Consider the following 105,941-nt stretch of genomic DNA (forward strand, 5'->3'; position numbering starts at 1 on the left):
GCCGACCTCGACGTCGACGCACGCTGGCTGCCCGCCGAGACGACGACGACGGATGCGCTGCGCATGCTCGGCGCGATGGCCGCCGGCCACGCGTGCCCGCGGTGCGGCTCGGACGAGCACGGCATGCCGTGGGCGCGATCGCGCCACGGGCGGCTCGCGGCGTCGGCGGCGCGCTCCGGCGGGCGGCTGCTGATCGCGACGCGTGCGGCCGAGCTCGGCACGATCGGCGTCGACGTCGAGGGCGCCGACGTCGTGCTCGACGCATCCGTCGTGCTGCACGACGACGAGCTCGACTCGCCCCTCGCCGGCGACCTCGCGTGGGCGTGGACCGCGAAGGAGGCGATCGTCAAGCACCTGGGCAGCGGCCTGCGCACCGAGCCCGCGAGCATCCGCATCCGCGACTTCGCGGTGCACCGCATCCCAGCCCCGCCCGGCATGGTCGCGGCGCTGTGCACGGGCGCGGCCCGCGCGCGCTGACGCCCGCGCCTCGCGAGCGATGCCGTCAGGCTGCGGGCAGCGGCGGCGGGAGCGCGGGCAGGGCCGGCGCGTCGAGCCAGGCCGCGAGGAGCGGCGCGACGTCGAGGCCCGAGACGCGGGTCGCGAGCGCGACGAGGTCGCTCGTCTCGACCGTGCCGCCCGCATGCTCGTCGACCCACGCGTGGAGGAGCGTGCGCATCGCCTCCGGACCGATCGTGCGGCGCAGCGCGACGAGCGCGAGGGCGCCGCGCTTGTAGACGCGGTCGTCGAACATGTCGGCGGCGCCGGGATCCGAGAGCACGAGGTCCTGCGGGAGCGCCGCGAGGCGCGCGTGGTGCGCCCGCGCCTGCTCGTCGATCGACGGCCCGCCGCTCGCCTGCGACCACACCCACTCGGCGTAGCAGGCGAAGCCCTCGTGCAGCCAGATGTCGCGCCACGTGCGCGCCGTCACCGCGTTGCCGAACCACTGGTGCGAGAGCTCGTGCGCGATGAGGCGCACCGCATCCCACTCGGCGCGGCAGTGGTTGCGGCCGAAGGTCGACAGGCTCTGCGACTCGAGCGGGATCTCGAGCTCGTCGTCGGTGACGACGGTCGTGTAGTCGTCGAACGGGTACGGCCCGAACTCGGCCTCGAAGCAGGCGAGCATCTGCGGCTGCAGGCCGAACGACGCCTCGAACGCGGCGCCCGTCAGGCCGGCGGGGCGCAGCACGCGCATCGGCACCGCCGCCCGCTGGCGCACCTCCTGGTAGCGACCGATCTGCACGGTCGCGAGGTACGGGGCCATCGGCGCCCGCTGCGAGAACCGCCACGTGCGGGCAGCACCGCGGCGCTCGACGCCCGTCTGCTCGCCGCTGCACGCGACGACGTACGCGGAGGGCACGCGCACCGACAGGTCGTACGTCGCCTTCGACGACGCGCGGTCGTTGCACGGCATCCACGTGGGGGCGCCGTGCGGCTGCGCGGCGACGATGACGCCGTCGGCGAGCTCCTCCCACCCTGCCTCGCCGAACGCCCGCATGCGCAACGGCCTCGGGGTGCCCCGGTAGTCGACCTGCACGAGCATGCGCGTGCCCGCCGCGGCCTCGGCGGGCAGCGTCACGGCGAGGCGCGTGCCCGAGTGCGCGTGGCGCGCGCGTGCGCCGTCGACGAGCACGCGGCTCACGCGCAGGTGCGCGAGGTCGAGGCGGATGCGGCGCACGGGCTCGGCGGCGACGATCGTGAGCGTCGCGATGCCCTCGAGCAGGTTCGACGAGGGTCGGTAGTCAAGGTCGACCACGGCGTGCTCGACGTCGTAGGAGAGGTCGCCGTGGCTCGGCATGTACGGGTCGGCGTGCTCGTGCAGCATCACGGACGATCCTCCCACCGTCCGCGGCGCACCGCCGTCAGTCGTCCCACGGACCGATGGGGTTGCCGAGCCAGCGGGTGCGGCTCGGCACGAGCTCGCCGCGCATGACGAGCGACGCGGGCCCGACGGTCGCGTGCCTGCCGAGCGTCGCCGCGGGGAGGATGACGGAGTTCGGGCCGAGGGTCGCGCCGGCCTCGAGCGTCACGGTGCCGAGCGACAGCACGCGATCGTGGAAGAGATGGGTCTGCACGACGCAGCCCGCGTTGACGGTCGCGCCGTCGCCGAGCACCACGAGGTCGGCCTCCGGCAGCCAGTACGAGTCGCACCACACGCCGCGACCCACGCGCACACCCAGCATCCGCAGCCACACGACCATGGCGGCCGTGCCCGACGCGGGGCCCGCGAACCAGCGGGCGGCGAGCAGCTCGAGGTACGCGTCGGCCAGCTCGTTGCGCCACACGAAGCCGCTCCACAGCGGATGCTCGCCCTCGCGGATGCGGCCGACGAGCAGCCACTTCGCGGCCACCGCGACGAGCGCTGCGACGACGCCGAGCGCCATGAGCAGCAGCGGCGCGAGCAGTGCGGTCGCGACCAGCCCACCCCACGAGAGGTCGTCGCCGAGCAGCGCGACGAGCGCCGCGACCCCCGCGACCGGCAGCGCGACCGCGAGCAGCATCGGCACGACGCGGCCCGTCTCGACGAGCCCGCGCAGCACCTTGAGCCGCGTCGGCGGCGCGTAGGTGCGGGATGCGTCGACGCTGTCCGCGGTGCGCCGCAGCTGCGTCGGCGGGCTGCCGATCCACGACGAGCCCGCCTTGGCGGTGCCGCGTCGCGGCGCGGCCGAGAGCACGGCCACGAGCGACGCCTTCGGGATGCGGCGGCCGGGTGCCGCCATGCCCGAGTTGCCGAGGAACGCGCGCTTGCCGACCTTGACGCGCTCGGCGCGCAACCAGCCTCCCGTGAGCTCGTAGCCGCCCACGAGGGTGTCGTCGGCGAGGAAGACCTCGTCGCCGATCTCGGTGAGCGACGGGATCATCACGACGGTCGACGCCTCGACGCCGCGGCCGACCCTCGCACCGAGCATCCGCAGCCACACGGACGTCAGCGCGCCGGCGTAGAGGGGGTAGAGCCACGCGCGGGCGTCGTCGAGCACGCGCACGGTGAGCCAGGCGGCGAGGCCCGCGCCGGATCGCACCGGCACGGGACCCGTGCGCACCGCGAGCGCCGCGAGCCGCACGATGGCGAGCACGAGCAGCATGAGCGCCGCGTAGCCGACGAGGGCGCCGAGCGGCAGCCACGGCAGCGCGGCGACCACCGCCTCCCCCACGGTGTCGGCCGCGACGAGCGCCGGTGCGGCGACGAGCGTGCCGGCGGCGGCCGCGATCCACGGCAGCGCGGCGACGAGCACGCCCGCGAGCGCGTAGATCGCCGCCCAGCGACGCGGGCCGGGGGCGTGCCGCCCCTCCCATGCGCCGCGCGCATCCCCGACGCGCTGCGCCGGCGAGCCGGAGACGAGCGCGCCCGGCCGCACGCGGCCGCCGACGAACGAGCCGGGCGCGACCTCGGCCCCCGCGGCGACGCGCGCGCCCGGGCCGAGGGTCGAGCGCGCGCCGATGCGGGCGTCGCGACCGATGCGCACCGCGCCCACGTGCACGACGTCGCCGTCGATCCACGTGCCCGAGAGGTCGACCTCAGACTCGACGGAGGCGCCGCGCGCGAGCCGCAGGAAGCCGGTGACGGGCGGCAGCGCGTGCAGCTGCACGTCGCGGCCGATGCTCGAGCCCAGCAGGCGCGCGTACCAGGGCATGAGCGCGGCCCCGGCGATCGACGTCGCCGCGAGCTGCTGCTGCACCTGCTCGGCGAGCCAGATGCGCAGGTGGGCGCGACCGCCTCGCGGGTGCGCGCCGGGGCGCACGCCGCGCAGCACGATGCGGATGATCGAGGCGGCCAGCAGCATGCGGCCGGGCGGGGCGACGAGCAGCGCCGTCGTGACGACGACGAGCACGATGGGCGGCGACGGCAGCCATCCGACGACGGGGTGCAGCAGGGCGCTCGCGAGCAGCAGCCACGCGATCCACCGCGCCCCCGCGAGCAGGTGCAGCGGATACGCCGCGATCGCCTGGGCCACCTGGGTGCGGCGGCGGATGGGCTCCGCCTCGTCGTTCGAGCGCGACTGCGAGCCGCCGAGCGCGTCGAGGTGGCCGGCGAGCGCGCCGACGGAGGGGTGCTGGTACAGGTCGCCGACGACGACCTCCGGATGCCGTTCGCGGATGCGGCCGACGGCCTGCGCCGCGGTGAGCGAGCCGCCGCCGAGGTCGAAGAAGTCCGCGTCGAGCGCCTCGGGGTCGGCGGCGAGCACGTCGCGCCAGATGCCTGCGAGCCACGTCTGCGTCTCGCTCCACCCGTGGTGCGCCGTCGACGACGAGGGCAGCGGCCACGGCAGCGCGTCACGGTCGACCTTGCCGGAGGTGCGGGTGGGCAGGTCGTCGACGATCGCGAGGCGCGGCACGAGCGCCGCGGGCATCCGCTCGCGCAGCAGCGTCATCGCCACGGCGCCGTCGTAGGTCTCGTCGACCGTGAGGTAGCCGACGAGCACCTGGCTGCCGGCCGCGGTGCCGCGCACGGCGGCCGCGGCGCCCACGACGCCGGGCACCCGCAGCAGCTGCCCGTCGATCTCTCCGAGCTCGATGCGTCGGCCGCCGAGCTTGATCTGGTCGTCGGCGCGGCCGCCGAAGACGAGACCGGCGGGGTCGTTGCGCACGACGTCGCCCGAGCGGTACGCGCGCTGCCAGCCGAGGGACGGCATGGGTGCGTACCGCTCGGCGTCCTTCGCGGGGTCGAGGTAGCGCGCGAGGCCGACGCCGCCGATGACGAGCTCGCCCGTCTCGCCCTCGGCGACGGGCTCGCCGTCCGGGCCGACGACCGCGAGATCCCAGCCGTCGAGCGGCAGGCCGATGCGCACGGGATCGGTGCCGTCGAGCAGCGCGGCGCAGGCGACGACGGTCGCCTCGGTCGGGCCGTACGTGTTCCACACCTCGCGGCCCGGCCGCTGCAGGCGCTGCCCGAGCTCGGGCGGCACGGCCTCCCCGCCGAGGATCACCATGCGCACGGCGTCGAGCGACGCGACCGGCCACAGGGAGACGAGCGTCGGCACCGTCGAGACGATGGTGATGCCGTTCGCGACGAGCCACGGCGCGACGTCGACTCCTGAGCGCACGAGCGAGCGCGGCGCGGGCACGAGGCACGCGCCGTGCGCCCATGCGAGCCACATCTCCTCGCACGACGCGTCGAACGCGACCGACAGGCCCGCCATCACACGGTCGGCGGGGCCGATGGGCGCGTGCTGGAGGAAGAGTCGCGACTCGGCGTCGACGAAGGCGGCGGCCGAGCGGTGCGTCACGGCGACGCCCTTCGGCGTGCCCGTCGAGCCGGAGGTGAAGATGATCCACGCGTCGTCGTCGGGCGTCGGCGGCTCGACGGCGCGCGCTCCGTCGCCGCGAGCGTGCTCGGTGCGCACGACCTCGAGGCCCGTGGCGGCGATCGCCTGCACCGCGGCCTCGCCGAAGACCGTCGCGGCTCGCTCGTCGGGGTCGTCGGCATCGACGGGCACGTAGGCGGCGCCGCCCAGCAGCGTGCCGAGGATCGCGACGTACAGGTCGGTGGTGCCCGACGAGATGCGGATGCCCACGCGGTCGCCGCGCCCGACGCCCGCCTCGGCGAGGCGGTCGGCGAACGCCTGCGCCGCGTCGACGAGCTCGCCGTACGTCAGCTGCTCGCTGCCGTTGTCGAGCGCGAGGGCGTGCGGATGCTCGGTGGCGGTCGCTGCCACGACGTCGGCGAGGGTGCGCTCGGGGGCGGCCCGATGCGATGCGAGGAACGCGTCGGGGATGCTCGGGCTCGTCACGGACCCCATCCTCGCGCACCGCGGCGCGTGAAACCGCCCGGTCACCCGCCGGTCACCTGCCGTCCACCTCGCGCACCGAGCGCCCTGCTCGGCGAGATGCGCGGCGCTGCGCGCCGGCGCGAGCGCATGCCCGCCGCGCGGCCGCTCGCGCGCGCGTCCCACCGCGCGCTCGCCTCGTAGACTCGAGCACCATGGCGATGCTCCCCGTGGTGACCGGCAAGCTCGCCCTCGCGGGCCTCCGCCTCATGGGCCGCAGCGGCAACGCGCTGCCCGGCCTCGTCGTCGAGCGGCTGTTCCCCCGCTACCTCGCACGGACCCTCGCGGCGCTGCCGCACGGCGTCGTCGTGGTGTCGGGCACGAACGGCAAGACGACGACGACGAAGATGGTCGCGGCCATCCTGTCGCAGCGCTTCCGGGTGCTGACGAACGACACCGGCTCGAACTTCGTGCGCGGCACCATCGGCGCCGCCGTCTCGTCATCGACGTGGACGGGCCGGCTCGACGCCGACGTCGCCGTGTTCGAGCTCGACGAGGCCCACGCCGTGCGCTTCGTCGAGCGCTACCGGCCCGAGCGCGTGCTGCTGCTCAACGTCATGCGCGACCAGCTCGACCGCTTCGGCGAGATCGACCACACGGCGCGGCTGCTGCGGACGGTGGCGCAGGCCGCGACCGTCGCCGTCGGCCTCAACCGCGACGATGCGCGCATCGCGGCCATCGCCGACGGCATCGACGCCGCACCCGTCTGGTACCAGGTCGCCGAGGATCTGCGGCACCTGTTCCCCACCGACGAGGAGCTCTACGGCGGTGCGTCGCGAGCGGCTCGCGCCTCCGACGGCGCCGCCGCCGAGCTCGTGGCGTGGGGCGCGGACGGCACCACCATCCGCGTGGGCGACGTGCAGCAGACGTTCCCGCTGCGCGCATCCGGTGCCCACAACGCGCAGAACGCGACGGCCGCCGCCGCGATCGCCTCCACGTTCGACCTCGACCCCGGCGACGTCTTCGCCGGCCTGCGCGCCGTCGAGCCGGCGTTCGGGCGCGGCCAGTCGTTCACGATCGACGGCCGCGACGTCTCGCTGCACCTCGTGAAGAACCCCGCGGGCTTCCGCCAGTCGCTCGCCGCCGCCCGCGTCGAGGAGCCCTCGCGCATCTGCATCGTCATCAACGACGACGACGCGGACGGCCGCGACGTCTCGTGGCTGTGGGACGTCGACTTCACGGGGCTCGCAGGCGGGGTGCCCGTGTCGACCGCTGGCGTCCGCGCCGCAGACATGGCGGTGCGCCTGCGCTACGACGGCGTCGAGGCGGCGGCGGTGGATGCGGCGCTCGCCCCCGCCGTCGACCGCGCGCTCGCCGCGACGCCCGCGGGCGAGCGCCTGCTGATCTTCTCGACCTACACGGCGATGTGGGGCCTCCACCGCCATCTCGTCGCCCGCGCGAAGGAGGTGCGCGCGTGACCCCGCTGCGCATCGTGCACCTGTACCCGCACGAGATGAACATCTACGGCGACACCGGCAACGTCGTCGTGCTCCGGCGGCGCCTCGAGTGGCGCGACCTGCCGGTCGAGGTCGTGCCCGTGGGCGTCGGCGACCCGATGCCGGCCGACGTCGACCTCATCCTCGGCGGCGGCGGGCAGGATGCCGCGCAGGGCGAGATCGGCGAGGACTTCCAGCGCCGCGGGGCCGAGCTGCGCGCGGCAGCGGCCGACGGCGTCGTCATGCTCGCGATCTGCGGCGCGTACCAGCTGCTCGGCCACGAGTTCAACACCATCGGCGGCGCGCGCATCGCGGGCGTCGGCGTGCTCGACGTCGTGACGAACGGCTCGGACACGCGCCTCATCGGCAACCACGCCGTCGAGTCCGACTGGGGCAGGCTCGTCGGCTACGAGAACCACTCGGGGCTCACGACGCTCGGGCCGTCGGCGACGCCGCTCGCGCGCACCGTCGCCGGCCGCGGCAACGACGGCAGGGACGCGACGGAGGGATGCGTGCAGGGCAACGTCTTCGGCACGTACCTGCACGGCCCCGTGCTCGCGAAGTCGCCCCGCTTCGCCGACGAGCTGCTGCGCCGCGCGCTCGAGCGTCGCGGCGACTCGGGCGAGCTCGCGCCGCTCGACGACGCGCTCGCCCTGCAGGCCGCGGAGGTCGCGGCGCGCAGGCCCCGCTGACCCCGATCCCGTTCAGCGTGCGGGCGGTCGCATGCGCCACCACGGCCGGATCGCGACGATCGCGAGCGTGCCCACCGCGACGCCGAGCACCGTCTCGACGAGCCGCGACAGCAGCAGCCCATCGACGGGCACGGGTGCCGCGAGGTGCACGAGCAGCAGCGCGAGCGGCGTGATCGCCACGAGCCCGACGCCGTAGTTCCAGCCGATCACGAGCTCGACGACGGCCTGCAGCGCGACGACGACCGCGATGGTCGCGAGCGGCGGCAGCTCCACCGCGAGCAGCAGCCACGCGACCGCGAGGCCCGCGGCCGTGCCGAGGATGCGCTGCAGCCCGCGTGCGAGCTGTCCGTGCACGTGGGGCACGGCGAAGGCGACGACGGATGCGAGCATCGCCCAGTAGGGGTGGTCGCCGCCCGGCAGCGCGCCGGCGAGCGCCGTGGCGATCGTGCCGGCCACGAGGACCGCGACGACGGCACGCACGACCTGCCAGCGGATGCGGGGGTCGCGCGACGGTCGCGGCGGCGCCGGCTTCCGCGTGGGGAGCACGGCCTGCTCGAGCGCGCCGAGCAGCACGGCGAGCGTCGCCGTCGCCGTCGCGACGAGCGGCACGAGCGGCACGTCGGCGGCCGCGAAGGGCACCGAGGCGCACGCGCCCGCGGCGAAGACGAGGAAGAAGGGCCCCGGCGGCCGCCAGCCCTGCCGATCCGACGCCCACGTCGCGAGCCCGGCGACGGCCGCGACGAGCGGCACGGCGAGCCACGCGCGCCACGGCGTCATGCCGACGAGCGCGCCGGCCGTCGCGGCCGCCACGAGGAGCGCCCCCATCCACGCCTGCGTGCGCCACCGCGTCGGCGACGGGCGACGCCCGCCGTAGAGCGACGCGAACGCGCCGAACGCCGCCGCGATGCCGAGGTCGAGCCGGTCGACCGCGAGGAGGGTGCCGAGCGCGACGGCGAGCACGAGCGCCCCGCGGATCGCGACGCGGTGCGCGCCGGGCGCGGGTCCGACGCGCACGGCCTCGCCCCACACGCCGCGGGCGTGGTGCAGCGGACGCGACGGCATGCATCCATCCTCCCGCGGCTCCCGAGGCGGCCGCGCACGCATGCGCCGCCGGTGCTCAGTCGCCGGGGACCGCGACGTGCACGAGCGCATCGCCCGCGTGCACGATGGGCGCTCGCGTGAGGCCCACGACGATGCCGCTGCGATCGGCGCGCACGATGCGGCCGTTGTTGCCGAACGCGTCGGCGATGCGGCCGATGCGCTGCCCGTCCTCCACCTGCGCGCCGAGGTCGACCTCGAGATGCAGGATGCCCGTGCCGCGTGCCCGCACCCAGCCGCTCGACCAGCAGGCGATCGGCGGCTCGTCGTCGCTCGTCTCGTCGTCGACCATGTCGAGCGCCGCGAGCACGCGCAGCACGCCCGCGACGCCCACCGCGATCGGCTCCTCGTCGAAGCGCATCGCCTCGCCCGCCTCGAACAGCAGCACCGTGCCGCCCGCCTCGCGCGCCGCCTGGCGCAGCGACCCGTCGCGCAGCCTCGCGTGCAGCATCACCGGCGCGCCGAACGCCTCGGCGAGCCTGCGCGTCTCGGGATCCTCGAGGTCGGCGCGGATCTGCGGCAGGTTCGCGCGCCGAGCGGATGCCGTGTGCAGGTCGATGCCGACGTCGCACTTCGCGACGACCTCCGTCATCAGCAGGTGCGCGATGCGGCTCGCGAGCGAGCCGCGCGCCGAGCCCGGGAAGGATCGGTTGAGGTCGCGGCCGTCCGGCAGGTACCGCTCGCCGGTCATGAACCCGAGCACGTTGACGACCGGCACGGCGAGGAGCGTGCCGCGCAGCGTCCGCGGCGACACGGCCGCGAGCACCTGGCGGATCACCTCGACGCCCAGCACCTCGTCGCCGTGGATCGCGGCGTCGACCCACACGGTGGGGCCGGGCTCGCGGCCGTGCACGACGAGCACGGGCAGCCCGGCGTCGCCGCCCGTGACGAGCCGCGTGATCGGCAGCTCGACCTCCTGCGCCCGCCCGGCGCGCACGCGCACGGTGCCGATCGCGAACGACTCACGCGCCATCGCGGCCCCGGTTCCTCGAGCGCACCTCGCGCGGCGGACGACCGCCGAGGTACGACCGCGCGGAGTCGACGAGGAAGCCCTGCCGCAGCGCCTCCCTGCCCACGAGCATCCGGAACCCCATCTCGTCGCGTCGCGTCAGCGACATCTCGACCTCGACGACGCGCCCGAGCAGCGCGATCGGCGCGAGGATCACGATGCGCTCCTGCTCGGTCCCGTTCGACGAGCGGATGAGCCTGCGGTCGTGCACGGGCACGTCGACGTCGACCGAGTCGGCCGTCGAGCGCTGCCAGGGATGGATGGCGAAGCGCACCCGATCGACGCCGTCGACGGTGACCTCCTCGAGGTCGAACGCGTGCAGCGCACTCGTGCGCGCACCCGTGTCGAGCTTGGCCTTCACGTGGTCGAGGCCGAACGACGGCAGCCCCACCCACTCGCGCCAGCCCGCGACCGCGGTGCTGGCAGGATGGGGCGCGCTCATGCATCCATCCAACCAGGGAAGCCAGGTGGACATCCGATGAGGCTCGCGATCCTCTCCCGCGCACCGCGCTCGTACAGCACCCGCCGTCTGCGCGCCGCGGCCGTGGAGCGCGGGCACGACGTGAAGGTGCTGAACACCCTGCGCTTCGCGATCGACCTGTCCGGCGACGAGCCCGACCTGCAGTTCCGCGGCCTGCCGCTGCGCGACTACGACGCGATCCTGCCCCGCATCGGCAACTCGATCACGTACTTCGGCACCGCCGTCGTCCGGCAGTTCGAGCAGATGGACGTGTACACGCCCAACACGGCGAACGGCATCACCAACTCGCGCGACAAGCTGCGCGCGTCGCAGATCCTCGCCCGCCACGACATCGGCATGCCGGCGACGACGTTCGTGCGCGACCGCAACGACGTCATCCCGGCGATCGAGCGCGTCGGCGGCGCGCCCGTCGTGCTGAAGCTGCTCGAGGGCACGCAGGGCATCGGCGTGATCCTCGCTCCCACGATGAAGGTCGCGGAGGCCATCATCGAGACGCTGCAGTCGACGCGGCAGCAGGTGCTCATCCAGCGCTTCGTCACGGAGTCGCGGGGTCGCGACATCCGCGCGCTCGTCGTCGGCGACCGCGTGGTCGCCGCGATGCGGCGGGTGGCGCAGGGCGACGAGTTCCGCTCGAACGTGCACCGCGGCGGATCGGTCGAGGCCGTCACGCTCGACCCCGAGTACGAGCGCGTCGCGGTGCGCGCGGCCCAGATCATGGGTCTGAAGGTCGCGGGCGTCGACATGCTCGAGGGCAACGACGGGCCTCTCGTCATGGAGGTCAACTCCTCCCCCGGCCTCGAGGGCATCGAGCGTGCGACGAACCTCGACATCGCGGGCGCGATCGTCGACTACATCGGCGACCAGGTCGCCTTCCCGCAGATCGACGTGCGCGAGCGGCTGTCGATCTCGACCGGGTACGGCGTCGCCGAGCTCGTGGTGCACGGCGACGCAGAGCTCGTCGGCAGGACGATCAAGGAGTCCGGGCTCTGGGAGCGCGACATCACGGTGCTCACGGTGCACCGCGGCACGTCGGTGATCCCGAACGCGAAGGGCCGGGAGGTGCTGCAGGCGGAGGATCGGCTGCTGTGCTTCGGCCGCCTCGAGGAGATGCGCTCGATGATCCCCGAGCGTCCGAAGCGACGCAAGCGCGTCCGGCGCCTGCCGAAGGATGCGATGGACCCGCAGCCCGAGGGCTGACGCGCGCTCGGCGCCGCCGGGATGCGCACGGAGCGGGCCCTCGAGCGCCCATGACGGTCGAGGGCCCGCTCCGTGCGCATCGCGGGCGTCGACCGCCAGGCGCAGACGAGCGCGGACCGCCGGGTGCAGGCACCCGACGGTCCGCGCTCTCGTCGTGCGGGACGCTACGGCTTCGCGATGGCCTCCGCCTGCGCGATGGCCTCGCGGTCGACGGCCGAGAGCGCCGACGCGTCGACGGCGTCGCCGCGGCGCCACGTCGCCCACTTGCCGGACGCCTCGAACTCGACCGACAGCGGGATGCCCGTGCGGTCCTTCGTCAGCAGCGTGCCGATGACCGAGACGACGACCGTGACGAGCAGGTAGCCCACGATGGCCCACGTCGAGCCGGTCGACTGCAGCAGCGCCTGCGCGATCGTCGGGGCGAAGGCGCCGCCGATGATGGCACCGATGGCGTAGGCGATCGAGACGCCCGAGAAGCGCACCGACGCGGGGAACGACTCGGCGTACCAGGCGGCCTGCGCGCCGTAGGTGAGGCCGAGGCCGATGCCGAGCAGCACCGTCGCGATCGCGACGCCTGCGACGCCCGTGTAGACGAGCTGGAACAGCGGCACGATGCCGAGCGCGAGCACGACCCAGCCCGCGAGGTAGACGCGCTTGCGGCCGAGGCGGTCGGAGAGGTGGCCTGCGAGGAACGTGAAGATGAGCCACGACACCGAGCCTGCGAACGCGGCGAGCTGCACGCCCACCGGGTCGAACCCGAGGCCGGGCGGGGTGCCGTCGACGGGACGCGACGCGAGACCCTGCACGTAGCCACCGGTCGTCATGTAGCCCGCTGCGTTGTTGGCGCAGAAGATCATGGCGCAGGTCACCACGATGAGGCCGTACTTCTTGAAGACCTGCACGATGGGTGCCGACTGCTCCTGCGCCGTCTCCTTGATCTCCTGGAAGACGGGCGACTCGTCGACCGAGCGGCGCACGATGAAGCCGATGACGACGAGCACGATCGAGACGAAGAACGGGATGCGCCAGCCGACCTCGAGGAACGCGTCGCCCGGGAAGAGCGCGCGGATGGCGGCGAGGATGCCGGTCGCGAGCATGAGGCCGAGCGGCACGCCCGCCTGCACGAACGAGCCGTAGAGGCCTCGGCGGTTCGCGGGTGCGTGCTCGATGGCCATGAGCACGGCGCCACCCCACTCGCCACCGGCCGACAGGCCCTGCAGGATGCGCAGCAGCATGAGCAGGATCGGCGCGAGCACGCCCGCCTGCTCGAACGTGGGCAGCGCGCCGACGAGCGTCGTCGCGAGGCCCATGAGCAGCAGCGTGATGACGAGCATCGGGCGACGCCCGATGCGGTCGCCGAAGTGCCCGGCGAGGAAGGCGCCGAGGGGGCGGAAGAGGAACGAGATGCCGATCGTCACGAGCGACAGGATCGAGGCGAGGCCCTCGCCGGCCGGCAGGAAGAACAGCTGCGCGAAGACGAGGTTCGCCATGAAGGCGTAGATGAAGAAGTCGTACCACTCGATGGTGGTGCCGACCACGACGGCCCCGAGGACCTTGTTGCGCTCGCGCGCTGCGACGCGCGCCGAGGATGTGCTGGACACGTGGACTCCTTCGTCCGTGAGGGATCGTCATCGACCGCTGGGGAGCCTATCCCATTTCCCGAACGATCGGTCAGGAAGTGCCGACGCGACGGGGGTCATGCGGCGCTGCCTGACGTGCGGCGAGCATATACGATCCCGTCCACGATTCGTCAAGAGCCGTGCATCGACGCGCAAGCGCCGCCGTTGCCGGCGGGCGACGGATCGTATACGGTTGCCGCACGAGGAGGCATCGATGACGATGACGCAGGCTTCGGCCGCATGGGACCTGCTGGGCGGACGACCGGGCAAGGTCGTCGCCATGCACATCGGCTACGCCGCGCGAGCAGCGCAGAAGGGCCGCACGCCCGAGGCGCCCGGCTACTTCCTGAAGCCCGCCACCTCCCTCTCCCCCGGCGGCGACGTCGAGCTGCCCGCCGGCTGCGAGATCCTCGGCTTCGAGGGTGAGATCGCGCTCGTCATCGGCCGTGAGGTGCGCCGCGTCTCCCCCGACGACGCCTGGGCCGCCGTCGCGTGGGTCACCGCCGCCAACGACCTCGGCGTCTTCGACCTGCGCTGGGCCGACAAGGGCGCGAACGTGCGCTCGAAGGGCGGCGACGGCTTCACCCCGATCGGGCCGGCGCTGCTGCCCGCCGCCGACCTCGACCCCGCGGCGATCGAGATCCGCGTGTGGCTCGACGGCGAGCTCGTGCAGGCCGACGACACCTCCACGCTCCTGTTCTCGCTCCCGCAGATCGTCGCCGACCTCTCCCAGCTCATGACGCTCGAGCCCGGCGACGTCATCCTCACGGGCACGCCGGCCGGCGCCTCGACCTTCGCGCCCGGCCAGACCGTCGAGGTCGAGGTGTCGAGCGGTGGCCGCTCCACCGGCAGGCTCGCGACGGGCGCCGTCCAGGGCACGGCTCCCCTGCCGTCGTTCTCCGCGCAGCCCAAGCCGACGCCGGAGCAGTGGGCCGATGCATCGGGTCGCCCCGCCTCCGACTTCGCAGCCCCCGTCGAGCCCGTGCTCGACGACGCGCTCGTCGCCCGCATCGAGCGCGTCGCGACCGCGACGCTCTCGTCGCTCCTGCGGAAGCGCGGCATCGCCAACGCGACGATCGACGGCCTGCGCCCCTCGCAGCCCGGCACCCGCATGACGGGCGTCGCCCGCACGCTGCGCTACGTGCCGAACCGCGAGGACCTCTTCGCCACCCACGGCGGCGGCTACAACGCGCAGAAGCGCGCCGTCGACGCGCTGCGACCCGGCGAGGTGCTCGTCATGGATGCGCGCGGCGAGACCCGCTCCGGCACCCTCGGCGACATCATCGCCCTGCGCGCCCGCACGCTCGGCGCCGCCGGCATCGTCACCGACGGCGGCGTCCGCGACCTCGCGGCGGTGACCGAGATCGGCATCCCGACCTACCACTCCGGCGCGCACCCGAGCGTGCTCGGCCGCTGGCACGTGCCGTGGGGCGTCGACGAGACGATCGCATGCGGCGGCACGACGGTGCAGCCGGGCGACGTGATCGTCGCCGACGACGACGGCATCGTCGTCATCCCGCCCGGCATCGTGCGCGAGCTCGTCGACGAGGCCGAGGTGCAGGAGGCCGAGGAGGCGTTCATCGCCCGCATGGTCGAGGCCGGCGAGCCCGTCGACGGGCTGTTCCCGATGGATGCGTCGTGGCGCGCACGCTTCGAGGCGGAGCGCGAGGCCGGGCACGAGGCGCAGCGGTGACGGCGACGACGAGCAAGTCGCAGCGCGCGTACGCGCATCTGCACGAGCGCATCGAGCGCGGCCTCTACGGCCCCGGCTACCGGCTCGTGCTCGACGCCATCGCACGCGAGCTCGACATGAGCGTCGTGCCCGTGCGCGAGGCCCTCCGCAGGCTCGAGGCCGAGGGCGTCGTGACGTTCGAGCGCAATGTCGGCGCGCGCGTCACCGAGATCGACCCGGCCGACCTGCACGACACGACCGAGACGCTCGCGATGGTCGAGGGCGCCGCGATCGGCCTCGCCGTGGCGACGCTCTCCCCCGACGACGTCGCCGAGGCGCGCAGGCTCAACGACCAGATGCGCGACAGCCTCGACCAGTTCGACCCCGTGCGGCTCACGCGGCTCAACGAGGCCTTCCACCGCACCCTCACCGACCCGTGCCCGAACGAGCAGCTGAAGGGGCTCGTCGACGACGGATGGCGGCGCCTGGCCCGCCTGCGGCAGTCGACGTTCGGCTTCGTGCCCGGTCGCGCACGCGAGTCCGTCGCCGAGCACGAGCGCATCCTGCACCTGCTCGAGCGCGGCGCCCCGGCGCACGACGTCGAGCTCGCGGTGCGCGAGCACCGCCTCGCGAGCCTCCACGCCTACCTCGACCGCGCGGGCGACGACGCCCGGGGATCCGAGACCCACCGACCCTCGAACCGGGAGCGAATGTCATGACGAACCGTCCTGCGAACCTGCCCACCCACCTGCAGCACCACATCGGCGGCAGGGCCGTCGACTCGATCGGTGGCGAGACGTTCGAGGTGCTCGACCCCGTCACGAACGAGGTGTACGCCACGGCGGCCGCCGGCCAGCAGGCCGACGTCGACGCCGCCGTCGCCGCTGCGACGCTCGCGTTCGAGGAGGGGCCGTGGCCGCGCATGAAGGCGCGCGAGCGGGCGCGCATCCTCATGCGCATCGCCGACGTCGTCGCATCGCGCGACGACGAGCTGAGCCGGTACGAGTCGTTCGACTCTGGCCTGCCGATCACGCAGGCGAAGGGACAGGCGCAGCGCGCCGCCGAGAACTTCCGCTTCTTCGCCGACCTCATCGTCGCCCAGCGCGACGACGCCTACAAGGTGCCCGGCACGCAGCTCAACTACGTCAATCGCAAGCCGAAGGGCGTCGCAGGCCTCATCACGCCGTGGAACACGCCCTTCATGCTCGAGTCGTGGAAGCTGGGGCCCGCGCTCGCCTCCGGCTGCACCGTCGTGCTGAAGCCCGCCGAGTTCACGCCGCTGTCGGCCTCGCTGTGGGCGGGCATCTTCGACGAGGCGGGGCTGCCCGAGGGCGTGTTCAACCTCGTGAACGGCATCGGCGAGGAGGCGGGCGACGCGCTCGTCAAGCACCCGGACGTGCCGCTCATCTCGTTCACGGGCGAGTCGTCGACGGGCAAGCTCATCTTCCGCAACTGCGCCGAGCACCTGAAGGCGATGTCGATGGAGCTCGGCGGCAAGAGCCCCGCCGTCGTGTTCGCCGACGCCGACCTCGACGCGGCGATCGACTCGACGCTCTTCGGCGTCTTCTCGCTGAACGGCGAGCGCTGCACGGCGGGCAGCCGCATCCTCGTCGAGCGCGCCGTCTACGACGAGTTCGTCGAGCGCTACGCCGAGCGGGCGCGACGCATCGTCGTGGGCGACCCGTCCGACCCCGCGACGGAGGTGGGCGCGCTCGTGCACCCCGAGCACTACGACAAGGTCATGTCGTACGTCGAGATCGGCAAGGGCGAGGGTCGCCTCGTCGCCGGCGGCGGACGCCCCGAGGGCTTCGCGACCGGCAACTACGTCGCCCCGACGGTGTTCGCCGACGTCGCTCCCACGGCCCGCATCTTCCAGGAGGAGATCTTCGGCCCCGTCGTCGCCATCACGCCGTTCGACTCCGACGAGGAGGCGCTCGCGCTCGCGAACGACACCCGATACGGGCTCGCCGCCTACGTGTGGACGAACGACCTCACGCGTGCGCACACGTTCGCGCAGTCGATCGAGGCGGGCATGGTGTGGCTGAACAGCCACAACGTGCGCGACCTGCGCAGCCCCTTCGGCGGCGTGAAGGCGTCGGGCCTCGGCCACGAGGGCGGCTACCGCAGCCTCGACTTCTACTCCGACCAGCAGGCCGTGCACATCACGCTCGGCGACGTCCACACCGCGCGCTTCGGCGCGCGCTGACCCACCGCATCCGGCTCGAGGAGGAGCACGACATGAGCGCCACGACCGTCAACCCGAACCCCGTCCCCACGCCCTCGGCGCCTGCGCCCGACATCGTGCGCTGCGCGTCGATGGAGCTCGTCGTCACCGACCTCGCCGCGAGCCGCGCGTTCTACGTCGACGTGCTCGGCCTGCACGTGACCGAGGAGGACGACGAGGTCATCTACCTGCGCTCGTTCGAGGAGTTCATCCACCACAACCTCATCCTGCGGCAGGGGCCCGTCGCCGCCGTCGCCGCCTTCTCGTACCGCGTGCGCACGCCGGAGGACGTCGACCGGGCCGAGGCATGGTTCCAGGAGCTCGGCTGCCGCACCGAGCGGCGCCGCGAGGGCTTCGTGCGCGGCGTCGGCGACAGCGTGCGCGTGCAGGATCCGCTCGGCTTCCCGTACGAGTTCTTCCACGAGGTCGAGCACGTCGAGCGCCTCCACATGCGCTACGACCTGTACTCGGCGGGCGAGCTCGTGCGCCTCGACCACTTCAACCAGGTCACGCCCGACGTGCCCCGCGGCCGCGGCTACCTCGAGGATCTGGGCTTCCGGGTCACCGAGGACATCAAGGACGACCAGGGCGTGACGTACGCGGCATGGATGCACCGCAAGGGCACCGTGCACGACACGGCGCTCACGGGCGGCGACGGCCCGCGGATGCACCACGTCGCGTTCTCGACGCACGAGAAGCACAACATCATCCAGATCTGCGACAAGCTCGGCGCGCTGCGCATGAGCGACCACATCGAGCGCGGCCCCGGCCGCCACGGCGTCTCGAACGCGTTCTACCTCTACATCACGGACCCCGACGGGCACCGCATCGAGATCTACACGCAGGACTACTGGACGGGCGACCCCGACAACCCCGTCATCACGTGGGACGTGCACGACAACCAGCGCCGCGACTGGTGGGGCAACCCCGTCGTGCCCTCCTGGTACACCGAGGCATCCCCCGTGCTCGACCTCGACGGCGAGGTCGTCGAGACGGTGGCGCGCACCGACTCGTCCGAGATGGCGGTGACGATCGGCGCCGACGGCTTCTCGTACACGCGCGCCGGCGACGAGGACGGCACCTACCGCGGCGAGGCGGCGAAGGGCTTCAAGCTGGGGCACCAGCTGTGACGACGCCCGGCAGGGGGCTCGACGACGCGACCGTCGCCGCGCTCGCCGACGAGCTCGCCGAGGCGACGCGCACGCGCGGCACCGTCGAGCGCCTCACGGCGCGGCACCCTGGCATGACGATCGACGACTCCTACGCCGTGCAGCGCATCTGGCGGTCGCGGCGCGAGGCCGACGGCCACCGCGTCGTCGGGCGCAAGATCGGCCTCACGAGCAAGGTCATGCAGGTGGCGACGGGCATCACCGAGCCCGACTACGGCGTCATCTTCGACGACCAGGTGTTCGCCTCGGGGGCGACGCTCGACTTCGATCGCTACTCGAACGTGCGCGTCGAGGTCGAGCTCGCGTTCGTGCTGGGTGCGCCGCTCGGCGCCGGCGCGACCGAGGCCGACGTGCTCGCCGCGACCGAATGGGTCGTGCCGGCGCTCGAGGTGCTCGACTCGCACATCCAGATGGAGGGGCGCACGATCGTCGACACCATCAGCGACAACGCCGCGCTCGGCGCCATGGTCGTCGGCGCCACGCGGGTGCGGCCCGCCGACGTCGACCTGCGGTGGATCGGCGCGATGCTGTCGCGCAACGGCGAGATCGAGGACTCCGGCGTCTCGGGCGCCGTGCTCGGGCATCCCGCCCGTGGCGTCGCGTGGCTCGCGGGCAAGGTCGGCGCGCACGGCGATCGCCTGGAGGCGGGCGAGATCGTGCTGGCAGGATCGTTCACGAAGCCCATGTGGGTCGAGCGCGGCGACGAGATCTCGTGCGACTACCGGGAGCTGGGAGCCGTGACGTGCCGATTCGACTGAAGCCGACGTTCGCCGACCGCCTCACGGGCGTCGAGGAGCCGCTCGTCGGCCTGTGGGTGGCGTCGGCGAGCCCCATCGCCGCCGAGATCGTCGCCGGATCGGGCACCGACCTCGTGCTCGTCGACGGCGAGCACTCCCCCGTCGGCGTCGACGGGCTCGTCGGCGTGCTGCAGGCGATCGAGCCGTACGACGCGACGACGCTCGTGCGCGTGCCGTGGAACGACGCCGTCATCGTGAAGCAGATGCTCGACGCGGGCGCGCAGAACCTCATCGTGCCGATGGTGTCGACCGAGGCCGAGGCGACCGCCGCGGTGCAGGCCATGCGCTACCCGCCCCGGGGCGTGCGCGGCATCGGCTCGGCGCTCGCGCGTGCATCCCGCTGGACGGGCGTCGACGACTACGTGGCGCGTGCGCACGAGCTCGTCTCGCTCGTCGTGCAGGTCGAGACGGTCGAGGGCGTCGCCAACGCTGCCGCCATCGCTGCCGTGGAGGGTGTGGACGCGATCTTCGTCGGCCCCGCCGACCTCGCGGGATCGATGGGCTTCCCGCCCGCTGCTGCCGTGCGGGACGCGGTCGTGTCGGTGATCGACGCGGGCCGCGCCTCGGGGACGCCCGTGGGCGTCAACGCCTTCGCGGCCGCCGACGCCGACCACTACCTCGCGGCCGGCGCTGCGTTCGTCGTCGTCGGCGCCGACGTCACGCTCCTCGCCGCCGGCGCCCGCGCCGCCGTCGGCCGCCTCCGCCCGACCGACGGCGCCTCGGGCTCGTACTGACCGGTCGCCTCGTGCGCTGACCGGTCGTTCCCCGCACCGACTGGTCGCCTCGTGCGCGGATCGGTCGCTGCCCGGCGCGTGAGGCGGCCAGTCGCGGCTAGCGCTCCACGCGGTTGCGCACGGGCTCGCCCGCCGCGAGCGCCTCGAGGTTCGCGAGCACGAGGGCCGATGCGCCGCGCGGGCGACCGCCGGCGACGTGCGGCGTGATGACGAGGTTCGGCGTCGTCCACAGCGGGTCGCCGGCGGGCAGCGGCTCGACGCGCGTGACGTCGATCGCGGCGGCGCGCAGCGTGCCCTGCTCGAGCGCCGCGCGCAGCGCATCCTCATCGACGACCGCGCCCCGGCCGACGTTCACGAACAGCGCGTGCGCGGGCAGGGCGCCCAGCACGCCTGCATCGACCACGCCGTCGGTCGCGGCGGTCGCCGGCAGGATCGACAGCAGCACGTCGACCCTCGGGAGCAGCTCCGGCAGCAGCTCGGCGGAGACGACGGGGTAGCCGTGCCGTTCGCCCGTCGACCGTGCGATCCCCGTCACGCGGGCGCCGAGCGCCTCGAGCATCGGGGCGAGGCGCTGCGCGATCGAGCCGAACCCCCACACCGCCACGTGCGCGCCGTCGAGCGTGTGCCAGGCGGCGGTGTCGGGATGCGCCTGGTCGGCGCGGAAGGCGTCGTCCCAGCGGCCGTCCGCCTGCGCCGCCGCCATCCGCGGCAGGTCGCGCACGAGCGCGAGCAGCAGCGCGAGCGCATGCTCCGCGACCGTCACGTCGTGCAGCGAGCGACCGGAGGCGAGCACGACGTCGGGCGCGAATCCCGCGCCGGCGATGGCGTCGGGCCCGGCCGACAGCGTCTGCACGAGCCGCAGCCCGGGCAGCTGCTCGGCGGCCTCCGCGAGCCGCTCGGCAGGCACCACCCAGTCGACGAGCACCTCGGCATCGCGATGCTCCTGCGGGATGGGCTCGGCCGCGTCGAAGACGACGACCTCGTGGCCGGGCAGGTCGAGGCGGACGGACGACGGCACCAGCACCTTCATGGCATCGATCCTCGCAGGTCGAGCCAGCGGGCGCTGGTGCCGCCGGTGGTGGAGGCGCGGCTCAGCGCTGCAGCAGCACGTCGACGCCGACGGCGAGCGCCGCGGCGACGCGCCAGTCGAGGCGTGCGCCGTTCGGCGCGGCGGGCAGCTGCACGTCGTAGACGTCGCGCACGGCCCACGCGCGCTCGATCGACAGGATGGGGGTGCCGTCGTTGGCCGTGAAGTCGAAGTGGATGGGCCACCCGATGTCCGACACGCGGCGCAGGATCGCGAGGACCTGGTTGCGCTCGTGGCCCGAGCCCTCGAGGCCCTGCGAGGGCACGCCGACGTTGAACGTCGTCCGCAGCAGGCTCTTGCCGAAGTCCTTCTGGAACCAGCCGATCTGGCCGCCCTGCGCGTCGAGGATGTCGTACGTCGCGCCGAGATCGATCGCCTGCCGGGCCTTGAACGAGAAGACGGGCTGCGTGCGCGCCTCGTCGGCGAAGAACGTCACCTGCTCCTTGAACGCGAGTCGCTTCTGCTGCGCGACGCCGAGGATCGGGCCGTCCTTGCCGCCGCCGCGGATCTCGAAGCGGTTCACCGTGAGGCTCAGCCTCTGGCGGACGGCGATGCGGTCGTACTGCTGCTGGGAGTCGGTCACGGAGGCGAGCGTATGCCGCCCGCGGCATCCCTGCCTGGACGGCTGCTGTCAGATCGCTGCAGCGTGTCGCGGCACGGTGCTCACGGGCGTCGACCGTGCGTCGACCACAGCGCCCACCCCACGAGCACGGGCTGGAAGAAGAGCCTGCCGAGGCGCTTGGCGTCGGTGTCGAGGCCGAATCCGTCTCGACCGTCGGCGAACTGCTCGACGTTGCCCGGGAAGATCGCGGTGAAGAACAGCGCGGCGACCCTGCCGACGGCACGCTCGGCACGCCGTGGCGCGAGCACGAGCGCGCTGCCGAGCGCGATCTCGGCGACGCCCGACCACACGACCACGTCGTCGGCATCCATCGGCAGCGCGGCGGGCACCTGCGCCTGGAACTCGCGGCGAGCGACGGTGAGGTGGCTGACGCCCGCCCCGACGAGGGCGAGACCGAGCAGGACCTTGGCGGCACGACGCATGGAAGCGAGGCTAGCCGCCCCGCATCCGCCGCGCCGACGGAGGATGCGCCGCGTCAGGCGAGCGTCGTCGCGACCGCGAGCGCGACGAGCCCGATGAGCGGCAGCGTGCCCTGCACGGCCGCGGCACGCAGCTTCGAGCGGTCGGTCGCGACGAGGTAGCCAGCGGCGACGAGCATCGAGCCGAGGCCCGCGACGAGCAGCGCATCGCCCGCCGCGCGCTCGCCCGACGTCGGATCGGCGATGAGCACGAGCACGGCACCGGCGGCCGCGACGCCCGCGAGCAGCAGGTTGTAGACGCCCTGGTTCGCGGCGAGCGCCTTCGTCACCGCCGCGCTCTCGGCGGTCGTGCCGAAGATGCGCCGCGTGGCGGGCGCCTCCCAGCGCAGCGTCTCGAGCACGAAGATGTACACGTGCACGAGCGCGGCGAGCACCGCGAGCACTGCTGCGACGACGATCATGGTGGCCTCCTCGGGAGCGACTCGACCCTAGCGCCACGGGCTCCGCGCCGGCGTGCAGCCGCAGCCGGCACCGCTCGGCCGCACCCGGAGAACGAGAGAAGCGCCACCCTGCTGGGTGACGCTTCGCTTGCTGGGGTACCTGGACTCGAACCAAGAACAACGGTACCAGAAACCGTCGTGTTGCCAATTACACCATACCCCAATGACCCTCGGGCCAAGCATCGAGCATAGCCGACGAACCGGCGTCGCGCGAATCGGCGGCGGCGCCGCCGACGCGACGGGTCCCACCTCGACGACCGTCGTCGGCGACCCGGATCCCGCGACCGAGCATCCGATGCCGGCGTGCGTGCGCGGCGGGTGGGCCGTCGCCGCCGACGCGTCGACGATGCGACCCGAGCCGTTCACCCCGCGGATGCCCCGCCTCGCTATCGTGCGCGTGTCCGCCTCTCGGGCGAGCGCACCATGGCACCACCACCGCAGCAGCCCCTCCCCCGAGTCCGCAGGCCGGACGTCGAGGGCCTGCGCGCCATCGCGTCGCTGCTGGTGGCGATCCATCACGTCTGGCCGGGCCGGGTGTCGGGTGGCGTCGACGTGTTCCTCGTCGTGGCCGGCTTCCTGCTCGTGCCGCCGCTCGTCGCCGCGATCGCCGATCGTGGCCAGCGCGCGGCGGGCGAGTCGATCCGGCGAGCGATCGTGCGGCAGCTGCCGCTCGCGGGACTCGTGCTCGGCGTCGTCACGATCGCCGCGCTCGCGCTCTGGCCGCCGCACCTGCGTCGCGACATCCTGCTCGACGTGCTGTCGGCGGCGACGTGGACGATCAACTGGCGGCTCGTCGACCGCAGCACCGACTACCTCGCGCAGACCGCGACCGCCTCGCCCGTGCAGCATCTGTGGGCGACGTCGGTGCAGCTGCAGGCGAGCATCGGGCTCGTGCTCGTCGTGCTCGCCGCCGTCGTGCTCGGTCCGCGCGCGACCGTGCGACGGCGCGTCCTCCTCGCCCTCGTGGTCGTGGCCGCGACGTCGTTCGCATGGGCGCAGGTGCACGTCGCCATCGCACCCGACGCCGCCTACTTCGACACGGCCGCGCGCGCATGGGAGCCCGCGCTCGGCGCGATCGCGGGCATCGTCGCGCCCTCGGTGCGCCTGCACGCGCGGGCGCGAGGCATCGCCGCTGCCGCGGGCATCGCGCTGCTGCTCGGCACGGGAGCGCTCTCGCCGCTCGGGCCCTATCCCGGACCCATCGCGCTCGTGCCGGTCACCGCCGCCCTCGCCATCCTCGTCGCCGGGGCCGCGGATGCGCCGACCCGGGTCGCTCGCGCGCTCGGCTCACGGCCGCTCGTGTGGCTCGGCGGTGCGTCGTGGGGGCTGTACCTGTGGTCGTGGCCGCTGCTCGTCGCCTACCGGCTCGTGGCACCGAGCCGCGCGGACGCGATGCCGCTCGTCGACGGGCTGCTGCTCGTCGCCGCCGGGATCGTGCTCGCACGGGCCTCGCACGGTGCGCTGCGCGGCATCGACCGCCTCGCGCGCTGGCGACCCTCGCGCCTGCTCGCGCCGCTCGCGGCCGGCGCGACGATCGTCGCGATCGCGACCGTGGGCGCCGCATCCCCCGCATCCGCGCACGTCGTGCGGCTCGACTCGCGCGACGCCGCGCAGGCGGCGATCGCCGCGACGCTCGACGCGGGCTCCTTCGGCGGCACCGACGCGATCGGCAGCGCGTCGCAAGCGCCGGAGTGGGTCGAGGACGACTGCCTCGACGCCGGCCCCGACCGCGCGGCGCGCTGCGAGTACGGACCGCTCGGCGCTGCGCTCGACGTCGCCGTGATCGGCGACTCGCAGGCGATCTCGTGGATGCCTGCGCTGCGGCTCGCACTGCCCGACGCGCGCATCCGGGTGCTGACCATGGGGTCGTGCGCCTTCTCGACCGTGACGACCGACGTGCCCGACATCGCCCGCGACGCATGCGCGCGGCACGGCGACTGGGTCACCGAGCGATTGCTCGCCGACCCCGCCGACCTCGTCGTCGTCGCCAACGGACTGCACCGCGCCGACGGGCTCGTGGGCGCCGACGGGCCGATCGCAGCCGCGGATGCCGTCACCGCGACCGCGGACGGCACCGCCTCACGCCTCGCGCCGCTCGCGACCGCGGGCTCGCGCATCCTCTGGCTCGACGCTCCCGTGCCCTTCGCCTCGCTCGCGTCGTGTGCGACGCCGCACGCCGTCGAGCCCGCCCTCGAGCGCTGCACCGTCGACGGCGCGACGCTCGACGCGCGCGTCGGTGCGTTCGCCGCAGCGGCGGGCGAGCTCGGCGCGACGTACGTCGACGTGCGCGAGTGGCTCTGCGACGAGCGCACGGGTCTCTGCCCTGCGTCGATCGACGGCATGCTCGTCACGGCCGACGGCTCGCACCTGTCGTGGATGGCGTCGCGTGCCCTCGCGCCACTCGTGGGAGCGGCCGCGCGGGATGCGCTCGCGTGACGCCGCTCCCCAGCGCCCCTTCCCGAGTGGGCAGACGATGCTCGAGGACGGAGCGATCCGCAGCATCGAGTGCCCACTCGCGCGCAGGAGGTGCCCAGTGCCCGTGGAGAGAGGGCGCGCGGCGGCGCAGCGGCGCGGCGGCGCGGTGGCTCAGCGCCCGGCGGCGATGAGGTCGCGGTTGATGACCGACGATGCGATCGTGCCCTCGCCCGCCGCGACGGCGAGCTGGCGGAACCCCGGCGTGATGTCGCCGGCCGCGTAGATGCCGGCGACGCTCGTGCGCTGCGAGCGGTCGACGACGACGAGGCCCTCCTCGTCGCGCTCGAGCCCCAGCAGGTCGGCGAAGCCGATGCTCGCCTCCCACACCGGGCGCACGAAGCCGCCCAGGCGCGTCGAGCGGCGGCCGTCCTCGAGCACGACCTCCTGCATCCCCTCGCGGTCGCCCTCGAGCGCCGCGATCGGCGTGCGCTCGACCGCGATGCCGAGGGCGGCGAGGCGCTGCTCGTCGTCGTCGGTGACGGTGCCGACGCCGTTCGTGTAGACGACGAGGTCGTCGGTGTGGCGGCGGATGACGAGGGCGCGCTCGGCGAGGTCATCGGTCTCGCCGATGAGGGCGAGCGGCTTGTGGCGCTTGTCGTAGCCGTCGCAGTCCATGCACGAGTGCAGGCTCGTGCCGTACCAGGCGCGCACCATCGACGGCAGCGGCAGCGTCTCGGTGAGTCCCGTCGCGATGAGCACCGCCGGGCTGCGCAGCTCGGTCTGCTCGTCGCTGCCCGGTCGCTTCGCGATCGTCACGAACCCGCCGGGCACGGGCGAGATCGAGTGCACGATCGTGCGCTCGTACGAGACCGTCGGGTATGCGAGCACCTCCTCGCGGCCGAGGGTGCGCAGCTCGATGGGCGAGATGCCGTCGCGGCTGACGAACCCGTGGCTCACGAGCGTCGCCGCGTGCCGCGGCCGGTTGGAGTCGAGCAGCGCGACGTGCCGCTGCGCCCGCGCGAGGTTCAGCGAGGCCGCGAGCCCCGCAGGACCCGCGCCGACGACGACGACGTCGAGATCCACCGCTAGATGCGTCCCATGAGGCGCTGCAGGCGCGCGATCGTCTCGTCGCGGCCGAGCAGCACCATCGACTCGAAGAGCGGCGGCGAGACGCGACGACCCGAGAGCGCGACGCGCAGCGGGGCGAACGCCAGGCGGGGCTTCAGCCCCATCCCGTCGAGCAGCACCTCGCGCAGCACGCGCTCGACGTCCTCGATGGTGAAGGGCACGGCCTCGTCGGCGAGTGCGACGGATGCGGCGGCGAGCGTCGCGTGGGCGTCCTCGCGCAGCGAGCCGAGCGCATCCTCCTCGTGGTGCACCTCGTCGGCGGTGAGGAAGAGGAAGCGCAGCATGCCGTCGGCCTCGCCGAGCAGCTGCATGCGCTCCTGCACGAGAGGCGCCGCCTCGGCGAGCAGCGCGAGCTCGGCCTCGGTGGGCGGCGTCGACAGCGCGTCGCCCAGGTAGGGCACCAGGCGCTGGGCGAAGTCGCCCGGCTCGAGCGCGCGCACGTGGTCGCCGTTGATCGACTCGGCCTTCTTCGCGTCGAAGCGGGAGGGGTTGGGCAGCACGTCGGCGACGTCGAAGGCCGCGACGAGCTCGTCGCGGGTGAAGACGTCTCGGTCGGATGCGAGCGCCCAGCCGAGCAGCGAGAGGTAGTTGAGGAGGCCCTCGGGGATGAAGCCGGCCTCGCGCAGCAGGAAGAGGTTCGACTGCGGGTCGCGCTTCGAGAGCTTCTTGGCTCCCTCGCCCATGACGTACGGCAGGTGGCCGAAGCGCGGGATGGCGTCGACGACGCCGATGTCGGCGAGCGCGCGGTAGAGCGCGATCTGCCGCGGCGTCGACGAGAGGAGGTCCTCGCCGCGCAGCACGTGCGTGATGCCCATGAGCGCGTCGTCGACGGGGTTCACGAACGTGTAGAGCGGCTGGCCGTTCGGGCGCACGACGACGAAGTCGGGCGACGAGCCGGCCGGGAAGGTGATCTCGCCGCGCACGAGGTCGTCGAACGAGAGGTCCTCGTCGGGCACCCGGAGGCGCAGGCTCGGCTGGCGGCCCTCGGCGCGGAAGGCGGCGCGCTGCTCGTCGGTGAGGTCGCGCTCGTGGTTGTCGTAGCCCTGGCGCGGGTCGCGGCCGGCGGCGCGGTTGCGCTCCTCCATCTCCTCCGCGGTCGCGTACGACTCGTAGAGGTGGCCCGCCTCGAGCAGGCGGTCGATCATGCCGCGGTAGATCTCGCCGCGCTGCGACTGCCGGTACGGCGCGTGCGGCCCGCCGGTCTCGACGCCCTCGTCCCAGTCGATGCCGAGCCAGCGCATCGCCTCGAGCAGCTGCTCGTACGACTCCTGGCTGTCGCGCGCCGCGTCGGTGTCCTCGATGCGGAAGACGAGGCGACCGCCGGTGTGGCGCGCGTAGGCCCAGTTGAACAGGGCCGTGCGGATGAGGCCGACATGGGGGGTGCCGGTGGGAGACGGGCAGAAGCGGACGCGGACGTCGCTGCCCGAGGCAGTGGTGAAGGGGACGCTCATGGCGTGACCCATCCTAGGCGGCGGGCGGATGCGTCGGCGGTGCCGCGTCGGCCGCATCCTGCGTCGCCCGCGCCTCGAGGATGGCGTGGGCGCGCGCCATGACGTCGAGCTGCGCGACCGAGTACACCTCGAGCATCGTGCTCACGACGGTCGCCTGCATCTCGGCGGGGCTGCGCGAGCCGTGCGCGGACGGGTCGGTGACCCACGCCCACCGCCGCCGGATCTCGGCGAGGTGCGGCGCGAAGCGCTCGGCGAGGGCCTGCCGCGCCGCCTCGTCGGCGTCGGCGGGCAGCGCCTCGAGCTCGGCGTCGAGCGGCGTGCTCCCGAGCTCGTCGATCATGGTGCGCAGCCGCTGCATGCCCGTGTCGTCGTAGATGCGCGAGTACACGAGCATGAGCGATCGGTCGGCGGCGCTCAGGTGCCCGCCGACGTCGCTGAAGCCCTCGGGCAGGTCGGCGCCGCCGCCGTGCTCGACGATCGCCACGACCTCGTCGCGCATGCGCTGCAGGCGACCGATCTGCTCGTCGAGCTCATCGGCGAGCGCGTGCAGGGCCTCGGCGCCGCTGCCCGGGTCGTCGACCATGTCGCCGATGCGCGACAGGGGGATGCCGAGGTCGACGAGCCTGCGGATGCGCAGCAGACGCACGAGGTGCGCGGCACCGTACTGCTTGTACCCGTTCGCGCGGCGCTCGGGCTCGGGCAGCAGCCCCACCGCGTGGTAGTGCCGCACGGTCTTGAGGGTGGTGCCGGCGAGCTCGGCCAGCTGCCTCGTGCTCCACGCCATGGGCCGACGCTAACGGCGACCCCCGCCGAGCAGGCCGCCCAGCAGGTCGCCGAGCACGTCGCCACCACCGGATCCCCTGCCGCCGCCTGCGCCGCCGAGGATGCCGCCCAGCAGGTCGCCGAGCCCGCCGCCGGGCTCCGACGCCTTCGGCTTCGATGCCTTCGGCTTCGCCGCGCCGCGGGCACCGCCGGCGCCTGCGGTCGGCAGCGACCCGGAGCCGGCGCCGCCACCGCTCCTCGCGAAGGGGTTGTCGCCCCGGCTCGCGGTCGACGCCGAGCCGCCCGACGGCGCCTTCGCCGCGCCGCCGCCCGAGCCGCGCGACGAGCCCTCGTCCCCGCCGCCGCCCGCGCCGCCGCCTCCGAGCACGCGCTCCGCGAGCCACGCGAGCACCATGGGCGCGACGATCGGCAGGATCCTCCGCACCACGTCTCCGAGGCCGCCGCCACCCGCCCCGCCGAGCGCCGCGACCACCTGATCGGTCTGACCGCCGAACACGTTGCGCACGATGCGGTCGCCGTCGTCGGCGTCGACGTCGCCGTCGAGCCGCGCACCCAGCGCCCCGTGATGCCTCGACAGCGCTCGCTCGAGCGACGCCGCGCCCGCGTCGTCGCGTGCGTTCGCCTGCATGCCGCCCACGAGCGCGGGCAGCACGGCCTCGAGCGCTCGTTGCGCATCCGCCTCGTCGACGCCCGCCTGCCGCGCGATCCGCGCGACGGGCATGCGGTCCATGAGCTGCTGGATCTCGGACACGGTGACCTCCCTCGCCGGCGACCTCGCCGACTCGCGGCCAGGCTAGCCCGCGCGCAGGGCGCGCCGACAGGCGCCCGATGGTGCTGGCGCAGGAGGGATGTGGTGGGCTAGGCGGGTGCGCTCACCGCTGCCCGACTATCTGACCGAGGTCCTCGAGGCCTGCACCGAGGACGACGGCGAGCTCGCCGCCTACATCCCGGAGCTCGCCGACGCCGACCCGTCGCGGCTCGCGCTCGCGCTCGCGACCCCGGACGGCACGCGCTACGCCGTGGGCGACGCCGAGGTGCGCTTCACGATCCAGTCGATCTCGAAGCCGTTCGCGTACGCGCTCGCCCTCGTCGACCACGGCCTCGAGGCCGTGCTCGAGCACGTGGGCGTCGAGCCCTCGGGCGACGCGTTCAACGAGATCTCCCTCGACCCGGTGACGAACCGACCCCTCAACCCGATGATCAACGCGGGCGCCATCACGGTGCACTCGCTGCTCGACGTCGACCGCGTCTCAGCGGGCTTCGCTGCCTTCGCCGGTCGCGAGCTCGAGGTCGACGAGGATGTCTACCGCTCCGAGCTCGACTCGGCCGACCGCAACCACGCCATCGCCTACATGCTGCGCAACCACGGCATCATCGACGCCGACCCTCACGCGGTGGTCGACGGCTACACGCGCCAGTGCTCGATGCTCGTCGACGTCGGCGACCTCGCGATGATGGCGGCGACGCTCGCGAACGCGGGCACGCATCCCGTCACGGGCGAGCAGGTCGTGCCGCGCTGGGTGGCACGGCAGACGCTCTCGGTCATGACGACGTGCGGCATGTACGACGCGGCCGGCGACTGGTTCACGCTCGTCGGCATCCCCGCGAAGTCGGGCGTCTCGGGCGGCGTCATCGGCGCGCTGCCCGGCAAGGGAGGCTTCGCGGCGTTCTCGCCCCGGCTCGACGCGCACGGCAACTCGACGCGCGGCGTGCGCATCTTCGAACGGCTCTCGGACGACATGGCGATGCACCTCATGGAGGTGCCGCCCGCCGCTCGCCCCCTCACGCACGGCCATGCCGCGCAGGACGGCGACGGCGACGGCGACGTCGACTCGATCTACGAGCTGCAGGGCGCGGTCGACTTCGTCGGCATGGAGCGCCTGCTCGCCGAGCTCGAGCACGAGGAGGAGGGCGAGCGCGAGATCGTGCTCGACCTCGGGCGCGTGCACGAGGTGCGCGACGTCGGCAGGCGCATGCTGCTCGAGGGTGCGCGCAGGCTCGGTCTCGACGGGCATCGCATCGTCTTCGTCGACCCCGACGACCTGCTCGAGACGGGCGACGCGGGCACGATCGACGTGGGCGACGGCCCGGAGGCTCGCGTCGTGCGGCGCCGCTGAGGCGCTACGCCAGGCGCACGAGCGCGAGCGCGAGCGTCGCGATGCACGCCGACGCGCCGATCGCCACGAGCACGCCACGCCAGTCCTGGCGCACGAGGTCGACGAGTCGCACGCGCGACAGCAGGCCGACGAGCGCGGATGCGAGCAGCAGCGACTGCGCGAAGCCCACGGCGTCGAGCACCACCTGCGGCATCGGCACGAGCGCCCGCAACGCCACGGCCAGGAGGAAGCCGATGACGAACAGCGGCACGATCGGCGGACGCGTGCCCTCCGCGTCGCCGGAGCGCCTGCGCTGCGCGGCGACGAGCGCCGTCATGGGTGCGAGGGTCACGACGCGCACGAGCTTCACGACCACCGCGAGCGCGAGCGCCGCAGGCCCCGCGATGGCCGCGGTCGCGACGACCTGGCCCACGTCGTGCACGCTGGCACCCGTCCACACGCCGAACGCCGCCTCGTCGAGCCCGAGCGGGCCGCGCAGCAGCGGCAGCGCCGCGATCGCCGCGGTGCCGCAGAGGGTCACGAGCGCGACGGGCGTCGCCTGGTCGCGCTCCGAGGCCCCACGCGCCTGCGCGACGGCGCCGATCGCCGACGCCCCGCAGATCGAGAAGCCCGCCGCCATCAGCACCCGCTGATCGGCGCTCATGCCCGCGAGACGTGCGAGCGCCCACGTGAGCGCGAACGCGGCTGCGACGAGCGCGACGACGCCCAGCACGAGGGCCGGCCCGAGCGCGAGCACGTCGGCGAGCACCACCTGCACGCCGAGCAGCACGATGCCGGCGCGCATGAGCGTGCGCCCCGCGACCTTCGCACCCGGCACGAGTCGGGCATCCGCCGCGAGCGGCGTCTGCCCGAGCGCGAGACCCAGCAGCACCGACAGCGTGAGCCACGGCACGTCCACGCCGCCCGCGAGCAGCGCATGGTGGATGCCGAGCGCGACGAGCGCGACGGACACGCAGGCCGCGACGCCGGGCAAGGCGCCGCGCGCGGCAGCCACCCGCCTCAGCCCTGGACGACCGGGTTGCGCAGCGTGCCGAGGCCCGCGACCGACACCTCGACGGTCTGCCCCGCACGCATCGGACCGACGCCCGCGGGCGTGCCCGTGAGGATGACGTCGCCAGGCAGCAGCGTCATCGCGGCCGACACGTGCTCGACGATGGTCGGGATGTCGAAGATCAGGTGCTTCGTCGAGCCCGACTGCTGCAGCTCGCCGTCGAGGCGGGTCTCGACGAGCACGTCGGCGACGTCGAGGTCGGTCTCGATGCCCGGGCCGAGCGGGCAGAACGTGTCGAAGCCCTTCGCGCGCCACCACTGCCCGTCGGACTGCTGCAGGTCGCGCGCCGTCACGTCGTTCGCGATCGTCCAGCCGAAGACGTGGTCGAGCGCGTCCGCCTTCGCGACGCGACGCGAGACGCGGCCGATCACGAGCGCGAGCTCGCCCTCGAAGTGCACCTCGGCCGACTCGGGCGGCAGCACGATCGGGTCGCCCGGGCCGATGACCGACGTGTTGGGCTTCAGGAAGATCAGCGGCGAGTCGGGCACCTCGTTGCCGAGCTCGGCCGCGTGGGCAGCGTAGTTGCGGCCGACGCCGACGACCTTCGAGCGCGGGATCACGGGCGCGAGCAGCTGCAGCTCGGAGAGCGGGATGCGCTCCCCCGTCGTGTCGAACCCGGCGAACAGCGGGTCGCCGGCGAGCACGACGACGTCGGTCTCGTCGACGACGCCGAAGACGATGCGGCCGTCGTGGGATGCGCGGACGATGCGCATCAGCGTGCCTCGGTGAGCTGCGTCATCCAGCCGTGCGGGTCCTCGGCGCGGCCGTACTGGATGTCGGTGAGCGCGGTGCGCAGCGCCATCGTCACCTCGCCGGCGGGCGCATCGGGGTCGCCGAACGCATCCGCCTCGTCCTTCGCCTTGATCGCGGCGATGGGCGTGATGACCGCGGCGGTGCCGCACGCGAACGCCTCGACGATCTCGCCCGAGGCGAGGCCGTCGCGCCACTCGGCGAGCGTCACGGGGCGATGCTCGACCTCGTGGCCGAGGTCGCCTGCGAGCTCGAGCAGCGAGTTGCGCGTGATGCCGTCGAGGATCGAGGGCGACTTGGGGGTGACCAGCGTGCCGTCGGCCTTGACGAGCACGACGTTCATGCCGCCGAGCTCCTCGAGGTTCGCGTCGCCCGACTCGTCGAGGAAGAGCACCTGCGCGCAGCCGTTGGCGAACGCCTCCTGCGTGGGCAGCAGGCTCGCGGCGTAGTTGCCCCCGCACTTCGCAGCGCCCGTGCCGCCCCTGCCGGCGCGCGCGTACTCGCGCGACAGCCAGATCGAGACGGGCTTCACGCCGGCCGGGAAGTACGGGCCCGCGGGGCTCGCGATGACCGAGAACAGCACGGTCTGCGCCGCGCGCACGCCGAGGAAGACCTCGTTGGCGATCATGAAGGGGCGCAGGTACAGCGAGTCCTCGCCGCCCTCGGGCACCCACTGCTCGTCGATCTCGACGAGCCTGCGCAGCGACTCCACGAAGTCGTCGACGGGCAGCTGGGGCAGGGCGAGGCGCTCGGCCGAGCGCTGCATGCGCAGCGCGTTCTGGTCGGGCCGGAACGTCCACACCGAGCCGTCCTCGCGGCGGTACGCCTTCAGCCCCTCGAAGATCTCCTGGCCGTAGTGCAGCACGGCCGACGCCGGGTCGACCTGGAACGGCCCGTACGCCTGGATGCGCGCGTCGTGCCAGCCGCGCTCGACGGTCCAGTCGATCACGGCCATGTGATCGGTGAAGTGCCTGCCGAAGCCGGGGTCGGCGAGCACGCGCTCGCGCTCGGCCTGCGCCTTGGCGGCGGTGGATGCGGTGGTCGTGAACTGCAGGGCCATCGTGGCTCCTTACGCTGCTGCGACGAGCGCGGCGATGCGGTCGCCCGTCGCGGAGGTGGTGGTGGATGCCGGGCGATCGGCGACGTCCTGGTCGACGGCGTCGCGGATGCGCCGCGCGGCGTCTGCGTGGCCCAGGTGCTCGGCGAGCAGGGCGGCCGACAGGATCGCCGCGGTGGGGTCGGCCGTGCCGGTGCCTGCGATGTCGGGCGCAGAGCCGTGCACGGGCTCGAACATGCTCGGGAAGGCGCCGTCGGGGTTGATGTTCCCCGAGGCTGCGAGCCCGATGCCGCCGGCGATCGCGCCGGCGAGATCGGTGAGGATGTCGCCGAAGAGGTTGTCGGTGACGATGACGTCGAAGCGGCTGGGCCGGTCGACGAGGAAGATCGTCGCGGCGTCGACGTGCAGGTAGTCGACCGTCACGTCGGGGTGCTCGGCGGCGACGGCGTCGGTGATGCGACGCCACAGCCCTCCGGCGTGGGTGAGCACGTTCGTCTTGTGCACGAGCGTGAGGTGCCTCCTGCGACTCTCGGCGACCTGGAAGGCGTACCGCACGACGCGCTCGACGCCGAACGCCGTGTTGACGCTCGTCTCGTTCGCGACCTCGTGGGGCGTGCCGCCGCGGATCGTGCCGCCGTTGCCCGTGTACGGGCCCTCGGTGCCCTCGCGCACGACGACGAAGTCGACCTCGCCCGGGTCGCGCAGCGGGCTCTCGACGGCGGGGTGCAGCGCCGTGGGACGCAGGTTGACGTAGTGGTCGAAGGCGAAGCGCAGGCGCAGCAGCAGGCCGCGCTCGATGATGCCGCCCGCGAGGCGCGGATCGCGCGGGTCGCCGCCGACGGCGCCGAGCAGGATCGCGTCGTGCGTCGCGATCTCGGCCATGGTCTCGTCGGTGAGGATGTCGCCCGTGGCGAGGTAGTGGTCGGCGCCGAGCGAGAGCTCGGTCTCGACGAGCTCGACGACGCCGTCGAGCGCGGCGCGCAGCACCTTCCTCGCCTCGCTCGTGACCTCGGGTCCGATCCCATCGCCGCCGATCACGGCGAGTCGCAGCTGCTCCACGCGTACCTCCTGGCTCCCGACCCTATCGGCGGCCGGCCGCACGGCGAGCACGCCGGGCGCGCGCGGCTGGCACGTCGCCGCTCGCCGCGTCCAGGCCCCGCGCCTCCCTGCTGCTCGGGCTAGCCTCGTCACCCTCGCGTGCCACCGCGGCGCGCTCGCTCGAGAGGAGCGCCGCATGCCCAGGCTCACCGGTGTCGACCACATCGCCATCACCGTCCGCGACCTCGACGCGAGCGTCGCCTTCTACGAGCGCCTGCTCGGCACGCCACCCGTCGGCGAGATCGAGGACGGTGCGCTGCGCAGGCGGCTCTTCGCACTGCCGAACGGCACGAACCTCGGGCTCACGCAGCACGAGCTGCCTGCGCCCGGCGACTTCACGCCCTACGCGCCCGGGCTCGACCACCTCGGCCTCGCCGTCGACGGCCGCGAGGAGCTCGAGCGCTGGGCGCAGCACCTCACGAGCATGGGCGTCGAGCACGGCGGGCTCGTCGAGGCGCCGTACGGCATCGCGCTCAGCTTCACGGATCCCGACGGCACGGCCCTCGAGCTCTTCGTCGGCGCCTGATCCGGGCGTCGCCCGCTCGCGCTCGGCAAGCACACCCGCGCCGTCCTGTCCAGCGCCACCGCCCACGGCGCGAGCCGGGCTACGGTCTGCTCACGGCGAGCGACCCGCGCTCGTCACCTTGGAGAGGAGACCACCATGCTCGGCTTCGGCATCTTCCTGCTCGCCGTCGGCGCCATCGTCGCCTTCGCGGTGCCCGGCCTCTGGCAGGTCCCGGGCGTCGACTGGATGCTCATCGGCTACATCCTCATGGGCGCCGGCCTGATCGTCGCGATCGCAGGCGCGATCCAGATGGCGCGCGGCCGCTCGCGCACCGTGCGCTCGACGAGCGTCGACCCGGCCTCGGGCTCGCGCGTCGACCGCCTCGAGCACCGCGACGACCTCGCCTAGCGGCTCGCGGTCGCCTCGGGCGCGGCGGGCATCGACGCCGTGTCGGTGCGGCGCCCTCCGCGCACGAGGCGCACCCACGTGAGCACCGCCGCGGCGGCGATGAGCACGGCCCCGACGCCGGCGGTCCACACGACGCCGGCGTCGAACGCATGCCGGGCCGCCTCTGCGAGCGCTGCTCCGGTCTCGCCCCCGATGGCCTCCGCCTCGTGGATGCCGCCGCTCAGGGTCTCGGTCGCACGCGCGGCGCCGGCGGCGTCCACGCCCTGCGGCACCACGAGGGTCGCCTGGTACACGGCGGTGAGGATGCCGCCGAGCACGGCGGTGCCGAGCACGGCGCCCAGCTCGTAGGCCGTCTCGGACACGCCGGCTGCGGCGCCCGCCTTGTCGACGGGCGCGCTCGCGAGCACGAGGTCGTTCGAGAGCGTCTCGGCGGCGCCGATGCCCGCGCCCAGCAGGGCGAAGGCCGCGGCGATCGCGGCGACCGAGATGTCGGCGCCCATGACGGCGACCCCGACGTAGGCGATCGTCGAGGCGACGAGCGCGCCCACCATGACGACCTCCTGCCGGATGCGGCGCACGAGCCGCACCGAGCCGAGACCCGCGAGGATCATCGCCGCGGTGCCGGGCAGCAGCACGAGCGCCGCCTCGAGCGTCGACAAGCCGACGACCAGCTGCAGGTGCTGCGTGAGGAAGAAGAGGAAGCCGACGAGCGCGACGACCGACAGCAGGTTCACGAGCACGCCGGTCGAGAACGCGCGGTCGCGCAGCAGCGCGAGGTCGAGCATCGGATGCTCGGCGCGCTCCATGCGACGCACGAACAGCACGCCGGATGCGGCGGCGAGCGCAGCGAGGCCGATCGCGATCGCGTCGACGCCGTCGGTCGCGACGTGCTTGATCGCGGCGGCGAGCGGCGCGAGCGTGAGCATCGCGAGCACGATGCCGACGACGTCGACGCGCGGCGCGGCCTCGTCGCGGCTCTCGCGCACGAGCAGCGGCACGAGCACGAGCATCGGCACGAGCAGCGGCACGGCGAGGAGGAAGATGCTGCCCCACCACAGGTGCGCGAGCAGCAGCCCGCCCACCGACGGACCGACGGCGGAGCCGACCGAGAATCCGGTCGCCCAGATGGCGATGGCCAGGCGGCGCTGCGTGCGGTCGCGGAAGAGGCTGCGCAGCAGCGACATCGTCGAGGGCATGAGCGTGGCCCCGAAGAGGCCCTGCAGCGCGCGGCCCGCGATGAGGAGCTCGGCGGTGGGCGCGAACGCGCACAGCACCGACACGACGCCGAACCCGACGGCGCCGATGAGCAGGAGGCGTCGACGACCGAAGCGGTCGCCGAGCACGCCCATGGGCACGAGGAGGCCCGCGAGCACGAGCGGGTAGACGTCGACGATCCACAGCTGCTGCGCACCGGTGGGCTCGAGCGCCCCGGCGATCTCAGGCAGCGCGAAGGACAGCACGGTGTTGTCGATCGCGACGAGGAGCACCGGCAGCATGAGCACGGCGAGCGCGATCCACTCACGAGCGCCGGCGCGCGACGACTGGGTCTGGATCGTGGACATGCCGACCACTGTACCGTCTGGACGGTACAGCCGCCACCGTATGCTGGAGGCATGTCCGAGCGACCGAGCGCCCGCGAAGCGATCCTCGACGCCTTCGTGGAGGTGGTGGTCGAGCAGGGCGAGCGAGCAGCCACCCTGCAGGCGGTCGCCGAGCACGCGGGGGTCTCGAAGGGTGGCCTGCTGTACCACTTCGGCTCACGGGAGGCGCTCGTCGAGGGGCTCGCCGAGCGGCTCGCGGCGCTCGGCGCCGAGGACGCCGCCCATCTGCAGGAGACGGACGATCCCGTCGCACGCTTCATCCGCGGCTCGATCGTGCGCGAGACGCCGATCGACCGCGCATTCGTCGCCGCCTTCCGCCTGATCCAGTCGGGCGAGCACGCAGCCCTGCGGGAGGCTCTGCAGGGCGTCGACGCCGGCTACCGCGACGTCATCGCCGACGCGATCGGCGACGACCTCGCACCCGTCGTGACGCTCATGAGCGACGGCTTGTACCTGCGCTCGGGCCTCGACACGGCGTGGGCGCCGAGCGACGCCGACGTCGAGCGCATCGTCGCCGCGGTCGACGACATCGTGCGCCGCGCGCGCGGCTGACGCGGCCCGCCGCTACGCGCGCTCGGCGATGATCGCCGCGAGCTCGGCGGGCTTCGACCACATGGGCCAGTGGCCCGTCGGCAGCTCGACGATCGTCAGCGCACGCTGCTCGGCCAGGCCGCGCAGGAAGGGTGCGCCCTGCTCGGCGTAGGCACGGTACTCGTCGCCCGAGAACGCCGTGGCGACGAGCGTCTGCGGCACGTCGAGCCTGCGCTCGTCGCGCAGCACGACGGCGTCGCGCACGATCGCCGCCGGCTCGAGCACCGCCCGCTCGCGGAACGTCGCGAGCTGCTCGTCGGTCAGGTCGCGCATCGAGCCGCCCTCCAGCTCGTCCTCCCACGCGTCGTCGAGGTGCAGGCCGTCGCCCTCGAGGCTCGCATCCATCGACGCACCGTCGACGACGGGGCACGTGTCGACCCACACGACGTGGCGCACGGCATCCACCGCGCGGTCGAGGGCGGCCGTGGCGGCGAACGCGGACCCCGAGTGCGACACGAGCACGGCAGGGCCGTCTCCCATGGCGTCGAGGATCGCCTGCACGTGGCTCTCGACCGTCACGGCGTCGGGGTCGGCGCCCGGCTCGAGGCCGGGGAGGGTGAGCGCGACGACGTCGTGGCCGGCGGCACGAAGCCGCTCGGCGACGTCGTCCCACGCCCAGGCGCCGAGCCAGAAGCCCGGCACGAGCACGATGCGAGCCTGATCCGTCTGCGTCGAGGTCATGGCCGAGACGCTAGCCCCGGCCCCCGACACCGCGCCAGACGCGGCGAGCGCTACAGCTCGACGATGTCGATCTCGCGGATCGACTCGGCCTGGATGGCCTCGCCGATCTCGGCGAGCAGCGCCTCGGGCGCCGCCTGGTCGACCGTGATGATCGACAGCGCCTTGCCGCCTGCCGACGTGCGCGCGATCTGCATGCCCGCGATGTTGATGTCGGCCTCGCCGAGCGCGCGACCGTAGATCGCGACGATGCCCGGGCGGTCCTCGTACGTCATGACGACGTGGTGCGACGCGAAGGGCACCTCGACGTCGTGGCCGTTGATCGACACGATCTTCGCGACCTGCTTCGGACCGGTGAGCGTGCCGGTGACCGACACGCGCTGGCCGTCGCTCGTCGCCGCGACGACCGAGACCGTGTTGCGGTACTCGTCGCTGCGCTCGTCGACCGTGAGCTCGCTCGAGACGCCGCGCTCCTGCGCGATGACCGGGGCGTTGACGAACGTGACGCCCTGCTCGCTCACGATGCGCGAGAAGAAGCCCTTGAGCGCACCGAGGCGCAGCACCTTCACGTCGTACTGGGCGAGGTCGCCGTGCACCTCGACGTCGACCGACTCGACGGGGCCTGCGGCGAGGCCCGCCGCGAACTGGCCGAGCTTCTCTGCGAGGGCGATGCCGGGTCGCACGTACGGGTCGATGACGCCGCCCGCGACGTTCACCGCATCGGGCACGAGGTCGCCTGCGAGCGCGAGCCGCACCGACTTCGCCACCGCGACGCCGGCCTTCTCCTGCGCCTCGTCGGTGGAGGCGCCGAGGTGCGGCGTGACCTGGATCGTCGGCAGCGACGTCAGCGCGTCGTCCTTCGGCGGCTCGGACACGAAGACGTCGAGTCCCGCACCCGCGATGCGACCCTCGCGCAGGGCATCCGCGAGCGCGGCCTCGTCGACGATGCCGCCGCGGCTCGCGTTCACGATGCGCAGGCTCGGCTTCGCGAGCGCCAGCTGCGGCGCGGCGATGAGGCCCGTCGTCTCGGGCGTGCGCGGGATGTGGATCGTGATGAAGTCGGACTCGGCCATGAGCTCGTCGAGCGAGCGCAGCTCGACGCCGAGCTGCGCGGCGCGCGCGGGGCTCACGTACGGGTCGAAGGCGATCAGGCGCACGCCGAAGCCCGCGAGGCGCTCGGCGACGAGCACGCCGATGCGGCCGAGGCCGACGATGCCGATCGTCTTCTCGTAGAGCTCGACGCCCGTGAACTGGCTGCGCTTCCACTCCCCCGCCTTCAGCGAGGCGTGGGCGGCCGGGAGGTGCCTCGCGAGGCCCAGGATGTGCGCGATCGCCAGCTCGGCGGCGGAGATGATGTTGGAGGTCGGCGCGTTGACGACCATGACGCCCGCCTTCGTCGAGGCCGGCACGTCGACGTTGTCGAGGCCGACGCCCGCACGGGCCACGACGCGCAGGCTCGGCGCGGCGGCGAGCGCCTCCGCGTCGACCTGCGTGGCCGAGCGCACGAGCAGCGCGTGCGCGTCGGCGAGGGCCGACAGCAGCGCCGGGCGGTCGGTGCCGTCGACGTGGCGGACCTCGAAGTCCGGTCCGAGGGCGTCGATGGTGGCGCTCGAGAGGGTCTCGGCGATGAGGACGACGGGCTTGGACACGCGGATGCTCCTCGAGGTGCGGCGGGGGCTCGGCACGTGGGCGGTGCCTCGACGAGCCTAGCGAGCGCGGAGGGCGAGCGCGGGCATGGCGGACTCGCAGCGTCACGGTGGAGACTCGTGTCCCATGATCATCGTCACGACGAACGACCTCCCCGGCTTCCGCATCCTCGCGGTCCACGGAGAGGTCATGGGCCTCACGGTGCGCAGTCGCGACGCCGGCACGACCTGGCTCGCCGGCATGCGCTCGATCGGCGGCGGCGAGATCCCCGAGTTCACCCAGATGCTCATCGAGTCGCGCATGCAGGTCATGGGTCGCATGGTCGAGGAGGCGCAGCGCCGCGGCGGCAACGCGATCATCGCCATGCGGTTCGACGCGAACGAGATCGCGCAGGCGTGGACCGAGATCTGCGCCTACGGCACGGCCGTCACGGTCGAGCCGATCGCCGACGGCCCCGGCTCGACGGCGCAGTCGCAGCAGCTCGCCGCGCGGCCCGTGCCCCAGCTGCAGCCGCAGGCGCCTGCGCAGGGCTACGCACCGCCGCAGATGGTGCCGCCGATGCCCGGCCAGGTGCCGTGGCCGCCGCAGGGCGCACCGGGGCCGCCGCCGCCGCCGCGCGGCTGACGCGCGCGTCGATCGCGCCGCCCGCCGTGCGGGAGGATGGAGGCGATGGATCCCTTCCTCGTCGCCCAGTGGGTGCTGCGCATCGTGCTCGCCGTCGTCTTCGTCGCGATGGGCGCGCTGCACTTCGTGCCGCGGGTGCAGCGCGGGATGGAGGCGATGATCCCGCCCGGGATGCGCGGCACCGGCATCCGCTCGCCGCGCACGCTCGTGCTCGTGTCGGGCGTCGCCGAGATGCTGGGCGGCCTCGGGCTGCTCGCACCGTGGTGGCCCGTGCGGTTCGCCGCGGGCATCGGCCTCATCGCGCTGCTGGTCGCGGTCTTCCCGGCGAACGCCTACGCGGCACGGCACCCCGAGCGCTTCGGCCCCCTGGCGGTGCCGCTCGTGCCGCGAGCGGTCGGCCAGCTCGTGCTCGGCGCGCTCGTGCTCGTCGCCGCGATCTGACGCGGCGCGGCCGGCCCTAGCCGGCGAAGGCGGCGGCGGCGGCCTGCCGCGCGAGCTCCTCCAGCAGGAGCGACAGCTGCGCGCTCACGGCGAGGCCGAGCACGAGGATGCCCGCGCGCGCCGCCAGTCGGCGCCCGCGCGCGACCGCCGATGCGGCGGCGAACAGCACCGGCGGCACGGCGACGCCCGCGTACAGCACCGCCCACGGCACCGCGTCGGGCATGCCGACCTGCGCGTAGACCTCCGGCAGCCCGACGAGGTTCGAGACCGCCGAGTACAGCTGGTAGGCGAACAGCACGACGAACACGAGCATGACGATGACGACGTCGCTGCGGCGCTCGACGCGCTCGACAGGCTCGTCGCCGAGCACGGCATCCGCGTCGGCCTCGGCGTCGACCTCGGATGCGGGCGCGGAGCCGCGCGGGCTCGTCGGCTCGTCGACGGGCTCGGCCGTCGCCGTCTCATCGGGCTCGACGCCGTCGTGACGATCGGTCATGCGAGCACCCCCACGAGCAGCGGCCACGGTGCCGTGACGACGACGCCGGCGATCCACCACGGCACGGGCTGCGGCGCGAGCCGGCGGGCGGCGAGCCACCAGCCGATCGGCGCGAGCACCGCGAGCAGCTCGCCGAGCTGGTACATCGCGAGGGAGAGGATCGTCTGCTGCTGCGCCGGGTTCTGCAGCATGACGGCGACCCACCCGACGGCCCATGCGATGGCCAGCACCAGGAAGAGCCCCGCGACGATGCGCGTGCCGAATGCTGCACCCGTCGCGACGACGGGGGCGGCGGTGCCGACGGCAGCCGCGTCCGCTGCGGCGTGCGCCTGCGGGTCCTGCGTCACGAGCGTGTCGTCGGCGTCGTCGCCCTCCCAGCTGAGGGCATCGCGATCGTCGTCTGGCACGCGGGAACCCTACCGGGCGGGGCTATGGGTCACCGGCCGGGTCGCGCGCTGCGGCCTGCGGCCTCACGCAGCCCGACGGCCGCGCAGCATGCGGCGCACGCGCATCGCGAGCGCGCAGGCGACGGTCGCGACCATCCAGAGCACGACGATCGGGCCGAGGTCGGCGATGCCGACCGTCGCCGTCGTCGCACCGTCCGCGCTGGTCGACGCCTCGAACGCGACGGCCGAGAAGAGCCCCGTGGCGATGCCGTCGTCCGGTCCGGCCGTCGCGATCACCACGATCGCCGCCGCCAGCACGGTCGACGCGGTCGCGAACGCACCGAGCGCCAGCGCCCGTGCCGCATCCTGTGCGAGTGCCATGATCCACCCCGTCCACCCGACCGTCGCGGTCGAGTGCAGAACGTGCACCACGCTCTTCGACTCGACGCAACCGGCTGGCTCCGGGCTGTGGAGAGAGCGGCGTCAGCGCGCTGCGGCGAGCCGCCGCACCCAGGCGCCGTGCGCATCCGCGAGCGCGACGGGGCGCTCGTCGATCGCGATGCAGAAGTCGGCCACGCCCGGTGCGACGTCGATCGCGTCGAGGCGCTCGCGCACGACCGGCAGCACGTCGAGGCCCTCGTCGGAGATCCACGTCGCGTCGCTCGCTCGCACGGTCTCGGCGAACGCATCCCGGCCCTCCGCCTGCACGTGCGCGAGCACGGCCGTGTGGAGCACGACGGTCGTCGCGGCGCGACCTCGCGCCTCGTCGACGAGCGCGAGCGTGCCGTCGAGCAGGTCGCCCGCGCGCACCTCGGTGCCGTGCTCGCGAGCGATGGCGACGGCGGCGTGCAGCCGGTCGACGCGGTCGCGATCCGGCTCGCCATCGCCGACGGACCAGATGAGGGTCTCGAGCCAGCGCACGTCGTCGTCGCTCGCCGCCGAGCGCGGGGCGATGTCGAGGCCCGCGCTCCATGCGATCTCGGGCATCGTCGGCACGCGGCCGTCGAGCCTCGCCGACAGCCTCGGGGCGGCCGGATCGCCGAGCACGCGCTCCCCCGCGTCCGTCTCGTAGCCGTACGACCAGCGGCCGGGCTGCAGGCACAGCCCCATGGAGGCGCCGACCTCGACGATCGCGAGCGGCTGCGGCAGCGACGCGAACGCCGGCAGCAGCGTCGCGAGCCTGCGCGCCTCGTTCGTCTGCGTGCGGCGCGTGCGGATGCCGTGCTCGATCGCATCCCAGCGCTCGTGCACCACGGGCGCGGCCTCGGCCCACGACATCCGCGTGTCGACGCCCGCGAAGCGGATGGCCGACAGCACGAGGTTCGGCTGCTGCTCGATGCGCGTCAGCGGTGCGAGCCGAGCGACCAGCTCGGGGTCGGTCGCGACCCCGTGCGCCCAGTCGGCGTAGCGAGGCGAGCGCAGGTCGCCCTCGAGCTCGGCGAAGCGCAGCCAGCGCTCCGCGACCGCCGACTGCGCCGTCTCGTCCTCCACGCCCCGAACCTCGTGAGGTTCTCGGCCGCCTTCGAGGTGAGAAGCGGCCGAGAACCTCACGAGGTCCGGCGGGAGGCGCGGCTACTGGTTCGAGAAGGCCGCGTCGAACGATGCCGTGGGCAGGGTCCAGAGCAGCTGGCGGATGCGCGTGACCGCCTCCGCAGCGCCGACGAGCCGATCCATGCCGGCGTCCTCCCACTCGATCGAGATGGGGCCGTCGTAGCCGATGGCCGCAAGGGCGCGGAAGGCGTCCTCCCAGTGCATGTCGCCGTGCCCCGTCGACACGAAGTCCCAGCCGCGTCGCGGGTCGCCCCACGGCAGGTGCGAGCCGAGGATGCCCGCGCGGCCGTTCTGCGGCCGCAGGCGCGTGTCCTTGCAGTCGACGTGGTAGATCCGGTCCTGGAAGTCCCAGATGAACGCGACCGGGTCGACCGACTGCCACAGCATGTGCGACGGATCCCAGTTGAAGCCGAACGCCTCGCGGTGGTCGATCGCCTCGAGCGTGCGCACGCTCGTCCAGTAGTCGTACGCGATCTCGCTCGGGTGCACCTCGTGCGCGAACCGCACGCCCTCGCCGTCGAACACGTCGAGGATGGGGTTCCACCGCCGCGCGAAGTCCTCGTAGCCCGCGTCGATGCGGTCGGCGGGCACGGGCGGGAACATCGCGACGTACTGCCAGATCGACGAGCCCGTGAAGCCCACGACGGTGTCGACGCCCAGCTTGCGGGCGACGCGCGCCGAGCGCTGCATGTCCTCCGCAGCGCGCCGGCGAACGCCCTCCGCCTCGCCGTCGCCCCAGACGTACGGGCGCAGGATCGCCTCGTGCCGGAAGTCGATGGGGTCGTCGCACACGGCCTGGCCGGCGAGGTGGTTCGAGATCGCGAAGACCTGCAGCCCGTGCCGGTCGAGCACGTCGAGGCGCGACCGCACGTACGCGTCGTCCTCGTCGGCGCGAGCGAGGTCGAGGTGGTCGCCCGATGCGGCGATCTCGAGGCCGTCGTAGCCCCACTCGGCCGCGAGCCTCGCCACCTCCTCGAACGGCAGGTCGGCCCACTGTCCCGTGAACAGCGTCACGGGGTGCCGTGCCTGCTGCGTCGTCTGCTCGGTCATGCGGCCACGCTCCTCGCTCGCGCGGTCGTCTCGATCCACTCGCCGGAGGCCGCCGACCGCAGCACCGCATCCGTGAGCACGGCGGCGCGGAGGCCGTCGCGGAAGGTGGGGAGCCCGTCGGGCGTCGCACCCGCGATCGCCGCGTACGCGTCGGCGACGAAGGCGTCGAAGGCGTCCTGGTAGCCCATCGGATGGCCGGCGGGCACCCGCGAGAGGCGCGCGGCGTCGGGCGAGAGCGACTCGGGGTCGCGCTGCAGCAGCCGCGACCCCGCGCGCTCGCCGATCCACAGCTCGTCGGGCCGCTCCTGCTCGAAGCGGTACGACGCGTCGGCGGCGTGCCACTCGATCGTGAGCGCGTTCTTCCGCCCCGGCGCCATCTGCGTGACGAGCGCGGTGCCGACGGCGCCGCCCTCCAGGCGGAAGAGCACGCCCGCGATGTCCTCGTTCGCGACGGATGCGTCGCCGCGCTGGTCGAAGACCGTGCGCGTCGTGGCGGCGAGGGAGGCGATGCGCTCCCCCGCCACGAACTCGACGAGGTCGAGGAGGTGCGAGCCGATGTCGGCGAACGCCCGCGAGGGTCCGCCGAGCGCCGATCCCGCGCGCCAGTTCTCGTCGTCGGCGAGCAGCATCCAGTCCTGCAGGTAGGCGGCGTCGACCGACAGCAGCGCGGCGCCGGATGCGGCCAGGCGCGCCCGCGCCTCCCGCACCATCGGGTGGTAGCGGTACACGAACGGCACGGCGCCGACGAGACCGGCGTCGTCGAGCGCGTCGACGAGCTCCTGCGCCTCGTCGACCGACGTCGCGAGCGGCTTCTCGCACACGACGTGCCTGCCTGCGGCGATCGCCTGGGCGGCGAGCGTCGCGTGCGTCGTGTTCGGCGTGCACACGTGCACGACGTCGACGTCGGCGGCGACGAGCGATGCGGCATCCGGCAGCGCGTGCGCGACGCCGAGCGCCGCAGCGGCCTCGGCGGCCCGAGCCTGCGACGACGACGCGATCGCGACGAGCTCGGCGCGGGCGGATCGGGCGGCGTGCGCGTGCACGCGCGCCATGAACCCGCCTCCGAGGATGCCGACGCGGGGCGCCGTCACGCCCGCACCCCGTCATGGGCGGCGGTCGGGTCGAAGTCGGTCTCGACGGGCACCATGGCCTCGACCGACGAGTCGAGCGTCACGGGCTGGCCGGTGCGGATCGACTCGTCGATCGCGATCATCGCCTCCAGCACGTGCAGCGCGAGCTCGCCCGACGCGCGGTGCGGCCTGCCCTCGCGGATGGCCCGCACCATGTCGACGATGCCGATGCCGCGGCCGCCCACGGCGCCCTCGACCTCGACGGCCTCCCAGGCCGAGTCGGCGCGGAAGTCGTCGCCGACGCGCGTGACCTCGAGGTCGCCCTCGAACGTGTTGGGGTCGGGGATGCGCAGCGTGCCCTCCGAGCCCGTGATCTCGACGACGCCTGCACGACGGTAGGCGGTGTCCCACGAGAACGTCGACTGCGCGACGCCGCGCTCGAGCTCGAGGTTGACGTGCACGTGCGTCGGCACCGCGACCGGGAAGGTCTCGCCCGCCCGGTCGCCGACCTTGATCGTGCGGGTCGTCTGCGGCGTGCGGCCGATCGCCGAGACGCGGCGGATCGCGCCGAGCGCGCTGACGAGCGTCGTCAGGTAGTACGGCCCCATGTCGAACACGGGCCCCGCCCCGGGCGCGAAGAGGAACTCCGGGTTCGGGTGGAACAGGTCGGGGCCCGCGTACTGCATGACGGTCGTCGCGCCGATGGGCTCGCCGATGACGCCGCGCTCGATGGCGCGCAGCCCGCTCTGCACGCCCTGGCCGAGCACGGTGTCCGGCGCGATGCCCACGCGCAGCCCGAGCTCGTCGGCGCGCGCGAGGAGCGCGCGGGCGGAGTCGAGGTCGACCCCGATGGGCTTCTCGCTCCAGACGTGCTTGCCCGCCTCGAGCGCCTGCAGCGACACCTCGACGTGCGCAGCCGGGATCGTGAGGTTCACGACGAGCTGCACGTCGGGATGCGCGAGCACCTCGGCGGGGCTGCCCGCGAAGGGCACGCCGTGCTTGTCGGCCTGCGCCCTGGCCCGGTCGACGTCGAGGTCGCCGAGGATGACGACGTGCACGTCGGGGTACTGCGCGAGGTTCGTGAGGTACTGCTCGCTGATCATGCCGGCGCCGATGAAGCCGATGCCGACGGGGGTGTGCAGCGTCACGCTGCCTCCTTCTGTGCTCACTTGACGGCTCCGGCGGAGAGTCCGGCGACGAGGTGCCGCTGGACGAGCAGGAAGCCGACGAGGATGGGGATCGAGACGACGATCGACGCCGCCATGAGCTGGTTCCACAGCACGTCCGACTCCGACGAGTACGCCTGGAGGCCGATCGGCAGGGTGCGGGTCGCGTTGCTCGACAGCACCGCGGCGAAGAGCACCTCTCCCCACGCGCTGATGAACGAGTACACGGCGACCGCGACGATGCCGGGACGTGCGACGGGCAGGATGACGCGGAACAGCGCGCCGAGCCTGCCGGTGCCGTCGATCATCGCAGCCTCCTCCAGCGCTGCCGGGATCGCGCGCATGTAGCCCGTGAGCATCCAGATCGAGAACGGCAGCGTGAACGTCATGTACGTGACGATCATGCCGAGCAGGCTGCCGGTGAGCTGCAGCCCGATCGTGCGCTGGATCTGCGTGAAGATCAGGAAGAGCGGCAGCAGGAAGAGGATGCCGGGGAACATCTGCGTCGACAGGATCACGAGGCTGAAGGGCCGCTTGGCGCGGAACGACAGCCTCGCGAGCGCGTAGGACGCGAGGATCGACACGATGACCGAGAAGGCCGTCGCCGTCACGGTGACGACGAGCGAGTTCATGAAGTAGCGCGCGAGCGGCACCGTCGACCACATGTCGATGAACGGCTGGATCGTCCACGTCGACGGGAACCACACGAACGAGCCCGACACGTCCGACAGCGGCTTGAACGCCGTCGTGACGATGATCCACAGCGGCACGAGCACGAACAGCGACAGCAGCGTGAGGGTGATGGCCCTCGCGACCTTGAAGCCACGGGTCTCAATCATCGAGCTCGCCTCCCTTCGGCAGCACGAGTCGGATGTAGAACACCGACACCACGAGCAGCGCGAGCAGCAGCAGGAAGCTCATCGCTCCGCCGGCGCCGAAGTCCCACAGCAGGAACGAGTTCTGGTAGATGAGCGGCGAGATCAGCAGCGCCTGCGCAGGCGACTGCGGACCGAACAGCACGTACGGGATGTTGAACTGGTTGAAGAGCCACAGGCCGAGGATCAGCACGAGCGCCGCGTTCGCGTGGCGGATCATCGGCAGCGTGATCGTCCAGAACTGCTTCCAGTTCGAGGCTCCATCGAGCGCTGCCGCCTCGTAGACGTCGGTGGGCACGTTCTGCAGCGCCGCGAGGAGCATGAGGAACGCGAACGGCCACATCGACCAGATCGACACGACGACGAGCGAGATGAACGAGTTGTCGCCGATGAGCCAGTAGGGCCGGTCGTCGGTGAGGCCGAGCAGGTCGACGACGACCTGGTTCACGACGCCGTCCTGCTGGTTGAGCATGAAGCCCCATGCGAGCGTGCCGACGTAGGTGGGGATGGCGTACGGCACGAGGAAGAGCGTGCGCAGCAGGCCACGGCCCTTGAAGCTCGACGTGAGGAACACGGCGGCGGCCATCGCGAGGATCCACGAGACGCCGAGGGTCAGCACGACGTACACGGCGGTGCGGCCGACGGAGCCGATGAACTCCGAGCCGATGGCGCTCGTGGGGTCGAGGCCGCGGACGAAGTTGTCGAGGCCGACGAACGGCGCCTGCAGCCAGTTGCGCAGGCTGCGCTGGTTCAGCTCGATGAAGGCGATCCACACACCGAGGACCATCGGGATGATGTGGATGAGCAGCTCGAGCAGCACGGCGGGCAGGATCAGCAGGTACGCGAGCCTGCGGTCCTTGCGCTGCTGCGTGCCGCGGCGGGGCTTCGCGGATGCCGTGGGCGCCGGCGTGGGCGCCTCGGTGTCCGGGCGGGTGGCGGTGGTCGTCATGAGGGACCCTCCCGTCGGGGGCCGACGCTCGCGCGCCGGCCCCGTCGGGGTGGTGTCAGCGGACCTCGCCGTTCGCGGCCGCCAGGCGGCTGGCGACGTCGGCGTCGCCGCCGGTCGCGAAGGCCTGGAACGACTCGCGCACGGCGTTGCCGACCGCGGCCTCGATCTCTCCGATGTTGCCGACGAGCGGGAAGGGCGCGGAGGCGTTGGCCTGCGCGTCGCGGCGCACCTCGAGCGTCGTGTCGCCGGAGTCGGCGAGCAGCGGCTCGTCGTACGCGTCGGTGACGACGGGCAGGAGGCCGAAGGCGGAGGCGAGCTCGGCCTGCTCCTCGACGCTCGTCATGTGCTCGACGAACTCGAACGCCTGCTCCTGGTTCGGGGAGTCGACGAGCACGGTGATGTTCGTGCCGGCGATCATCGACTCGACGTCCTCGCCGCCGTCGAGCACGGGCGTGGGCGCGATCGCCCAGTCCGTGAAGTCGCGCGAGGTGAACTGCTCGATGGGGTTCTGCTGCAGGATCATCGCGGCGTCGCCGTCGATGAACTGGTCGACCGCGTCGGCGCCGAGGTCGATCTCGGCGTTGCTGGGCGCCATGATCTGCGCATCGGTCATGAGCCCGACGTACGCCTCGACGCCGGCGACCTGGCCGTCGCTGTCGAGCGTCGACGCGCCGTCGTCGTCGACGAACGCGCCGCCGTGCTGCTGGCCGAGGATGAAGGCCATGTGGGCGTTCTGCTGCACGTTCGCGGCAGCGCCCGAGTAGCCCCACTGGTCGATGGCGCCGTCGCCGTCGGTGTCGACGGTGAGCTGCTGCCCGACCTCGACGAACTCCTCCCACGTCGCGGGCGGCTCGGCGATGCCGGCCGCCTCGAACAGCGTGGGGTTGTAGTACAGCGAGTACACGTTGGAGAGGAAGGGCACGGCGTCCTGCGTCTCGCCCGGCACCTGCGCGGCCTCGTAGACGGCGGGCACGAAGCGGTCCGATCCGCCGAGCCAGTCTAGCGAGTCGCCCTCGACGGTCGACAGCGCTCCCGTGTCGTGCAGCGAGCCGGTCCAGGTCGTGCCGATGTTCAGCACGTCGGGGCCGGTGCCGGAGGAGATGGCGGTGAGGATGCGGTTGTAGAGGTCGGCCCACGGGATGACCTCGAACTCCACCTCGATGCCGGTCTCGTCGGTGAAGCGGTCGATGGCCTCCTGGTAGGCGGCCTCGGAGTCGCCGATCGTGGCGGTCTGCTGCGTGGCCCACCAGGTGATCGAGCCGCCCTCGGCGTCGTCGCCGCCTCCTGCCGAGCAGCCGCTGGCTGCCAGCAGCACGGTGGCGGCGGCTGCGGCCCCAGCGATGGTCTTGATGCGCGTCATCGGAACTCCTTCGTCCTGTGGTGCGTGCATCCCGGCCGGCGACGCTGCCGGACGGGTGTGTCGTCGGCGAGCCGACGGTGTGATGGTGGTGGTGCGGTCAGCGAGCGGTCGTGAGCGCGCGGATGCCGGCGAGGCTCGTGGCCGCGCCGTCGAAGATGTCGCCGCGGTACTCGTCGAACTCGACGATGAGCAGCTCGGCGGTGGGGGCCGCCTCGAGGATGGCCGCCCAGTCGATGGCGCCCTCCCCGACGGGCAGCTGGTCGTGACGGTCCTTCGACAGGGCGCCGTCGACGATGGGCGCGTCCTTGAGGTGCAGCGCGACGACGCGGCTGCCGAGCGAGCGCAGCAGCGCGGGCACGTCGGCGCCGCCGACGGCCGCCCAGTAGGCGTCGACCTCGAGGACGACCTCGGGGTCGAGCGCGTCCGCGAGGACCTCGAGGGCCGTGGTGCCGTCGATGATCGACTCGGCCTCCCACGCGTGGTTGTGGTAGCCGAGCGCGAGGCCGTGCTGACGAGCGCCGGCGGCCGACGCGTTCAGGTGGTCGGCGATGCGCAGCACGCCGTCGCGCGTCGCCCAGTGCTCGGGCTCGGTGAAGGGGTCGATGATCGTCTGCACCCCGAGCGACGCGGCGGTCGCGAAGATCGCGTCCTGGTCCTCGCCGAGCAGTCGGGCGTGCGCCGTGGGCACGGCGATCCCGTTCGCGGGCAGCTCGGTGCGCAGCTCGTCCGCCCAGGCGACGAGGTTGAAGAGCTCGATGCGGTCGAAGCCGGCGGATGCCGCGCGGGCGAGGGAGGGCGCGAGCCCGTCGGACGCGATGCGCTCGCGGATCGAGTACAGCTGCAGTGCGATGTCGCTCATCGGCTCGGGTCTCCTCATCGAGATTGCTCCGGTTCCCGATGACCGTAGCAAGACTTTTGCTGCTGACAAAGCAAAAGTCGAACATGACATAAACTTAAGTACGGGTGCACTAGCGTGGAACCCCGTCGCGGCCCCGCGACACGAGGCGAGGAGGCCGCATGTCGCTGGCGATCCCCCCGCATCCGACGAGCGCCGGCGTGCTCCTGCAGCACTTCCTCGACGGCCGCGCCCGCACGCGCGCCGAGCTCGTCGAGGCGACGGGCCTCGGGAGGGCGACGGTCGCCGCGCGCACCGACGCGCTCGTCGCCGCCGGCCTCCTCCGTCCCGCGGGCGCGACGACCTCCACGGGCGGTCGTCCGCCGTCGATGCTCGCGTTCGATCCCTCGGGCGGCACGATCGTCGCCTTCGACTTCGGCGCGCGGCATGCGAGCGTCGCGGTCACCGACCTCGCCGCCACGGTGCTGGCGTCCATCTCGCTCGCCCTCGACGTCGCCGACGGCCCCGTCGCGGCGCTCGACGCGGCCATCGCGCACGCGAGCGCGCTGCTGCAGAGCGCCGGCCGCGACGTCGCGTCGATCGTCGGCGTCGGCGTCGGGGTGCCCGGCCCCGTCGAGCACGCGACCGGGCGGCCCGTCAACCCGCCGATCATGCCCGGCTGGGATCGCTTCGACATCCCGCAGCACGTGCAGCGCGCGTTCCCCGTGCCGGTGCTCGTCGACAACGACGTCAACATCCTCGCGCTCGGCGAGCACGCCGCGAGCGGGGGCCGCCACGGCGACCTCGTCTTCGTGAAGGTCGCGACCGGGATCGGCGCGGGCATCATCGCGGGCGGCGTGCTGCAACGCGGCGCCGACGGCGCCGCAGGCGACCTCGGCCACATCCGCGTGCCCTACAGCCCATCGCCGTTGCGCACGCCCGAGGACGAGCGCGACCTCGAGGCCATCGCGAGCGGCACGGCGATCGCCGAGGTGCTCGCGTCGCGCGGCATCGCGGCGACGACGAGCGAGCACGTCGTCGCGCTGCTGCGCGCCGGCGACGCGGATGCGCACGAGGTCACCCGCGAGGCGGGCCGCGTCCTCGGCGAGGCGCTCGCGCTCGTCGTGAGCCTGCACAACCCCGCCGTGATCGTGCTCGGCGGCTCGATCGCGCGTGCGGGCGAGCAGCTGCTCGCGGGGGTGCGCGAGGTCGTCTACCGGCGATCGATCCCGCTCGCGACGCAGCACCTGTCGATCGTGCAGTCGCAGGGCGGCGCGCTCGCGGGCGCGCGCGGCGCCGCGATCCTCGTGCGGCAGCACGTGCTCTCCCCCGCCCTCGTCGACGCGCACCTCGCGCGCTGACGCCCACGCGGCGGCGTCAGCGCAGCGCGCGCAGCGGGCACGCGCTCGGGCCCTCGAGCCGCGAGCCGTCGGGCGCGAAGCGCGAGCCGTGCGCGCTGCAGTCCCAGCTGCGCTCCTGACCGTTCCACTGGACGAGCGCGAGCACATGCGGGCAGAACGCCGACACCGTGCGCGTCACGCCGTCGACCGTCGACGTCGCCACGGGCGTCGCACCGCGCAGATGCACGACGCCTTCGCCCTCCGGCGGAGTCGCCGCACCCACGTCGCGCACGGCAGCCATCCACGAGCGCGAGTCGGCCGCAGCGACGGCCGCGACGCTGCCGAGCAGGTTGCCGGCGAGCGCGAGCGTCGGGCGACGACGGAAGAGCGTCGCGGCCCACGGCCGCGGCGCGTCCGAGAGCCAGCCGTCGATCGCGAGCGCGCACGCGACCGCGCTCGTCATGCCCCACTTGTCGAAGCCGGTCGCCACGAGCACCCGCCCGCCGCTGCCCATCCGAGCCCCGCACCACGGCAGCAGGTCGGGGGTGCGGTAGTCCTGCGCCGACCATGCGTGCGTGCGCTCGGCACCCGGCCAGTGCCGCTGCGTCCATGCCTCGAGCTCGTCGACGCTCGAGCGCTCGTCCTTCGCACGGCCCACGGGGTGCCCTGCACCACCCACGACGAGCTCGTCGGCGAGCGGCGCCGCCGAGCGCAGCGAGCGCGACGGCTCGTCGACGCTCAGGTGCATGCCCCGCGGGACGACGCCGGGGATGCGGTACGAGATCGCGTACGAGCGCTGCGCCTCGAGGAGGACCGAGAGCGTCCGCGAGGGCACGGGCGAGCCGGTCGCGAGCACGACGCGCGACGCCCGCAGGGTACCCGCCGTCGAGTCGACGTCGACGTGGTCGCCTCGCACGCGCGTGCGGCGCACCGGGGCGTGCTCGTGGATGCGTCCGCCGGCGGCGCGCAGTCGCGCCGCGAGGGCTGCGAGCGCACCGACGGGATCGAGCAGGTGCTGGTCGCGCAGGCGGGCCGCGGCGGTCGTCGCGAACGGCAGCTCGGGCACGTCCCGCCCGACCGGCAGGCCCGCGGCGCGGGCGACGCGCACCTCCTGGTCGATCGTGCGCGCGCCGCTCGACGTGACGGCGTACGACCAGGCGTCCTCGCGCTCGCTCGCCTCGCCCACGGCGTCGACGAGCCAGCGCTGCGCCTCGAGCGTCGCATCCACGTACGCCTGCAGCGGCCGCTCGCCCGCGACGCTGCGGATGCGCTGCAGCCGCGCGCCCTGCAGCGCCGAGAGCTTGCCGCTCGTGTTGCCGGTCGCGACCGCGCCCACCGTGCGCGCCTCGAGCACCGCGACGCGCATGCCGCGCTCGGCGAGCAGCACGGCCGTCGCGAGGCCCGCGAGGCCCGCGCCGACCACGGCGACGTCGACCGGTGCGTCGTCGAACGCGTCGGTGTCGATGGGCGGATGCGAGGCGAGCCAGAGCGACGTCATGGCGCCAGCGTCGCCTGGCCGCCCGCGTCGCGGCCAGCCCCTTGACCCGGCCCCGCACGAGCGACGGCCCCGCCGCTCGCGAGGAGCGACGGGGCCGTCGATGCGCAGGCTAGGTCAGCGCGCCGCCGAGCCGTCGGTGTAGTCGGCGTCCGGCTGCTCCCAGGCGAAGAGCGAGCGCAGCTGCTTGCCGGTCGCCTCGATGGGGTGGCCTGCCTGCTGCTCGCGCAGGCGCGTGAACTCGGGCGCGCCCGCGTCCTGGTCCTCGATGAAGCGCTTCGCGAACGCACCCGACTGGATGTCGGCGAGCACGGCCTGCATGTTCGTCTTCACCTCGGGGCTGATGACGCGCGGGCCCGAGACGTAGTCGCCGTACTCGGCGGTGTCGGAGATCGACCAGCGCTGCTTCGCGATGCCGCCCTCCCACATGAGGTCGACGATGAGCTTCAGCTCGTGCAGCACCTCGAAGTAGGCGATCTCGGGCTGGTAGCCGGCCTCGATGAGCGTCTCGAAGCCGTACTGCACGAGCTGCGAGGTGCCGCCGCACAGCACGGCCTGCTCGCCGAACAGATCGGTCTCGGTCTCCTCGGTGAACGTCGTCTTGATGCCGCCGGCGCGCAGGCCGCCGATCGCCTTCGCGTACGACCATGCGAGGTCCCAGGCGCCGCCGGTCGCGTCGACCTCGACGGCGACGATCACGGGCACGCCGCGGCCCGCCTCGTACTCGCGGCGCACGGTGTGGCCCGGGCCCTTCGGCGCGACGAGCACGACGTCGACGCCCTCGGGCGCCTGGATGTAGTCGAATCGGATGTTGAAGCCGTGGCTGAACAGCAGCGTCTTGCCCTCGGCGAGCACCGGTGCGATGTCGTCGGCGTAGATGCCGCGCTGGTGCTGGTCGGGCGCGAGGATGACGATGACGTCGGCCCACTCGGCGACCTCGCGGTTCGTGCCGACCGTGAAGCCCGCCTCCTCCGCCTTCGCGCGCGACGTCGACTCGGCCTTGAGGCCGACGCGCACGTCGACGCCCGAGTCGCGCAGGTTCTGCGCGTGGGCGTGGCCCTGCGAGCCGTAGCCGATGACGGCGACCTTCTTGCCCTGGATGAGGCCCAGGTCGGCCTTGTCGTCGTAGATGACCTCGGTCATGGGGGATCGCTCCTCGTGGTGGTGGGTGTGCTGGGTGGTGTGGTGGTCGCGCGGCGCGTCAGGCGCGCAGCACGCGCTCGGAGATCGACTTGCCGCCGCGACCGATGGCGAGGAGGCCCGACTGGGCGATCTCCTTGATGCCGTACGGCTCGAGCAGGCGCAGCAGCGCCTGGCACTTCGCGGAGTCGCCCGTGACCTCGATGACGAGCGCATCCGTCGTCACGTCGACGACGCGGGCGCGGAAGAGGTTCGTGGCCTCGAGGATCTGCGACCGGGTCTGGTGGTCGACCTTCACCTTGATGAGCATGTGCTCGCGCTGCACCGAGCCGCTCGGCTCGAGCTCGACGATCTTCACGACGTTGATGAGCTTGTTCAGCTGCTTCGTGACCTGCTCGAGCGGCAGGCCCTCGACGTCGACGACGACCGTGATGCGCGAGAGCCCGGGGATCTCGGTCTTGCCCACCGCGAGCGACTCGATGTTGAAGCCGCGGCGAGCGAAGAGGCCCGCCACGCGGGTCAGGAGGCCCGGCTTGTCCTCCACCAGGAGGGAGAGCACGTGCGTGGTCATCACTCGTCACCCCACTCCGGGCTGTGCTCCTTGGCGTACTGCACGAAGGAGTTCGAGACGCCCTGCGGCACCATGGGCCACACCATCGAGTCCTTCGACACGATGAAGTCGATCACGACGGGCCGGTCGTTGGTCTCGAGCGCCAGCTGGATCGCGGCGTCGATCTCCTCGGGCTTCGTGACGCGGATGGCGAGGCAGCCGTACGCCTCCCCCAGCTTCACGAAGTCGGGGATCATGCGTGCGTCGTCGCCGGTCTCGAGGTCGGTGAACGAGTGGCGGCCGTCGTAGAAGAGGCTCTGCCACTGCCGCACCATGCCGAGCGACGAGTTGTTGATGACGGCGACCTTGATGGGGATGTCGTTGAGCGCGCACGTGGCGAGCTCCTGGTTCGTCATCTGGAAGCAGCCGTCGCCGTCGATCGCCCACACGGCGCGCTGCGGCTCGGCGACCTTCGCGCCCATCGCGGCGGGCACGGCGTAGCCCATCGTGCCGGCGCCGCCGGAGTTCAGCCAGGCGTTCGGGCGCTCGTAGCGGATGAACTGGGCCGCCCACATCTGGTGCTGCCCGACGCCGGAGGCGAAGATGCCCTCGGGCCCCGTCAGCTCGCCGATGCGCTGGATGACGTGCTGCGGCGCGAGCTTGCCGTCGGTCGTCGGCGCGAAGCCGAGCGGGAAGCGCTCCTGCAGGCCGTGCAGCCGCTCCCACCAGTCGGTGAGGTCGGGGCGGCCACCGACGACGGCGTCCTGGAAGGCGACCGACAGGTCGGAGGCGACGTCGCGCACGTCGCCGACGATCGGCACGTCTGCGGTGCGGATCTTCGAGATCTCGGCCGGGTCGACGTCGACGTGGATGACCTTGGCACCGGGTGCGAACTCCGACGCCTTGCCCGTGACGCGGTCGTCGAAGCGCGCGCCGAGCGCGAGGATGAGGTCGGACTCCTGCAGCGCGAGCACCGCGGGCACCGTGCCGTGCATGCCCGGCATGCCGAGGTGCTGCGGGTGCGAGTCGGGGAAGGCGCCGCGCGCCATGAGGGTCGTCACGACGGGTGCGCCGATCGCCTCGGCGAGCTCGTGCACCTCCTGCGACGCCTTCGCGCGGATGACGCCGCCACCGACGTACAGCACGGGTCGCTCGGCCTGCGCGAGCAGCGCGGCCGCCGCCTGGATCTGCTTGCCGTGCGCCTTCGTGACGGGGCGGTAGCCGGGCAGGTCGACGCGGTCGGGCCAGATGAACGGCGCCGACTGCTGCTGCGCGTCCTTCGTGACGTCGACGAGCACGGGGCCGGGGCGCCCGGTCGAGGCGATGTGGAACGCCGCCTGCAGCACCGAGGGCACGTCGGCCGCGTCGGTGACGAGGAAGGAGTGCTTCGTGATGGGCATCGTGATGCCCGTGATGTCGGCCTCCTGGAACGCGTCCGTGCCCATGAGGTGGCTGAAGACCTGCCCCGTGATGGCGACGAACGGCACGGAGTCCATGTAGGCGTCGGCGATCGCCGTGACGAGGTTCGTCGCACCCGGGCCGCTCGTCGCGATCGCGACGCCGACCTTGTTCGACGCCGAGGCGTAGCCCTCCGCCGCATGGCCGGCGCCCTGCTCGTGCCGCACGAGGATGTGGCGCACGGCCGACTGCTGCATGAGCTCGTCGTAGAACGGGATGATGGCGCCGCCGGGCAGCCCGAAGACGTCGGTGACGCCGAGCAGCTCGAGCGAGCGCAGGATGGCACCGGAGCCGGTGAGGACCTCAGGCCCCTGCACCCTCGGCGGCGTCGGACGTGGCGCGATGGTCATGGCGATCTCCCTGCACGCGGATGCGTGCGTCAGCCCGTGACGGCTCCCTGCGCAGCAGAGCGCACGAGACGGGCGTACTTTGCGAGGACTCCCCGCGTGTAGCGCGGCGGAAGCGGCTCCCAGCCTGCTCGGCGGGATGCGAGCTCGTCGCCGTCGACCAGTAGGTCGATGCGCTGAGCCGGGATGTCGACGCGAATGGTGTCGCCATCACGCACGAGTGCGATCGGACCGGAGTCCACTGCCTCGGGAGCGATGTGTCCGATGCACAGGCCGGTTGTGCCGCCTGAGAATCGTCCGTCCGTCAACAGTAGTACATCCTTGCCGAGCCCAGCGCCCTTGATGGCGGCGGTGATGGCGAGCATCTCCCGCATGCCGGGACCGCCCTTGGGACCCTCGTAGCGGATGACGACGACGTCGCCCTTCCGGATCTCGCCGTTCGTCAGCGCATCCATCGCCGCGCGCTCGCGCTCGAAGACGCGAGCCGGGCCCTCGAAGGTCTCGGCGTCGAAGCCGGCCGTCTTCACGACGGCGCCCTCGGGCGCCAGCGAGCCGTGCAGCACCGTGAGGCCGCCCGTGGCGTGGATGGGGTCGTCGAGCGAGCGCACGACGGTGCCGTCGATGGGCTCGGGCGCGAGCTCGGCGAGGTTCTCGGCGACGGTCCTGCCGGTGACGGTCAGCGCGTCGCCGTGCAGCAGGCCCGCCTCCAGCAGCGCGGCCATGACGACGGGCATGCCGCCGACGCGGTCGAAGTCCTGGGCGACGAAGCGACCGAACGGCTTCACGTCGGCGAGGTGCGGCGAGCGCGCCCCGATCTCGCGGAAGTCCTCGAGCGTGAGCTCGACGCCCGCCTCGTGCGCGATCGCGAGGAGGTGCAGCACGGCGTTCGTCGAGCCGCCGAGCACCATCGCGACGGTGATGGCGTTCTCGAACGCCTTGCGCGTGAGGATGTCGCGGGCGGTGATGCCGCGGCGCAGCAGCTCGACGACGGCCTCGCCGGAGCGGTGGGCGAACATGTCGCGGCGGCGGTCGGCCGACAGCGGCGTCGACGAGCCGGGCAGGCTCATGCCGAGCGCCTCGGCGACGCAGGCCATCGTGTTGGCGGTGTACATGCCGCCGCACGCGCCCTCGCCGGGCGCGAAGCCGCACTCGATGCGCTTGAGGTCCTCCTCGCTCATCGTGCCGGCCTTGCACGCGCCCACCGCCTCGAAGGAGTCGATGATCGTCAGCTCCTTCTCGGTGCCGTCCGAGAGCCGCACCCAGCCGGGGGCGATCGAGCCCGCGTAGACGAAGACCGAGGCGAGGTCGAGGCGCGCGGCAGCCATGAGCATGCCGGGCAGCGACTTGTCGCAGCCGGCGAGCAGCACGGTGCCGTCGAGGCGCTCGGCCATGACGACGGTCTCGACGGAGTCGGCGATGACCTCGCGGCTCACGAGCGAGAAGTGCATGCCCTCGTGGCCCATCGAGATCCCGTCGGAGACGGAGATGGTGCCGAACTGCAGCGGGTAGCCGCCGCCGGCGTGCACGCCCTCGCGGGAGCCCTGCGCGAGACGGTCGAGCGACAGGTTGCACGGGGTGATGTCGTTCCACGACGAGGCGATGCCGATCTGCGGCTTCTCCCAGTCGTCGTCGCCCATGCCGACGGCACGGAGCATGCCGCGGGACGTCGTCGCCTCGATGCCGTCGGTGACCGCGCGCGAGCGCGGCTTGATGTCGATCGCCATGAGACCTGAGTCTAGGAGCGCCGGGCGCGCGCCACGGCATCCGCGCACCGTGCCGCGCGTACGCGCGCCGTGCGCGATGCCGCTAGCGTGGCGCGAGTGATCCCCGTCGGACTCAGCACGATCAGCGTCTTCCCGCGTCCGCTGGAGGACGGCTTCCGCCTGTCCGCCGAGTGCGGCTACGACGGCGTCGAGGTCATGGTGACGACGGATGCGCGCACGCGCGACGCCGACCGGCTGAAGGTGCTCGCGAAGGCGTACGACCAGCCGATCCTCGCGATCCACGCCCCCACGCTGCTGCTGACGTCGTTCGTGTGGGGCAACGACCACTTCGTGAAGCTGGAGCGCTCCGCGCAGCTCGCGGTCGACACCGGCGCATCCACCGTCGTCGTGCATCCCCCCTTCCGCTGGCAGGGGCGGTACGCGGCGACGTTCGAGGAGTCGGTGCGCGCCACCGAGGACAAGTACGACGTGGCGATCGCCGTCGAGAACATGTTCCCCTGGCGCACGGGCGGCAAGGACCGCAAGGCGTACCTGCCCGGCATCGACCCGAGCGAGATGGACGTGCGGCACGCGACGCTCGACTTCTCGCACTGCGCGCTCGCGGGCCGCGACTCGCTCGAGCTCGCGAAGGACCTCGGGCCCCGGCTGCGTCATCTGCACCTCACCGACGGCATCGGCGGCAAGGGCAATCGCACCTCCGACGAGCACCTCGTGCCCGGCCGCGGCAACGAGCCCGTCGCCGAGGTGCTGCAGATGCTCGCCGAGCAGGGATTCGACGGGCAGATCATCGCCGAGATCAAGACGCGCGGCGTGCGCACCGAGAAGGATCGCCGCGCGCTCATCCAGGAGACCATCGACTTCGCACGCACCCACCTCGGGCAGGCGTAGTCGGTCGCAGCCACCATGCGCGACCCCTGTGTCGTCGCAGCGCGCGAGAGGTAGCGTGGGCTCGTGCGCAAGTTCATCCTGAACCCCGGGTTCATCGCCGCCGTCGCGAGCGGCATCGGCGTCCTGAAGATGACGCGCGAGGGGCCGCGCGACTGGCGTCTCGGCCTGCTCTGGGCGTCGTGGGGCATCGGCGTCGCCCTCGCGGTCGGCTCGGTGATCGACGACGACAAGCGCGTGCGCGCCCAGGAGCTCGACCGCGAGCTCGGCCTGTAGCCGTGACCCGCATCGCCGTCGTCGGCGACGCGCTCGTCGACGTCGTCGACGGCCGCAGCGTCGCGGGCGGCGCGGCGCTCAACGTCGCGGTCGGCCTCGCGCGCCTCGGCGCCGACGTCGACCTCGTGGCGATGGTCGCCGACGACGAGCCCGGCCGCCTCCTCGCCGCCCACGCCGCATCCCACGGCGTGCGCCTCGCGCCCACGCCCGCTCCCCTCGGCACCGCCACCGCCACCGCGACGCGCGACGGCGACACCATGCGATACGCCTTCAATGACGCAGGGGTGCGGCGCCACGTCGACGTGACGCCGCTGCTGCCCATGCTCGACGCCGCCGACCTCGTCGTCGTCTCCTGCCTCGCCTTCGACGACGCATCGCAGGTCGAGCCGCTGCTGCGGCTCGCGGACGCCGAGCGGCGCCTCGTCGTCGACCCGAACCCGAGGCCCGGCTACCTGCCGACGCCCGAGCAGGTCGTGCGCTTCCGCGAGGCCGTCGAGCGCGTCGCGGCACGCGCCCGGCTCGTGAAGGTGGGCGACGAGGATGCCGAGCTCGTGTGGGGCACCGAGCCGCACGCCGTCGCATCGCGCCTGCGCTCGCTCGGCGCCGACACCGTGCTCGTCACCGAGGGCCCGGACGGCGCGACGGCGCACACGCGCACCGCATCCGTGCACGCACCCATCCACCCCATGGGTGCGCCCATCGTCGACACGATCGGCGCCGGCGACGCCACGATCGCGGCCGTCGCCGCAGCCATCGGCGACGCCGAGGTGTCGGGCTACGACCTCGGCGACGACCTGTGGCCTGCCGTCCTCGCCGACGCGATGGCCATCGCCGCCGCGACGTGCCGCGTCGAGGGCGGCCTCCTGCAGCTGCCGCGGCGCTGACGCGGTCCACCCGCGTGCGCCCGGCCCGCGGGCCGCGAGGTCGGCAGTGGCAGCGCGAGCCTCGGCGCGCGCCGACCTAGGCTGGGGCGATGGAGCTCAAGTCCCTCGACCAGTCGTCGAAGCTGAAGCACGTCCTCTACGAGATCCGAGGGCCCGTGCACGCCGAGGCCGCCCGGCTCGAGGCCGAGGGGCACCGCATCCTCAAGCTCAACATCGGCAACCCGAAGCCGTTCGGATTCGAGACGCCCGAGACGATCGTGCAGGACATGATCGCCGAGATCCGCAACGCCGAGGGCTACTCGGAGTCGAAGGGCATCCTCTCCGCACGCCGCGCCGTCGTCGCCCGGTACGAGGGCGTCGAGGGATTCCCGCAGCTCACGGTCGACGACGTCTACCTCGGCAACGGCGTCTCCGAGCTCATCACCATCACGATGCAGGCGCTGCTCGACGAGGGCGACGAGGTGCTCATCCCCGCACCCGACTACCCGCTGTGGACGGCCATGACGAGCCTCGGCGGCGGCACGCCCGTGCACTACCTGTGCGACGAGGAGGCGGGCTGGCAGCCCGACCTCGAGGATCTCGAGCGCAAGATCACCCCGCGCACGAAGGCGCTCGTCGTCATCAACCCCAACAACCCCACGGGCGCGGTCTACTCGCCGGAGGTGCTGCGCGGCATCGTCGACCTCGCCCGCAGGCACTCGCTGCTGCTGCTCGCCGACGAGATCTACGACCGCATCCTGTACGACGACGCCGTGCACACGTCGATCGCGTCGCTCGCACCGGACCTCCTCACCATCACGTTCAACGGCCTGTCGAAGACGTACCGCGCCGCGGGGTTCCGCGCGGGCTGGATGGTCATCTCGGGCCCGAAGCACCACGCGACGGGCTTCCTGCAGGGCATCGACCTCCTCGCCTCCACGCGGCTGTGCCCCAACGTGCCCGCGCAGTACGGCATTCAGACGGCGCTCACGGGCCATCAGTCGATCGAGGACCTCCTCGGCCCCGGCGGGCGGCTCCTCGAGCAGCGCGACGCCGCCGTCGCGGGCCTGCGCACCATCCCCGGCGTCTCCGTCGTCGCGCCGCGCGGGGCGCTCTACGCCTTCCCGCGGCTCGATCCCGAGGTGCACGAGATCCGAGACGACCAGCAGCTCGTGCTCGACCTGCTGCTGCGCGAGAAGATCCTCGTCGTGCAGGGCTCGGGCTTCAACTGGCCTGCTCCCGACCACTTCCGCATCGTGACGCTGCCGTACGCCGACGACCTCACCGTGGCGATCGAGCGGCTCGGCAACTTCCTCGCCTCGTACCGGCAGTAGGCGCGTCGCGGCCTCGGTGGGCTCACGCGAGGCCGCAGGATGCGGCGACGTAGTCGAGCAGGTCGCCCCGCGTGACGTCGTCGCTCGGCAGCCGCAGCTCGAGCGGCTCGCCGTCGAGCACGACCTGGAAGACGAGGGTCGTGCCCTGCTTGTCCTCGGCGATCGCGTGGGCGTCGCATCGACCGGGGCGCACCGTGAACGCGACCGTCTGCGCGTCGCCATCCGGCGTGATGCTCACGCCGAGCGGCACGGTCGTCGCTCGCTGGCCCGCGGCGTCGACGAGCGCGAGCAGCACCGTCGACTCCACCGAGACGACGTCGAGCGCACCCTCCCCCGTCGGCGTGAGCCGCACCGACACCGTCGCGTCCGCACCGAGGGCCGGCTCGGGCACGTCGATGGGCAGCCAGTCGACGTCGGCGGCGCCCTCGACCGCGAGCCTGACGCAGGGCGCGTCGGTGAGCGCGGGGATCTGGCCGTAGGGGTCGCCAGGGTCGACGGCGATCTCGGTGCCGTCGTCGAGCACGACGACGACCTCGTCGTCGACGGGCGCGTCGTCGCACGTCGGCTCGGGCAGCTCGCCGCGCAGCGCCCGGCTGGCCCCCGGAGGGATGCGAGCGTCGTCGCCGGCGACGAGGGGCTCGGCGAGCGCCGACGAGCGATACTCGGCGTGGTCGACGACGATCTCGGCATCGGACTCGTTCGTCACGACGATGCCCACGATGCCGTCGCGCACGTCTCCTCGCCCCTGCACGATCTCGGCGGACAGCGCGGGCGGCGCCGCTCCCTCGTCATCGCCGGGCGCGCACGCCCCGAGGACGAGGCTCATCGCACCCGCGAGCACTCCCGCGGCGACCCTCACGCTCCAGCGCATGCCCTCCAGCATCCAACCTTTGCGGGTATTCGGCCGCTTTGGAGGGGAAGAGCGGCCGAGAACCTCACGGGGATCGCCGACCGAGGCGTCGGCGTCCACGCTGCGGGCCCGCGCTCGACTGCGCGCCTGCACGTCGAGCAGCGTCGGCACCGGGGTGCAGGCATCGTCGCGATCATGGACGGCCTGCGACTCGTTCGCTCTCCTCTGCTGGGCCACGGTGACGACGCGGATGCGGCGATCGTCCACGCCGAACGGGACGTCGTCCTCGCTGCCGGCGCGTGCCCCCTCGATGGCGACGGCGCGGTCGTCGCGCTCGGCGACGTGGCTGCGCAGGCTCGTCAGGCGCTGGTGAACCTGGACGCGGTCCTGCGCCGCTGCGGTGTCGAGGTCGTCGACGTGGCGTTCCTTCGAGTCCCGGTGGTCGCCACGGATCCAGAGCAGCTGCACGCCGCATGGTCGGTCGTACGGGCGCATCTCGGCGACCACCAGCCTGCCGCGACGCTCCAGAGTGCCTCGGCGCTGGGATGCCCCGGCCGGCTCGTCGAGATCGAGGCGATCGCGACGCGGACGCCGGGCTGATCGCGGTCGCCGTGATCGCGCTGCCGAGCCGAGACGGAGAGAGGGCCTCGCGCTGCCGCGCGAGGCCCTCTGCTGGTACACCCCCCGGGACTCGAACCCGGAACCAATTGGATGAGACTCGCACCGCCCGACAATGCCCTGAGCGGCCCGCGACCGCCGGTTTCAACCCTCTTTCGACCTCGCACGTTGCCCTGGCTTACCCGGGAGTGCCCGCGCAATGTGGAGAGTATGTGGAGAGCGCCGGCCTTGGGTCGCGAGTCGGTCAGTGGCTGCACGTACGCTCCCCCGCATGTCGTACTACGCCGTCGAATGGGTCGTCTTCCACCCGCTGACGAAGAAGAACCTCGCCCGCATCATCCTCCGCACCATCGACGGCGTCGACTACTACGTGGCCGTCCGCGACGCCGGCGGGGAGCGTGTCGTGCTCGGCTCATGGGATGCGCTCGGCACCGCAGAGAACAGCGTCGTCGCGATGTACCACCAAGAGACGGGCGAGAGCATCTACGGCGACCCCGAAGCCGACCGGTACCTCAGAGTGCACGGGCAGACGCCGCTGCCCGGCGCGCGCATCGTGCGTGACGAGACGGCCGGCGCATCCCGGCAAGCCGCGATGCCGCCGCTCCGATCCGCGCGGCCGTGAGCGTCCGGTCCTAGGCTGCGAGCCATGGATACGGAGACGGAGATCGCCCTCCGCAACTACGACGCCCTGATCCGCGCGAAGGGCCTTGACCGCGTCGCGCTCGACTGGGACGCCGGCACGGTGACGTGGGGTGATGGAGGGGTGCTGCACGTCGACGTGCTGCTCGAGCCCGGCTTCACGTCGGGGACGCAGGACCTCGGGTAGACGACGAAGCGCCCCTCCCCGTGCTGTGTGGGGAGGGGCGCTTCACCGAGGTGCTCGTCGTCAGCTGATGGCCGGAGTGGGGCTTGCTGCACCGATCGGCTGGACCGTGGTCGTCACCGGAGCGGTGCCGCCGCCGATCTGACGCTTCGTCTCGGCGGCGATGCGGCGGATGTGGCCGTTCGCGTGCTCGAGCATGTTGTTGAAGCGGTCGGTCGTCATCGCCTTGAACGTCTCGTCGGGGTCGACGAGGTGGTAGTTCGCCTTCAGCGAGGTGACCTGGCCCGGACGAGCTGCGGGGTCCGAATTCAGTGGGTAGACGAAGCCGGTCTCGACGCATGCGGCGACCGCACGGGACGACTGCGACTCGGGAGTGGTGCCGTTCACGCCGGCGTCGTAGTAGAGGCGAGCGCGGGTGTCCTTCTTGATTGCGTTGACCGTCGCCTGGACCGCGTCGACCTTGTTGTTGATCGCCTGGTCCCAGGTGTAGGGCTGGCCGGGAACGTACCTGCCCTCCTGAATCCACTTGACGTTGTTGTAGAGCTCCGTCTGCTGTGCATCGGTGAGTGCCATCAGGAATCCTTCCGGGTTGGTGGGGTTGGTGGGGTTGTAGTTCCAGTCGATGTACTGCTCGCCGTCGACCTGGGTGGTGACGCCGCTGAGGCCGGTCCACAAGTCGAAGTGCAGGTGCGCTCCGAACGAGTAGCCGGTGTTGCCGGATCGGCCGATGGGCTGACCCGCCTGCACCGTGTCGCCGATCTCGACGAGGCGGCTGCCAGCGCGCATGTGTGCGTAGCCGGTGCGGAAGCCGTACTGGTCATGCCGGATCAGCACGAAAAGGCCGGCGCCCGAGTAACCAAACCCGCGGGGCGTGAAGGGTGCGAACTGGTCAGCGACTGCTACGACCGTCCCCGCGCCTGCCGCCACGATGACGAAATCGTCGCCCGCGAAGTCGATGCCCTTGTGACCATCGGCGTCGCCCGCCCTGGGGCCGAACGGACTTGTGATGCTCTTGCCTGGAGCGGGATTGGTGAGCACTCTCGCCATTCGCTCCTCCTCTCTGTCACCACCAGTGTCTCGAACGCACGTTCGAGTCACCAACCAGCACGCATCTCGCGTGAGGCGCGCCTTCCCTGGCTACGCCTGGCTACTGGTGTGGGCAGTCGAAGCCACCCGACCACGCCTCCAGGCACTGCCTTTCGATCAGCCAACGCCCGCCTGGACGCCTCTGTTTGCCATGAAGCTCGCCGGATTCGAGCGCCTTGCGCACCGTCACAATGTGCCGCCGCTGCTCCACCGCGGCTTCGAGGGTAGTCAGCAGGTCGAGGTCGTTCTTGTCCATAACGTCTCCGTAGGTGCGGGTCGAGTCGATCGAACATATGTTCGACCGCCGACAAGGCCGGAGGCGCAGAAACGCCCCCGACGACTCACCCATGAGGGTGAGCGCCAGGGGCGTTGGTCGCCGGCGTCTAGTGGCCCGCCGAGATGGCAGCCGATCGAGCTCGCGACTCCTGCAGCAGACGCGTCGCATCGGCCTCCGTCAGCAGAACCATGCCGCGCGACGAATTAGCGGTCTCCATCAGCGCCTCGAGCCAAACCTGGCTCAGCTCGGGCACCCGCGAGCCGGAGAACTTGAACTCGAGCGGGATCGCCGGCGACATCCACAGGCTCACACGCCCGGACCCGTGCTGCAGGTCGATGTCCCAGGAAAGCAGGAAGGATTCCTGCCGACGGAGCTTCGCGGCGACCGCGACCTTCACGTGCGCGAGCAGGCGGTCGTCGATCGCATACTCGGTCGCGCCGGCGTAAATCAGCTGTCCCATGTTTGCAGCCTAGAGGCCGCCTGCGACCGGCTAGTAACGGCCTACAGGCACGCTCGTCGCCCGCATCAGCGGGGCTGGGGCCCGAACAATTGGTGCGGTCAGTCGTTCATACGCGTGCGGTCGCTAGCGCTGAGTTCCGCCGCATGCTGTCGAAGAGACTCATGAATGCCACCGACGATCGCGGAGACGATGCCAAGGACGATCGCCAGGCTGACGAGACCGCCCGCTACATAGCCCGAGTAGATGGCCGCGATCGGGTTGTACGTTTGGAGTCCGATCGCCATGAAGAACGCGATCACGCCGCCCGCTACGGAGATCCACGCAACGACCGCAAGGTTGGTCGCGATCGCGTTCTTCTCCTGCATGGCACGAGACTAACTGGCTGGAACCGGCGTCAACTGGAGACGAGCGACAGTCCTATCGCGAGCGACGGCGTTCCGCCTCGCCAGACCGCGCGCTCGTACGCAAGAACACAAAGAGGGCCCCGGCGCCCGCATCAGCGGGGCCGGGGCCACGGGTCGCCTATCAGGCTTGATCGGCTGTCGGGTCGTCGTCGTCCTCGATCGCAAACGCGCCACGCTCGACAACGGGGAGGAGGAGGGACTCGCGGTACAAGCGCGATGCGATCGCATCCACGGCTTCCCGCGCGTAGGGATACAGCGCCATTGAGGCCACCTCGTGAGCGAAGAGCCGAAGAGCCCGCCCGGATGGCACGTCGCCTTCGGTGACCTCGTACTCGCCAGCGACGGTCACATCGATGACCCCTCGGTGATCTTCAATGCTCATCACCAGTCGTACGCCGAAGTCCTCGTCATCGTTGCGATGCTGGATGCCAAGAGAAAGATCAGCGTCGTCCTTGGGGTCACGAGCGCTCACGTGAAGCCGCCCGCCGTACTCGTGGAAAACGACGGAGGCCAGCTTCGTGCGACGGATGATGTCGCGCAGCGTGTCGGTGTCCTGCTCGGTGAGCTCAGGCACGAGCTAGACCCCTGCCCGCTCGACTTCGTGGAACCGGCTGCCGGCCTCCGCCCACTCCGCGAAGGTGGTGGGCTCCCAAGAGGGCGAGGGGGCGTTCCACGTGACTCGAACGGCCGACGTCTGCTCCCAGGGGGACGCCGCGCACAAGTCGATCGACTGCCCTCGATCTTCCTCGATCTCATGGAAGATGAGGGCGCCGACAGCGTTTGCATATCGACGAAGAGTCGACAAGCGCGGGTCGGCGTCGTAACGCTCGAACTTCTGCACTGCCTGCTGTGTGATCCCCATACGATCCGCGAGCTGCTTCTGCGTCAGGCCAGCGTCGCGACGCATCTGAACGAGGCTTTGCCGCAGCTCGCGGTGCTCGCGAGCGAGCATCATCGAGCGGGCCTGCACAGCATCCGTGACGGGCGAGAGGACGTTGAACATGTCAAGGAGCTTAGTGGCACAACCTTGCAGTTGTGCAAGGGGGTGCTGTCACCTGTAGTAGCGCTCAGCGGCGTGGGCAATGGCCGCTCGCTGGTGCGCCTTGCTCACCTTGATGTGGTGGTGGAGACCGACGAGGAGGTCGATGCGGTGGGCAGGCTCTCCGTGGTAGAACCGCATGGCCTTGCTGAGCGCCTGGTGGCGCAGTTCGTAGATCTCGGGCTCCCTACGCACGGGCTTGATCGGCGTCTTCTCATCGCCGGTGTCCTCGAGCATCCCGTGCGCTGCCGCGTCGAGGAGCTCTCGGATCTCGCCGATCTCGTGATCGCGCGCGAAGTCCCTCAGCGTCGCCAGCCACGCCTGTACTGCGGCGATGTCCTCGTGCTCGTGATCCTGGTGATCGATCCACGTCAGCGGGAACTCTCGAGGGCTGCAGCAGCGTGAGTCGCTACCCGTCCGATGGTCTCCGCTCGCCACCCGCCGATCGTAGCGCTATCAAGTATCGAAGAACCCGGCACCCGCTCCGAGGGAGCGAAGCCGGGGGCTTCATGTTCACGATGATGATCGTCAGCGCACGCGCGCCTCGGGTGCGGAACCGAGGCCGACGCGCTCGAGCACCGCGTCGACCGCGGGCGTGGCCATGATGCGCGTGATGATCGAGGAGACGACGACCGCCTGACCGCCGACGCCGAGCAGCGCCCAGCCGTTGAGCTCCTCGTCCAGGATCGTGACGACGGGCGGCACGGCGGTCGCGACGCCGACGAGCGCGGCGAGGCCGGTCCGCAGCGTCGCCCGCAGCGGGTGCTGCTGCTGGGTGGTGAGGCGCCGCTCGCGGCGCGTGATGGGCTGGGACATGCTGACCTCCTACGGGGTCGGGAGCGGATCGGGAAGCGGGAGCGGCACGTCGATGCCGGGGTCGGTCGGTTCGGGATCGGGCGGCGTCACGGCACCGACGCGGCATGCCCCGACGTCCGCGGCCGTGCCGTCCGTGTAGGTGACTTGCCAGCGGCCGGCGTCGTCGCAGACGAGGGACGCGATGCCGCGGCCGTCGAGTCCTGCAGGCCCCTGCGGTCCCGCCTCACCCGCTGGCCCCTGCGCGCCCGTCGCACCGGGCTCACCCTGCGGACCCACGACCGTCTCGCCCGGCTCGCCCTTCACGCCGGGGGCGCCCGCGCTGCCGACCTCGCCGTTCGGGCCGGGCGGGCCGATCGGACCCGCCGGCCCCGGGGCGCCGTCTGCGCCAGGCTCGCCGTCCGAGCCCGCCTCACCGCGCGGCCCCTGCGGTCCGGGCTCGCCAGCGGCGGGCACACCCGCAGGCACGGGCGCGGCTGCGTCCTCTACCTCGTCGGGCGAGGGGACGTCGCCGATCTCGCAGTCGTCCGCCTCGGCGCACGCCTCGAACAGCTCCTGGTAGTCCGCGTCGCGCTGCGCATCTGCGGCCTGGTCGGCGCTGATGAACGCCTGCTGCACAGTCAGGCGCCACGCGAGGATCCCGGAAGGCACCATCAGCAGCACCCCGCACAGGATCGCCAGCGCGATCATGGCGCGGCGCCAGTGTCCGGCGAGCGGCTGCGCATTCTCGCGCAGCTCGTCGAGAGCGGTCACGTCTTCTCCTCACGGTCGAGGTCGATCAGCATCTGCTTGAGCGCGGCGATCCGCGCGGGCGCAGCGGGTGGGGGCGGCGGATGCTCGCCGACGATGTGCTGCATGAGCGAGAGCTCGAACACTCCGTGCTCGTGGTCGAGCTGCGTGAGGATCGCGTTGCGCCTGTCCAAGCGGTTGCGCTCGCCCTCCATCTGGTCGAGCAGCACCTCGGCGCGCTCGGCCCGCGGCTTCTGCCGCGTGATGAGCGCGACGACGATCCCCGAGATGCCCGCGCCGCCGGCGAGCGCGACGACTAGGGGCACGATGAGCGCACCGTCCACGGGCACCCCCTCTCAGGGCTCGGGGGCTACGGCTTCGCGAGCTGCGCGGCGAGCGCGTCGATGAGCGCCTGCGCGTCCGGCTTCGGCATGGTCGACGCGATCGACGCGGCGAGCAGCGCGATGTCGTCGGCGTCGAGCGACACGTCGCGCGCCTGCTTGATCTCCGGCAGGTCAGCGTGGATCGCCGCCACCTGCACCGCGGTGCGGTCGAACGTCGCGCGGCGGATGAACAGCTGCTCGAGCCACGCTCCCATCACGCGCAGCGCGCCCGCGTTCTCGCCCACGGTGGTCGCGATGCCGTCGATCTTCTTCGCCGCGGTCGCAGCCGCGTCGATCCCCGAGCGGCGCTTGATGAGCTCCTCGAGCCCCGCCGCGTTCGCGAAGAGCCACTCGAGGGCTCGCTTCTCCTCGACGGTGAGTGCCACGTCGTCCTCCTCGTAGTAGTCGGCCGGCGCATCCGCGACAGCCTTGGACGCCTGCGCGTCGATGAACGGCTTGGGGTCGACGAGCCGACCGTCGATGCGGAGCTCGACGTGCACGTGGACGCCCGTCGAGCGGCCCGTCGATCCCATGACGCCGAGCACCGCGCCGGCGACGACGTTCGGCGTGCGGAGCGCGACGCGCGAGGCGAGGTGCCAGAGCGAGACGCTGACCACCGTGCCCTCGCGCACGTTGCCGTACAGGGAGCGCAGGACGTTGAGCAGGGAGCCCGTCGCCTTCGTCGTCGTGCGGACACCGAGCGCCCCGTACTGGTCGGACAGCGGCGTGACCGACCCGTCGATGAGCGATTGCAGCGGCACGCCCTTCTTGTTCCGCACGTCGGGTCCGTAGTCGGCGCCCCAGTGCATGTCCTCGGTGATGCCGATCGCCTGGTTCGGAGCACGCGGCCCGAAGGGCGACGTGAAGACGAGCTGCTGGGGGCTGAGCTTCGCCATCACGCCTCCCTTCGTCGAGCAATTACGACCCGATCGGCCACTGCACCGGCGGCAGGTGGAACTCCGACGCGGCCGGCGCGCCGCTCGGGATCGTGAACAGGTTCAGCAGTTCGCCGACCGTGCCGCCGACGTAGCAGCCGACCGGCGTGAGCGCGCCACCGATGAAGCCCATCAGCGTGCGCGGGAACGCCACCTCGTTGAGGCTGGCCCACTTCGGCAGGTTGATGACCGGCGTCTGCGCAGCGATGTTCGTCGGGGCCGCGGTCGTGCCGCGCTGCAGGCGCATCCCCATGTGCACCATCCCGTCGACGCACTCGAGGTTCACCCAGCCGCGGTCGTGCACCGTCCACCCCGAAGCGAGCAGCGGCGTCGCCAGCGGTCCGATGTTGCGCGCCGTGTTCCCGCCCCGCAGGAACGCCCGCATGTACTTCAGGAACTCCTGGTACCCCTTCGCCGAGGGATGCGTCGCGTCCGCCATGTACGTGCTGTCAAGGCCGATCAGCCACTCCCACGCGTGCCAGATCACCTCGCAGCGGTTGGTCAGCGCGGAGTCGCGCATCGCCGTGCTCACCGGCATGAGGTTCGGGTGCCGGCCGAGGTTGTTCCACAGGCCCGGCACGACGATGACCCGCGCATTCGGGAACTGCGCCCGGGCCTTCGCCGCAAGCGTGTCCATCGCCGCGAGCACCTGCGCATACGAGTAGTTCGCGCGGGCGTCGTTCCCGCCGCCGGCGATCCACACGTACCCGACCGTCGCGTTGTCGAACGACGCATCCGCGATCGCCGTGTCGAGCTGAGCCTCGAACTGCCCTGACACGAGGTTCTGCCCCGCGATCGCGTAGTTCTTCGCCGTCCACCCCTCGGCCTGCGCGAGGTACTCCGGCCACGTCCACGGCGTCACGTTCGACGCACCGACGAACACGGCCACGTTCCGCACCGGACGCAGCAGCGCCTCCCACGCGTCGAACGCCGCCTTCACGTTCGCGGCGGTCGGCACGACGCCCGCAGCGCCCGCGTTCGTCTCGGCCTGCGTCGCGAGCTCGACGAGCCCCTGCACCGTCGTCGTCGCCGTCGGAGCGGCCGGACCCTGCGGACCCGTGTCGCCCTTGACGCCAGGGTCGCCCTTCGCGCCAGCCGGGATCCCGAACGCGATCGTGCGCGCCGATGCCGTGCCGCCGAGCGTCACCGTCGGAGCCGCGCCGGCAGCGAGCGCCGACGCGGTCGCGCCCGTGATCGTCCCCGCCGGCCCTGTGCTGCCGGTCGAGCCCGTGTTGCCACGCGGGATCCCGAACTCGACGACCTTCGCCGTCTCCGGTCCCGAGATCGCGACCGTCGCCTGCGCACCCGCAGCGAGCGTCGTCGCCGACGCCGAAGCGAACGTGCCCGTCAGGCCCGTGTCGCCCTTGTCGCCCTTCGCGCCCTTGAACTCGCCGAGCTTCGTGACGCCCTCGGGCAGGTCGGATGCTGCCATGTCAGTTCCCCCCGGTCTTGATGCCCCACGCGTTCGGCGCGACGGCTTGGATGTAGAAGCCCGGTGGAGTGCCCTCCGGCCAGTCCGCGACCGGCGGGCCGACGAACACCGCGAACGGCCACGCCTCGCTGTCCTGCTCCGTGATGCGGCCACCACCCACCGCGGCCGGGAACACCCACGTGTCCACGCCGAGGAAGCGCGGCCCGTCGAACGTCTCCTCGAAGCGGCCGACCTCGATGACGTACCGCGTCACCGGCCGCAGATCCGTCGACGCCGCGAGCGACACCGAGAACGCACCCGACGCCGCGACGTCGACCGTCACCGGCGCGGCCGACACGAGCTCCCCGTCGGGGCCGTACGCCTCACGCTGGGGCCGCACCCGCAGCTGGGGCGAGAGGCCGACGAGCGCGTCGAGCCCGAGGTCGGTGAGCGTGCCTTCGTAGACGTAGGGCATCAGGGCTCCTCTGGGGCAGGTGCGGACGGGACGGGGCCGAGGGTGTCGACGAGCGGCACCGCAGCCGGCATGTCGAGCGGCTCGATCGGGTCGGCCGTCGACAGCGGATGCGAGACGGTCGCCTGGTCGGCGAACACGACGCGCACGTAGGTCGCGCTGATGTTGATCGACACCGTCTGCTCCGGGTCGACGTCGAGCGCCTCGCACACGGCGACCCAATGGTCAGGACTGATCGTCACGGTCACCCCTTCACCGGCGGGTTGTTCGGCACCTTGCCGCCACCCGAATGGAACGCATCGATGTGCGCGTTGTACGAGTTGGCGATCGCCGTCATGTAGTCGATGACGGCGTTGATTGACCCCTGCATCGCGTTCGCGCGCTGCTCCGCCGCCGTCAGACGCGACCCCAGCGAACCGATGTGGCCGTCGTGCTGATTCGTCTTCGTCTCGAGCGCCGTCGTGCGGGTGCCGAGCGAACCGATGTGGGAGTTGTGCTGCCCGACCGTCGTCTCGAGCGACGACGCCCGCGACCCCAGCGACCCGATGTGCACCGACAGCGTGTCGACCACGCCCTCGAGCGCGAGGATCCGCGAGTCCGCAGCACCCGCGAGCTCGCTGATTCGCTGCGTCGTCCACTCCTGCACCGTCACCCACGAGCCACCCGAAGGGAGCAGGAAGCCCGACCGGCCGGCTGCGTGGCCCACGGCCGCGAACGACGTGCCGTCCGGGGACGCGACACGCGTCATCCCGCGCTCGATCGTCGCCGACTCCTGCGGCGACCCCGTCTCGATCTCGCTCAGCCGTCGGTCGAAGTCGAGCAGCGCGCCGTCGTCGGTCCTGTCGCGGATGGCACTCACAGCGTCGTCACCCCCACCGTCAACTCCGTCGACGAGAGGTCGCCCGACAGCGACGTCACGTAGCCCTCGCGCAGCCCCTCGTCGAACTGCACGTCGCCGTCGTGCCAGACCTTCGTCCGCGCCCCGAGCCGGAACTGCGACACGTCGATCGGGTAGTCGGGGTTCGCGAGGTCGACCTTGAAGCGGTGCCAGCGCACGGGCTCACGCACGGCCCGCAGCTCGGCGAGCGCGAGCGCGTCACCATCCGCCTTCGACTCGACGTGCTTGTGCGACTTGGTCGCATCCATGTCGGGAATCCGCGTGCCGGCGATGCCAGCGTTCGGCGAGAGGCCGACGACCATGTCCTGACCCGACCCCTTGCCGAGCACCGAGATTCCCGAGCGCTGCGTCGACCCGTCCGACCCCTCCTCGAAGTCGAAGATCGGCGAGCGCGGCGCGGACGCCGACCACACCGGGAACGACGCACCCTCGACCATCGGCGAGCCGACACGCACCACCCAGTGCAGCAGCCCGTCCGGGCGCCACTGCGGATCGAGCACGACGTCGGGGCCGCCGTCGGTGTCCTGCACCTCGGACAGCATCGCCTCGAACGTCTTGAAGTCGTGATGCGACCACTCGCGCGTGTGCGGTCCAGCCTCGGTCGCGGGCAGTTCGATCGGCAGCGTCCAGTTGTCGCCCGGCACCACGCGGTACGCCGCGCGCAGCAGGTTGATCGCCAGGCCGCGCAGCGACCGGTTCGCGATGAGCAGCTTCCCCGTCGGCGAGTACGTCGGCGGCATCGAGGCGTAGCGGCGCGACAGCAGCTCGCGCACCTCGACGGTGGGAGCGGTGAGCGTGTCGTGCGTGCGCGCCTCGTCGACGAGCAGGCCAGCGTGCACGGCCACGCCCTTCCACGACACGACCGCGGTGCGATCCCACGGCCGTGTCGCGTCCTTCCACTTCTCGCGAGTCAGCGGCACCGCCGCGTCACGCGGACGGAACACGACACTCGACTGGCCGATGCCCCGCATCTCTGCCGTCCACGTGCCCGACGCCGGCACCCGGACGAGCTTCGAACCGGAACGCGTGTCCACGAGGTCGCAGGAGTACAAGCCGCCGCCTCTCAGACGTAGGTGTCGGTGATCTCCCCGGCAGCGCTCCCGCTGCCCGTGAGCGTCACGCCCCATTCCTTCGTGCCACCAGCGGGGACGGTCCACGTGCGCGGCGTAACCACCGCCCCCGTCAGCACGACACCGTCGCGCGTGACCAGGCCCGTCGCGAAGTCCACGACGTCGGTGCTGTTCGCCGGCACCGCGCCGACCGTGTAGGGCAGCTCGTCCGCGCCCCAGATCTGGTAGCCGCCCGGCTGGGGACCGGCGATGCGGAACCTCGGCGACGCCGGGAAGTTGCCACGGTTCACCATCACCTTGCCGACGTTCGACGTCGTCGGCTCAGACCGTCGCTCGCCGTACCGTCGCGGATCCGCGCACCGCAGCATCAGGTCGTACTCGGGGTGGTGTCCGCTCGTGAACCGCTCAACGTCGGCAGACAGGACACGGCACCACGCCCAGGTCGAGAAGCCGTCCTCCTCGACCACGACGCGGCCGCGCTCGCCGTCAGCGCCGAGCCCGGCGAGCCGGTCGGCCGCGAGCGCCCGCGACCGAGAGTCACGCTGCCGCACCTGACCGGCGACCGTCACCACGCGGCCGGGCAGGTACAGCGGGGTGTCGAACTCGCCGTGCGCGCCGGGGCGGCGGCTGCCACCTCCGACGCCAGCGGGGCGACCCCACCATCCGGTGAGGCCGCCCCGTCCGATCGAATAGCCCTCGAACCCAGGACGGGCCCGATCGTCGACACCCTCGAGCGTCGCGCCGAACAGATGCAGCTTGAGCATCGACTACCTCCGCCTCAGCGCCTTCGTCACGTTCCGGCGCGCGGCGCTGCCCGCCAGCGCCGCCACCTCTTCGACCGACGGCCCCTCGACCACCGTGAGCGGCATCGTCACCGACGCGCCGCCAGCAGCGGGAGTCGATGCGAGCACGCCGCCGTCCGCCATCGGCATCACGCCGGGCATCCGCCGCAGGCCCTCCATGAGGAGCGCCCACGACCGAGGCGAACCATCGAGGGGCGCGTACAGCTCATCGACGTCGGAGCGGTCACCGACCACTCGCCACGTCTTCGGCGGCACCATCTGCGCGAGCGGCGCCATCGGAGTCAGGCCGCTGCCGCGGATGCCGCCAGCAGCCATGAACTCGGTGATCCCGCCGAGCGCGTTCAGCTGCAGGTTCGTGCCTGCAACCTGGAACGTGCCCGGCGTCGCCGTCTCCACGATCACCCGCACGCGGCGGCCGTTCGCGTGCGTGATCCAGTTGTTCAGGTCGTCCTGCGCCGGCGTCGTGTTCGCCGTCACCACGATCGACCCGTCGGGCAGGGTCACGATGCGATCAGCGAGCGCCTGCACCCGGGCCTGCTCCTCCTGAGCGTTCGACCCGTACGCGGTCACCGCGTCCGTCGGCGTCTGCATCACCGTGTCGATGAGAGCCTGCGCTTCCTCCCGCGTGTAGCCCATCGCCTCGAGCTGCAGGAGCAGCGCATCGCGCGACTCGTTGTACCGGGCGGACAGCTCGGCCTGGCTATCCCCAGTCGCCGCCGCCGCCTGCTGCTCCTCGTACATCGCCGAGATCGCGCCACGGATCTGACCCTCGAGTGCCTGACCGGCCTCGGTCGCCTGCAGGTTCGAAGTCACGATCGACGAGATCGCCAACTGCGACCCGTCGGCAGCGACACCTACCTCGCCGATCGCACCCGCCAACCGCAGGCTTGCATCGTTCAAGAAGCCCATCTGGACGATCGGCTCGCCCCACTCGTTGAGGCGGACCTGCGCCTCGTCGAGGCCACCGATCAGCTCATCACGCATCGTGTCCGCCGCGGCCTGCGTCGTGGCGTCGAACTCCGACATGCCGTCGATGAACGAGTCGAGGTCCGACGTGTCGGCGAACGGGTTTGCGAACAGGATGAGCGACTTAAGCCCCTCCGCCACGTCCACGAGCGGGCCAGACACGAACTCACCGAACGCCTCGACGCCCGACGCGGCTGCCTCAACCGTCGACCGACCGAAGTCCAGCGCACCGTTCGCAAGGTCGAGGAGGAACTGCGTCAGGGGGCCGCGGTTCTGCGACACCCACTCAGCGAAGTCGCCAAGCGGCTCCGAGAACGCCTGCGCGAGCGCACCTTTGATGCCGTTCGCAGCGACCTCGATGTTGCGCTGGGCCTGCTCGATGGCAGTCGCGTCATTCGACGAGAGTGTGTCGAACATGCGCTGCGCAGCGCCGGTCACACCGTTCAGCGCGTCGATGGCGGTCGTCGGGTCGAGCGCGAAGAGCGCCTCGCCGAGATCCTCCGCCTGCGTGCCGAAGAGGGCCACCGCGGCCGCGTTCCGCGCGACCGGATCCTCCATGTCGCGCAACGCGTCGAGGACGGCGTCGAGGCCGTCAACAGCCCCTTGCCCGCCAGCGGCAATCTGCGCCGTCATCTCCGCCGCATTCAGACCGAGCAGCTCGAAGCCCTCAGCCGACTTCTCCGACCCGTCGGTCGCGAGGATCTGGAACTCTTTGAGGGCGTCTGCCGCGAGGTCGCTGTTGCGCGCACCAGCGTCGAGGCCCTGCGAGATCAGTCCGAGCGCCATCTCGCCGGAGAGCCCGAGTCGCTGGAACAGCGCTGGGTACTCGGTGAGGGTGTCGAGGAGGTCCTCGTTGCGGTTCAGCCCTTCGCGGGCGCCAGCAGCAAGCAGGTCGAACGCCTGATCGGCGGACGACGCAACGCCCGTACGCAGCAACGTCGCAACCGCGGCAGCGACAGGCTGCACGTCCTCACCGAGGACGTCCGCAATCCCGGCCAGACCCTCGATGACCCGCTGCGAGGACGCGACGGACGCGTTCTCGTCGACGAGGTCGAACTGCAGCGCGAGACGCGCGGTGTCCATGTTCGCTTCGATCGACTCGCCGAAGACGTTCGCGTACGCCTCTCCAGCGACGAGTCCCAGGCGACGCGCCGATGCCTCGTCGATGCCGGTCAGCGCCTGCAGTCGGTCGTAGCCGACCTCGATCTGCAACCCCTCCTGCAGCGCTTTCGCGCCCTCGCGTCCCGCGAGGTAAAGCAGGCCGACAACGGCACCCGCGACGGGGAGTGCCGACATCGTCGCGAGCAGCGACTCACCGAACTCGTCGCCTGCGTCGTCGCCCGCGGCGCCCGCCGCGTCAGCGACGCCCGCGAGGTCAGCCTCAGCCTGCGACGTGTTCGCCGCGACGTCGACCTGGGCCCGCGCGCCCTTGAGCGCGCCGAGCTGACGCTCCATGCGCTGCAGGTCCGACTCGGCCTTCTTGATGTCGGTCTTGACGTCGGTCGTGACCTCGAGCGCGCGAAGGTACTCGAGGTGCTGCTCGACCCGGTCGATGCCCTGCTCGGCCTTCTCGACATTCGCGTCGAGCTTCGCGACCGTCTCCTGCGAGACGATCCGCTTCGCCTGCGCCTCGACGCGGTCCATCGACGCCAGTGCGCCCTTCGCGTCCGCGTCGACCTTGATCGGCTTCGACTCGACGCGCTTGCCGGTGGCCTGGATCTCCTTCTCGGCGGCCTTGATCTGCGACGTGTCCGCCGTGAAGAGCGACTGGAGCTCGAAGACCGTGGCCATGGGTACCTCCGATCAGTGCTTCGTCAGCTCGCGACGAAGGCGGGTATCGCGCTCGAGGAGCGAGAAGATGAGGGTGCGGATGCCGACCCACGGCATCGCGAGCACAGCGGGGTCGTCGAGGACTATGCCGTGCTCGTGCGAGAGGTCGTCGAGGACGATCCCCCAGTGCGTCGCGATCGCCAGCCACGACCCGTCGATCTCGACGGCCGCTTTCGGCCGCTCGGCCTCGGTCGCAGGCTTCAGGTGGTCCGGCAGCGGACGGTAGTCGGGGAACCACCCGTCCGCGTCGGGCTCCCCTACGCCGTACGGGGCGAGGTCCTCCGCCGTGACGATGCCGCTTTTCGCGCGGCATCACCCGCGACGGACGCGTCGCCCTCGCGGGGCGTCCACAGGATCTTGCCGATCCAGTCGGCGTACTGCTCGGAGCGCGCCCAGTAGAAGACGGCGTAATACGCCATCCGGTCGATGCTCTCCTTCGGCACCCCGTCGGCATCCATCTGCGCGTAGACCTCGTCGGTGAGCGCGGGGTGGCTGTCGCCGATGGAGTCGAGCACGGCCTGCACCTCGGGCGGCACGGGACCCTTCACGAGGCCAAGGCCGACCTCGCCGCGGATGGCGGAGGCGATGATCGCCTTCGCGCGCTCGACCGTCGGCGCGGGCACGCGGTAGATGCGGCCGTCGTAGGGCAGTTCGAGGTCGGGCTGCGCCCACTGCTTGAAGTCGCCGATCATGGCATGCTCCTCGGGTCTGGGGAGGCGGGCCGAGCCGTTGAGGCTCGGCCCGCCATCGGTCACGGGGTCTCCGGCTCCGTCTCCCAGCCCGTGAACGGGTTGGGGATCTGGCGCACCGGACCCTGCGACTCGCAGGTGTAGGCGAACTTCTCGACGTTGCCGTCGGAGGCGGTGTTCACGCGCGACCACGTCACGCGGAACTGCGCCTCGAAGCCGAAGTCCGGGTCGGGGATGCCCGTGTCGGGCTTGTGGTAGAACTGCAGGCCGACGTTCGCCTTGCCGTCGAGTGCGTCGGGCAGCGAGCGGCGGATGAGCGCGTCGATCTCGGGCAGGAACTTGCCCGTCGTCTCGCTGCGGTAGCCGTACTGCTGGTAGGCGAGGCCGAGCGCCCAGGCGACGACGCTCTGGTTCGGTGAGCCGCCATCGTCGTAGGACGCGATGTCCTGCGTCGTCGGCGTCCACGTGGGCGCGAGGTTGTCGATGCGGCGGGCGGGCTGCCACGTCGGCTCGGTCGCGCCGTCGATCGAGACGTCGACGTTCACGCCGTACTCGTGGGACTTGCCGAGCGTGGTGCCGGCGGGGAGGGGAACGCGTGCGCTCATCGGGTGGACTCCTTCTCGGTGTCGCTCGGGCCGTCGACGACGTCGGGCGGCGTGGTGGTGTCGACGAGCGTCGGGATGCCGTCGGCGCCCGGTACGACTCGCAGGAGCGAGCCCTCCGGGATCTCGACGACGGCGGGCGCCTCGTCGGGGTCGGTGGAGCGCGGCGGCTTCATGCCCGCCTCGCGGTATCGGTCTGCCGTGCTGGTCACGGGGTCTCCTCCTCGGTGTCGAGCGTGATGAGCCAGTTCTCGGTGCGGCCCTGACGGCGGCTCGCGTCGACGCCGAGGGGCACGGTTCGGCGGTCGCTCGCGCCGAGAATCCCCCGCCATCGGCAGAGGTCACGCAGCAGCGGGAACGACTGGTCGACGAGCGCATCCGCGCCCTTCGGGTCGTCGGGAGCGCCGAGGTGCTTGAGCTGCACCCGGCGCTGCGAGAGGTGCCGGACGTCGGCGGTCGCGTAGACGGTCACGCCGACCGCGCGGCCCGGGCCCTTCGTGGGCCCGTAGTGCACGCCGACGACAGTCGGCGAGTAGGCGGGGCCGTCGGGCTGCCACGACCACCCGTCGAGGGTGCCCAGCAGCGCGCAGATGCGCTTCGTCAGCGCGACGTCATCCACCGAACACCGCCCGGAGATGCTTCTCAACAGTCGGCGACAGCTGGTCCGCCTGTTCCTCGGCCGCCGACTCGAGGAACTTCGCCCGCCCGCCGTTGCGGTGCTCGTAGTCGAGGTTCTCGTGCTGCAGACGGGCGACGAAGTCCGTGTAACCCGCGGTCACGGTGAGGTCTTCGACCTTCACCTCGCGAGTCTTCACCGTGTCGCCCGAGTCCTTGGGGAAGCGGTCGTCGGAGACGTCCATGACGTCGTTCGCGTGCTCGGTGAGGGCGTCCTGCGCGGCCTTCTCGAACGACGTCAGGAGTGGCAGGTACTGCTCCATCGCCGCCTCCTTCCAAGGTGAGGTCGTACGCTGACGGACATGAGCGACACCCGCGCACCGGCCAGCAGCCCGCTTGCGATCCCGGCGCTTGTGGTCGGCATCCTCGGTGTCGCCTCGCTAGCGCTCATCCGAATTCCGCTTCAGGCGGCTCCTGCCGTGTTCCTAGGCGTCGTCGCGATCGTCCTAGGGCATCTCGCACTATCGAAGGGCGCAGGACGCGGCCGCCTGCTCGCGATGGGCGGGCTCGTTGGCGGTTACCTGGCGCTCGCGGGCGCAGTAGTCGCGATCGTGCTGATCGCGGTGCGCTAGCCCTACTCGAGCGCCAGCGTCTGGAAGCCCGGCAGCGTTGGATGCTCACCACGCGTGATCGCGACGACCGCGGCCTCGCGCTCGAACGGCGTGCCGACCCAGATCGTCACGAGCGACTGCGGCGGCACGAGCTCGTCCGCATCCGTGTGGACCTGCGATGACGACACCGCCTCGACGCCGCTCGCGGTGACGACGACCTTCTGCTCGTCGACGACGAAGCCGCGCACGTCGCGGGGGTCGCCGTAGCCGGGGCCCATCCCGCCGCCGTCGACGCGGTCGCGGACGGAGACGGTGTGGGGCTTGAAGTAGTCGGGCAGCGGGATGCTCACTGCAGCCACCACAGGGGGTCGGTCGGCGGATGCTCCGCGACCATCGGCACCGTGAAGGCGATCTGCGCGCGCGAGCGCAGCATGCCCTTGTGCTCGTCGGTCAGCATGAGTGTGCGTTCGGTGCGGTAGGTGATGCCCTCGGAGAACGGCCCCATCGAGCGCTGCATCGACGCCACGTCCGGGTCGTGCGCGGGCTCGTTCGCCATGACGAACTTGACCATCTCGCGCGACACCGTGCGGCGCACCGCGAGCTGCTCGACGGTGAGGGGGCCCGGCGGCGGCGCGTACGCGTCGATGCGGACAGCCGCATCGTCGAGCAGCGCCTCCGCCGTCGCCTCCTTGCCCGTGGGGAAGGCCGGCCAGATCGCCTTCAGGTCTTCGACCGTCGCGTACACCATGACCGGCCTCCCTTCGTTCGAGCTACTTGCGACGCTGGCGCGTCGGCTTCTCGGCGGGCTCGCCGACGACCGGGATGCCGTCGTCGCCCACGGGCGACTCGGGCTCGGTCTGGGCGGGCGGGAGGCTCGCGGCCTCCTCGTCCGTGACGGGCTCGCCGACCACGTCGGTCGGCTCGAGGTCGGTGCCCGCCTCGTCGACGACGACCTGCTCGTCCTCGACGCACGGCTGCCACTCGGGCCCGAGGTCGGCGGCCGTCGCCTCGTCGACGTTCACGACCGTGCCGCGGTCGTTGCGGAAGCGGACGCCCATCAGGCGACCTTGTTCTGCACGACGGCGAAGCGGTTCACGAACGCGTACCAGCCGTAGACGATCTCGAGTCGCAGCGCGATCTCGTTCTTGCGCTTCAGGTCGCCCTGGCCGTCCGGGTCTCCAAAGCGGATGATCTCGATCGGCAGCTCGCGCTGCACACCCCAGCGGATGCCGTTGACGAAGTCGCCGACGATCGCGCGGACGCCGGTGTCGGCAGCCTCGGGCGTGCCCGAGACCGTGTCGCCGACCGCCGTGGGCACGCCCATGAAGTCGGTGATGTTGGTGCCGAAGCCGAGCTGCGGGTAGCGCTGGTCGGACGTCTCGCCCGAGCCGTCGCGCTTCTTGAGGTTCGACAGGGCCCAGGCGAAGCGCGGGTCGATCGCCGCGCCGTTGACCTGCGACGGCGTGGAGCCCGACATGAGCAGGCCGACCGCCGCGCGGAAGTCGTCGTCCGCGTCCCCCGTCGCCTGCTCGACGTTCTTCGTCGTGGCGGTGACGTAGTTGTCCCAGCCGGTGATGACGGTGCCCGAGAGCGGGTTGATGCGGTGCAGGAGGCCGAGGTCGAGGCCGCGCGAGAGCGCGACCTGGCCGGCGTCGGCGACCTCGCGAAGGACGCCGAGCTGCTGGTCCTCGTCGGCCCACTCCACCTCGTTCGAGAAGCGGAGCGTGACCTGGCCCTTGTGGGGCTTGGCCTTGACCGAGCCGAAGCTGGTCGAGGACGACGACTTCTCGCCGGACTCCTCGACGTACTCCATCTTCGGGATGTCGTTGAAGGTGATGATGTCGACCTCGCCGAAGCGCATCGGCTCGCGCGGCGAGAGCTGCGCGACGGTCGAGAGGGACTTCGCCTGCTTGACCATGCCGTCGGCGATGGTGCGAGGCATGAGGACCTTGGCGTCGTTGGTGCCGAAGACGGCCATGGGGTTCTCCTTCCGGGAGAGATTGGTGTCAGTCGTCGCTGCCGCCGCCGAAGAGGCTGCGCACGGCGGCGCGCTCTTCGGACTCGACGTTCGACGTGTCGGGGCTGTCGCCCTGGGAGGGGATGACCGGCGATCCTGCCGCCGTGAGGAGGGGCTTCAGCTCGGTGGCGTGTGCCTCGAGCTCCTCCTTGGTGGAGCCACGCAGCGCGCCCGCCGGAACGCCGGTCGCCTTCGCGACGTCGGCGCGCCAGGTGGCGAGCTGCTCCTTCTGCTCGAACGTGCCGACCTTCGCCTCGGCGTCGGTGGCGCGCTGCGCTGCGGCGTCGCGCTCCTGCTCAGCGGTCGCCTTCGCGGCCTCCGCCTGCTCGGCGCGCGTGGTGAGGTCGCCGAGTCCGGCGACCTTGCCCTCGAGCTCGGTGATCTTGCCCTCGAACTGCTCGCGCTGGCGCGTGAGTCGGTCGCGGACCTTCTCGTCGAACTCGTCCTGCGACGCGATCGTCATGGGGAACGTCATGCGTGTGCTCCTTCAGCCCCGATTGACCGCTCGGGTAGGCGTGGCCCCGCACAGCGCGGGGAGGTTCAGGTGTCGTAGTCGCCGGACTCGAACCGGTCGACGAGGGTGCGCACTCGCTCGCGATGCGCGGCGAGTTCGCGCGGCTTCATGCCGTCGGTGCGTCGCGACGCCTCGTAGACGTCGACGGGCACCTCGCGGGCCTGCGGGTCCCAGGAGGGCACGGCCGTGCATCCGCAGTCGTTGTGTGCGGCGAAGTAGTTCGTGTCGTAGCGGTAGACGCGACCACGCTGCGCGAGCGCCTTGCAGAACGAGCACGAGGTGCCGCGCGCGCGCCGCTCCCACCCGCGCGAGCGCGGATCCTCGCGCGTCGAGGCGACGATCGTGAGCCGCCCCTGCTCTACGACGTAGCGCGCAGCGGGCGCCGCGAGAGCCGCGAGCATGAGCGCCGGCGTCTCCGTGAAGAGGTGCTGCGCCGCGAACCGCACCATGCGGTCGATGCGCTCCTCCTCGATGGGATCGGCCACGCGGGCGCGGTACGAGCCGCGCACGTTCAAGCCTGATCGCACGTCGTCGTACCAGTCCGCCGCGACCGCAGCCGCGCCCTCGCCGTAGCGCTGCACGAGCGAGGGCACGAACTGCAGCAGCGCATCGCGCACCGCCTCGGGCCGCTCGAGGTTGAGCGACCCGAAGAAGAGCGTCAGCTCCTCGCGGATGAGACGGCCGGCACCCAGCTGCAGGTCGCGCAGCGTGCGCGCTTCGGCATCGGAGACCCAGCGCCGGGGCATCAGACGCCTCCGACGGCCTCGCTCGGCGATGCCGTCTCGCCCGTGGCCGGGCGACGCGCTGCCTCGATGAGCGCAGCCATCGTGCCCGAGCCCTCGGCGCGCCGCTTGTCGGCGAGCAGCCGCGTGACCGTGGGGCCGGAGAAGCCCGCGAACTTGAGCGCCTCGGGCGACTCAGCGAACCACGGGAAGACGCGCGAGAGCTGCTCGAGCGCGGCCGACGCCGTCACGGGCGACGTGAACGCCGGGTCGAGCCACGACGCCTGCAGGCCCCGCAGCTCCTCGGCGTACGCGTCCTTGCCGTCGCGCAGTCGCACGATGCGGCGCGCGACCTGCCGCAGCGCTGCGCCGTAGACGCGGACCTGCGCCCGCGACTTCACGATCAGGTCCTTCTCCGCGGCGTACAGCGCCTCCGCCGAGGGCGGGTTGTCCTGCACGATGCCGAGCGACGAGATGGGCAGGCCGGTCTCGCCTGCGATCTGCGATGCGTAGATGCGGTGCAGGTCGGCGAGCGGCTGCGTCGTCATCTGCGCCATCTGCGTGACGGTCGGCAGGTCGCCGTTCTCGTCGCGGCTGATGGCGAGCCAGCGGTCAATCGCCAGCGCCCACTTCGACTTCGCGAACGCGGACTCGCCGACGCCGAGAGCGAGCATGCGCGGGGCGGCGTAGAAGTCGGCTCCGATCTCGGTGCGGATGATGTTCGCGATCGCGTGGTCGGTGATGGTGCGCACGCCTCGCGTGATTCGGGAGCGGCCGAACGGGCGGTCGAGCTGCGGGTCGAACGCGAGCGGCTCGGCCCACACCTCGCCGAGCGCGTTCGCCTTGCGCTCTGCCGTCCATGCTCCCGACGAGCGGCGGCGGCAGAGGAGGACCACGTCGGGCAGGTAGACGTCGACCGCGGACGCGCGACCGTGCTCGTCGACGTCGGTGATGGCCATGTAGGACGACACGCGTCGGCGGCGCTTGTCCCACTTCGCGGCGGACCACTCTGCCGAGCGAGCCATGACGAGGATCTCGGGCTCGCCCGAGGCGACGTCACCGCGCGCGGTCGTGATGAACGAGCACGAGTGCTTCAGCGAGGACGTGATCGCCTGCGGCAGCTCGAGGTCGAACCGGTTCCCGTCGAGGATCTCCTCGAGCTCGAACGGGTCCTCGCCCTGGTCGGGCGCCGCGAAGCCGTCGAAGATCATCCGGTCGCCGAGGCCGCCGACCGCCCGCTCAGGCCAGCCGAGCGATGCGCGGATGCGTGCCATCGCCTCCGGCGGGATGTTGCCCGTCGGCCGCAGCGGCATCTTGCCGTCGTAGTACATCGAGTTGCGGACGTTGCCCGGGCGCTTCTCGATCCACGTCTTCATCAGCCCGCGGACGATGTCGAGCTCGGCGTCCGAGACGTTCGTCATGAAGCGGGGCAGGCCGTCGACGGCCGTGGACGCGACTGCGATCACGAGATCACCTGCTTCCTGGATGGGTCTCGCTTCGTGTGCCGCGCGCCGTAGTGCGCGACGCTGATCGCCTCGAGCGGCGTTTCGTCACCGTCGACGGTGGTGGCTTCCCAGCCCCACGCGCCGGATGCGGTGCGCTTCTTCTTGTCGGTCACCGCGACGGAGTCGTCGAGTACCTGCTGCCCGGCGTCGGCGAGATGCGTCAGCGAGCGGTCGAGGAGCGAGTCGTACGCTCCTGCGCACGCGGCGAGGTACTGCGTCGTGTTCAGCACGCGGATCATGCGAGGCGGCACCTTGCGCTCGATGAGCGCCTGCTTGAGCGTCTCGGCGCCAGCCGCGCCGGAGATGACGATCTCGGCGGTCTGCCGCCAGCATCCGGCGAGCCAGTCGGCGAGCGGCGCGATGCCGTCCTCGACCGGGCCGGTCTGCGCGTCGAGCAGCTCGGCGTGGATGCCGGTGGAGTGCTTGCGCGCGCCGCCGAGCGACACGCGAGTGCCGTCCTGCGAGAAGGCGACGCCGTAGGAGATCGTGCCCTCCGGTGCGGCGTCGACACCCTGTCGGTCCCAGAGCGTTCGGCTGATCGCACGCGACCCGGGGTCGTCGGAGTCCCAGACGCCCATGCCCTCGCGCAGGAACGACTCGTCGTCGCCGAGCTGCTCGCGCATGCGCTGGATCGACTCGGCCGGCGTGCGGTGCGGGAACGACGGGTTCGCCTTCGCCCACTGCTCGCGGTCGTCGGGGTCGGCGCCCTCGTCCGCGCCGACCTCGATGTAGAGCGTGTCGCTCGCCGCGTCCTCGCCGGCGCTGCGCTTCGCCTCGACGGCGAGCATCTTGCGGCGGCGGCCCTTGAACACCTCGGCCGGATCGGTCGGCTTCGGCGGCGTGCCCATGTAGATGACGAGCGGGTTCTTCGACACGTTCGTCGTCGGGATCATGTCGGTCAGCGCGCGCTCGGTGAGGATCTGCGCCTCGTCGAACACGACGATCGACACGCCCTGCAGGCCACGGCCGAAGCCGTGCTCGCGCGCACCGAACGAGATGCGCGACCCGTTCATGAAGCGGATCGACTGCTTGCCGTTGCCGCCGCGGACCTGCCGGATGTGAGGCGCGACGAGGCGGCGGCGCGCGAACGCCGCGAGCGACTCGAAGGTCTCGTCGGTCGTCGCCGAGTGGTGCGCCGTCCACAGCACCTTCGTGCCCGGGAACAGGATGCACAGCGCGAAGACGATCGAACCGATCGTGAACGTCTTGCCCGCCTGGCGGCAGATCGAGATGATCGCGCCGCCGATGCCAGCCGCGTACAGCCCGGTCGACCGCTTCGCGAGAAGCGCGCGCGCGAGGCCTCGCTGCCAATCGTCGTGCTCGACGCCCATCTTCCGGCACTGCGCCTCGACGCCCGGATAGCCCGTCGCGACGATGTCCGACGGCAGCACGAGGTGCTTCGCGACGTCAGAGAGCCTCGGGGTCCCAGTCCTCGTCTTCAGCGTCGGCGGCATCGGCAGCCTCCTCGGCCTCCCGTGCCTCGATCTCCTCGAGCTCGCGCATCGTCTCGTTCAGCAGGCGGGCGTTCGGTGGCAGGTCGCGGGCAGCGATCCCGGCCTCGATGGTCTCGGCGATCTGATCGCGCAGCGCGACGAGGTACGCCTTCCGGTCACCCGAGGCGGCCGCAGCCGCGAGCTTCGCGCGGGGCGCCGGCGCGGCGTCGACCCACGTGCGCAGCGACGTCCTCGAGACGCCGAGCATCTGCGCAACACTGTGCAGCGACTGACCGCCCCGAACGCGCTCGACCGCATCGGCCTTGAACTCGTCCGAGTAGGTCTTCCTGCCGCGCGGTTGCTGGGCAGTCGACTTCCTCGAGGGACGCTTCGACGAGTCGGCTCGAGGCATCATTCCCCCGACTGGCATGTGGAAAACGTTCAGGGAGAGATCGGCGCTATCCCCCTGGGGTCGCCTCCCCCTAGTGGGGAGGGGGGGTGGTGGCCCCCTGATGCGCCGATCGCGATGCCGGAGCCGGTCACGTGCGGATGACCTCACCGTCGGCGTGTGCCCGGACCATCTCGCGCACGTCGTCGATGAGCGTGTCGGGCCAGCCCCACGCGACTCCCTCGTCCAGGTACACCGTCTGGACGTCCATGCCGCGCATCTCGAGTCCCTGGTAGCGCAGCTCGATGCTGCCGCCGCTCGCGAAGTCGATGCGGTGTCGGCCGTTCGCTCGGCACACGAGCGAGACCTCGAGGCCGTCGGCTGCGCGCAGGATCTCGTCGAGGGCTGCGTGCTCATGCCCGTGCGTCACGACGACGATGCTGCGGCCGCGGTGCGCGTCGATGGCGAGGCCGAGTGCTGCGAAGCGGTTCATGTCAGCTCCTGGTTCCTCGGTCCCCACCCTGGCGAGGACGTGATGACCGCTGGTCGGTCCTTCGGGATCGGGTCGGGCTTGTTGCCTCGCTGCCGGTTGCACCAGCGGTGCAGCAGGCGCGTGTTGGTCTTCGACAGCGGGTCGCCGCCCCACGAGACGTGCACGATCTCGTCGACGACCGGGAAGCGATTGTCGTCCGGGTCGAGCTCGTTCGCCATCGCGGTGCCGAGCCAGTCTTCGGGCCATGGGCACTGGTGCCATGCGCAGTGGGTGCCGCGAGCAAGGAGGTCGCGGCGGAGGTTGCGGCGTCGGTGGCCGTTCGCGTAGCGAGGGTTCGTCGCCATGACGCCGCAGCCTCTCGTTGTCGCGCTAGATGCCGATGGCGCTCGCGTACTTCAGGACCTCGCGAGCTGCCTCGAGGCGGATGCCGTCGTGGTCGCTGGTCGTCATGAGATGCGTGAGCGTCTCGAACGCCTGGCCCATCGCGTCGGTGACGGTGGACCCCTCGCTCTTCGGCGCCTTCGATGCGCTGTCGAGCGCCTGGCTCCACTCGGGCTGCGTGGTGTCGGCCATGGGTGTCTTCCTTCTCCCCCGAGGGCGCTTCCCCCGTGAGCCTGTGGTCGGCAGTCAGCCGAAGCGGTTCGTCAGGTAGACGCCGAGCCCGCACGACGCTGCGATCGCCTGCTCGCTCGGCGAGACGATGTCGCGCGACGCTCGTGCTGCCTGCTCGAGGTCGGTGTTCGTCCACTCGACGGCCGCGACCCATGCGACCGGGAACGCGTTCTCGCCGGGGCGGATGAGCTGCAGGTAGGCGTTGATCGCCCGGCCGACGTCGGCGCGCGCTTCGACGATGTCGGGCGCGAAGTAGTCGAAGGCCGCCTCGTCGTCATCGTCCACGGCAGCCTCCGGCGAAGGGGTCCTCGGTCGCGCTCCTGCTGTGCGATGCGGGCCGCCTCGCTGACGCACGAGCACGGGGCCGGTGCAGGAGGTGGTGCGCTGGCGCCGTGCGCCGTGGCTGCAGATGCGAGTGTGAGCGGCCGAGGAGGTTGAGGGGCTTCGGGCCTCTGGACGAGCCCAGGGAACGTGCACCGCGTCTGCCTAGACTCCGGGCATGGCGCGAGCGTGGTGGGTCAATCAGGGACAGTCTCCGTCGAGCACGTACCCGATTATCTGGTCACCTCTGATCGGACAGGGTGGCCGACGCATCTGGCACTGGGACGCCATGGACCGGGCTGCGAAGGGCGACCTGGTGATCCATTACGCGAGACAGGCCGTGCGCGGTATCTCGCTCGTCGAAGGACCGGCCGCGCCCGCGGCGCGCCCGTACGCGGAGGAGCACTGGAACAACGACGGCCGGCAGCTCCCGGTGGAGTTTGTCGAGCTCGCCGATCCCGTACCGCTGGCTAATCTGCCCATCGCCACACGGATCGCCGAGGATGAAGGCGGCCCATTCCGTCGAGACGGATCCGTACACCAGGGGTACTTCTTTCCGCTAACGGTCGCTGCAGCCGCACAGTTCGCAGCACTGGCCGATGTCTCGATCGCTCCCGACCCCGCGGACCCCGACACGTTGACCGTCGAAGGTGAGACGGACCGAGAGGGCTTCATCAAGCTCCGACGCGAGCAGTCGAAGGTTCGCCAGTGGCTCCTTCGCCAGCAGGCAGAACCCGCGTGCGAGCTCTGTGGATCTGCGCTCCCTGCCGAGTACCTTGTGGCTGCTCACATCAAACCGCGCTCACGCTGCACGGAGGCTGAGCGACTGGATCCTCACGTGGCGATGCTCGCGTGCTTGTTCGGGTGCGACGCGGCGTTCGAGCGCGGCGACCTCATCGTTGATGCTGACGGCATTATCGGCGTGCGCGCAGTCGAGCCGGCCCTGAGAGCAAATCTGGCCAGGATGAGGGGCTCGAGAGCCCCCGCTTTCAGTGCCCGCCGCGCTACCTACTTCGGGTTTCATCGTGAGTTGCACCTCGCGCGCTGACGTCGCTTAGCGCACGCGGACGCAGTCCTCGCTGACCACCCAGGGATCGAACCTGGGATCATCGCCTTAACAGGGCGCTGCTCTGCCGCTGAGCTAGTGGTCAAAACGCGCTCGGCCATCTCCCCCACGGAACGGCGTCGCGCGGGCGCGAGCGTCGGGTCTCAGACCACTCCGCGCGCGCATGAGAATGGCCCCGAACGAGTTCGGGGCCATTGACCGCTTAAGCAGAGCCTAGCAAGGGCGACTGTCATAGGTCTCAAAGGTCAGCCCTGCCGACGCCCCGCAGCCCGCGCCCTGCGCTTCTGCACGTCCACCTCGAGCAACCGCTCCCGGGAGGTGCGCATCTTGCCGCGGACGAGGCGGAAGCGGATGAGCCCGTCTCGCTGCCACCGGAAGATCGTGCTCTCGCCGCGACCGACCTCGGCCATCGCCTCGCGCATCGTGAGCATCTCGTGGTCCGTCACGCTGCCTTCCCTCCCTCGTAGCCCTCGAAGATGAGGGGCCACGGCTCGTCGACGTCCCGATCGGTGCGCTCGAAGTCGCACTCCTGGTTCGTGCACGCGTACGTCGTCACGCCCGGCGCTACCCGCGGCTGCCGGACGATCACCTTCCGCTGCTCGCAGGTCGGGCACGGCGTCTGCGACTTCCGCACGTACGGCGCCACCCGGAACCGACCGAGCGCCCGCTGCAGCGTCCACGCGCGCTGCTCCTCGGGCAGGTGCTCGTCGACGACGACGCCGAGCAGCACGTCCCACCACCAGTCGAGCGCGCCCTGGTCGTTCGCGATCTCCGGCAGCCACTGGATGATCGACGACGCGAGCCACACAGCCTCGGCGCGGACGAGGTCGGCCCCGTCCGTGAGGCGCGGCATCCGGTGCCGCGTGCCGGTGAGGCCCTCGACGCCGTCGACGATCGCGCCCATGACCTCGCCGTACGCGTCGAGGATCTCGGCCCGCACGGGCGCCGGCGTCTCGTCCTTCGACCCCGCGACGCGCTGCTTGATCTCCTTCGCCTTCTGCGGATCCGATGCCGACTCCATCGCGAGTACGCAGTCGGGGATCATGTCGACCGCGCCGCGGAGCTGCCCGAAGCAGCGGCCGCAGATCAGCGACGCGTCGTGCGCGAGACGCGGCCGGCAGCCTCGGCAGTCGCCGTCGCCGCGGCCGTAGTCGGGGCACTGCGCGAAGTGCTCGCCGCGGTGCGTGCAGCCGTGGACGCACGCCCGCTCGGTCGTCTCGGTCATGGGGTCTCCTCGGTTCGGTCCTGCTCCTGCATCCGCGCGGCGTACAGCGCCCGCCGCGCGATCTCCTTCTCGACCTCGTGAATCGCGAACACGTGCCACCAGCGCACGCGGCGCCAGCGACCGAAGCGGCCGCGCTCCTGCTCCGAGACGAGGTACTGCCACCAGGCGCCGCAGACGCGGCACGGCGCGACGCCGCCGTCCGCGGCCACGCCCGGGAGCGCGCGACGCTCGCGCAGGCAGTCGTGGCGGTTCACCGTGAATCACCGGACTCTCGGACGACCAGCACACCGGCGTCGGGTGCTGCTGCAGCTGCGCGGCGCACGGCACGCTCGGCGCGCTCACCGAGTGCCACGAGGATGAGCGGCATGCTCGATCGCTTCCCGCTGTGGGTCGGGTGCTCGAACGCGAAGTCGCGCATGAGCCAGACCACGCGGGCGGCGCGGAGCATCCGCTGCGCCCACCAGGCGTTCGCGTGCGGACCGAGGAAGATGCCCTCGCCGTGCGCGAGCATGCGCTCTGCCCATGCCGTCGAGTTGCTGAACGGCGGGTTGAGCCAGACGAACCCGTGCCACTGCTGCGCGAGGCCGTCGTCGTCACGGGTGAAGCGCTGCAGGGCGGGCACGTTCGTCTCGGCGTCGACGGGGCTCGCCGGGTCGAGGTCGAACGTCTCGCCGAGCGCGTCGAACACCCATCGGGGCGTGAAGCGCTCGTCGCTGTCGGTGCGGTCGACCGCCATCGGGAACATGGGCAGCGAGGTCACCGGGAACCCTCCCCAATGCCACCCGACTCAGGGTCGACCGGCTGCCACGGCGTGGCAGGGCGGACGAACATGGGCGACGACGGGCGCGCTGCGTGCATCGTCTCCGCGAGCAGCACGTTGCGCGTGACGTACATGAGCCCGGGCACCGGCCCGGGTGCCTCGAAGCCGTACTCGTACTCGACCTCAGCCACGGTCACTCCCCTCGGAATTGCTCGATTCCGGCGTGATGTGGACGCCCTCGTCGTACCTAATCGAGACGGGCACGCTTGCCAGCACGCCGTCGGGCCTCGCCGCGATAGCGTCGGGCAGTCCGACCGCCTCGACCCAGTCCTCGGCCCAGCAGGGGTAGCCCGCCTTCGTGGCCTCAGCTGCGGCCCACGACTCGCGCTGGACGTCGTCGAAGTCGCTGGGTCGACGACGGCAGACGGCGTCTCCTGGTGCCGTGCAGACGAACGCCGTGTGGAGTTCACCTCCGTCGATGACGAGTTGCACGAAGTGGTTGCTCATCGGTCGCTCCTCCCGGTCTCGGAACTGCCCAGTTCGCGGGACGATTCCCGCTCGAGGTGCTCGAGCCGCGCGCGCTCGGTGTCGAGCCGGTCGATCATCCGCACCGTGGACGCTGCGACCTTCACGAGCTCGGCCCGCATCAGCAGCGACTCCCCCACGGTCACGCCCTCGTCGATCGCGTGGTCGAGGCCGTGGACGTCAGCGGTCGGGGCTGCGAGGAGCACCTCGGCACCGACGTGGCGCAGCCGCACCTCGAGCTCGTGCGCCTCACGCATCTCGTCCTCGATCCGCTCGTCCTTGATCCGGTCGTGCAGCGCGTCGGCATCGAAGTCGTCGTGGTCGTACATCACGCCGCCGCCTTCCATGCCGGGTCGACCTGCTCGAGCGTCACTCGGAGCGCCTGCAGGAGCCGGTCGAGAGCCTCGTCCCCGAGCAGCTGCTGCCACGCCTCCTGGTCGCCGACCGTACGAAGCAGCTGCGCCGTGCAGTTGGACACCCCGTAGACACGGCTCGCGGTCACCCTGGGACCCACGTCCCTGTGCGACGCCGTCGACCCCCACAACGCGTGGTGCACGCGCTCGGCCTCGTCGCGCAGATGCTCGAGGTCCGATGCCGTGATGGTCGTCTGGGTCTTCATGTAGTCGGTCATGCTGCTCCCTGCTCGAGGTGGCGAAGGTGGACGATGTCGGCGAGCATCTGAGCCCGCCCGCCCGGGTTGAGGTACGCCGGGATGCGTCGGATCTCGGCGAGCGCGTCGGCGTGCTCCTGCTCGACGCGTGCGGCCTCGGCGTCGGCGTGAGCTCGCGACCCGTCGCGCTCGGCGATGAGCCGTCGGACGTCGGCGTCGACGAACGCTCGACGCTGCTCGGCCCACATCCGCTCGGGGCCGGCGGTGATGGTGTGGGTGCGCTCGGCTTCGAGGTTCGCTCTGCCGTCGGCGGTGGCGTACGCGGCGGCCTGCTCGCTCAGGAACACCTCGAGGGCGCTCCACTCGTCGGAGGTGGTCTGGGTCATCAGAAGGGTTCCTCGTCCTCGAGTGATGCGACGTAGCGCTGCCGACGCCGTGCGTGGAGGGCGTCGGCCATCCATAGGTCTCGCTGCCGTCTCGCCGTGCCACAGGGTCCGCAGTCCGTGAAGAGGCCGTTGGGATGCTCCGGGCATCCGATCGGCGGGGCCTGCAGCTCGAGCGGCACCTCCGGGGGTCGCAGCTCGCGCTCGTGCTCGTCGCGCCACGCACGCCAGCCCTCGCTCGGCTCCGGCATCCGTGGCTCCTGCACCGCCTGCTCCCCCGCTCCCCCCACAGCCGAGAGGCTTCGCGAAGGCTCGCGAGGAGCCGGCAGGTCCGACGCCGACGGCCGGTCGATCCGCAGCGTCTCCGTGATCTGCAGCAGCGATCGCCCGTCCTCGACGTACAGCGTCAGGAAGCCGACCTCCGCCAGCTCGAGCAGATGCGTCTCGATCTCGCGTTCGGTCAGCGGGTCCGACCGCTTCGGCCACAGCGCCGCGAGCAGCAGCGTCGGCGTCGCCTCCGCCCTGCCCTGGTCGTCCGCCACGAAGTGCAGCAGGAAGCCCGTCGTCCTCGCGGCCGCCGACGCCCTCAGCAGCGTCGTCGAGTGCCAGTCGTCCAGCCGGACGGAACGAAGTCGGTGGCGTGGCATAGGAGAACCCCTCGATGCAGATGTCGATCGCGAGGTTGATGTCCTCCTCGCGCACGGTGAAGCACTCGGTCCAGCCGCGACCGCGCCACAGAATGCGGCCCGAGTCCTCGGCGGACGCGAACGCCTTGGGGAAGAAGACGGCGAGCTCGCGCAGCGCCTCCCGCTCCCATGTCTCGTCGGTGCCCTCCTGCAGGAGCAGCACCTGCCCACCCGAGCGGGTCAGCATGTCGATGCGAGCCCAACGCCACGCGCGGCCCACCTTCAGCACCCGCTCGCGGCGCCAGTAGACGACGTACGTCATCGCCAGCGGCATCCCGGCACTCATGCAGCACCGCCACGTACGCTCTGCGTCGTGATCTGGGTCTTCATCGCGATGTACGCCGCGTCAGTTGCAGGCCCGGCCGTCGGCCTCGCGCGCCTGTACCGTCGGGCCACCAAACAAGCCCGCGAACTCGCCGCAGCGCCGAAGTCGACGTCGGGAAGTCCTTCGTACGGGGAAGCGAAGGTCCTGACCGCGACGCACCGCGATGACGTGCTCGCCGCCCGTGCCAGCATTCGGCTGGATGTCCTGCTCATCGGCGGTGGCGTGTTCCTCGCCGCCCTCGCAAGCGTGCTGGTACTCGTCTTCCCCATCGAGGCCGGGACGCCGGCCCCTGCCTCCCCGGGACCCGACGAGGCCACCCCGAGCGTCTTCGACATCTGGGCCCAGCTCGTCATCCCCGCAGCAGTGGGCGTCGCGACGCTCGCGTTGGGTGCTGCGACCTTCTGGGTCGCGCGAGTGGCGAACACCCTCGCGAAGAACGCGCACGCGCTGGATGAGGCGAACGCATTGATCGCACGCGAGGAGTCCGAGCGACGGGAGCTGCGCGACGTCGTCGGAGCCATCGTTGCCTGGGGACAGAAGCAGTACGCGCAAGCGAACCCGCACTCAGCGACCATCGGCGACTGGACGGCTCTTGAAGCCCTTCTCCGCACCTCAAGCGTCGACGGGTCTGACGTCGCTCTGACCATCCTTCGAGAGATCAAGGACTCGTCGTTCTGGGGGCAGAGCGACTTCGCCGACAAGGTCTTGCTCTCGCAGTGCGGCGGCATGGTGAGTTCGACCGCGCAGGCGGTCGCTGACGGGCCCGTGGCCCTCGCCGGGATCCTCGACGGACTGCCCGCATGGCATGGCCTCTGGCGATCGTTCGCAGACAACGCAGTGGAGTATCCCGACGGCTCAGCCATGGGACACGGACAGTGGCTCGCGGAAGGTGCGGTTATTGGGCACGAGGAAGCCGCACGCGCTGACACCCATGAGGGCGAGGCAGAAGGCGAGCCCGACGCTCCCACCGGCGACCGTCCTACCGACCGGTGACCAATCACGCAGCACCGTCCGCATCCCAGTCGCTCGCCGGCGAGCTCGGTGGCCTTGAGCATCCGCGACGATGAGCCGCCCTGCGTGACGGGCGACTCGATCGCCTTCGCGACGTCCATCGACTTCGGAAAGCCCGAGCCGTAGAGCCATGCGATCGAGTCGCGGATGTCGAAGCCCGCGAGGCGCAGGCCGAGCGTCATGAGGTCGACCGTGCGCGAGCCCGCGAAGACGAGCGCGTGGCCGCCGGGCTTGAGGACGCGCATGCACTCGTCCCAGACGGCGACGGGCGGGACGAACGCGTCCCACTCCTTGCCCATGAAGCCGCGGCCTCCGGGGAGGTAGTCGCGCTCGCCGTTCACCCAGCGGGTGATGGTCTCGGCGACGTGGCGGGGGTCGGTGCTCGCGAGGCCGTACGGCGGGTCGGTCACGACCGCGTCGACCGACGCGTCGGGCAGGGTCGCGAGGATGTCGAGGCAGTCGCCGTGATGCACGGTCGCCTCGTCGGACTCGAAGTAGACCGTCACCGCGTCACCGCTACGAGCAGGGCGGCCAGCGACACCACGAGCGAGACGGGAGAAATGTACGGCTCGAAGCGCGCGAGCACCTCGCGGTGGCGCGTGTATCGCTGGCGCCGCCGGTTCATCTTCAGGTCGACATCCATCAGGCACCTCCCTGGCGCTCGAGCTGAGCGACGCGTGCGCGCGCGTCGTCGCGGTGGCGGGCGACGAGACGCAGGCTCGCTGCGGACTCGGCGGCGCGCTCCTCGGCTGCGAACGCGACGCCGCGCCAGATGTCGCGGTCGTGCTCGGCGCGGCGACGCAGACCACGCTCGCGGCCGAAGGCGACGAAGAGGGCGAGCAGCACGAGCATGACGAACCCCGCGCCGAGCAGCTCGGCGAGGTCGAAGAGGTGGGGACTGGTGGTGATGGTGGGGGTCATCGTGGTGCTCTCCTAGTCGCGGAGGGGTGGGATGGCTGGGGTAATGCCGCCGTCGTCGTCGAGGACGACCCAGCCGTGCACGGCGTGGAGCATGGGCTCGCGGGCAGGGTTGGCGTGGAGCGAGATCTTGATGCCGCGTCGGCGGGCCTCGGCCTGCAGGTCGGCGTTCGACTCGATGTCGCTGTTCATGCGGGAACACAGCCAGACGACGTTCGAGAGGCGGTGCTTCGTCTTGCGCCCGCCCATGCCGCCCTGGCGGTGCTGCGGCACGAGCGTCTCGGGGTCGCAGCGGCCGAGCATGTGCCATGCGCACGCGTGACCGTCGCGGGCATGGACGCCCTTGCGGATGCGGATAGGAGTCGGTGAGCTCACGACTGCATCTCCGTGGTGAGCCGCGCAGCCTTCTCCTCGAGGTCGGCGTACGCCGTGCTGTGGAACTCGCCGTTGACCGAAGGGAACACGTCGAGCATGACGTCGTGCTGCACCGTGATCGGCAGCGCCTCGAACGCCTCCGTGCACGACCAGAACCACACGCTTCCGAGGCCGCGGCCGCGCGCAACCTGTCGCGGGGTGACGATGGCGATGCCCGTGTTCGAGCGGTAGACGTCGCTCGCCTTGCCGTCCTTCACGGACGCCGCGAAGAGCACGCGGATCACCGTCGGAATCCCGACTGGATGAGCGGCGTCATGTTCTTGTTGATGCCGAGCAGGCCGATGTGCTTCGTCTTGAGCGCGGTCTGCGTGTCCTCGGCGTGGTGGAAGAGCGCGCGGAGGTCGTCGTGTGCCTTCTTCTCCTCGAGCGTCGACGTCTTCGCCATCGACCGGGCGACCGTCACGGGGTGGGCGGCGGCGTAGTCGGCGAGCGCGAGGTTGTACGCCTTCGAGTGCGCGCGCTCGGCGGCGTAGCGCTGGTCGTTGATCTCGCGGAGGACGTCGGCGATCTCGAGGAGCATGAGCTCGATCTCGCCGAGGAGGTCGGCGACGCCGGCCGGATCCTCGGGCGACTGCGCGTGGACGAGTCCGGCGCGCTCTCGCAGCGACGGCCACGCGGCCGACACGTTCGCGGGGTCGAAGACGATCTCCTCGGTCATGGGTCAGCCCTGCTTCCTGGTGGCGCGGGTGCGCGGAGTCACCGGGGTCATCGACTTCGCGGCCTCAGCGCGCGCCTCCTGGGCTGCCTGCATCGCGACCGCGATCGCCGTCGGGGCGGGTACGGCGTCGAGCGCGGACGGCTTCGGCTTCGACTTCGGCGCGGGCGCGGCCTCGGCGGCGGGTGGCGCGGCGAGGTCGCGGAGGCGGACCTTCATCGCCATGTGCAGCTCGGGGTCGATTGCGCGCTCGCCGCGGGCTTCCTCGCGGATGGCCTCGACCTCCTGCTCGGTCTGCGCGTCGAGCACACGCTGCAGCCACGGCACGCGGGCGACCGACTGCGCTGGCTCGTCCGTGGGAGCGGGCGCCTCGGGCTCGCCGACGGGGTGGTCGTCGGGCTCGCGGCGATCGCCGAGCACGTCGGCGAATGCGCGGCGCAGGGCCGAGCGGAGGGTGAACGCGCCGAACATCGTCTGCGGCTTCGTCTCCCACAGGCCGCGCCACGAATCCTCGAGCGGGATCGACTCGTCCCACGACGCGGTGACGACGGTCGGGATTGCCCAGCCCTCGCGGTAGACGGTCGCGCGTGCGAGCGGCGGTGCGTCGTTGCCGAGCAGCGCGTCGACCCAGGCGACACCGGGGCCGAGCGTGTCGGGGATGCCGTACTCGATGACGGTGCCGCGTAGCTCGCCGGTCTCGGTCGCGACGCGAAGGTAGTCCTGCAGGGTCGCGGCGACGCGCTCGGTGGTCGGGGTGTCGGTGGTCATGCCTTCGCCTTCGGGTGGGTGATGCGGAGCGCGGCGGATGCGTACGAGGTCGTCGTGAAGCGGTCGCGGGCGGCGGTCTCGAGCGCGGCGAGGCGGCCACGCAGGGCGACGACCTCGGCGTGCTCGTCGGGGTCGGCGGCTGCCCATGCGGTCTCGTCGAGCGCGGTGCGCTTCGCGGGCTTCGCGAGCGTCGTGGTGCCGAGGTCGTCGCCGAACGACCAGCCGGTCGACTTCGCGCCCGGGTGCTCCTGCTCGACGCGCTTCTCGAATGCGGCGCGGGCGGCCTTCTGCTCGTCAGTCGCAGCCTTGAGGGCGGCGTCCTTGAGCAGCAGGGTCGTGCGGACCTCGCGCAGCTCGTCGCTGATCTCGTCCTCGGGCGCGCCAGCGTCGGCCCACTCGAGCCAGCGACGTCGAGCGTCGGCGGCCTCGGCGATGCGCTGCTCGTCGCGCGGGATGACGATGATCTCGGGGTCGACGTCGATGGGGAGCTCGCCGGACTCGTCGAGCACGCCGACCACGTAGACGGCCTCGTCGAGTCCGAACAGCGCGAGGATGTCCTGCACCTGCGTGTAGTGCTCGGCGGGGATGCCGGACTTCGGCCGCTTCCATCCGTGCTCGTGGATCTTCACCTCGAGGGTGCGGAGCACGTCGCCGTCGGACTCGAAGCCGTCCGGGGTGCCGATGTGGCGCGGGTCGGCGAGCGACGCGAACGCGTGGTCGTTGCCAACGATCGCGGTGCCGCGCAGGAACGCGGCCTCGCGGATGAGGAACGGCTCGAAGCGGTGTCCGGCTTGGGTGGCGGCGTTGCCCTTGAATCGGGCTCCATTGAGCTTGTCGAGCAGCAGCGGCCGCCACGCGGCGCGCGACTGCATGATGCGGTGGATCTCGGATGAGGTCGGGCCGCCATCGGCACGCGCGTCCTGCCACGCGCGCTCGTCGTCGGCCTTCGACGCGAGCGGCGTCGCGAGTTCGGCGAGCCTGGCGCCGAGCGGCTGCTCGACGAGGCGCTCGAGCGCGGTCATCGCTGGCTCGCGAGCGTGTTCAGCGCGGTGAGCATCGAGAGGGAGGGCATGGGCATGGTCGGGTCTCCTGGTGGTGGGGGTCAGGCGGCGCGCGTGGTGCCGTGGTTGCGCTCGGCGCGCTCCTTGGCGGCGCGTGCCAGGCGGATCTCGATGGCCTTGTCGATGCGGACGCGCAGCGTCGCTGCGGCGACGACCGCGATGCGCCAGGTGGCGGCGTCGCGCTTCGAGAGGGTGCGGCTCCATCCGTCCTGCTCGATCACGCCGCCCTCGGTGAGCTGCTTGCGAGCGGTGCGGAGGCCGGAGGGCGAGTGGCGGAAGTCGGGGCCGAGCAGGCGGACGCGCTCGTCGTGGATCTGCTCGATCTCCTGGTCGGTCAGCGGTCGGCCGGCCTCGTCGAGGATCGCGAACACCTCTCGCTCGCGGTCCTCGAGCGCCTGGCTGCTGATCGAGTCGGCAGCGGCGTGCGAAGTGACCATGTCGGTGCGGCGGGCGCGGGCGGAGTCGCCCGTGATGCTCGAGAGGATGGCGGGCTTCGTCATCGAAGGGCTTCCTTGAGGTCTTCGCGCAGGAGCTCGTTCCGGTACGAGACGGCGAGCGCTTCCGCTTCGGTCAGCAGGCCGTCGTCGATGGCTTCGCAGATCTCATCGACTGCCTCGCTGACGGCCTCGCGCTCGAGGTCGCCGATGAAGTCGGCGATCCGCTGCTCGCGGGTCGGGTTCGTGACGCGGATGGTGTGGCTGCGGCGGTCGACCACCGCGATGGCGAGCGACTCGGCCATGTGCATGGAGGCGTGGCCCTGGCTTGCGATCTCGAAGTCGCACTCCACGCAGCGTCCGTAGGGCTCGCCGGGGAGGGGGTCGAAGCGGGTGGGTGCTGCTGTGGGGGTAGGCATGGTCACTGCTCCTCGGGGTCGAAGTCGAGTCGGAACGGGAGGTGGAGGACCGCGAAGAGGCGGTCAAAGGTCTCGGCGGCGAGGCCGACGAGCGCGACGATCACGAGAGGCCGTTGACGACAGACGCGATGAGGTGGGCGCCGAGCGACGCGACGCCGGCGAAGACCGCGAGCGAGGCGAGTGGCCGCACCGTGTGGCGAGCGAGACGCTCACGACGGGCGGGAGTCACGAGGCGACCGCCTGCAGGTGCGCGCGACGGCTGTCTCGCGTCTCGACGCGCTCGGCGACGCGAGCCTCCCGCCAGCGCTCGAGCTCGTCCTGGGCGTAGACGATCTGGCCGCCTTCGTAGCGGATGTACGCGGGCCCACGTCCGAGCGCGCGCAGATTCGAGAGGGTCTTCACCGAGAGCCCGACGAACGCGGCCGCGCTCTGAGCGTTGAGCCAGGGCGCGCTCATGCCGCGCTCCGCTCGGTGATGGGCGTGAGCACGTCGAGGATCGGGACGCCGAAGTGCTCGGCGATGAGGGTGAGCTCGTCGATGGAGAACGACGAGACGCCGAGAAGGCGACGCTTGAGCGTCGAGAGAGCGAGGCCCGTGGCCTCGGCGAGCGCCTCGATAGACTCGCCCCGATCCGCGAGGATCGAGCGGATTGCCCGAGCGGCTCGTCCACTGGGGGTGCCGTAGTTCATGTGAACTACCGTAGTTCAGATGAACTACAGCGCAAGCATTCTTGCGCGTTTCGTGTCAAAAGTGACACGATCAGAACGTGACTGACTACCAGCCGACGTTCATCTACCGCGAGGTGGCTGCTCGCCTCCGTGGCCTCATCGCTCGCCACGGCATCAGCCAGAGCGACCTAGCGACCGTCTGCGGCGTGTCGCAGTCGCAGTTCTCGAAGATGGTGCGCGCGGTGCGCCCAATGAGCGTCGACCAGCTCGCCGCGGTCTGCGACGCGCTCGAGGTGGACCTCGGCGAGTTCATGCAGGAGATTCAGGCGTTCGCTGACACCCGGGCCAACAGCACGGCCGCTGTCATGGTGCTGGTCGAGGACGGCGTCCGCGCTGAGGAGCCGCTGTACGCCGAGCCCGGCGAGCTCGACGACTGGGGCTACGCGATCGCCGAGAGCATCGGCACGACAGAGGGTGCACCTACCGTTACCGACGCGATGGACGTGTCAGAAGTGCACGGCGCAGACGAGGAGAAGCAGAGCACCTATGGATTGGCCGCAAAGCGAGGACGCCGCAAGGCCGACCAGCCCCACGCTGACTGACCTCGCAGCCCTCGCGAGCCACATGGGATACGGACTCCATATGCGCCACCTCGACGACCCAGACGTGCTCGCCGTCACGAACACCGTGAACGGCACCATCTCCTACGCCTGGGGCCTCACGCACAGCGAGCAGCGTTCCGTCATCGCTCACGAGCTCGGCCACGCCTACTACGGGCACGACTGCACGACCGAGCGCGCGGAGCGGGAGGCCGACCGCTGGGCCGCCGACCTGCTCGTCGACCCCGAGCACTACGCGCTCCTCGAGCGCGAGGGCGCCGACCTGCACGCGATCGCCGAGTCCCTCGACGTCACCGAGGACGTCGTCGACGCCTTCCGCGCGCACTGCCTGCAGCGCCTCGGTCGGCGCACCTACGGCACGCGCATCCGCGGCCGCCTGACGAACCGCCTCGCGCGACGGCTCGCCTGATGGCACGTCCACCCCTCGGCATCGAGCGCTGGGGCACCGTCAACACCCGTCGGGTCGGCTCGGGCCTGTGGATCGCGAACGCCTGGTATCGCGACAGCATGGGCCGGCGGCGGCGGATGCAGCGCAGCGGCCGCAACCAGTCGATTGCGAGGCAGGCGCTCGACGACGCGCTGCACGAGACGCTGCGCGCGCACGACGCCGACACGACGCCGGCCACGACGCTCGCGGCGCTCGCCGACGCCTGGTGGGAGGAGTTCTCCCGCGGCCCCGTCGTGGAGAGCACCCTGCACCTCTACGACCGACAGCGGCTCGACATCGTCCGCACCATTGGCGGCATGCGCGTGCGCGAGGTCACGGTGCCGTGGCTCGACCGCTACTTCCGCACGCTCGATGTCGAGCGCGGGCCGTCCGTTGCGAAGCGGCACCGCGTGATCCTCAGCCACATGCTCGACCTCGCGCTGCGGCATGGCGCCGTCCCGATGAACCCGGTGGCGCAGACGCGCCTCCCGCATCACGCGAAGGCGGCGGTCGTCGCGCCGACGCTCGCGGCCATCGACGCGATGCGCGACGCCTTCGCGACCTCGGACCTGCGGCTGCGCTCGACGGGCGGACTCCGCGACTACGCCGACGTGCTCGTCGCGACCGGCGCGCGCACGAGCGAGGTGCTCGCCCTCCACTGGGCCGACGTCGAGCTCGAGGCGGGTGCCGTCACGATCCGCGCGACGCTCGCGCCCGACCTCGCAGGGCGCACGACGCGACAGGAGCGCACGAAGACCGACGCGGGCTATCGCCGCCTGCTGCTGCCCGACGACGCCGTCGCGACGCTGCTCGAGCGACGCACGCGCTCGACGTCGGAGTGGGTCTTCCCCGCCCGCGGCGGTGGCATGCGCTCGGCGGGGAACCTGCGGCGGACGTGGCGCGACGCGCTCGCCGGCACGCCGCACGAGGGCACGACGCCGAAGGGCTACCGCAAGGCGGTCGCGACCGCGATCGCCGCAGCGCTCGGCTCCGAGGCCGCGGCCCAGCAGCTCGGCCACACCTCCGACGCGACGACGAAGGCGCACTACATCGAGCGCCTCGCACACGGCCCGGACGCACGCGCCGTGCTCGAGCGTCTTCGGCAAAGTGGAGAGTAAGTGGAGACTGGGCACCCCCGGACATGACGAAGGCCCGGTCAGACTTGCGTCTGACCGGGCCTTTCTCGTACACCCCCCGGGACTCGAACCCGGAACCAATTGATTAAGAGTCAACTGCTCTGCCAATTGAGCTAGAGGTGCTCGGCGCATCACTGCGAACCGAGGAACCACGATAGCACGACGCGAGGGGCGTGTCGGACCACGATGATGGAGCCATGCCTCTCAGCGTCGGCGACCTCGCCCCCGACTTCGTCCTCCCCGCCCACGACGGCTCGCAGGTGCGGCTGTCCGACCTCCGTGGTCAGCGCGTCATCCTCTGGTTCTACCCCGAGGCCATGTCGCCCGGGTGCACGCAGCAGGCATGCGACTTCCGCGACTCGATCGCGTCGCTCGCGGCCGAGGGCCTCACGGTGCTCGGCATCTCGCGCGACGCGGTCGAGCGCCTCGCGCGCTTCGCCGAGCGCGACGCCATCCCGTTCCCGCTGCTGAGCGACGCCGACCTGCAGGTGCACCTCGCGTACGACACGTACGGCGAGAAGCAGCTCTACGGCAAGACCGTGCAGGGCGTGCGGCGCACGACGCTCGTCGTCGACGTCGACGGTCGCATCGAGCACGCGTTCTACAACACGAAGGCCAAGAACCACGTCGAGATGCTGCGCAAGCGCCTCGGCTTCGCCGCCGTCTGAGCCTGGGGTCAGCGTTCGGCGAGCAGCACCATCGTCGACGTGCCGACCTCCTCGTCGGCGACCGCGTCGGCGAGCCAGGGCGGGCGCGCCCGCAGCACCTCGCGCCAGCCGTCGGCCCGATAGCGACGCATCGCCGCCTCGTTGAGATCGACGACCTCGAGGCAGGCGTGCAGGCCCGCCTCCCGGATGCCGGCGACGACCGTCGCGAGCAGCCGCGGTCCGAGCCCCATGCCGCGCGCCGACGGGTCGACGAAGAGCGCCGAGACCCAGCCGAGCTCGTCGACGCGGCAGCCGTGGGCCGCGGCGCACGCCTCCGCTGCCGTCGCCTGCGCACCCGTCGACGGGTGCACGCCGCGCTGCGACGCGGCGGCGGGCTCGCGCAGCCAGCACGCGTGCCCCACGGGCACGCCGTCGACCTGCGCCGTCCACGCCTCGGCCGCGTCGTGCGCGTGCAGGAACTCCTCCGCGGGGAACGGGAGGGGGTTCCGCAGCGGGTAGCGCGTGACGGGCTGCTGACGCAGGAGCGCGTCCACGAGCGCCGGCAGGTCGCCTGCGTCGCGCGACCGGATCGTCGCCCTCCCGTCGCTCACGGTCGCTCCCACGACTCGAGCGGACCCGGCGTCTCGATGAAGAGCGGATGCGGTGCCGCGGCGGCCGTCGCGAGCGCCGTCGCGCGTGCCGGCTCGCGCTCGGACACCTTCGCCAGCAGGTGCGCGTGCTCGTACGCGAGCTGCCCGGTCGTGACGGTGAGGCGCCCCTCGGCGCGCACGGGCATGCGGATGCGCGACGCGTCGAAGCGGTAGCCGCGCGCGTCGGCCTCGTCGACGAGGTGCACGAGGTAGGCGCCGATCGCGCCGAGCGGCTCGGGATCGGCGCGGAACCGCTCGAGCTGCGGATGCGCGAGGTAGCCGCGCGTGGCGCCGGCGAGCACCGCCTGGGCGAGCAGCGACTCGCGCCAGCCGGCCACGAGGCCGCGCCGATCGAGCAGCGCGGGATGCAGCGACCAGATCCTCATCCGCTCCACGCTAGTGCGGTGCGCGGTCGGCGAGCCCCGCGCCGCCCATCCCGCGGGTTCGCGTCTCGCAGGCGTATCCGGGGCTCGAGGGAACAGGCCCCTCCGCTGCCGGGATCGCCTGCGAAGCGCACACCGACGAGGCGCGCGGCCGCGGGTCAGAGCTCGACGACGCGCCCGCCGTCGACGCGCCAGCGGCGGTCGACGTGCACGGCGTCGAGCATGCGCCGGTCGTGGGTCACGAGCAGCAGCGTGCCCGTGTACGACTCGAGCGCCTGCTCGAGCTGCTCGATCGCCGGCAGGTCGAGGTGGTTCGTGGGCTCGTCGAGCACGAGCACGTTGACGCCGCGCGCCTGCAGCAGCGCGAGCCCCGCACGGGTGCGCTCACCGGGCGACAGCTCGTCGACGGGCCTGCCCACGTGGTCGGCCCGCAGCCCGAACTTCGCGAGCAGCGTGCGCACGTCGGCCTGCGTCCAGTCGGGCACCTCGCGCTCGAACGCGTCGGCGAGCGGCGTCTCGCCCGCGAGCACCGCCCTCGCCTGATCGATCTCGCCGATGGCGACGGAGGCGCCGAGGCTCGCCGTGCCCGCATCGGGCGTCTGCCGCCCGAGCAGCAGGCGCAGGAGGGTCGACTTGCCGGCCCCGTTCGGGCCCGTGATGCCGATGCGGTCGCCCGCGCGCACCTCGAGCGACAGCGGGCCGAGCGCGAAGGCGTCCACGCCCTCGCCGTGCCGCACCGTCGCGCCCGACAGCGTCGAGACGACGCTCGAGCCTCTCGGCGCGGCCGCGATGACGAGCTCGAGCCGCCACTCCTTGCGCGGCTCCTCGACCTCGTCGAGGCGGGCGATGCGCGACTCCATCTGCCGCACCTTCTGCGCCTGCTTCTCGCTCGACTCCGTCATCGCCCGGCGACGGTTCTTGTCGTTGTCGGGAGCCTTCCTCATGGCGTTCCGCACGCCCTGGCTCGACCACTCGCGCTGCGTGCGGGCGCGCGACACGAGGTCGGCCTTCTTGTCGGCGAACTCGTCGTACGCCTCGCGCGCGTGCCTACGCGCCGTGGCGCGCTCCTCGAGGAACGACTCGTAGCCGCCCCCGTAGACGCGGTTCGACGACTGCGCGAGGTCGAGCTCGAGCACCTTCGTGACGCACCGGGCCAGGAACTCGCGGTCGTGGCTGACGAGCACGATGCCGCCGCGCTGCTCCTGCACGAAGCGCTCGAGCCGCTCGAGCCCGTCGAGGTCGAGGTCGTTCGTCGGCTCGTCGAGCAGCGCGACGTCGAATCGCGACAGCAGCAGCGCCGCGAGCCCCACCCGAGCAGCCTGCCCGCCGCTCAGGGACGTCATGAGCGACGCGGGGCCGACGCCGGCACCCGATGCGAGGCCCAGGTCGTCGAGCACCTCCGGCAGGCGATCGTCGAGGTCGGCGGCGCCGCTCGCGAGCCAGCGCTCGAGCGCGACGGCGTACACGTCGTTCGGGTCCTGCCCGTCGGCACGCGGCGCGGCGGCGGCGAGCGACGAGGCGGCCTCGTCCATCTCCGCAGCCGCCTGCGCGCATCCCGTGCGCCGGGCGACGTGCTGCGCCACGGTCTCGCCGGGCACGCGCTCATGCTCCTGCGGCAGCCAGCCCACGAACGCATCCGCCGGGTCGAGCTGCACGGATCCGCCCTGCGGCTCGTCGACGCCCGCCAGGATGCGCAGCAGCGTGGACTTGCCCGCGCCGTTGGCGCC

General features: G+C 72.0%; 130 protein-coding genes, 3 tRNA genes and 1 pseudogene (2 of these 134 running past the window's edge). 32 read left to right on the forward strand and 102 right to left on the reverse strand.

What is annotated here, in order from left to right; all coding sequences use genetic code 11:
* Positions 1 to 477, forward strand: the 3' portion of a protein-coding gene (locus ACFQPP_RS08840; RefSeq protein ID WP_376916208.1) for a 4'-phosphopantetheinyl transferase superfamily protein. The gene continues 18 nt to the left of window position 1, outside the view; 477 of the gene's 495 nt are visible here — the last part of the coding sequence; its start codon lies beyond the left edge, outside the window; it ends in the stop codon at positions 475 to 477.
* 25 nt (positions 478 to 502) lie between these two features.
* Here the strand turns inward: ACFQPP_RS08840 and ACFQPP_RS08845 are convergent, their stop codons facing one another.
* The gene (locus tag ACFQPP_RS08845; RefSeq protein WP_376916781.1) at positions 503 to 1,822 is read right to left on the reverse strand and encodes a M1 family metallopeptidase; all 1,320 of its coding nucleotides are present in this window, start codon (positions 1,820 to 1,822) and stop codon (positions 503 to 505) included.
* 37 nt (positions 1,823 to 1,859) lie between these two features.
* Entirely contained in the window at positions 1,860 to 5,735 is a 3,876-nt protein-coding gene (locus ACFQPP_RS08850) for a Pls/PosA family non-ribosomal peptide synthetase (protein ID WP_376916209.1), read from the reverse strand.
* A 182-nt stretch (positions 5,736 to 5,917) separates the two neighbouring features.
* On the opposite strand from ACFQPP_RS08850, the gene ACFQPP_RS08855 reads away from it, so the two are divergent.
* Positions 5,918 to 7,180, forward strand: coding sequence for a DUF1727 domain-containing protein (locus tag ACFQPP_RS08855; protein ID WP_376916210.1), 1,263 nt, complete (start codon positions 5,918 to 5,920; stop codon positions 7,178 to 7,180).
* Entirely contained in the window at positions 7,177 to 7,890 is a 714-nt protein-coding gene (locus tag ACFQPP_RS08860; protein WP_376916211.1) for a type 1 glutamine amidotransferase, read from the forward strand. The genes ACFQPP_RS08855 and ACFQPP_RS08860 overlap by 4 nt, the downstream gene beginning before the upstream one ends.
* A gap of 12 nt (positions 7,891 to 7,902) precedes the next feature.
* On the opposite strand, the gene ACFQPP_RS08865 is transcribed toward ACFQPP_RS08860, so the two are convergent.
* From ACFQPP_RS08865 to ACFQPP_RS08875, 3 genes are read right to left on the reverse strand one after another with little or no spacing between them, the layout of a single operon-like run.
* The gene (locus ACFQPP_RS08865) at positions 7,903 to 8,952 is read right to left on the reverse strand and encodes an FUSC family protein (protein ID WP_376916212.1); all 1,050 of its coding nucleotides are present in this window, start codon (positions 8,950 to 8,952) and stop codon (positions 7,903 to 7,905) included.
* A 55-nt stretch (positions 8,953 to 9,007) separates the two neighbouring features.
* Positions 9,008 to 9,961: a succinylglutamate desuccinylase/aspartoacylase family protein gene (locus tag ACFQPP_RS08870; RefSeq protein WP_376916213.1), complete on the reverse strand. Its 954-nt coding sequence runs from the start codon at positions 9,959 to 9,961 to the stop codon at positions 9,008 to 9,010.
* Positions 9,951 to 10,439, reverse strand: a complete 489-nt coding sequence (locus tag ACFQPP_RS08875) for an ATP-dependent zinc protease (RefSeq protein ID WP_376916214.1) — start codon at positions 10,437 to 10,439, stop codon at positions 9,951 to 9,953. The genes ACFQPP_RS08870 and ACFQPP_RS08875 overlap by 11 nt, the downstream gene beginning before the upstream one ends.
* 36 nt (positions 10,440 to 10,475) lie before the next feature.
* Here ACFQPP_RS08875 and ACFQPP_RS08880 point away from each other — a divergent pair, with 36 nt between their 5' ends.
* Positions 10,476 to 11,675 (forward strand): RimK family alpha-L-glutamate ligase, encoded by a 1,200-nt coding sequence (locus ACFQPP_RS08880; RefSeq protein ID WP_376916215.1) that lies wholly within the window; start codon positions 10,476 to 10,478, stop codon positions 11,673 to 11,675.
* Between the two features lie 164 nt (positions 11,676 to 11,839).
* On the opposite strand, the gene ACFQPP_RS08885 is transcribed toward ACFQPP_RS08880, so the two are convergent.
* The gene (locus ACFQPP_RS08885) at positions 11,840 to 13,276 is read right to left on the reverse strand and encodes an MFS transporter (RefSeq protein WP_376916216.1); all 1,437 of its coding nucleotides are present in this window, start codon (positions 13,274 to 13,276) and stop codon (positions 11,840 to 11,842) included.
* A 232-nt stretch (positions 13,277 to 13,508) separates the two neighbouring features.
* Between ACFQPP_RS08885 and ACFQPP_RS08890 the strand changes: the two genes are divergently transcribed.
* Genes ACFQPP_RS08890 through ACFQPP_RS08915 form a run of 6 tightly spaced genes read left to right on the forward strand, consistent with a single transcriptional unit; the run spans position 13,509 to position 19,890 of the window.
* Positions 13,509 to 14,987: a fumarylacetoacetate hydrolase family protein gene (locus tag ACFQPP_RS08890; RefSeq protein ID WP_376916217.1), complete on the forward strand. Its 1,479-nt coding sequence runs from the start codon at positions 13,509 to 13,511 to the stop codon at positions 14,985 to 14,987.
* Complete coding sequence (locus tag ACFQPP_RS08895) at positions 14,984 to 15,685, forward strand: GntR family transcriptional regulator (protein WP_376916218.1); 702 nt, start codon at positions 14,984 to 14,986, stop codon at positions 15,683 to 15,685. The genes ACFQPP_RS08890 and ACFQPP_RS08895 overlap by 4 nt, the downstream gene beginning before the upstream one ends.
* The gene (hpaE, locus tag ACFQPP_RS08900) at positions 15,682 to 17,172 is read left to right on the forward strand and encodes a 5-carboxymethyl-2-hydroxymuconate semialdehyde dehydrogenase (protein ID WP_376916219.1); all 1,491 of its coding nucleotides are present in this window, start codon (positions 15,682 to 15,684) and stop codon (positions 17,170 to 17,172) included. Before ACFQPP_RS08895 ends, hpaE begins: the two co-directional genes overlap by 4 nt.
* A 32-nt stretch (positions 17,173 to 17,204) precedes the next feature.
* Entirely contained in the window at positions 17,205 to 18,320 is a 1,116-nt protein-coding gene (hpaD, locus tag ACFQPP_RS08905; RefSeq protein ID WP_376916220.1) for a 3,4-dihydroxyphenylacetate 2,3-dioxygenase, read from the forward strand.
* Positions 18,317 to 19,117, forward strand: coding sequence for a 2-keto-4-pentenoate hydratase (locus ACFQPP_RS08910; RefSeq protein WP_376916221.1), 801 nt, complete (start codon positions 18,317 to 18,319; stop codon positions 19,115 to 19,117). The genes hpaD and ACFQPP_RS08910 overlap by 4 nt, the downstream gene beginning before the upstream one ends.
* Positions 19,102 to 19,890: an HpcH/HpaI aldolase/citrate lyase family protein gene (locus ACFQPP_RS08915; protein WP_376916222.1), complete on the forward strand. Its 789-nt coding sequence runs from the start codon at positions 19,102 to 19,104 to the stop codon at positions 19,888 to 19,890. The genes ACFQPP_RS08910 and ACFQPP_RS08915 overlap by 16 nt, the downstream gene beginning before the upstream one ends.
* Positions 19,891 to 19,987: 97 nt before the next feature.
* On the opposite strand, the gene ACFQPP_RS08920 is transcribed toward ACFQPP_RS08915, so the two are convergent.
* From ACFQPP_RS08920 to ACFQPP_RS08940, 5 genes are all read right to left on the reverse strand, one after another.
* On the reverse strand, positions 19,988 to 20,920 hold the full coding sequence (locus ACFQPP_RS08920; protein WP_376916223.1) for an NAD(P)-dependent oxidoreductase: 933 nt from the start codon (positions 20,918 to 20,920) through the stop codon (positions 19,988 to 19,990).
* 61 nt (positions 20,921 to 20,981) lie between these two features.
* Positions 20,982 to 21,560, reverse strand: coding sequence for a hypothetical protein (locus ACFQPP_RS08925; RefSeq protein ID WP_376916224.1), 579 nt, complete (start codon positions 21,558 to 21,560; stop codon positions 20,982 to 20,984).
* A gap of 80 nt (positions 21,561 to 21,640) precedes the next feature.
* Positions 21,641 to 22,021: a hypothetical protein gene (locus ACFQPP_RS08930; RefSeq protein ID WP_376916225.1), complete on the reverse strand. Its 381-nt coding sequence runs from the start codon at positions 22,019 to 22,021 to the stop codon at positions 21,641 to 21,643.
* Between the two features lie 53 nt (positions 22,022 to 22,074).
* Positions 22,075 to 22,479 carry a DUF1304 domain-containing protein gene (locus ACFQPP_RS08935; protein WP_376916226.1) on the reverse strand — a complete coding sequence of 135 codons (405 nt, stop codon included), beginning with the start codon at positions 22,477 to 22,479 and terminating at the stop codon, positions 22,075 to 22,077.
* A 130-nt stretch (positions 22,480 to 22,609) separates the two neighbouring features.
* Positions 22,610 to 22,681: transfer RNA gene (locus tag ACFQPP_RS08940), tRNA-Gln, on the reverse strand.
* A gap of 260 nt (positions 22,682 to 22,941) precedes the next feature.
* Here ACFQPP_RS08940 and ACFQPP_RS08945 point away from each other — a divergent pair.
* Complete coding sequence (locus ACFQPP_RS08945; protein ID WP_376916227.1) at positions 22,942 to 24,954, forward strand: acyltransferase family protein; 2,013 nt, start codon at positions 22,942 to 22,944, stop codon at positions 24,952 to 24,954.
* A gap of 150 nt (positions 24,955 to 25,104) precedes the next feature.
* Here the strand turns inward: ACFQPP_RS08945 and ACFQPP_RS08950 are convergent, their stop codons facing one another.
* From ACFQPP_RS08950 to ACFQPP_RS08965, 4 genes are read right to left on the reverse strand one after another with little or no spacing between them, the layout of a single operon-like run.
* Positions 25,105 to 26,016, reverse strand: coding sequence for an NAD(P)/FAD-dependent oxidoreductase (locus ACFQPP_RS08950; protein ID WP_376916228.1), 912 nt, complete (start codon positions 26,014 to 26,016; stop codon positions 25,105 to 25,107).
* 2 nt (positions 26,017 to 26,018) lie between these two features.
* Complete coding sequence (gltX, locus tag ACFQPP_RS08955) at positions 26,019 to 27,524, reverse strand: glutamate--tRNA ligase (protein ID WP_376916229.1); 1,506 nt, start codon at positions 27,522 to 27,524, stop codon at positions 26,019 to 26,021.
* A 1-nt stretch (position 27,525) separates the two neighbouring features.
* Complete coding sequence (locus ACFQPP_RS08960) at positions 27,526 to 28,296, reverse strand: MerR family transcriptional regulator (protein WP_376916230.1); 771 nt, start codon at positions 28,294 to 28,296, stop codon at positions 27,526 to 27,528.
* 9 nt (positions 28,297 to 28,305) lie between these two features.
* The gene (locus ACFQPP_RS08965; protein WP_376916231.1) at positions 28,306 to 29,046 is read right to left on the reverse strand and encodes a DUF937 domain-containing protein; all 741 of its coding nucleotides are present in this window, start codon (positions 29,044 to 29,046) and stop codon (positions 28,306 to 28,308) included.
* Positions 29,047 to 29,161: 115 nt separating this feature from the next.
* Here ACFQPP_RS08965 and ACFQPP_RS08970 point away from each other — a divergent pair, with 115 nt between their 5' ends.
* The gene (locus ACFQPP_RS08970; RefSeq protein ID WP_376916233.1) at positions 29,162 to 30,412 is read left to right on the forward strand and encodes a glutaminase; all 1,251 of its coding nucleotides are present in this window, start codon (positions 29,162 to 29,164) and stop codon (positions 30,410 to 30,412) included.
* Positions 30,413 to 30,416: 4 nt separating this feature from the next.
* Here the strand turns inward: ACFQPP_RS08970 and ACFQPP_RS08975 are convergent, their stop codons facing one another.
* From ACFQPP_RS08975 to ACFQPP_RS08990, 4 genes are read right to left on the reverse strand one after another with little or no spacing between them, the layout of a single operon-like run.
* Positions 30,417 to 31,406, reverse strand: a complete 990-nt coding sequence (locus tag ACFQPP_RS08975) for a YeiH family protein (RefSeq protein ID WP_376916234.1) — start codon at positions 31,404 to 31,406, stop codon at positions 30,417 to 30,419.
* 5 nt (positions 31,407 to 31,411) lie between these two features.
* Positions 31,412 to 32,176: a fumarylacetoacetate hydrolase family protein gene (locus tag ACFQPP_RS08980; RefSeq protein WP_376916235.1), complete on the reverse strand. Its 765-nt coding sequence runs from the start codon at positions 32,174 to 32,176 to the stop codon at positions 31,412 to 31,414.
* A complete protein-coding gene (locus ACFQPP_RS08985) occupies positions 32,176 to 33,273 on the reverse strand; it encodes a branched-chain amino acid aminotransferase (RefSeq protein WP_376916236.1) in 1,098 nt (365 codons plus the stop codon). Before ACFQPP_RS08985 ends, ACFQPP_RS08980 begins: the two co-directional genes overlap by 1 nt.
* Before the next feature lie 9 nt (positions 33,274 to 33,282).
* Complete coding sequence (locus ACFQPP_RS08990) at positions 33,283 to 34,329, reverse strand: 3-isopropylmalate dehydrogenase (RefSeq protein ID WP_376916237.1); 1,047 nt, start codon at positions 34,327 to 34,329, stop codon at positions 33,283 to 33,285.
* A 175-nt stretch (positions 34,330 to 34,504) separates the two neighbouring features.
* On the opposite strand from ACFQPP_RS08990, the gene ACFQPP_RS08995 reads away from it, so the two are divergent.
* Both ACFQPP_RS08995 and ACFQPP_RS09000 read left to right on the forward strand, forming a co-directional pair.
* Complete coding sequence (locus ACFQPP_RS08995; protein ID WP_376916238.1) at positions 34,505 to 34,894, forward strand: VOC family protein; 390 nt, start codon at positions 34,505 to 34,507, stop codon at positions 34,892 to 34,894.
* Positions 34,895 to 35,029: 135 nt separating this feature from the next.
* Complete coding sequence (locus tag ACFQPP_RS09000; protein WP_376916239.1) at positions 35,030 to 35,281, forward strand: DUF6458 family protein; 252 nt, start codon at positions 35,030 to 35,032, stop codon at positions 35,279 to 35,281.
* Here ACFQPP_RS09000 and ACFQPP_RS09005 read toward each other — a convergent pair.
* Positions 35,278 to 36,843, reverse strand: a complete 1,566-nt coding sequence (locus ACFQPP_RS09005; protein ID WP_376916240.1) for an MFS transporter — start codon at positions 36,841 to 36,843, stop codon at positions 35,278 to 35,280. The two genes, ACFQPP_RS09000 and ACFQPP_RS09005, sit on opposite strands and share 4 nt — an antisense overlap.
* Positions 36,844 to 36,894: 51 nt before the next feature.
* Here ACFQPP_RS09005 and ACFQPP_RS09010 point away from each other — a divergent pair, with 51 nt between their 5' ends.
* Positions 36,895 to 37,434, forward strand: a complete 540-nt coding sequence (locus tag ACFQPP_RS09010) for a TetR/AcrR family transcriptional regulator (protein WP_376916241.1) — start codon at positions 36,895 to 36,897, stop codon at positions 37,432 to 37,434.
* 12 nt (positions 37,435 to 37,446) lie between these two features.
* Here ACFQPP_RS09010 and ACFQPP_RS09015 read toward each other — a convergent pair whose 3' ends face one another.
* Together ACFQPP_RS09015 and serA are read right to left on the reverse strand one after the other, a co-directional pair.
* On the reverse strand, positions 37,447 to 38,154 hold the full coding sequence (locus tag ACFQPP_RS09015) for an alpha/beta fold hydrolase (protein ID WP_376916242.1): 708 nt from the start codon (positions 38,152 to 38,154) through the stop codon (positions 37,447 to 37,449).
* Positions 38,155 to 38,204: 50 nt separating this feature from the next.
* Positions 38,205 to 39,800 carry a phosphoglycerate dehydrogenase gene (gene serA, locus ACFQPP_RS09020; protein WP_376916243.1) on the reverse strand — a complete coding sequence of 532 codons (1,596 nt, stop codon included), beginning with the start codon at positions 39,798 to 39,800 and terminating at the stop codon, positions 38,205 to 38,207.
* A gap of 124 nt (positions 39,801 to 39,924) precedes the next feature.
* On the opposite strand from serA, the gene ACFQPP_RS09025 reads away from it, so the two are divergent.
* Together ACFQPP_RS09025 and ACFQPP_RS09030 are read left to right on the forward strand one after the other, a co-directional pair.
* Positions 39,925 to 40,422 (forward strand): YbjQ family protein, encoded by a 498-nt coding sequence (locus tag ACFQPP_RS09025; protein ID WP_376916244.1) that lies wholly within the window; start codon positions 39,925 to 39,927, stop codon positions 40,420 to 40,422.
* Positions 40,423 to 40,467: 45 nt separating this feature from the next.
* Positions 40,468 to 40,863 carry a DoxX family membrane protein gene (locus tag ACFQPP_RS09030; protein WP_376916245.1) on the forward strand — a complete coding sequence of 132 codons (396 nt, stop codon included), beginning with the start codon at positions 40,468 to 40,470 and terminating at the stop codon, positions 40,861 to 40,863.
* A gap of 16 nt (positions 40,864 to 40,879) precedes the next feature.
* On the opposite strand, the gene ACFQPP_RS09035 is transcribed toward ACFQPP_RS09030, so the two are convergent.
* From ACFQPP_RS09035 to ACFQPP_RS09085, 11 genes are all read right to left on the reverse strand, one after another.
* Positions 40,880 to 41,359, reverse strand: coding sequence for a hypothetical protein (locus ACFQPP_RS09035; protein WP_376916246.1), 480 nt, complete (start codon positions 41,357 to 41,359; stop codon positions 40,880 to 40,882).
* Positions 41,356 to 41,766, reverse strand: coding sequence for a hypothetical protein (locus ACFQPP_RS09040; RefSeq protein WP_376916247.1), 411 nt, complete (start codon positions 41,764 to 41,766; stop codon positions 41,356 to 41,358). Before ACFQPP_RS09040 ends, ACFQPP_RS09035 begins: the two co-directional genes overlap by 4 nt.
* Positions 41,767 to 41,829: 63 nt before the next feature.
* A complete protein-coding gene (locus ACFQPP_RS09045) occupies positions 41,830 to 42,126 on the reverse strand; it encodes a hypothetical protein (RefSeq protein WP_376916248.1) in 297 nt (98 codons plus the stop codon).
* Between the two features lie 102 nt (positions 42,127 to 42,228).
* Positions 42,229 to 43,236, reverse strand: coding sequence for a DUF2332 family protein (locus ACFQPP_RS09050; protein WP_376916249.1), 1,008 nt, complete (start codon positions 43,234 to 43,236; stop codon positions 42,229 to 42,231).
* 81 nt (positions 43,237 to 43,317) lie between these two features.
* Positions 43,318 to 44,346 carry a sugar phosphate isomerase/epimerase family protein gene (locus ACFQPP_RS09055; protein ID WP_376916250.1) on the reverse strand — a complete coding sequence of 343 codons (1,029 nt, stop codon included), beginning with the start codon at positions 44,344 to 44,346 and terminating at the stop codon, positions 43,318 to 43,320.
* Entirely contained in the window at positions 44,343 to 45,437 is a 1,095-nt protein-coding gene (locus ACFQPP_RS09060) for a Gfo/Idh/MocA family protein (RefSeq protein WP_376916251.1), read from the reverse strand. Before ACFQPP_RS09060 ends, ACFQPP_RS09055 begins: the two co-directional genes overlap by 4 nt.
* Entirely contained in the window at positions 45,434 to 46,564 is a 1,131-nt protein-coding gene (locus tag ACFQPP_RS09065; RefSeq protein ID WP_376916252.1) for a Gfo/Idh/MocA family protein, read from the reverse strand. Before ACFQPP_RS09065 ends, ACFQPP_RS09060 begins: the two co-directional genes overlap by 4 nt.
* 17 nt (positions 46,565 to 46,581) lie before the next feature.
* Entirely contained in the window at positions 46,582 to 47,421 is an 840-nt protein-coding gene (locus tag ACFQPP_RS09070; RefSeq protein ID WP_376916253.1) for a carbohydrate ABC transporter permease, read from the reverse strand.
* Positions 47,414 to 48,406 (reverse strand): carbohydrate ABC transporter permease, encoded by a 993-nt coding sequence (locus ACFQPP_RS09075; protein WP_376916254.1) that lies wholly within the window; start codon positions 48,404 to 48,406, stop codon positions 47,414 to 47,416. Before ACFQPP_RS09075 ends, ACFQPP_RS09070 begins: the two co-directional genes overlap by 8 nt.
* A gap of 55 nt (positions 48,407 to 48,461) precedes the next feature.
* Positions 48,462 to 49,766 carry an extracellular solute-binding protein gene (locus tag ACFQPP_RS09080; protein ID WP_376916255.1) on the reverse strand — a complete coding sequence of 435 codons (1,305 nt, stop codon included), beginning with the start codon at positions 49,764 to 49,766 and terminating at the stop codon, positions 48,462 to 48,464.
* 97 nt (positions 49,767 to 49,863) lie between these two features.
* Positions 49,864 to 50,625 carry a sugar phosphate isomerase/epimerase family protein gene (locus ACFQPP_RS09085; protein WP_376916256.1) on the reverse strand — a complete coding sequence of 254 codons (762 nt, stop codon included), beginning with the start codon at positions 50,623 to 50,625 and terminating at the stop codon, positions 49,864 to 49,866.
* Between the two features lie 158 nt (positions 50,626 to 50,783).
* Between ACFQPP_RS09085 and ACFQPP_RS09090 the strand changes: the two genes are divergently transcribed.
* Positions 50,784 to 51,962 (forward strand): ROK family protein, encoded by a 1,179-nt coding sequence (locus ACFQPP_RS09090; protein WP_376916257.1) that lies wholly within the window; start codon positions 50,784 to 50,786, stop codon positions 51,960 to 51,962.
* Positions 51,963 to 51,978: 16 nt separating this feature from the next.
* Here the strand turns inward: ACFQPP_RS09090 and ACFQPP_RS09095 are convergent, their stop codons facing one another.
* The 5 genes from ACFQPP_RS09095 to ilvD form a co-directional block, all read right to left on the reverse strand.
* Positions 51,979 to 53,439 (reverse strand): FAD-dependent oxidoreductase, encoded by a 1,461-nt coding sequence (locus tag ACFQPP_RS09095; RefSeq protein WP_376916258.1) that lies wholly within the window; start codon positions 53,437 to 53,439, stop codon positions 51,979 to 51,981.
* A gap of 114 nt (positions 53,440 to 53,553) precedes the next feature.
* Entirely contained in the window at positions 53,554 to 54,579 is a 1,026-nt protein-coding gene (ilvC, locus tag ACFQPP_RS09100; RefSeq protein WP_376916259.1) for a ketol-acid reductoisomerase, read from the reverse strand.
* Positions 54,580 to 54,637: 58 nt separating this feature from the next.
* Positions 54,638 to 55,147, reverse strand: coding sequence for an acetolactate synthase small subunit (ilvN, locus tag ACFQPP_RS09105; protein ID WP_376916260.1), 510 nt, complete (start codon positions 55,145 to 55,147; stop codon positions 54,638 to 54,640).
* Positions 55,147 to 56,934: an acetolactate synthase large subunit gene (locus ACFQPP_RS09110; RefSeq protein ID WP_376916261.1), complete on the reverse strand. Its 1,788-nt coding sequence runs from the start codon at positions 56,932 to 56,934 to the stop codon at positions 55,147 to 55,149. Before ACFQPP_RS09110 ends, ilvN begins: the two co-directional genes overlap by 1 nt.
* A 29-nt stretch (positions 56,935 to 56,963) precedes the next feature.
* Entirely contained in the window at positions 56,964 to 58,655 is a 1,692-nt protein-coding gene (ilvD, locus tag ACFQPP_RS09115; protein WP_376916262.1) for a dihydroxy-acid dehydratase, read from the reverse strand.
* A 96-nt stretch (positions 58,656 to 58,751) separates the two neighbouring features.
* Between ilvD and ACFQPP_RS09120 the strand changes: the two genes are divergently transcribed.
* From ACFQPP_RS09120 to ACFQPP_RS09135, 4 genes are all read left to right on the forward strand, one after another.
* The gene (locus tag ACFQPP_RS09120; protein WP_376916263.1) at positions 58,752 to 59,543 is read left to right on the forward strand and encodes a sugar phosphate isomerase/epimerase family protein; all 792 of its coding nucleotides are present in this window, start codon (positions 58,752 to 58,754) and stop codon (positions 59,541 to 59,543) included.
* 63 nt (positions 59,544 to 59,606) lie between these two features.
* Positions 59,607 to 59,816, forward strand: coding sequence for a hypothetical protein (locus ACFQPP_RS09125; protein ID WP_376916264.1), 210 nt, complete (start codon positions 59,607 to 59,609; stop codon positions 59,814 to 59,816).
* Positions 59,817 to 59,818: 2 nt separating this feature from the next.
* Positions 59,819 to 60,700 (forward strand): carbohydrate kinase family protein, encoded by an 882-nt coding sequence (locus tag ACFQPP_RS09130; RefSeq protein WP_376916265.1) that lies wholly within the window; start codon positions 59,819 to 59,821, stop codon positions 60,698 to 60,700.
* 89 nt (positions 60,701 to 60,789) lie between these two features.
* Positions 60,790 to 62,013 carry a pyridoxal phosphate-dependent aminotransferase gene (locus tag ACFQPP_RS09135; RefSeq protein WP_376916266.1) on the forward strand — a complete coding sequence of 408 codons (1,224 nt, stop codon included), beginning with the start codon at positions 60,790 to 60,792 and terminating at the stop codon, positions 62,011 to 62,013.
* A 22-nt stretch (positions 62,014 to 62,035) separates the two neighbouring features.
* On the opposite strand, the gene ACFQPP_RS09140 is transcribed toward ACFQPP_RS09135, so the two are convergent.
* Positions 62,036 to 62,884 carry a hypothetical protein gene (locus ACFQPP_RS09140; protein WP_376916267.1) on the reverse strand — a complete coding sequence of 283 codons (849 nt, stop codon included), beginning with the start codon at positions 62,882 to 62,884 and terminating at the stop codon, positions 62,036 to 62,038.
* A gap of 174 nt (positions 62,885 to 63,058) precedes the next feature.
* Between ACFQPP_RS09140 and ACFQPP_RS09145 the strand changes: the two genes are divergently transcribed.
* The 3 genes from ACFQPP_RS09145 (at position 63,059) to ACFQPP_RS09155 (ending at position 64,307) form a co-directional block, all read left to right on the forward strand.
* Complete coding sequence (locus tag ACFQPP_RS09145; protein WP_376916268.1) at positions 63,059 to 63,463, forward strand: Rid family hydrolase; 405 nt, start codon at positions 63,059 to 63,061, stop codon at positions 63,461 to 63,463.
* 289 nt (positions 63,464 to 63,752) lie between these two features.
* Positions 63,753 to 64,103 carry a hypothetical protein gene (locus ACFQPP_RS09150; RefSeq protein WP_376916269.1) on the forward strand — a complete coding sequence of 117 codons (351 nt, stop codon included), beginning with the start codon at positions 63,753 to 63,755 and terminating at the stop codon, positions 64,101 to 64,103.
* A 24-nt stretch (positions 64,104 to 64,127) separates the two neighbouring features.
* On the forward strand, positions 64,128 to 64,307 hold the full coding sequence (locus ACFQPP_RS09155; protein ID WP_376916270.1) for a hypothetical protein: 180 nt from the start codon (positions 64,128 to 64,130) through the stop codon (positions 64,305 to 64,307).
* 60 nt (positions 64,308 to 64,367) lie between these two features.
* Here ACFQPP_RS09155 and ACFQPP_RS09160 read toward each other — a convergent pair whose 3' ends face one another.
* The 23 genes from ACFQPP_RS09160 to ACFQPP_RS09270 form a co-directional block, all read right to left on the reverse strand.
* The gene (locus tag ACFQPP_RS09160; RefSeq protein WP_376916271.1) at positions 64,368 to 65,351 is read right to left on the reverse strand and encodes a M23 family metallopeptidase; all 984 of its coding nucleotides are present in this window, start codon (positions 65,349 to 65,351) and stop codon (positions 64,368 to 64,370) included.
* Positions 65,352 to 65,451: 100 nt separating this feature from the next.
* Positions 65,452 to 65,646: a hypothetical protein gene (locus ACFQPP_RS09165; RefSeq protein WP_376916272.1), complete on the reverse strand. Its 195-nt coding sequence runs from the start codon at positions 65,644 to 65,646 to the stop codon at positions 65,452 to 65,454.
* Between the two features lie 127 nt (positions 65,647 to 65,773).
* Positions 65,774 to 66,127, reverse strand: coding sequence for a hypothetical protein (locus ACFQPP_RS09170; protein WP_376916273.1), 354 nt, complete (start codon positions 66,125 to 66,127; stop codon positions 65,774 to 65,776).
* A 98-nt stretch (positions 66,128 to 66,225) separates the two neighbouring features.
* On the reverse strand, positions 66,226 to 66,492 hold the full coding sequence (locus ACFQPP_RS09175) for a hypothetical protein (protein WP_376916274.1): 267 nt from the start codon (positions 66,490 to 66,492) through the stop codon (positions 66,226 to 66,228).
* A 160-nt stretch (positions 66,493 to 66,652) separates the two neighbouring features.
* Positions 66,653 to 67,105: a hypothetical protein gene (locus ACFQPP_RS09180; protein ID WP_376916275.1), complete on the reverse strand. Its 453-nt coding sequence runs from the start codon at positions 67,103 to 67,105 to the stop codon at positions 66,653 to 66,655.
* A 3-nt stretch (positions 67,106 to 67,108) separates the two neighbouring features.
* Positions 67,109 to 67,534 (reverse strand): helix-turn-helix domain-containing protein, encoded by a 426-nt coding sequence (locus ACFQPP_RS09185; RefSeq protein WP_376916276.1) that lies wholly within the window; start codon positions 67,532 to 67,534, stop codon positions 67,109 to 67,111.
* Between the two features lie 48 nt (positions 67,535 to 67,582).
* Entirely contained in the window at positions 67,583 to 68,008 is a 426-nt protein-coding gene (locus tag ACFQPP_RS09190) for a hypothetical protein (RefSeq protein ID WP_376916277.1), read from the reverse strand.
* Between the two features lie 90 nt (positions 68,009 to 68,098).
* On the reverse strand, positions 68,099 to 68,386 hold the full coding sequence (locus ACFQPP_RS09195) for a hypothetical protein (RefSeq protein WP_376916278.1): 288 nt from the start codon (positions 68,384 to 68,386) through the stop codon (positions 68,099 to 68,101).
* A gap of 9 nt (positions 68,387 to 68,395) precedes the next feature.
* Complete coding sequence (locus ACFQPP_RS09200; protein ID WP_376916279.1) at positions 68,396 to 69,136, reverse strand: hypothetical protein; 741 nt, start codon at positions 69,134 to 69,136, stop codon at positions 68,396 to 68,398.
* Positions 69,133 to 69,456: a hypothetical protein gene (locus tag ACFQPP_RS09205; protein WP_376916280.1), complete on the reverse strand. Its 324-nt coding sequence runs from the start codon at positions 69,454 to 69,456 to the stop codon at positions 69,133 to 69,135. Before ACFQPP_RS09205 ends, ACFQPP_RS09200 begins: the two co-directional genes overlap by 4 nt.
* Positions 69,457 to 69,482: 26 nt before the next feature.
* A complete protein-coding gene (locus ACFQPP_RS09210; protein WP_376916281.1) occupies positions 69,483 to 70,391 on the reverse strand; it encodes a M23 family metallopeptidase in 909 nt (302 codons plus the stop codon).
* A gap of 22 nt (positions 70,392 to 70,413) precedes the next feature.
* Complete coding sequence (locus ACFQPP_RS09215; protein ID WP_376916282.1) at positions 70,414 to 71,862, reverse strand: GDSL-type esterase/lipase family protein; 1,449 nt, start codon at positions 71,860 to 71,862, stop codon at positions 70,414 to 70,416.
* Between the two features lies 1 nt (position 71,863).
* Complete coding sequence (locus ACFQPP_RS09220) at positions 71,864 to 72,316, reverse strand: hypothetical protein (RefSeq protein ID WP_376916283.1); 453 nt, start codon at positions 72,314 to 72,316, stop codon at positions 71,864 to 71,866.
* Complete coding sequence (locus ACFQPP_RS09225) at positions 72,316 to 72,555, reverse strand: hypothetical protein (RefSeq protein WP_376916284.1); 240 nt, start codon at positions 72,553 to 72,555, stop codon at positions 72,316 to 72,318. Before ACFQPP_RS09225 ends, ACFQPP_RS09220 begins: the two co-directional genes overlap by 1 nt.
* A 2-nt stretch (positions 72,556 to 72,557) precedes the next feature.
* Positions 72,558 to 73,172, reverse strand: a complete 615-nt coding sequence (locus ACFQPP_RS09230) for a hypothetical protein (protein WP_376916285.1) — start codon at positions 73,170 to 73,172, stop codon at positions 72,558 to 72,560.
* On the reverse strand, positions 73,169 to 74,155 hold the full coding sequence (locus ACFQPP_RS09235) for a hypothetical protein (RefSeq protein ID WP_376916286.1): 987 nt from the start codon (positions 74,153 to 74,155) through the stop codon (positions 73,169 to 73,171). The genes ACFQPP_RS09230 and ACFQPP_RS09235 overlap by 4 nt, the downstream gene beginning before the upstream one ends.
* Positions 74,156 to 74,274: 119 nt before the next feature.
* Positions 74,275 to 75,045 (reverse strand): hypothetical protein, encoded by a 771-nt coding sequence (locus tag ACFQPP_RS09240; RefSeq protein ID WP_376916287.1) that lies wholly within the window; start codon positions 75,043 to 75,045, stop codon positions 74,275 to 74,277.
* A gap of 3 nt (positions 75,046 to 75,048) precedes the next feature.
* Positions 75,049 to 77,841, reverse strand: coding sequence for a phage tail tape measure protein (locus tag ACFQPP_RS09245; RefSeq protein ID WP_376916288.1), 2,793 nt, complete (start codon positions 77,839 to 77,841; stop codon positions 75,049 to 75,051).
* Positions 77,842 to 78,137: 296 nt separating this feature from the next.
* Positions 78,138 to 78,572, reverse strand: a complete 435-nt coding sequence (locus ACFQPP_RS09250; RefSeq protein WP_376916289.1) for a hypothetical protein — start codon at positions 78,570 to 78,572, stop codon at positions 78,138 to 78,140.
* A 59-nt stretch (positions 78,573 to 78,631) separates the two neighbouring features.
* The gene (locus ACFQPP_RS09255) at positions 78,632 to 79,174 is read right to left on the reverse strand and encodes a hypothetical protein (protein WP_376916290.1); all 543 of its coding nucleotides are present in this window, start codon (positions 79,172 to 79,174) and stop codon (positions 78,632 to 78,634) included.
* On the reverse strand, positions 79,171 to 79,383 hold the full coding sequence (locus tag ACFQPP_RS09260; RefSeq protein WP_376916291.1) for a hypothetical protein: 213 nt from the start codon (positions 79,381 to 79,383) through the stop codon (positions 79,171 to 79,173). The genes ACFQPP_RS09255 and ACFQPP_RS09260 overlap by 4 nt, the downstream gene beginning before the upstream one ends.
* A complete protein-coding gene (locus ACFQPP_RS09265; RefSeq protein ID WP_376916292.1) occupies positions 79,380 to 79,790 on the reverse strand; it encodes a hypothetical protein in 411 nt (136 codons plus the stop codon). Before ACFQPP_RS09265 ends, ACFQPP_RS09260 begins: the two co-directional genes overlap by 4 nt.
* Complete coding sequence (locus tag ACFQPP_RS09270) at positions 79,783 to 80,109, reverse strand: hypothetical protein (protein WP_376916293.1); 327 nt, start codon at positions 80,107 to 80,109, stop codon at positions 79,783 to 79,785. The genes ACFQPP_RS09265 and ACFQPP_RS09270 overlap by 8 nt, the downstream gene beginning before the upstream one ends.
* A 39-nt stretch (positions 80,110 to 80,148) precedes the next feature.
* Here ACFQPP_RS09270 and ACFQPP_RS09275 point away from each other — a divergent pair, with 39 nt between their 5' ends.
* Positions 80,149 to 80,418: a hypothetical protein gene (locus ACFQPP_RS09275; RefSeq protein WP_376916294.1), complete on the forward strand. Its 270-nt coding sequence runs from the start codon at positions 80,149 to 80,151 to the stop codon at positions 80,416 to 80,418.
* Between the two features lie 2 nt (positions 80,419 to 80,420).
* On the opposite strand, the gene ACFQPP_RS09280 is transcribed toward ACFQPP_RS09275, so the two are convergent.
* From ACFQPP_RS09280 to ACFQPP_RS09340, 13 genes are all read right to left on the reverse strand, one after another.
* Positions 80,421 to 80,747: a hypothetical protein gene (locus tag ACFQPP_RS09280; protein WP_376916295.1), complete on the reverse strand. Its 327-nt coding sequence runs from the start codon at positions 80,745 to 80,747 to the stop codon at positions 80,421 to 80,423.
* Positions 80,744 to 81,145, reverse strand: coding sequence for a hypothetical protein (locus ACFQPP_RS09285; RefSeq protein WP_376916296.1), 402 nt, complete (start codon positions 81,143 to 81,145; stop codon positions 80,744 to 80,746). The genes ACFQPP_RS09280 and ACFQPP_RS09285 overlap by 4 nt, the downstream gene beginning before the upstream one ends.
* A gap of 22 nt (positions 81,146 to 81,167) precedes the next feature.
* Complete coding sequence (locus tag ACFQPP_RS09290; protein ID WP_376916297.1) at positions 81,168 to 81,455, reverse strand: hypothetical protein; 288 nt, start codon at positions 81,453 to 81,455, stop codon at positions 81,168 to 81,170.
* Positions 81,455 to 82,375: a phage major capsid protein gene (locus tag ACFQPP_RS09295; RefSeq protein WP_376916298.1), complete on the reverse strand. Its 921-nt coding sequence runs from the start codon at positions 82,373 to 82,375 to the stop codon at positions 81,455 to 81,457. Before ACFQPP_RS09295 ends, ACFQPP_RS09290 begins: the two co-directional genes overlap by 1 nt.
* A gap of 28 nt (positions 82,376 to 82,403) precedes the next feature.
* Positions 82,404 to 82,889, reverse strand: coding sequence for a hypothetical protein (locus ACFQPP_RS09300; RefSeq protein ID WP_376916299.1), 486 nt, complete (start codon positions 82,887 to 82,889; stop codon positions 82,404 to 82,406).
* Positions 82,890 to 82,954: 65 nt separating this feature from the next.
* The gene (locus tag ACFQPP_RS09305; RefSeq protein ID WP_376916300.1) at positions 82,955 to 83,674 is read right to left on the reverse strand and encodes a hypothetical protein; all 720 of its coding nucleotides are present in this window, start codon (positions 83,672 to 83,674) and stop codon (positions 82,955 to 82,957) included.
* On the reverse strand, positions 83,674 to 85,116 hold the full coding sequence (locus ACFQPP_RS09310; protein WP_376916301.1) for a phage portal protein: 1,443 nt from the start codon (positions 85,114 to 85,116) through the stop codon (positions 83,674 to 83,676). The genes ACFQPP_RS09305 and ACFQPP_RS09310 overlap by 1 nt, the downstream gene beginning before the upstream one ends.
* Positions 85,113 to 86,609, reverse strand: coding sequence for a terminase large subunit domain-containing protein (locus ACFQPP_RS09315; protein ID WP_376916302.1), 1,497 nt, complete (start codon positions 86,607 to 86,609; stop codon positions 85,113 to 85,115). The genes ACFQPP_RS09310 and ACFQPP_RS09315 overlap by 4 nt, the downstream gene beginning before the upstream one ends.
* Complete coding sequence (locus ACFQPP_RS09320) at positions 86,563 to 87,018, reverse strand: transposase (RefSeq protein WP_376916782.1); 456 nt, start codon at positions 87,016 to 87,018, stop codon at positions 86,563 to 86,565. Before ACFQPP_RS09320 ends, ACFQPP_RS09315 begins: the two co-directional genes overlap by 47 nt.
* Before the next feature lie 109 nt (positions 87,019 to 87,127).
* On the reverse strand, positions 87,128 to 87,469 hold the full coding sequence (locus tag ACFQPP_RS09325; protein ID WP_376916303.1) for a hypothetical protein: 342 nt from the start codon (positions 87,467 to 87,469) through the stop codon (positions 87,128 to 87,130).
* Positions 87,466 to 87,813: a hypothetical protein gene (locus ACFQPP_RS09330; RefSeq protein WP_376916304.1), complete on the reverse strand. Its 348-nt coding sequence runs from the start codon at positions 87,811 to 87,813 to the stop codon at positions 87,466 to 87,468. The genes ACFQPP_RS09325 and ACFQPP_RS09330 overlap by 4 nt, the downstream gene beginning before the upstream one ends.
* Positions 87,814 to 87,838: 25 nt before the next feature.
* A complete protein-coding gene (locus ACFQPP_RS09335; protein WP_376916305.1) occupies positions 87,839 to 88,042 on the reverse strand; it encodes a hypothetical protein in 204 nt (67 codons plus the stop codon).
* Positions 88,043 to 88,096: 54 nt separating this feature from the next.
* Positions 88,097 to 88,366 (reverse strand): hypothetical protein, encoded by a 270-nt coding sequence (locus ACFQPP_RS09340; protein WP_376916306.1) that lies wholly within the window; start codon positions 88,364 to 88,366, stop codon positions 88,097 to 88,099.
* A gap of 214 nt (positions 88,367 to 88,580) precedes the next feature.
* Here ACFQPP_RS09340 and ACFQPP_RS09345 point away from each other — a divergent pair, with 214 nt between their 5' ends.
* Positions 88,581 to 89,450: a hypothetical protein gene (locus tag ACFQPP_RS09345; RefSeq protein WP_376916307.1), complete on the forward strand. Its 870-nt coding sequence runs from the start codon at positions 88,581 to 88,583 to the stop codon at positions 89,448 to 89,450.
* 31 nt (positions 89,451 to 89,481) lie between these two features.
* On the opposite strand, the gene ACFQPP_RS09350 is transcribed toward ACFQPP_RS09345, so the two are convergent.
* From ACFQPP_RS09350 to ACFQPP_RS09400, 11 genes are all read right to left on the reverse strand, one after another.
* A tRNA-Asn gene (locus ACFQPP_RS09350) sits at positions 89,482 to 89,553 on the reverse strand.
* Between the two features lie 160 nt (positions 89,554 to 89,713).
* Positions 89,714 to 89,914, reverse strand: coding sequence for a hypothetical protein (locus ACFQPP_RS09355; RefSeq protein WP_376916308.1), 201 nt, complete (start codon positions 89,912 to 89,914; stop codon positions 89,714 to 89,716).
* Complete coding sequence (locus ACFQPP_RS09360; protein ID WP_376916309.1) at positions 89,911 to 90,693, reverse strand: hypothetical protein; 783 nt, start codon at positions 90,691 to 90,693, stop codon at positions 89,911 to 89,913. Before ACFQPP_RS09360 ends, ACFQPP_RS09355 begins: the two co-directional genes overlap by 4 nt.
* The gene (locus tag ACFQPP_RS09365) at positions 90,690 to 90,902 is read right to left on the reverse strand and encodes a hypothetical protein (RefSeq protein WP_376916310.1); all 213 of its coding nucleotides are present in this window, start codon (positions 90,900 to 90,902) and stop codon (positions 90,690 to 90,692) included. The genes ACFQPP_RS09360 and ACFQPP_RS09365 overlap by 4 nt, the downstream gene beginning before the upstream one ends.
* A 41-nt stretch (positions 90,903 to 90,943) precedes the next feature.
* Entirely contained in the window at positions 90,944 to 91,453 is a 510-nt protein-coding gene (locus tag ACFQPP_RS09370) for a DNA N-6-adenine-methyltransferase (protein ID WP_376916311.1), read from the reverse strand.
* Complete coding sequence (locus ACFQPP_RS09375; RefSeq protein WP_376916312.1) at positions 91,450 to 91,644, reverse strand: hypothetical protein; 195 nt, start codon at positions 91,642 to 91,644, stop codon at positions 91,450 to 91,452. Before ACFQPP_RS09375 ends, ACFQPP_RS09370 begins: the two co-directional genes overlap by 4 nt.
* Positions 91,637 to 91,960 (reverse strand): hypothetical protein, encoded by a 324-nt coding sequence (locus tag ACFQPP_RS09380; protein WP_376916313.1) that lies wholly within the window; start codon positions 91,958 to 91,960, stop codon positions 91,637 to 91,639. The genes ACFQPP_RS09375 and ACFQPP_RS09380 overlap by 8 nt, the downstream gene beginning before the upstream one ends.
* The gene (locus ACFQPP_RS09385; RefSeq protein ID WP_376916314.1) at positions 91,957 to 92,310 is read right to left on the reverse strand and encodes a hypothetical protein; all 354 of its coding nucleotides are present in this window, start codon (positions 92,308 to 92,310) and stop codon (positions 91,957 to 91,959) included. The genes ACFQPP_RS09380 and ACFQPP_RS09385 overlap by 4 nt, the downstream gene beginning before the upstream one ends.
* Entirely contained in the window at positions 92,307 to 92,609 is a 303-nt protein-coding gene (locus ACFQPP_RS09390) for a hypothetical protein (protein WP_376916315.1), read from the reverse strand. Before ACFQPP_RS09390 ends, ACFQPP_RS09385 begins: the two co-directional genes overlap by 4 nt.
* Entirely contained in the window at positions 92,606 to 92,974 is a 369-nt protein-coding gene (locus ACFQPP_RS09395) for a hypothetical protein (protein WP_376916316.1), read from the reverse strand. The genes ACFQPP_RS09390 and ACFQPP_RS09395 overlap by 4 nt, the downstream gene beginning before the upstream one ends.
* Positions 92,974 to 93,618: a hypothetical protein gene (locus tag ACFQPP_RS09400; RefSeq protein WP_376916317.1), complete on the reverse strand. Its 645-nt coding sequence runs from the start codon at positions 93,616 to 93,618 to the stop codon at positions 92,974 to 92,976. The genes ACFQPP_RS09395 and ACFQPP_RS09400 overlap by 1 nt, the downstream gene beginning before the upstream one ends.
* Positions 93,619 to 93,970: 352 nt before the next feature.
* Here ACFQPP_RS09400 and ACFQPP_RS09405 point away from each other — a divergent pair, with 352 nt between their 5' ends.
* Positions 93,971 to 94,975, forward strand: a complete 1,005-nt coding sequence (locus ACFQPP_RS09405) for a hypothetical protein (RefSeq protein ID WP_376916794.1) — start codon at positions 93,971 to 93,973, stop codon at positions 94,973 to 94,975.
* 128 nt (positions 94,976 to 95,103) lie between these two features.
* Here ACFQPP_RS09405 and ACFQPP_RS09410 read toward each other — a convergent pair.
* From ACFQPP_RS09410 to ACFQPP_RS09465, 12 genes and pseudogenes are all read right to left on the reverse strand, one after another.
* Positions 95,104 to 95,499 (reverse strand): annotated as a pseudogene (locus ACFQPP_RS09410) (DNA methyltransferase); the annotation flags it as partial.
* On the reverse strand, positions 95,496 to 95,636 hold the full coding sequence (locus ACFQPP_RS09415; protein WP_376916318.1) for a hypothetical protein: 141 nt from the start codon (positions 95,634 to 95,636) through the stop codon (positions 95,496 to 95,498). The gene ACFQPP_RS09415 and the pseudogene ACFQPP_RS09410, both read right to left, overlap by 4 nt.
* Positions 95,636 to 95,914 carry a hypothetical protein gene (locus tag ACFQPP_RS09420; RefSeq protein ID WP_376916319.1) on the reverse strand — a complete coding sequence of 93 codons (279 nt, stop codon included), beginning with the start codon at positions 95,912 to 95,914 and terminating at the stop codon, positions 95,636 to 95,638. The genes ACFQPP_RS09415 and ACFQPP_RS09420 overlap by 1 nt, the downstream gene beginning before the upstream one ends.
* Positions 95,915 to 95,926: 12 nt before the next feature.
* Positions 95,927 to 96,214 (reverse strand): hypothetical protein, encoded by a 288-nt coding sequence (locus ACFQPP_RS09425; RefSeq protein ID WP_376916320.1) that lies wholly within the window; start codon positions 96,212 to 96,214, stop codon positions 95,927 to 95,929.
* A gap of 68 nt (positions 96,215 to 96,282) precedes the next feature.
* Complete coding sequence (locus ACFQPP_RS09430) at positions 96,283 to 96,570, reverse strand: hypothetical protein (RefSeq protein WP_376916321.1); 288 nt, start codon at positions 96,568 to 96,570, stop codon at positions 96,283 to 96,285.
* Positions 96,567 to 97,004: a hypothetical protein gene (locus tag ACFQPP_RS09435; protein ID WP_376916322.1), complete on the reverse strand. Its 438-nt coding sequence runs from the start codon at positions 97,002 to 97,004 to the stop codon at positions 96,567 to 96,569. The genes ACFQPP_RS09430 and ACFQPP_RS09435 overlap by 4 nt, the downstream gene beginning before the upstream one ends.
* A 3-nt stretch (positions 97,005 to 97,007) precedes the next feature.
* Positions 97,008 to 97,769, reverse strand: a complete 762-nt coding sequence (locus ACFQPP_RS09440; RefSeq protein WP_376916323.1) for a hypothetical protein — start codon at positions 97,767 to 97,769, stop codon at positions 97,008 to 97,010.
* The gene (locus tag ACFQPP_RS09445) at positions 97,766 to 98,791 is read right to left on the reverse strand and encodes a YqaJ viral recombinase family protein (protein WP_376916324.1); all 1,026 of its coding nucleotides are present in this window, start codon (positions 98,789 to 98,791) and stop codon (positions 97,766 to 97,768) included. Before ACFQPP_RS09445 ends, ACFQPP_RS09440 begins: the two co-directional genes overlap by 4 nt.
* 80 nt (positions 98,792 to 98,871) lie before the next feature.
* On the reverse strand, positions 98,872 to 99,330 hold the full coding sequence (locus ACFQPP_RS09450; RefSeq protein ID WP_376916325.1) for a hypothetical protein: 459 nt from the start codon (positions 99,328 to 99,330) through the stop codon (positions 98,872 to 98,874).
* Positions 99,327 to 99,617, reverse strand: coding sequence for a hypothetical protein (locus ACFQPP_RS09455; protein ID WP_376916326.1), 291 nt, complete (start codon positions 99,615 to 99,617; stop codon positions 99,327 to 99,329). The genes ACFQPP_RS09450 and ACFQPP_RS09455 overlap by 4 nt, the downstream gene beginning before the upstream one ends.
* Before the next feature lie 291 nt (positions 99,618 to 99,908).
* Positions 99,909 to 100,139, reverse strand: a complete 231-nt coding sequence (locus ACFQPP_RS09460; protein ID WP_376916327.1) for a helix-turn-helix transcriptional regulator — start codon at positions 100,137 to 100,139, stop codon at positions 99,909 to 99,911.
* Positions 100,136 to 100,372 carry a helix-turn-helix domain-containing protein gene (locus tag ACFQPP_RS09465; RefSeq protein ID WP_376916328.1) on the reverse strand — a complete coding sequence of 79 codons (237 nt, stop codon included), beginning with the start codon at positions 100,370 to 100,372 and terminating at the stop codon, positions 100,136 to 100,138. The genes ACFQPP_RS09460 and ACFQPP_RS09465 overlap by 4 nt, the downstream gene beginning before the upstream one ends.
* A 77-nt stretch (positions 100,373 to 100,449) precedes the next feature.
* On the opposite strand from ACFQPP_RS09465, the gene ACFQPP_RS09470 reads away from it, so the two are divergent.
* Genes ACFQPP_RS09470 through ACFQPP_RS09480 form a run of 3 tightly spaced genes read left to right on the forward strand, consistent with a single transcriptional unit; the run spans position 100,450 to position 102,516 of the window.
* On the forward strand, positions 100,450 to 100,953 hold the full coding sequence (locus tag ACFQPP_RS09470) for a helix-turn-helix domain-containing protein (RefSeq protein ID WP_376916329.1): 504 nt from the start codon (positions 100,450 to 100,452) through the stop codon (positions 100,951 to 100,953).
* A 40-nt stretch (positions 100,954 to 100,993) separates the two neighbouring features.
* Positions 100,994 to 101,380 (forward strand): ImmA/IrrE family metallo-endopeptidase, encoded by a 387-nt coding sequence (locus tag ACFQPP_RS09475; RefSeq protein WP_376916330.1) that lies wholly within the window; start codon positions 100,994 to 100,996, stop codon positions 101,378 to 101,380.
* A complete protein-coding gene (locus ACFQPP_RS09480) occupies positions 101,380 to 102,516 on the forward strand; it encodes a tyrosine-type recombinase/integrase (protein ID WP_376916331.1) in 1,137 nt (378 codons plus the stop codon). The genes ACFQPP_RS09475 and ACFQPP_RS09480 overlap by 1 nt, the downstream gene beginning before the upstream one ends.
* 68 nt (positions 102,517 to 102,584) lie before the next feature.
* Here the strand turns inward: ACFQPP_RS09480 and ACFQPP_RS09485 are convergent.
* Positions 102,585 to 102,657: transfer RNA gene (locus ACFQPP_RS09485), tRNA-Lys, on the reverse strand.
* A gap of 74 nt (positions 102,658 to 102,731) precedes the next feature.
* Here ACFQPP_RS09485 and bcp point away from each other — a divergent pair.
* On the forward strand, positions 102,732 to 103,202 hold the full coding sequence (gene bcp, locus ACFQPP_RS09490) for a thioredoxin-dependent thiol peroxidase (RefSeq protein WP_376916332.1): 471 nt from the start codon (positions 102,732 to 102,734) through the stop codon (positions 103,200 to 103,202).
* 8 nt (positions 103,203 to 103,210) lie between these two features.
* Here the strand turns inward: bcp and ACFQPP_RS09495 are convergent, their stop codons facing one another.
* The 3 genes from ACFQPP_RS09495 to ACFQPP_RS09505 all read right to left on the reverse strand — a co-directional run.
* Entirely contained in the window at positions 103,211 to 103,792 is a 582-nt protein-coding gene (locus ACFQPP_RS09495; RefSeq protein ID WP_376916333.1) for a GNAT family N-acetyltransferase, read from the reverse strand.
* On the reverse strand, positions 103,789 to 104,217 hold the full coding sequence (locus tag ACFQPP_RS09500; RefSeq protein ID WP_376916334.1) for a pyrimidine dimer DNA glycosylase/endonuclease V: 429 nt from the start codon (positions 104,215 to 104,217) through the stop codon (positions 103,789 to 103,791). The genes ACFQPP_RS09495 and ACFQPP_RS09500 overlap by 4 nt, the downstream gene beginning before the upstream one ends.
* A 155-nt stretch (positions 104,218 to 104,372) precedes the next feature.
* Positions 104,373 to 105,941: the 3' portion of an ABC-F family ATP-binding cassette domain-containing protein gene (locus ACFQPP_RS09505; protein WP_376916335.1), read on the reverse strand. Its footprint extends 108 nt past the window's final position; only the last 1,569 of its 1,677 coding nucleotides appear in the window; its start codon lies beyond the right edge, outside the window — the gene reads right to left on this strand; its stop codon occupies positions 104,373 to 104,375.

It is taken from the genome of Agrococcus sp. GCM10030265, assembly GCF_042666675.1.
Lineage (GTDB): Bacteria > Actinomycetota > Actinomycetes > Actinomycetales > Microbacteriaceae > Agrococcus.

What these genes read in the sequence shown, in the direction of transcription:
- ACFQPP_RS08845 (WP_376916781.1), bottom strand. Translation starts at nt 1,822, where the DNA reads ATGCTGCACGAGCACGCCGACCCGTACATGCCGAGCCACGGCGACCTC.
- ACFQPP_RS08850 (WP_376916209.1), bottom strand. Translation starts at nt 5,735, where the DNA reads ATGGGGTCCGTGACGAGCCCGAGCATCCCCGACGCGTTCCTCGCATCG.
- ACFQPP_RS08855 (WP_376916210.1), top strand. Translation starts at nt 5,918, where the DNA reads ATGGCGATGCTCCCCGTGGTGACCGGCAAGCTCGCCCTCGCGGGCCTC.
- ACFQPP_RS08865 (WP_376916212.1), bottom strand. Translation starts at nt 8,952, where the DNA reads ATGCCGTCGCGTCCGCTGCACCACGCCCGCGGCGTGTGGGGCGAGGCC.
- ACFQPP_RS08870 (WP_376916213.1), bottom strand. Translation starts at nt 9,961, where the DNA reads ATGGCGCGTGAGTCGTTCGCGATCGGCACCGTGCGCGTGCGCGCCGGG.
- ACFQPP_RS08875 (WP_376916214.1), bottom strand. Translation starts at nt 10,439, where the DNA reads ATGAGCGCGCCCCATCCTGCCAGCACCGCGGTCGCGGGCTGGCGCGAG.
- ACFQPP_RS08880 (WP_376916215.1), top strand. Translation starts at nt 10,476, where the DNA reads ATGAGGCTCGCGATCCTCTCCCGCGCACCGCGCTCGTACAGCACCCGC.
- ACFQPP_RS08890 (WP_376916217.1), top strand. Translation starts at nt 13,509, where the DNA reads ATGACGATGACGCAGGCTTCGGCCGCATGGGACCTGCTGGGCGGACGA.
- hpaE (WP_376916219.1), top strand. Translation starts at nt 15,682, where the DNA reads ATGACGAACCGTCCTGCGAACCTGCCCACCCACCTGCAGCACCACATC.
- hpaD (WP_376916220.1), top strand. Translation starts at nt 17,205, where the DNA reads ATGAGCGCCACGACCGTCAACCCGAACCCCGTCCCCACGCCCTCGGCG.
- ACFQPP_RS08920 (WP_376916223.1), bottom strand. Translation starts at nt 20,920, where the DNA reads ATGAAGGTGCTGGTGCCGTCGTCCGTCCGCCTCGACCTGCCCGGCCAC.
- ACFQPP_RS08930 (WP_376916225.1), bottom strand. Translation starts at nt 22,021, where the DNA reads ATGCGTCGTGCCGCCAAGGTCCTGCTCGGTCTCGCCCTCGTCGGGGCG.
- ACFQPP_RS08935 (WP_376916226.1), bottom strand. Translation starts at nt 22,479, where the DNA reads ATGATCGTCGTCGCAGCAGTGCTCGCGGTGCTCGCCGCGCTCGTGCAC.
- ACFQPP_RS08945 (WP_376916227.1), top strand. Translation starts at nt 22,942, where the DNA reads ATGGCACCACCACCGCAGCAGCCCCTCCCCCGAGTCCGCAGGCCGGAC.
- gltX (WP_376916229.1), bottom strand. Translation starts at nt 27,524, where the DNA reads ATGGGTCACGCCATGAGCGTCCCCTTCACCACTGCCTCGGGCAGCGAC.
- ACFQPP_RS08960 (WP_376916230.1), bottom strand. Translation starts at nt 28,296, where the DNA reads ATGGCGTGGAGCACGAGGCAGCTGGCCGAGCTCGCCGGCACCACCCTC.
- ACFQPP_RS08980 (WP_376916235.1), bottom strand. Translation starts at nt 32,176, where the DNA reads ATGCGCATCGTCCGCGCATCCCACGACGGCCGCATCGTCTTCGGCGTC.
- ACFQPP_RS08985 (WP_376916236.1), bottom strand. Translation starts at nt 33,273, where the DNA reads ATGGCCCTGCAGTTCACGACCACCGCATCCACCGCCGCCAAGGCGCAG.
- ACFQPP_RS08995 (WP_376916238.1), top strand. Translation starts at nt 34,505, where the DNA reads ATGCCCAGGCTCACCGGTGTCGACCACATCGCCATCACCGTCCGCGAC.
- ACFQPP_RS09000 (WP_376916239.1), top strand. Translation starts at nt 35,030, where the DNA reads ATGCTCGGCTTCGGCATCTTCCTGCTCGCCGTCGGCGCCATCGTCGCC.
- ACFQPP_RS09005 (WP_376916240.1), bottom strand. Translation starts at nt 36,843, where the DNA reads ATGTCCACGATCCAGACCCAGTCGTCGCGCGCCGGCGCTCGTGAGTGG.
- ACFQPP_RS09010 (WP_376916241.1), top strand. Translation starts at nt 36,895, where the DNA reads ATGTCCGAGCGACCGAGCGCCCGCGAAGCGATCCTCGACGCCTTCGTG.
- ACFQPP_RS09015 (WP_376916242.1), bottom strand. Translation starts at nt 38,154, where the DNA reads ATGACCTCGACGCAGACGGATCAGGCTCGCATCGTGCTCGTGCCGGGC.
- ACFQPP_RS09025 (WP_376916244.1), top strand. Translation starts at nt 39,925, where the DNA reads ATGATCATCGTCACGACGAACGACCTCCCCGGCTTCCGCATCCTCGCG.
- ACFQPP_RS09030 (WP_376916245.1), top strand. Translation starts at nt 40,468, where the DNA reads ATGGATCCCTTCCTCGTCGCCCAGTGGGTGCTGCGCATCGTGCTCGCC.
- ACFQPP_RS09035 (WP_376916246.1), bottom strand. Translation starts at nt 41,359, where the DNA reads ATGACCGATCGTCACGACGGCGTCGAGCCCGATGAGACGGCGACGGCC.
- ACFQPP_RS09045 (WP_376916248.1), bottom strand. Translation starts at nt 42,126, where the DNA reads ATGGCACTCGCACAGGATGCGGCACGGGCGCTGGCGCTCGGTGCGTTC.
- ACFQPP_RS09055 (WP_376916250.1), bottom strand. Translation starts at nt 44,346, where the DNA reads ATGACCGAGCAGACGACGCAGCAGGCACGGCACCCCGTGACGCTGTTC.
- ACFQPP_RS09070 (WP_376916253.1), bottom strand. Translation starts at nt 47,421, where the DNA reads ATGATTGAGACCCGTGGCTTCAAGGTCGCGAGGGCCATCACCCTCACG.
- ACFQPP_RS09075 (WP_376916254.1), bottom strand. Translation starts at nt 48,406, where the DNA reads ATGACGACCACCGCCACCCGCCCGGACACCGAGGCGCCCACGCCGGCG.
- ACFQPP_RS09080 (WP_376916255.1), bottom strand. Translation starts at nt 49,766, where the DNA reads ATGACGCGCATCAAGACCATCGCTGGGGCCGCAGCCGCCGCCACCGTG.
- ACFQPP_RS09085 (WP_376916256.1), bottom strand. Translation starts at nt 50,625, where the DNA reads ATGAGCGACATCGCACTGCAGCTGTACTCGATCCGCGAGCGCATCGCG.
- ACFQPP_RS09090 (WP_376916257.1), top strand. Translation starts at nt 50,784, where the DNA reads ATGTCGCTGGCGATCCCCCCGCATCCGACGAGCGCCGGCGTGCTCCTG.
- ACFQPP_RS09095 (WP_376916258.1), bottom strand. Translation starts at nt 53,439, where the DNA reads ATGACGTCGCTCTGGCTCGCCTCGCATCCGCCCATCGACACCGACGCG.
- ilvC (WP_376916259.1), bottom strand. Translation starts at nt 54,579, where the DNA reads ATGACCGAGGTCATCTACGACGACAAGGCCGACCTGGGCCTCATCCAG.
- ilvN (WP_376916260.1), bottom strand. Translation starts at nt 55,147, where the DNA reads ATGACCACGCACGTGCTCTCCCTCCTGGTGGAGGACAAGCCGGGCCTC.
- ACFQPP_RS09110 (WP_376916261.1), bottom strand. Translation starts at nt 56,934, where the DNA reads ATGACCATCGCGCCACGTCCGACGCCGCCGAGGGTGCAGGGGCCTGAG.
- ilvD (WP_376916262.1), bottom strand. Translation starts at nt 58,655, where the DNA reads ATGGCGATCGACATCAAGCCGCGCTCGCGCGCGGTCACCGACGGCATC.
- ACFQPP_RS09135 (WP_376916266.1), top strand. Translation starts at nt 60,790, where the DNA reads ATGGAGCTCAAGTCCCTCGACCAGTCGTCGAAGCTGAAGCACGTCCTC.
- ACFQPP_RS09140 (WP_376916267.1), bottom strand. Translation starts at nt 62,884, where the DNA reads ATGCGCTGGAGCGTGAGGGTCGCCGCGGGAGTGCTCGCGGGTGCGATG.
- ACFQPP_RS09145 (WP_376916268.1), top strand. Translation starts at nt 63,059, where the DNA reads ATGGACGGCCTGCGACTCGTTCGCTCTCCTCTGCTGGGCCACGGTGAC.
- ACFQPP_RS09150 (WP_376916269.1), top strand. Translation starts at nt 63,753, where the DNA reads ATGTCGTACTACGCCGTCGAATGGGTCGTCTTCCACCCGCTGACGAAG.
- ACFQPP_RS09155 (WP_376916270.1), top strand. Translation starts at nt 64,128, where the DNA reads ATGGATACGGAGACGGAGATCGCCCTCCGCAACTACGACGCCCTGATC.
- ACFQPP_RS09160 (WP_376916271.1), bottom strand. Translation starts at nt 65,351, where the DNA reads ATGGCGAGAGTGCTCACCAATCCCGCTCCAGGCAAGAGCATCACAAGT.
- ACFQPP_RS09165 (WP_376916272.1), bottom strand. Translation starts at nt 65,646, where the DNA reads ATGGACAAGAACGACCTCGACCTGCTGACTACCCTCGAAGCCGCGGTG.
- ACFQPP_RS09170 (WP_376916273.1), bottom strand. Translation starts at nt 66,127, where the DNA reads ATGGGACAGCTGATTTACGCCGGCGCGACCGAGTATGCGATCGACGAC.
- ACFQPP_RS09175 (WP_376916274.1), bottom strand. Translation starts at nt 66,492, where the DNA reads ATGCAGGAGAAGAACGCGATCGCGACCAACCTTGCGGTCGTTGCGTGG.
- ACFQPP_RS09185 (WP_376916276.1), bottom strand. Translation starts at nt 67,534, where the DNA reads ATGTTCAACGTCCTCTCGCCCGTCACGGATGCTGTGCAGGCCCGCTCG.
- ACFQPP_RS09195 (WP_376916278.1), bottom strand. Translation starts at nt 68,386, where the DNA reads ATGTCCCAGCCCATCACGCGCCGCGAGCGGCGCCTCACCACCCAGCAG.
- ACFQPP_RS09210 (WP_376916281.1), bottom strand. Translation starts at nt 70,391, where the DNA reads ATGGCGAAGCTCAGCCCCCAGCAGCTCGTCTTCACGTCGCCCTTCGGG.
- ACFQPP_RS09215 (WP_376916282.1), bottom strand. Translation starts at nt 71,862, where the DNA reads ATGGCAGCATCCGACCTGCCCGAGGGCGTCACGAAGCTCGGCGAGTTC.
- ACFQPP_RS09220 (WP_376916283.1), bottom strand. Translation starts at nt 72,316, where the DNA reads ATGCCCTACGTCTACGAAGGCACGCTCACCGACCTCGGGCTCGACGCG.
- ACFQPP_RS09240 (WP_376916287.1), bottom strand. Translation starts at nt 75,045, where the DNA reads ATGCTCAAGCTGCATCTGTTCGGCGCGACGCTCGAGGGTGTCGACGAT.
- ACFQPP_RS09245 (WP_376916288.1), bottom strand. Translation starts at nt 77,841, where the DNA reads ATGGCCACGGTCTTCGAGCTCCAGTCGCTCTTCACGGCGGACACGTCG.
- ACFQPP_RS09250 (WP_376916289.1), bottom strand. Translation starts at nt 78,572, where the DNA reads ATGATCGGCGACTTCAAGCAGTGGGCGCAGCCCGACCTCGAACTGCCC.
- ACFQPP_RS09255 (WP_376916290.1), bottom strand. Translation starts at nt 79,174, where the DNA reads ATGAGCGCACGCGTTCCCCTCCCCGCCGGCACCACGCTCGGCAAGTCC.
- ACFQPP_RS09270 (WP_376916293.1), bottom strand. Translation starts at nt 80,109, where the DNA reads ATGGAGCAGTACCTGCCACTCCTGACGTCGTTCGAGAAGGCCGCGCAG.
- ACFQPP_RS09275 (WP_376916294.1), top strand. Translation starts at nt 80,149, where the DNA reads ATGAGCGACACCCGCGCACCGGCCAGCAGCCCGCTTGCGATCCCGGCG.
- ACFQPP_RS09285 (WP_376916296.1), bottom strand. Translation starts at nt 81,145, where the DNA reads ATGGTGTACGCGACGGTCGAAGACCTGAAGGCGATCTGGCCGGCCTTC.
- ACFQPP_RS09290 (WP_376916297.1), bottom strand. Translation starts at nt 81,455, where the DNA reads ATGGGCGTCCGCTTCCGCAACGACCGCGGCACGGTCGTGAACGTCGAC.
- ACFQPP_RS09295 (WP_376916298.1), bottom strand. Translation starts at nt 82,375, where the DNA reads ATGGCCGTCTTCGGCACCAACGACGCCAAGGTCCTCATGCCTCGCACC.
- ACFQPP_RS09300 (WP_376916299.1), bottom strand. Translation starts at nt 82,889, where the DNA reads ATGACGTTCCCCATGACGATCGCGTCGCAGGACGAGTTCGACGAGAAG.
- ACFQPP_RS09305 (WP_376916300.1), bottom strand. Translation starts at nt 83,674, where the DNA reads ATGCCCCGGCGCTGGGTCTCCGATGCCGAAGCGCGCACGCTGCGCGAC.
- ACFQPP_RS09315 (WP_376916302.1), bottom strand. Translation starts at nt 86,609, where the DNA reads ATGCCGCCGACGCTGAAGACGAGGACTGGGACCCCGAGGCTCTCTGAC.
- ACFQPP_RS09320 (WP_376916782.1), bottom strand. Translation starts at nt 87,018, where the DNA reads ATGCCAGTCGGGGGAATGATGCCTCGAGCCGACTCGTCGAAGCGTCCC.
- ACFQPP_RS09325 (WP_376916303.1), bottom strand. Translation starts at nt 87,469, where the DNA reads ATGAACCGCTTCGCAGCACTCGGCCTCGCCATCGACGCGCACCGCGGC.
- ACFQPP_RS09330 (WP_376916304.1), bottom strand. Translation starts at nt 87,813, where the DNA reads ATGGCGACGAACCCTCGCTACGCGAACGGCCACCGACGCCGCAACCTC.
- ACFQPP_RS09335 (WP_376916305.1), bottom strand. Translation starts at nt 88,042, where the DNA reads ATGGCCGACACCACGCAGCCCGAGTGGAGCCAGGCGCTCGACAGCGCA.
- ACFQPP_RS09345 (WP_376916307.1), top strand. Translation starts at nt 88,581, where the DNA reads ATGGCGCGAGCGTGGTGGGTCAATCAGGGACAGTCTCCGTCGAGCACG.
- ACFQPP_RS09360 (WP_376916309.1), bottom strand. Translation starts at nt 90,693, where the DNA reads ATGACCGAGACGACCGAGCGGGCGTGCGTCCACGGCTGCACGCACCGC.
- ACFQPP_RS09380 (WP_376916313.1), bottom strand. Translation starts at nt 91,960, where the DNA reads ATGAGCAACCACTTCGTGCAACTCGTCATCGACGGAGGTGAACTCCAC.
- ACFQPP_RS09390 (WP_376916315.1), bottom strand. Translation starts at nt 92,609, where the DNA reads ATGACCGACTACATGAAGACCCAGACGACCATCACGGCATCGGACCTC.
- ACFQPP_RS09395 (WP_376916316.1), bottom strand. Translation starts at nt 92,974, where the DNA reads ATGACCCAGACCACCTCCGACGAGTGGAGCGCCCTCGAGGTGTTCCTG.
- ACFQPP_RS09400 (WP_376916317.1), bottom strand. Translation starts at nt 93,618, where the DNA reads ATGCCACGCCACCGACTTCGTTCCGTCCGGCTGGACGACTGGCACTCG.
- ACFQPP_RS09415 (WP_376916318.1), bottom strand. Translation starts at nt 95,636, where the DNA reads ATGGATGTCGACCTGAAGATGAACCGGCGGCGCCAGCGATACACGCGC.
- ACFQPP_RS09420 (WP_376916319.1), bottom strand. Translation starts at nt 95,914, where the DNA reads ATGACCCCCACCATCACCACCAGTCCCCACCTCTTCGACCTCGCCGAG.
- ACFQPP_RS09425 (WP_376916320.1), bottom strand. Translation starts at nt 96,214, where the DNA reads ATGCTCGGCCGCTGCGACCCCGAGACGCTCGTGCCGCAGCACCGCCAG.
- ACFQPP_RS09435 (WP_376916322.1), bottom strand. Translation starts at nt 97,004, where the DNA reads ATGACCGAGGAGATCGTCTTCGACCCCGCGAACGTGTCGGCCGCGTGG.
- ACFQPP_RS09440 (WP_376916323.1), bottom strand. Translation starts at nt 97,769, where the DNA reads ATGACCACCGACACCCCGACCACCGAGCGCGTCGCCGCGACCCTGCAG.
- ACFQPP_RS09445 (WP_376916324.1), bottom strand. Translation starts at nt 98,791, where the DNA reads ATGACCGCGCTCGAGCGCCTCGTCGAGCAGCCGCTCGGCGCCAGGCTC.
- ACFQPP_RS09450 (WP_376916325.1), bottom strand. Translation starts at nt 99,330, where the DNA reads ATGACGAAGCCCGCCATCCTCTCGAGCATCACGGGCGACTCCGCCCGC.
- ACFQPP_RS09460 (WP_376916327.1), bottom strand. Translation starts at nt 100,139, where the DNA reads ATGAGCGCGCCCTGGCTCAACGCTCAGAGCGCGGCCGCGTTCGTCGGG.
- ACFQPP_RS09465 (WP_376916328.1), bottom strand. Translation starts at nt 100,372, where the DNA reads ATGAACTACGGCACCCCCAGTGGACGAGCCGCTCGGGCAATCCGCTCG.
- ACFQPP_RS09475 (WP_376916330.1), top strand. Translation starts at nt 100,994, where the DNA reads ATGCGCCACCTCGACGACCCAGACGTGCTCGCCGTCACGAACACCGTG.
- ACFQPP_RS09480 (WP_376916331.1), top strand. Translation starts at nt 101,380, where the DNA reads ATGGCACGTCCACCCCTCGGCATCGAGCGCTGGGGCACCGTCAACACC.
- bcp (WP_376916332.1), top strand. Translation starts at nt 102,732, where the DNA reads ATGCCTCTCAGCGTCGGCGACCTCGCCCCCGACTTCGTCCTCCCCGCC.
- ACFQPP_RS09500 (WP_376916334.1), bottom strand. Translation starts at nt 104,217, where the DNA reads ATGAGGATCTGGTCGCTGCATCCCGCGCTGCTCGATCGGCGCGGCCTC.